This is a genomic window from Actibacterium mucosum KCTC 23349, assembly GCF_000647975.1.
Lineage (GTDB): Bacteria > Pseudomonadota > Alphaproteobacteria > Rhodobacterales > Rhodobacteraceae > Actibacterium > Actibacterium mucosum.
Genome location: NZ_JFKE01000001.1, coordinates 109,227 through 224,569, shown reverse-complemented (window position 1 = coordinate 224,569; position 115,343 = coordinate 109,227). Strand labels below are relative to the sequence as shown.

Below are 115,343 nucleotides of genomic sequence, written 5' to 3'. Positions count from 1 at the left end.
GAAAACGGGATTAGGATGCATCGTAACCCTTCGGAAAGATGGTGGGCGCATCGCCTTCCGCCCATTGTGGATATTTCGACATGATTGCAGCCAGGCGGTCCGAGGCCAAAAAGCGTTCCAGCCAACCCTGAACACCGGGCAGGGCCAGCCCGTCAAACCACGGCTTGTCGACCATCGCGAATTGCCGGACGAAGGGTAAAATAGCCATGTCGGCAAGGGTCGGCGCGGGACCAAACAACCAAGGGGCACAAAGGCGTGGCTCTATATCGTTGAGGATTGCGACGGCTCGATCACGTTCGGTCATTGGGTCAATGCCGGCGTAACGGTTTGGGTATTTGTAGTGGTCCAGTGCCGACTTGAAATCGGAATCGAACCGGTTAATCAGCGCATGCCCGTCTGTGGGCATCGTCAGCCACGCTTCTGGGTCATTCTTCTTCAGCGCCCAAAGCATGATGTCGAAACTTTCGTCGATCACTTCGTCGCGCGTCTTCAGACAAGGCACCGTGGCCGAAGCCGACGCGGCAAGAAACGCCTCTGGCTTGTCCCTTAGCACGACTTCGCGCAATTCCACGGGCACGCCGGCACTGGCAAGTGCCAGACGCGCACGCATGGCATACGGGCAACGGCGAAAGGAATAGAGGATCGGTTTCATATGTGGAAACTTCTGCCCTCCGTCATGCGGTTGCAACATCGCACCGATAGTGTTAGCGCAAACATTGTAGAGATTTTTGTGGGGATACAATGGGTATCGTATTGCGGCTGCTGGCCGCCGGTCTGATCGTGGCCATGTCGGCCTGTGTGCACTGGGCGGCAAAATCCGCACCGATCGGGCAGATCATGTTCTGGCGGTCGGCCGTAGCGCTGATCCCTATCCTTGCCTATCTCGCGTTGCGCGGCCAACTGGCGACCTTACGAACAAAACGCCCGATGGCCCACGCGACACGCGGTGTTTTCGGTGCGTTCTCAATGCTTTGCTCGTTCGTGTCCTTTGCCTATCTGTCTGTCGGCACGGCGCAGGCGCTGGCCTATCTGGCCCCTTTGCTGACGCTGCCCCTTGCGCGCCGAATGCTGGGCGAGGTGCTTTCCCCGCATCTATGGATTGCAACCATTGTGGGGTTTTGCGGGGTACTGCTGTTTCTGGCGGATGACTTGCACGCGCCGCAGGGGCTGGCAATGCTGGGCATCGCCGCCGGGCTGACCTATGCCGCCACGATGGCATTTGTGCGCGTGCATATCAAAGAGATGACGGTCAGCGAAAGCCCCGGCGCGATTGCCTTCTATTTTGCGTTGCTTGTCATGGGGTTATCTGCCTTTTCCGCGCCGTTTGGCTGGGCAGAACTGCGGGGCGAAACCTTGCTGGCGCTGTGTTGCGCGGGGGTTCTGGGCGGGTTGGCCCATATCGCCTCGGCCGAGGCAGTGGCCCGCGCGCCGGTGTCTGTGCTGGCCCCGTTCGACTATTCCGGCATCCTGTGGGCGCTGGGGTTCGACGTGTTGCTTTTCGCCTATGCCCCTGGAAATTGGGAGTTTTTGGGCGCGGTCGCCATTCTGGTCGCCGCCGCAGTGACCCTTGCAGGTGGCTATCGAAAGAAGGCGCCGGGGGGCTGAAAGCCCTCCCATTTTTCCAGCAGGATCCCGGCATTCGCGGCCGCATCCCTTTGCCCGTCAAGCGTCAGGTCATAGTCTAAGCCATTGTGAATATTATGGTAATCCGCCTCGGCGCTGCCTTTGGGCCGGTCGCCCCGCGCGGCTTCGCGGGTCTGCAGCACCGACAGGGGGGTGTGCAGCGCGACAAAGAACACAGCGTGATCGCGCAGGATCTGTTGCAGGTCTGCATGCCAGCAATCGGTGTCCAGGATATGTTCCACGATCAGGTTGTTGCCTGCATCAGCAAAGGCGCCAACCGCCCGGTGGAACCCGTCAAAGAACGCCGCGCGGTGGTCGCGCCACCGCACGCCTTTGGCGGCATAGCTGCCCACATCCAGCGCGCCGCTGTCGCGCAGATGGTCGATCGAGAGGTGCATCAGGGGGGTCGGCGATTGCACCCCAACCTGTTGAATAAGCGTAGATTTGCCGCTGCTCGAGGCGCCGTGCAGGAACAGGACGCGGCTCATGCCAGCAACTGGTGCCCAGCGGTGCCGGTGATGGTGGCCGCCACGATCTGGCCCTCGGGCTGGTCGGTGCCAAAGCTCACTTCGGTAAACTGCTCGGTCCGGCCCATGCGCGGGTTTTCCAGCAGAACCTGATGCGTTTTGCCGACCTGCGCGGCAAGGTGGCGGGTGACCTGTGCATCGCCGGCGGCGCGCAGCTGCGCGGCGCGGGTTTTGATGGCGCGCCCGTCCACTTGTGGCATGCGCGCGGCGGGGGTGCCGGGGCGCGGTGAGTAGGGAAAGACGTGCAGCCAGGTCAGATCGCAATCGGCCACTAGTTTAACGGAGTTTTTAAACATTGCCTCGGTCTCAGTAGGGAAACCTGCAATTATGTCGGCGCCAAAGGTGATGTCGGGGCGCAGCTGCCGGGCCTGGGCGCAAAAGGCAATCGCATCATCACGCAGGTGGCGGCGTTTCATCCGTTTCAGGATCATGTCGTCGCCCGCCTGCAGGCTGAGATGCAGATGCGGCATCAGGCGCGGCTCGGTCGCGATGGCCAGCATCAGGTTGTCATCCGCCTCGATCGAATCGATCGAGCTGATGCGCAGGCGCGGCAGATCGGGCACCAGCCGCAGGATGCGCATCACCAGATCGCCCAGCCGCGGTTCCCCCGGCAGATCGGCGCCCCAGCTGGTCAGATCCACCCCGGTCAGCACCACCTCGTTATAGCCGCGATCCACCAGCCGCTTGATCTGATCCACCACAACCCCCGCCGGGACCGATCGCGAGTTTCCGCGACCATAGGGGATGATGCAAAACGTACAGCGATGGTCGCACCCGTTTTGCACCTGCACATAGGCGCGGCTGCGGGTGCCGAAACCGTCGATCAGATGCCCGGCGGTCTCGGTGACCGACATGATATCGTCGACCTGCACCTTTTCGGTCTGACCGATGAAATCGGCGGCCATACCGGCCCATGTTTCAGGCTGCATCTTCTCGGTATTGCCGATCACCAGGTCAACCTCGTCCATTTGGGCAAATGTCTGTGGCTCGGTCTGGGCGGCGCAGCCGGTGACGATCAGGCGCGCATCGGGGTTGTCGCGGCGCAGCTTGCGGATCTCTTGGCGGGCCTTGCGCACGGCCTCGGATGTGACGGCGCAGGTGTTAATTACCACGGCATCACCCATGCCGGCCTCGGCGGCCAGCTCTTTCATCGCCTCGGTCTCATAGGCGTTCAGGCGGCAACCCAGCGTGGTGAATTTGGGCGGGTTCACTTTGCCGCCTCGAGGAAGTCGCGGGTGAAATGGCCCGAGAAGACATGCATCGTGGGCCCAGTCATCCAGACGCCATCGTCGCGCCAGTCGATGGCGATCTGCCCGCCATCGAGGTCAATCTTGACGCTGCGCCCGGTCAACCCGCGCCGCGCCGCCGCCACGGCCACCGCGCAAGAGGACGAGCCCGAGGCCATGGTGATGCCCGTGCCGCGTTCCCACACCCGCATGCGCAGGTGGTCGGGGCCGAGGACATGGGCGAACTGCACATTGGTGCGTTCAGGAAACAGCGGGTGATGCTCGATTTCAGCGCCGCGGGTGGCCAGATCCACCGCCTCGGCATCATTAACGAAGAAGGTGCAATGCGGGTTACCCATACCAGTGGCCGTGGGCGCACCGGCGATGGGCAGTTCCAGCGTATCCATCGCACGCGCCAAAGGCACCTGATCCCAGTTCAGCAGGGGCGCACCCATATTGACCGAGGTCAGCCCGCCACCTGCATCACGCGCCGCCAAAACACCACGCTCGGTCCGCAGGGTCAGCGCGTCGCGCCCGGTCTCATCCATCAGGTGCCGCGCGATACAGCGTGTGGCATTGCCGCACGCCGCCGAAAGCGAGCCGTCAGCATTGTAAAAAGTCAGGTTGGCATCTGTATTGTCGCCCGGCGTGATCACCGCCAACTGGTCGAACCCCACGCCCATATGGCGGTGCGCGATGGCCACCACCTGCGCATCGGTCAACGGGCGATCCTCGACGCGCGCGTCGATCACCACGAAGTCGTTGCCAAGCCCGTGCATTTTCATGAAGGGCAGGCCAGAGGGGCCGGTTGTCTGTTGCATGGGCGGCCATATAGCCGTTGCACGGGCGCAAATCCAGAGGTGCGCGCCATTCGGTCCAAAAGCGATGCACCAGCCATGTTCCCACAACGGCCGACATTGCGGATTTAGGCATGTTCAGCACGCATTGCCGCATCCCGGAATTTCTGCCAAGAAATTCGCCAAATGGGGCTTGACCCCCCGCCGCAGTTCTCATAATCAGCAGGCCTCATGTGGGCCGTTAGCTCAGTTGGTAGAGCAACTGACTTTTAATCAGTGGGTCGCAGGTTCGAATCCTGCACGGCTCACCACTGAACTTCCAAGAGTGTAAACGATGAAGCCGGTGGTTCCGACGGTGGCCGTTGGAATTTTGCCCGTCTGACGTGACGTTTGGGGGCCGGCTCCGTGCCGGACGTCTGCACTAAAGTGGCCAAAATATCCGGTTGCCTGACAATGTCGGTAAAACGCAAACCCGCCTTGGATCTGCATAGTCACCATGCCGCAATGTCCGTCCTGCGCATCGCCCAGAACGGAATCAGTGGGTTCACTTGAGTACCGCGGCTTTTCGGCACCAATTTGCCAACTTTACTGCGCCAGGCCAGTGTTCTGCAGGAAGGCCATGGAACGCTCTACGCTTTGGTCGCCATAGACTTCGATAATGAGCCTTGGGTTGCTGGTCAGCTGCCCAATGGCACGAAAGACGGCCTGCCAACGAATGGTTCCTTCGCCAAGCGCCCAATGGCGATCTGCATAGCCGTCTGCATCTTGCAGGTGCACATGTTGCAACGCATCGCTAGCCGCCTTGATGAAGTAATCAACGGGCGGGGCACCGCAGGCACCGTGGGCATAGTGGGCATGGCCTGTATCAACCGAGATCTGCAACGCGCTTGAGCCCAGGGACGCCGCCAGCTCCACCCGGAAATGCGGGTCTATGTCGCCGATATTCTCCAGCACAAGCGTTGTTCCAACCTCTTCAGCGCGCTTCACCACGGGGGCCATGGTGGTTTGAAACCGCTCAAAAATGCCTTCCCTGGCATTGGGGTAGTGCATGATGTTGCGATGATCCCATTCGAGGTAGGGGCTGTGCACCACCATATGCGTGCTGCCCAAGGCCTCGCAAACGCCGAGCGCCTTGAACATGCGGTCGTGGATCACCTCGCGGATCATCGGATCCCATGTGGCCAGCGGCAGATCCCAGAACGGGCCGTGAATGCCGTGCCGGCCCCCATAGCCGTCAAGCGCCTTTTTGGACTGTTCGACCAAGGCGGTGTAGTCACTGTCCAGGGTCTGCGGGTTGTGAAAGTCTTGCAATTCAAGATCGCGGTCGTGCCCAAACATGACGTCGCGCATCTCGATAAATTGCGCAAGCGACAGGGCCGCGCCGACGATGGGAAGATCAGACATGAGTTGGTCCTTTCAGGGCGCTGGCACAATGCGGCGCGATGGGTGTTACTTGATGCCTGCGCGCATGAAGCTCTGCACGAACTGGCGTTGAAAAAGAAGGAAAGCGATCAGAAGCGGGCCCGAAGTCATCAATGTCGCTGCATTGATCACCGACCACTGAATGCCGCTATCGGTTACGGCAAAGATCGACAGGCCCACGGTTAATGGGCGGGTTTCCACCGAATTCGTGACGATCAAAGGCCAGACAAAATTGTTCCAGTGGTGGCTGACCGAGACCAGCCCGTAAGCAAGGAATGTCGGCTTGGCCAGGGGGATATAGACCCGCCACAGGATGCCCAGATAGCTGCATCCTTCGACCCGCGCGGCGTCGTCCAGCTCTTTCGGAACGGTCATGAAGGTCTGGCGCAGCAGGAAGATACCAAAGGCCGAGGCCACGTAGGGTAGGCCAATTGCCGTGATCGTGTCGATCAGGCCCAGCTGGCTCATCGTGCGGTAGTTTTCCACGATCAGGATGTCGGGCATGATCAAAAGCTGCATCAGCACCAGCGCGAACATCAGGCCCTTGCCCCGAAACGTGAACCGCGCAAAAGCAAAGGCGGCCAGCGTGCACAAGGTGAACTGCGCGGCGACAATGCCCGTGACCAGGATCATCGTGTTCAGGAAATAGCGTGCAAACGGCGCCTCGGACCAGGCCTGAACAAAGTTCTGCAACGTCAATGGTGCGAAAGGTTCGAACCGGGTTTCGAACTCTGCAGGGTGAAACGCGGTCCAAACGGCATAGGCCAGCGGCAAAAGCCAAAACATCGCCAGCATCCAGGCGGCCGTGGTGTTCAGGGCGCGATCATAGCTCATTTGTAATGCACCCTCCGGTCAAAGAGGAAGAACTGGCCAATCGCAAGCAGGATCAGAACCGCGATCATCACGACGGTCAGGGTCGCGGCATAGGCGGTGTCCCAATAATCGAACGCCACTTCGTAGATGTAGAACAGCAAAAGCGAAGAGGCATTATTTGGCCCACCTTCGGTCATGACAAAGATGTGGTCCACCAACCGGAAGGAGTTGATTACCGCGTTGATCGATACAAACAGGGTTGTCGGCATCAACAGCGGAAACAGGACCCGGCGGAAATAGTACCACCGCGACGCGCCTTCGATATCGGCCGCCTCGCGCAAGCTAGGCGGGATGGTCTGCAGCGCGGCAAGATAGAAGATCATGAAGAACCCCGCCTCTTTCCAGACTGCCACGGCGATCATCGAATAAAGCGCGGTGTCGGGCGAGCCCATCCAGTTTTGTTCGGGCAGGCCAAAAAGGCCGCGGATCTGGTCGATCAGGCCAAAGCCGGGGGTATAGAAAAACAGCCAGATATTGGCCACAGCGATCAGCGGCAGAACGGTGGGGGTGAAATAGGCCATGCGCAGAAAGCCGCGCCCGCGCAGCTTGTCATTGACCCAAAGCGCCATGGCCAGCGAAAGGATGATCGACAACGGGATCGTCCAGACCGCGTACCAGAAGTTATTGGCCAGAACCTTCCAGAACACATCGTCCAAAAGCAGCGTCTGATAGTTGTCCAGCCCGATCCACACCGCTTTGCGCCGTCCGCGCGGCGTGGAATAGAACGAGTTCACGATGGTCTGCACTGCCGGATAGTGGGTGAAGGTGATCAACAGAACCATGGCCGGGCTGAGCATCAGCCATGCATAGATCCATTGTCGGCGTGCGGTTTCCATCGGGGATTTCCTGAGCGGTGAACCCTGCCCGATGATCCGGGCAGGGCCATGGTTGACCGGGGTTTACTGGTAAGGCTTCAGGATGCGCTCGGCCTTGGCCTGAGCCTCGTCCAGAGCTTCCTTGGCCGACATCTCACCGGCAATCGCAGCGGCCAGCGCGTCGTTGAACGCCTGGGTCACTTTGCCGTTTTCGAAGGTCGACAGTTCTGCAACGGCAAATTCCAGCTGATCGCGTGCCACCAGAGCGGGCGGGAAGTCGGCGGTATAGGCCTTCATCTTCTCGGTTTCCCAGGCTTCGGCGCGCGGCGCGATATAGCCGGTTGCGATCGACCAGGTTGCCGCTTGCTCTGGTGCGGTGATCCACTGAACGAAGTCTACGGCTGCGTCTTTCTGTTCGTCGGTGCTGTCCTTGAACAGGTAGAAGTTGCCGCCGCCGGTGGGGGCGCCACGGCGCTCTTTCGCGGGCAGCATAGCCACGCCAAAATCAAACGGCGCGTTGTTGCGCACGTTGGTCAGGTTGCCGGTGGTGGTCCACATCATCGCGGTTTCACCTTCAAAGAAGGCTTTCGGTGTCGGGCCCCATTCGATCGAACCGGGCTGCATGACGCCATGCTCTTTGGACAAAGCCACCAGGTATTCCAGCGCTTCGACAACTTTGGGGTCGTTGAAGTTTACCTTGTTGCCGTCCGAATTCGCCAGGATCGCGCCAGCCGGGGTCGAAAGACCCTGGAACAGCCAGTACGGGAAGCCCGCCGAAGGGATACGCACGCCCCACTGGGTGACGTTGCCGCTGTCATCCTTGAGGGTCAGGGCCTTGCCCATTTCAACCATTTCGTCCCAGTTGGCAGGGGCTGTTTCTGGGTCCAGACCAGCCGCTTTGAACGCTTCTTTGTTCCAGTACAAAACCGGCGTCGAGCGCTGGAACGGGATGCCGTAGGTGTTGCCACCTGTCTGGCTGTTTTCCATGAAGGAAGGGTAGAAACCACCGATCCAATCGGCTTTCTCTTCGTCCGACAGGTAGTCATCAAAAGGCACGATCACGTCTTCGTCGATCAGTGCGAACATCTGCGTGGACAGCAGCACAGACAGCTGCGGCGGGTTGCCACCGCGTGCCGCAGTCAGGGCTTTCTGACCAGCGTCGGAATACGAGCCAGCATAGATTGCGGTGATGTTCACATCCGGGTTGGCTTCGGAATATTCAGCGGTCAGCTGTTCAATGGTGTCGGCAGCAGCGCCACCCACAGCCACGGGGAAATAGAACTCCAGGTCGACGGCAAATGACATATGAGCAGTGGCCACGGTTGCGATGGCTGCGGCACTGGCAGTTTTCAGAAGATTGGCAAACATAAAGCTACCTTTCGGTTGACGAAGCGATTGGCCCTTTCGGGGCGGTGGTTTGCGACGAAAAAAAAGCCGCAAATTCAGGGGGAAACTCATCCAGACGGCGCCCGCTGGCGGTATCAAAGGCGTGCAGATCATCGGGCGCGACGCTGAGGGAGATCCGGGCACCGATCGCCAGTTCCGTGCGACCGGGAACACGGCAGGGCAGAACCTGATCGCCAATGCGGCAATCGATCATGGCATCCGCGCCGAGGTATTCTATGTGGCTGATCGTGGCGTTGATGGGGCCGGTGGGATCGATCATCAGCGCCTCTGGCCGAACGCCCAGCGTGATGTCATCGCGCGCCACACCCAAAACGCCTGCACGGCAGGTGCCCATAGGCGGGGTGCCGATGAACTTGGCCGTAAAAAGGGTTTCGGGACGGCTGTAGATCTCGCGCGGGGTGGCGATTTGTTCGATCCTGCCCTCGTTCATCAGAACGATCTGGTCTGCCATTGTCACAGCTTCGACTTGATCATGGGTGACATAAACCATCGTCACCCCAAGGCGTTTCTGCAGATCGCGGATTTCCTCGCGCATTTCGGTCCGCAGTTTCGCATCGAGGTTAGACAGGGGTTCATCCATCAGGAAGATCGACTTGTCCGCCACGATTGCACGCCCCAAAGCCACGCGTTGCTGTTGCCCACCCGAAAGCTGGCTGGGCTTGCGATCCAGCAGGTGGGACAGGCCAAGCATCTCTGCGGTCTGTTTCAACTTGGCATCACGTTCGGCCCGACCCATGCGCCGCACCCGCAGTCCAAAAACAATGTTTTCGGCAACGGACAGGTGCGGAAACAGGGCGTATGACTGAAACACCATCGCAATGTCGCGGCCCGATGCCGGGCGCGTGGTTACATCCGCGCCGCCGATTTCGACCGTGCCCGATGTGGCCTCTTCCAGCCCGGCAATGATCCGCAACGTGGTGGATTTCCCACAGCCCGACGGGCCGAGGATCGTGGTGAACTTGTTTGCCGGAATCTCAAGGTCGATCCCCCTGAGAGAAACAGCCTCGCCCCAGGCTTTGTGAACTGAGCGCAGATGGATGGATTTGCCCGTTGTCACGGCAACACCTCGTCGCAAATGATCAGGTTCACGCCAGCTTCCAACAGCATCTCGCAGATCGCTGCAGGGGGGCGGGTTTCGCACACGACATGGTCGACCTTTGTAACATGCCCGCTACAGGCATGGGCCCTGCGGCCAAATTTCGTGGAATCGAGGACCAGGATTGTTTTCGCCGCGTTTCGCGTGATGGCTTCGCGGGCATGCACATCTGCTTCGGACAGATCCAGCAACGCCCCGTCTGCAGACACCGCAGCAACGCCAAACAGGCCGATGTCAAAGCGGTACCCTTCGAAGAAACTGACCGCGGACGATCCAACAATATCGGCCTCTGATGAGCGTAGCCGGCCGCCGGCAATGGTCACCTGGGCAGTGCCGAACATGTGGGCCGTCAAAGCGGCATGAAGGTTGTTGGTAAAGATCTGCAGACCATGGTGTTGTTCAAGACAACCAACGGCCAATTCCGGTGTGGTTCCGATTGAAACCGCAAGCGTCACATCGTCGGGAATCAGCTTTGCCGCCGCTTGCCCCACCTTTTTCTTGGCAGCAAAGTTCAGAATGCGGCGCAGATCGTAATGTTGCGCGTTGGCACGCGCCAGTTCCACCCCACCATGCACCCGCCGAAGCAGGCCATTTTTGCACATAGCATTGATATCTTTACGAATAGTCTGGGCGGACACTTGAAATAGGTTGGCCAGGTCATCAACCTTCGCCTCGCCTTGATCGCGCACGATCTCGGCAATCTGAGCCTGACGCTCTGAACCTTGCGCCGGTGTTTTCAGTGGGGAAGATGAGGGTGCGTAACTCATATGAAACACATGATCCTTTCATATGAAAGGCGTGTGATGATCGCATGAAACCTTCGTTACTCACCTATTGAGATCGCTGAGGTGCGGGATGTCGGGGGCCATTACTAGAGCGCCACGTCAACAATGCGCCTTGGAACACCGTGGGGTCACACCGAAGCAACGACCGAGCAATATGCCGATCAGCGAAGACCCCGACGCGGTACGTGGATGGACCAGTCTGGAGCCCGGTTTGCGGTTTTCCTGAATGTTCAGGAAGCGCGTCGGGGTTTGTTGTCTAAGCAGAGCTTTCAACAATCACTTTCGGCTGCTCACCAAAGCTAGTTGTCCCGGATCATAAGATAGTAGCCTTCCCAGCCGACAGGCTCTGGGTTTGCTTTTCTAAATTCTTCGTACTCAAGCACTGAAAGCTCATGGAGCCGGGTTTCAAAGGCCTCAAGAAAATCTTCGCCGGCGCCCATTCCCCACGAGAAATCGGACATCGGTGCATCCGGGGCGTAAATCCACGGCGGAACCATTGGCCCTTCAAGAAGCTGTGCGCGCCTTTCCGCAACCCACTTCCGCGCCTCTCTCTTGGCACATTCAGGCAAGGGAAGTTCCCGGGTTTCAGGGTTTCTAATGTGGTCAATCAACCCCTGAAGGGGGTCGCGTTCTTTTTGCATGGGTGGGCAGTCGGCGAATACGGGCATGAGGTTTGATGCAAGCATCAAAACAAGGACACAACATAGGTTGCGTATCAGCGCCATTGTACGGCTACGCGGGTCATCGTCATCAGGTTCTTCCACATTTTCGACGGGCTGCACATGGTTTAACGTCTAGTGGGTAAGGCTGCTAAATTGTTCTCAGCAACAGCTCAAAAACCATCATCCCGGCGATTGCCATTGTGACCGCGCTTGCAATCATTGGGCTGGTGGCGTTTTCCAAGGCCTCTGGCACAAGCTCGGACAACGTCATCCAGATCATTGCGCCGGCGGCCAAGCCCAGCCCAACCGGCAGGAACGGGGTGAAGAACGTGACGAACATGAAGGCTGGCACCGCGAGAAGTGGCTGTGGCAGGCTAGAGAAGATGCTCCACCCGACGGCCTGCCAAACCTTGGCACCACGAGGCACAAGGACAAGCGCAATGGCAAGGCCCTCGGGGATGTTGTGCACCGCGATTGCGGCGGTAATGAACTGACCCAGGTTGTCTTCACCGGCATAGGCAACACCGACGCCGATCCCTTCGGCTGCGGAATGCAAGGTCATGATCCCAACGATCATCAGCATTTTGATGGCATCAGCACCCTGAATGGCACCGATGTGAAAATCCTCGTGCCGTTCCATGATACGGTGGCTGATCGCAATAAACACGAACCCACCAACCAGACCCAGAATGGTACGGATCGGGTCAAGTTGGTACCCTTCCTGCAACAGGCTGAAACTGGCTGCGATCATCAGACCGGCGGCGATTCCGTTGCAGATCGAAACGGCCTTTGGCGACATCGTGCGCCAGATGGCAAGGGGCAGGGGACCAAGCCCTGTGGCCAAGGCCGTGACAAGCGCGGCGAGGAAGACAAAGTATAGCGGGTCCAATTTGGGCTCCGGCGGCTGCGTTGTCATGACGGCAATGGGGTGCGTCATGACTAAATGGGGTTCACGCTCACCAACTTAGAACAATTCTAAGAAAGTGAAAGGGCTAAGCGTCGGCCCTTGCAAATTGTCACGGAACCGGTTGGTCAAAGTACCGACGTGGCTTGACATCGGTGGGCCCAGAGAACGAAGTTGCAATCGAAAATATTAATAATCTGCGTCGGCCTGTCGAAATTTCGCCGGACCGACGCGTTTTGACAGCATTCAGGAGCTGAACCATGACCCCCTATTCTGGAATCTGGCCTGTTGCGCCTACACCGTTTCACGACGACGGCACGCTTGATCTTGACGGTATGAAACGCGTGCTCGATTGCCTGATTGACCAGAGGGCGGACGGGATCTGCATTCTGGCCAATTTCTCGGAACAGTTCCTGATTTCGGATGCCGAGCGCGAGGTGCTGACGCGCCACAGCCTGGAACATGTCGCGGGTCGCGTGCCGGTGATTGTCACGATCAGCCATTTCGCAACGCAGATCGCCGTGGAGCGCGCGCAGTTCGCCAAAGATCTGGGCGCCGATATCGTGATGATGATGCCGCCTTATCACGGCGCGCTTCTGAAAGGGAACGCGCAGCAGACATTCGAGCAATTCGCGGCTGTCGGGCAGGTTGGCATTCCGATCATGGTGCAGGATGCGCCGCTCTCGGGCGTTGACCTGCCGGTGCCGCTGCTGGTGAAGATGGCGCAAGAGATCGAGATGGTGAAGCTGTTCAAGATTGAATGCCCGCGCGCGGCCAACAAACTGCGCGATCTGATTGCGGCAGGGGGCGACGCGATCGAGGCCCCGTTTGACGGGGAAGAGGCCATCACCCTGCTGGCGGATCTGGATGCGGGCGCAACCGGGTCGATGACCAGCGGCATGATCGTGGATCAGATCAAGCCGGTGATCACCCATTTCCACGCGGGCCGGATCGACGAAGCCACCGCCGCCTATGGCCGCGTGGCCATGGCGATCAACCACGAGAACCGCCAATGCGGCTGGCAATCCTGCAAGGCAGCGATGGTGGAGGGCGGAGTGATCAAATCCGAGTTCTGCCGCCACCCCATCGCCCCGCTGCACCCGGCGATACGGTCGCGCTTGATCGACCTCTTGAAACCTCTGGACCCTATGGTCCTGAAATGGGGGCGGTAACGGGACTGCCAGTCGATCGGTTACCACCCCATTAAAACTGTAAAGTACCTGACACGCCGGAGGAGGGAGTCACCGTCTGTCGTCGCTTGCAGGGCCCGCCAAAGAATGTTGGATTCTAGACGTAGCCTTTGCCCTCGGGCATCTCGGTCTCGTTGAACGGGAAACGCCGAATGCCGCCATTTTGACTGTACCAGTCGTGTTTTCTAGCGCCAATTCTACGCAAAACTTCGCCGGTTTCCTGATGATTGGATTTCCTGGTTCTCTCCAACAAAAGCAAGTTACGGCGGAACCAGGAAAGAGACGACACGGCCCTGAGCGCCAAAGTATCCTCCAGCACCGGGTACCACCCAAATTGTGCCCATTTATTCAGGACCTCTTCCATGGACAAACAATTGATGTGTTGGTTCCCGGGTTGCCCCGGTTCAGCCATGGAAAACAAAATTCGGTTTTTTGCGTGACGGGAAATGGATTCGAAAATGGTGCCGGTATTGGTGGGATCGACGTGCTCGACCACCTCTAAACAAACAACCAAGTCGAAATGCCGGTTCAGTTCAAGCGGCTGCTCCAGGTCACCTTGCACATAGTCCTTTGGATCAAGCATGGTTGCTTCTGGTCTGATGCCATCCACCCCGAGAATTGTGTCGACGCCAGAACGGGTAAGAAAGTCCAACAAAGCACCAGTTCCGCACCCGACATCCAGACAGGAATTGGGTTCGAATTTGTCCAAACCGAATTGGATTGGGGGGATGTCCAGAAAGAAATGATCCCAATGCCACTTGTCGTCAAAGGCATGTTCAATTTTGGCAGTGGAACGAGACTCGGAGTTGCTCTTTGCCGGAATGTAAGCAGCAGACGGCGGCGCGGGGCGTTCGGGTTTCAACAACGTCTCGATTGAGGCGGAAAGGCCGTCTGAGAACGATCGTTTTCTCACGATTTGGTGTTCAAATTCGACCGCGTTTTCCTTCCAAGCCTCTGGTGCTCTTGTTTGTGCATACAACATGGCTTCGTGAGCAAGCTCAGCCGAATCCAGAGTCTTGCGTCCTTCTTCGTACAGATCGTGAAGCCGTTTCCACTGAAACGCTGCATCGCCGGGTACTTCTGAACGTGCAAGATTTGCGCGCCATCCGTTTACGCCTTTTGCAAGCGTTTGGTTAGAGCTGCGGATCGGAAGATGAAGCAAGCTGAGCTTGTTCAGATCAATCGACCTGCGAAGCTTACCGTTTAGAAATCTGAACGCATGGTTCCCTTGATCGACGACACAATCGAGACACAGAGACCCGCCGGCGCGATAGATGCCTTTGACGTATTGCGGGCTTTCCACGCGTCTTTGCCAAGTCATTCGGTCCAGGCAGTCTGGGTTTTGTTGTTCAGAAATCGAAGGATCGGGGAGAAGGGTTTTCCACTTCATCTTGCCGAAGAAGCCTTTGGGAATGGTGCTGACAGCGGCGTCAAAGGATTGGCGATCTTCCGCTTCTATGAATTCGTCGGCATCTAGAAACGCAACGAAATCGGCGAAGCAGGCGGCCTGAACATAACGCATAGCTTCGGTCATGAAGCGGCCCTGATCGTACTCTGCATTTGGGATGTCAGAGACGCAAAGGGACCCAAATTCCCGAGCGCAATCAACCAGAATCTGCCTGGTCTTGTCCGTCGACCCATTGTCGAGAACAAACATCAAGTCAAAGAAACGGATATTGTGACGAATAAAGGGTTCGATGATGTCCTGTTCGTTGCGAACCATGGAAATGCAGACACTACCCAAACTGGGTTCCGAGGATCCTAGATTCTGACCGCGAAAAGCTTGGATGACTCTGCCAAGAGGCCCCCGGTTCTGCCGCATTGAAAAACCTCCAGAACAGTAGGGTACACAGGTCGCACCACTGGTTTCGAAACACTTCTCGCACAAAGGAGTAACGAACCTCAAGACCGGGAAACGGGTCAATTTGGTGCGACAATCGAGAAGAAAAGGGGTAAAGAGATCGGCCCATCGTCCGCTGCCGTTTGGGCGACTACCTTCTTATCTTTGGCAATGAAAAAGGCGCGGGGTTAACCCGCGCCCTTGTCTTGGTTAGAAGTGCACCGAACGGCTGTCCAGCGGGGTTTGCTTGGGCGGGGCGAACTTGGTCAGGTCGATGCCTTCGACGGCAGTTTTGTATTCCTCCAGCGTGGGCGTGCGGCCCAGAATGGCAGACAAGACCACAACCGGGGTTGAACCCAACAGCGATTCCCCTTTCTTGGTGGGGCTGTCAGCCACAACGCGGCCTTGAAACAGGCGGGTCGAGGTGGCCAGAACCGTGTCACCCTTGGCCGCCTTTTCCTGGTTGCCCATGCACAGGTTACAGCCTGGACGTTCAAGGTAGAGGATATTCTCGTACTCGGTCCGCGCCTGTGCTTTGGGGAACATGTCGTCGAACTCGAAACCCGAATAGCGCTGCAGGATTTCCCAGTCGCCTTCCTCTTTCAGCTCGTCGATGATGTTGTAGGTCGGCGCGGCCACCACCAACGGGGCGTTGAATTCGACCTTGCCGTTCGCGGCCTCGAGGTTGCGCAGCATCTGGGCCACGATCTTCATGTCGCCCTTGTGCACCATGCACGAGCCAACAAAGCCCAGATCGACCTTTTTGTCGGCGTTGTAGAACGAGATCGGGCGGATCGTGTCGTGGGTGTAACGCTTGGATACGTCGGCATTATGGACATCGGGGTCGGCGATCATGGGTTCGATGATCTCGTCCAGATCCACCACAACCTCGGCGAAGTACTTGGCGTTTTCATCGGGCACCAGTGCCGGTTTCTCGCCCGAGCGGATTTGCGCGATGCGTTCGTCGGCCTTGTCAATCAGCCCTTGCAGTGTGGCGGCCTCGTTGTCCATGCCCTTGTCGATCATGATCTGGATGCGGCCCTTGGCCAGTTCCAGCGACGCAATCAGCGTGTCGTCATTCGAGATACAGATCGACGCCTTCGCCTTCATCTCGGCCGTCCAGTCGGTGAAGGTAAAGGCCTGGTCCGCCATCAACGTGCCGATATGCACTTCGATGATGCGACCCTGAAAGACGTTGTCGCCGTGCTGCTCGAGCATCTGCGCCTGCGTTGCGTGCACCACATCGCGGAAGTCCATGTGATCGGCCATGTTGCCCTTGAAGGTCACCTTCACGGATTCCGGGATCGGCATCGATGCCTCGCCCGTGGCCAGCGCCAGCGCAACGGTGCCCGAGTCTGCACCAAAAGCCACGCCCTTGGACATCCGGGTGTGGCTGTCGCCGCCGATGATGATGTCCCAGTCGCTGACAGTGATGTCATTCAACACTTTGTGGATCACGTCCGTCATCGCATGGTATTCGCCCTGCGGGTCACGCGCAGTGATCAGGCCGAAATCATTCATGAACTTCATCAGTCGCGGGATGTTGGCCTGTGCCTTCTTGTCCCAGACAGACGCCGTGTGACAGCCCGACTGATACGCACCATCGACCGATGGCGAGATGACCGTGGCGGCCATTGCTTCCAGTTCCTGGCTGGTCATCAGGCCGGTGGTGTCCTGCGAACCAACGATGTTGACCTTCACGCGCACATCCGAACCCGCATGCAGAACCTTGCCCGGCGTTGCACCGCGTGCGTTGGTGTTAAAGATCTTTTCAACCGCGGTCAGACCCTGACCCTCGTGGCTGATTTCCTTGGACGGGGCGAAAACCAACGGAGCCTCGACACCCAGCGTTTCGGCGGCAAATGTCTGCAGTTTCTTACCGAAGACAATGGCGTAGGAACCGCCGGCCTTCATGAACTCCATCTTTTGCGGTGTGAACGATCCAGCCATGTCGACCAGCTCTTCCGAGCCATCTTCGTTATAAAGCTTTTTGGTCTTGGTGTTGATCGTCAGAACCGTGCCGGTTTCGACCGAGTATTTCTGTTCCAGGATCGGGTTGCCATCGTTGTTAAGGATCGGGTTGCCGTCCTCGTCGACCTTGCGGACCCAGTTTTTCAGGTCGACACCGATGCCGCCGGTCACGCCCACGGTGGTCAGGAAGATCGGCGAAATGCCGTTGGTGCCAGCCACAACAGGGGCATAGTTCACGAAAGGCACATAGGGGCTGGCTTGTTTGCCGGTCCACAGGGCCACGTTGTTAACGCCCGACATACGGCTGGAACCCACGCCCATCGTGCCCTTTTCCGCGATCAGCATCACGCGGGCATCGGGGTGCTTGATCTTGAGCGCTTCGATCTCTTGCTGCGCCTCGGGCGTGATCATGCATTTGCCGTGCAATTCGCGGTCCGAGCGCGAATGCGCCTCGGCGCCGGGGCTCAGCAAGTCGGTCGAGATATCGCCTTCGGCGGCGATATAGGTGACCACTTTCACCTCTTCGTCCAGCTCGGGCAGCTTGGTGAAGAACTCGGCCTGCGCATAGCTTTGCAGGATATCTTCGGCCACTTTGTTTCCGGCCTTATAAGCCTCTTCCAAACGGTCGGTATCTGCCTCGTAAAGGAATACCTGGGTCTTCAGCACCTCGGCAGCCTGACCTGCGATCGCCGCATCGGCCCCAAGGGTCAGGTCCAGCAGAACGCGCACCGAGGGGCCGCCCTTCATGTGGCTCAGAAGTTCGAAGGCAAATTCGGTCGAGATCTCTTCAACCGAGGCCTGGCCCAAGATGATCTCTTTCAGGAACTCGGCCTTCACGCCGGCAGCACTCGTCGTGCCGGGCAGGGTGTTGTAGATAAAGTGGTTCAGGCTGTCGGCGCGATGCGCGTTCGCGGGGTCCTTGATCTGGGCGATAATCTCTTGCGCCAGATCTGCACCATCAATTGGCTTGGGGCTCAGGCCCTGCTCTTTGCGGGTTTCAATTTCCTGCAGGTAGTCTTGATAAAGGCTCATGACGGGATCCACTTTTTGGCGGTTTGGCGAATGAATTTAGGGCGCGCGGCGCGGCCGGAATCGCGTTTGTATACGCCAGTATACCAAACGCAACAGAGTTGCAAGTTCACCCGACGCGGCAATTCGCTTCGCCGTTATCCTAACATGAAACGCGAGGTGACGCCGTCAGAACCCGTATAGCCGCGCCGGGTTGTCGACCAAAATGCGGTTGCGCGTCGCAGTGTCAGGCACCCAATCGGCCAGCATGTCCAGCAACGCGCCGTCATTGGGCATATCAACGGGAATGAACGGATGCGGCCAGTCGCTGCCCCAAAGGCATTGATCGGGATTGGCCGCGACCAATGCCTGCGCAAAAGGGGCAAGATCGGTGTAAGGCGGATGCGACTGCGCCGTCATGCGATAGGGGGCTGACAGCTTGGCCCATGCATGCCCATCTTTCATCAACCGCAAAACGGATTGAAAGCCCGGCGCCTCCACTCCTTGCGCGATGGGCACGTGACCCATGTGATCAAACACCACCGGAACGGGCAGGTCCCGCACGAACCCTTCCAGCGCGGCGAATTTCGACACATCGATCAGCATCTGCAGGTGCCAACCGAAATCGGCCAGCATGTCGGCACAGCGGGTGATTGTATCACGCTCGCGCTCTTCCGAGTGCAATGCGTTGATACGGGCGCCGCGGGCACCCCGGGCGTGCAAGTCGGTAATCTGGTCCGGCACGGCATCGTCTGGCAGAACCACAACGGCACGCAGGGTTCCGTTGCTGGCGTCGACGGCTTGCATCGTGGCGCGGTTGTCAGCGCCATAGACGCTGGGCTGCACAATCACGCCACGGCTCAGACCCAGCGTGGACAGCATGTGCCGGTAATCATCCACCGAAGCGGGGCTGGGCGTATAGGCCCGTTCCGGGACGAGGTTCGAAGCGTCATTGAATACATGCGCATGGCTGTCGCACGCGCCCGCGGGCAGTGTGAAACCGGCCGGTCGCGGGGCCTTGTCGGGCCCGACGCAGGTCACAGGTTCGGTCGATGTCATGATAGTTTCCCCCCCGCCATTTGGTGTGGGCGTCAGCGGGGGGTCAACCCGAAACTGTTCCAACGGGTGGCCCTCGTCCCAGAACAATTCGGCATTAAATCGCCCCAAATTGTCTATTGGACTGATCTAATGACCCAAAGTAGCGCGATTTCGAACCATGTATTAGGTAGGAAAACTTGCTTAATCGTCTGATAAAACTGGCCGCTGTGGCGGCTCTGGACCTGACGCCATTTACAGCGGCGGCTGAATGGAAGCCGGACCGCCCGATCAATATCATCGTGGGGTTCTCTGCTGGTGGTGGCACTGACGCAACCGCACGTCTGATCGCCTGGGCGGCGCAGGAACATTTCCCGGTGCCGCTGGTTTTTGTGAACCGCCCCGGCGCCTCGGGTACACTGGCCGCGGAACTGGTGGCCGGGTCCAGTCCCTGCTGGACAGCGCCCGCCGCATTCTGTCTGAAATCGACGATGTCACGCAGGAGGTCCGCCAAGTGGCGGCAGGTCATGCCGGGCAGCTCACCTTTGGCTTCATTCACTCGTCGACGCTCAGCGTGTCACCAGCCCTCTTTCGTGCCTTCCGCCACGCGTTTCCACGGATCGAGCTTCGCTTGCACGAGATGACGATCGCCGAGCAGCTTGTGGCGTTGGAAAACGGCCAGATTGATCTGGGCATCCTGCGCGCCCGCCGACTGCCAGCGCCAAGATCGCGTCCACCCTGTTGCAAAGCGAAGACTTCGTGGTTGCGGTGCCGCGCGACCACCCCTTGGCCGCACGTTCCAGCGTCGCATTGACCGAGTTGCGCGACGAAGACTTCGTGTTCACGTGGTCGCCGCGTGGTGCACAAATGACAGCACCCCACCCCTTGCCTCGTTCCGCGAGATGGCGCTTGGCTGGGTTGAAAACGGGGTAATCTAACCCTGCGCCGCGATCAGCTGTTTCGCGACCATGTCGTGATCCAGCCACAGGACCGGCCCGTTCGGTGCGCCTGCCTCGTCAAAGATCAGTTGCCCGGTTGCCGATACCACATGCTGGCTGAGCACGTCGCTGACCAATTCCTTGCGGTTCTTGTGCAACCCGACAATGGCTTGCGAGGTCCCCACCGTTTTGTCCACCTGTTCAGCGCTGTTTGCCATGGGCCACGGCGCGAAGTCCGCAAAGGCACGCAGGATCGGATCAACATGATAGTCGTTCACTTGCTCCAGCACCGATTGAAGCGACACATCATCGTTCAGCAGCGCCTGGCATTCTTCCCACAGCGCATCGACCCATTCCCCGCCGCCTTCCTTGCGCAGGGCAGTCAGCAGGGGCAGCAGCGACAGCTCGATCCCGGCAAATACGTCAGAAGAGTTCGTGCGGATTTCGGGGCAATTAAATACGGTGGCCTTTATCCCGTCGGCCCATGCGTCCTGCGCGATGCCCTCCAACCGCTTCTTGGCATAGCCCTGCGTGTAGTTGGTGTAAGTCTGCCACTGGTACTGGTCATCGATCAGGATGCGCGTGCCATGATAGCCATAGGCGGTATAGCGGACCTGACCACCAGTGGCCTCGATCCGTTCCCGCAGCGCTTTGGTGCCGGTCAGCAGATGACCAAAGGTGTTGGCAGAGACTTCGTCGAAATTCTGCAGGATCAGCTTTCCCAGGTCGCTGTCGATCAGGGCCTGGCTGGGTTCGTACCGGGCGCCGCGGCCTTTGTAGATGCGGTTGGCGATGGCCATGAACACCTTGGCGCGCGGAATGCCACCGGCCATGGTGTGCGCAAAAAAGACATTTGCACCGTCGGGGATCAGTTCGTCCATCCCGGCCACTGCCTGTGCCAGAGCATCAGTAAAGCGGGCGGTCCCCAGGGCGCGACACTGATCGATCAGGTCCCAATCCAGTCTGTGTTCCTGCCAGCTGTCGATGCTCATCTCGCCCACCAGATCGGTTGGCGTCTTGGCCCCTTCGGGTGCATCCATGTCAAAACCGGCCATCAAAGGCACGTTGATGATCTTGCCGCCAAGGTTCTCTTCGGCTGCGGCCAGTTCTTCGTCCGTCAGGCCGCGCAGCGCACCATTGTCGTCACGCCGGCCCACGGTCACACCGATCACGGTCATGCCGGCCGCCTTGGCGGCGTCGATCAGGCCGGTGGCATAGCCACGGCTGAACAGCTCGCCGAACAAGACAAAGACATCGCCTTTGCCAAAGCTGCTGGGCGCGGGAATAGTGGTCAGTGGGGTAGGAGCGTTCACGTCGTGTCTCATTCTTTGCAAAACTGCGGTCAGCCGCTGGGGCCAGATTGCCGGCACCTTAGCGCTTTGGTTCAGGAAATTCCAAACCTGATCTGAAGGTTGCAAAATTGCACCTGTTTCAACGGGAAACCTGCAACAGGTCTTGGTCGTCAACACGCTGGCCACGAAATTTTTTTCACGAACCATGTTTGAATTGAAGGGAGGCCCGACATTAGGCTGAACGCCAGACCTGAACGGAAGCTGTCTTGCATGACCATCGTCGCAACCGACATAACAACGCAGATCTTGTGGCAAAGCTGGCCGCAGGGTGCGGCGCTGAATCGGTGGAACGTAACGCCGGTGGAGGAAACACCGTTTCCCGGCAAACCGATGCAGATGTCGGACAAGGTCACCTACGAGTTCGAAAACGGGTGGGTCGATACTGGCGACTTGCCCTGCCGGCGCGCGCTGCGCAATATGCTGCCCGGTCGCAAAATCGCATGCGCCACCGAAGGGTTCACCGAGATCTATGTGGGGGGCGACACGCCCGAAGTGGATTATGGTGACTTTTGCCATATCCCCATGCTGCGGGTTCGGTATGCGCGGGTTCGGTTGCAATCAGCGTCGGCACAACGCCTGGCGTTGCAGCTGAAAACCGCTGGCGGTGTGCATGTGTGGCTGGACGACCGGCCGGTCTGCGTCTTTGAACCGTTCCGCCGCAACGTACAACAAACTCACACCTTCACGGTGGATGCCCCGGCGGGCGAGGCGTTGCTGACAGTACGGTTCGAGGATCTGCACGAACGCGACACGAATTACGGTTTCGAACTGACGTTACTGCAAGGGAACGATTTGCAAACCGGGCTTGAAGCCACCGGCGTTTCTGCCGCCGACATTTCGTCGGCGCTGGAGGTGCTGGACGGATTGCGAACCGACGCCGTGTTTCATGAAGCCGGAACCGTGCGGATTACGTCGGACAATATTGGACCGATACCTGTAAACCTTTGTTGGGGTGAGCAAACCGGAGTGCTGAGCGCCGACAACCCGTTCTTTGATGTGTTGGTCCCTGCTGGCTGCACGGTGATGGCCTTTGGTACAACAATGGGTCCGCTACGCTTGTCCCGCAGCATCGGAACCACGGTGCTCGGCGGGCAGGGTCGGATCAACGGCCATGATTTCACGACCCGGCGGCAGCAATTTCTGCAAGTGGCAGATTGCGGCGACGATATTGCCGGCGTTCTGGCCGCACTTGATGCAGGAACCTTTGGCGCCAAGCATCACGCGGCACTGGACGATGCATTGGAGTATGTCGAACGTCGCAAGGACTGTGCCGACTTCCGGATGATGTCTCTGCTGTGGATCTGGGCACGCCATGCCGAGACATTGCCAACCGACCAACGCGACCGTTTGCGCGCCGCGATCCTGGGCTTTCGCTACTGGATGGACGAGCCCGGAAATGATGTGATGTGGTTCTGGAGCGAGAACCACGTTTTGTGCTTTCACATCGCGCAGTTTTTGGCGGGGCAAATGTTCCCGGACCAGAAATTCACGAATTCGGGCAAATCCGGATACACGCAGCGCGAGCGGGGGGCCGAGCGCCTGCATTATTGGTTTGACGCCATCGACGAGCATGGCTTGGCCGAATGGAACTCGGCCGCGTATTATCCGATCAACTACCGTGCCTTGGCGGCGTTGGTGTCGCTGTCAGGTGACAGCGTCCTGACCAAACGCGCGCGCGGTTTGCTGGACCAGATCAGTGCCATGGTAGCTCTTCACACCAGCGGCGGCGTGCCAGCGGGTAGTCAGGGGCGTATATATGAAAAAGAACTGCTTGCCGGCCCAATGACCGAGCTTGGGGCCGTCGCGGCGCTGCTTTTTGGGGGGGGCCATGTGCCGGGCAAGGATGCAGCGGCCGTGATGTTGGCATTGTCGGGCTATGTGCCGCCACCGGGATTGCGTGGACTTGCCTACCCTGCGGCCAACTCGGTGGTTCGGGCGCAATATGCCCAGGGATTGCATCCCGGCCAACTGAGCCTCTGGAAAAGCGCGGACGTGCAGCTGTCGTCGGTGCAGGATCATAAGCCGGGTACGGATGGGCACCAACAGCATGTCGTTGACATGCAGTTTGCAGCGGACCCTTTGGCGCGCATCTGGGTCAACCAACCCGGTGATCTGAAAACCTGGGGGTCCAAACGGCCCTCTTATTGGGCTGGAAACGCTCGGATGCCGCGTGTTGCACAGCACGGGCGCGTTGTGTTGTTACACTTCACACCCGGTCCGGACGACATTCCGTTCAGCCACCTTTTTGTTCCAACCAATCGGTTGGACGAGGTCGAGATCGGGGATCAGTGGGTTTTTGTGCGCTGCGGCCAAGGCTATGGCGCGATTTACGGCACTGCACCTTTGCTGGCGACGGAAACCGGTGTCTATGCAGGCCACGAGTGGCGCCAATTTGGCCGTCACCAAGGTTGGGCCATTGTTGCCGGTGATACCACGCAAGACGGCGGTTTTGATCAATTCCGGGCTATGTGTCATGCCATGCAGCCCAACTGGCGTCATGGCGTTCTGACGCTCAAAACACCCGATGGACCGCTGCAATTGGCGCAGCATGGCTCGGCCGACTTGGATGGTGCCGCGCTCGACATTCCGCCCGAGGGGCGCAGCAAAGTCCCACATGTATCCATATCTGGCGGCGCTTACGTGCCCTGGACCCAATTGCAGGACAATCAAGAATGAACGCAGACACGCTGCGCAGCAAGATCGACGCGCTGTCGGCCGGCTTTCGCCGACTGAAGGGTATTGGTGACAACGGCGCCGCCGGCACCGATGAGATTGTGTTCGACGAGTGGGATTGGGAAGTGGGCGTAGGCCTGTACGGTGATTTACGCGCTGCGCAGGACGCCGGAGACCGTTCCGCGATGGACCGTATCGCGCGGTGGTACGACTGGCAGATCTCGCGCGGGCTGCCCCGCCGTCAGGTGAACTCGACCGCGCCGATGCTGGCGCTGACACTGTTGGCGGGCGAGGTTGAGCGCCCCGACTGGGACACGCAGATCGGCGACTGGGCGCAATGGCTGGTGGACGAGATGCCCAAAACCGAAGAGGGCGGGTTTCAGCACACGGTCAAGGAACGCGACAATGACCGGCAGCTGTGGGACGATACGCTGTTCATGGCGGTGCTGTTTCTTGCTGCTGCAGGGCGTCACCTGAACCGCGAAGATTGGGTGGACGAGGCGCATTACCAGTTTCTGACCCATGTGCGACATCTGGGTGATGTGCAATCCGGGCTGTTCTTTCACGGCTGGAATTTCATCGGCCGGCACCACTATGCCCGGGCGCTGTGGGCGCGGGGCAATTCGTGGCTGACCATTGCCATCCCCGAGCTGTTTCGCATCGCGCCGCCCGAGGGCGCAACCGCAAGGTTCCTGCGCGAGGTGCTGATAACGCAAGTGAACGCGCTTGCGCAGTTACAGCGCGAAGATGGTATGTTCCATACGCTGCTGGATGACCCGTCCAGCCCGGTGGAGGCATCCGGCACGGCCGGCATCGCATATGGCACGCTCTTGGGGATCAAGTTGAACCTGCTGCCCGCGTCACATCAGGAATTGGTGGCGAAAGCTTTGCAAGCCGTTGCTGCACGAGTGGATGAAAACGGGTTCCTGCAAGAGGTCTCGGACGGTACGGCCATGGGCCCGGATTTGGAGTTCTATCGACGTATTCCCAATTTGCCGACACCCTATGGTCAGGCGCTGGGCTCGTTGTTTCTTATGGAACTTGCACGCGGCTAGCGCGCTGCGACGCTGCCGCGTGGAATGACGCGGCAGCCAAGCTCGACCCGCCGGGCGCTACGCTGATCTTTGGGCAGGGTCCGCGCCTCTTCCAGCAGGTTCAGGGCGACATGCCCGATCTCTTCCATCGGCACATGCACCGTGGACAGCGGCGGCGAGCTTTTCTCGCCCTGCGCGACATTATCGAAGCCCAGAACCGAGACGTCTTCGGGAATGCGCAGCCCCGCCTCGGTCAACGCTTTCATAACGCCAAAAGCCACGTTGTCGGCGGCGCAAAAGAAGGCCGTGAAAGGCATATTGCGTCCCTCGGACTGCAACCAAGCAGCCATATTCTCGGCCACGACGTCCGGGCGATAGTCGCCTACGTCGATGATGGAACCGGGCGGCATTTGCAGGCCGCTTTCCCGATAGGCATCCAGATAGCCATATTTGCGATGCGTGCCAATCAGGCGAGTGCCATAGGTAACATGCGCAACGCGGCGGTGGCCAAGGCTGAACAGGTGATTGGTCGCCATATGTGCGGCAAAGCGATTGCCGGGGGAAACGGTATCCACCCGCATGGATGGATCCTGACCGGAGAGGATCACCACCGAAGGTTCCAGCGCGTGGATGGCATCAATCAGCTCGGTCCGGTCGTCCTGAACGATGGCAACGCCTTGAGGGCGGTGTTTCTCGATCGCCGCAACCAGCTTTTCGGGGACGATCAGGTCGCCCTTATCGATCTGCGGGATCAACCGGATGGACCGCGCCCGGCATTCCTGTCGAAAGGAATTCAGCATCGTCCAAGCAACGAAGTTTCGATCGGATTTTGGGAAAGTTGCGTCACTGGCGGCCAGCAAAACGGTTGGTAAAAGTGCCACGGCAGCCTTGCGTCGACGTTTGGCCAGGTACCCGGTTTCGCGCGCTGCGGCCAGCACGCGGTCAGACACTTCCTGGCTGATGGGTGCCGTTCCGTTCAACACATGGCTGACGGTGGATACCGCGACGCCTGCAATCTCGGCGACATCGCGAACGCGGGCTTTGGATTCGGTTGTCAATTTCCCTCGGAATTGATTAACATGAGGTATCGTCGTGGTGTCATCTTTGTTTATTTGCAAAGGCTTATACCACGCATCAGTGATTCATGAAATAAATTTTATAGACCTTCCTTGCTGATCCGAGGCCGGAAATGAAATCATTTTTGCAGTTGGACGAGGGCCAGATGTGGACGCAAAGATCCGCAAGACGGACAGGCCCAACAGCTCGTGCTTAAGGAGGAGAACGATGCACCGAACCCGCCTATTTTCCATGACGGCAATGGCCGCCGCCTTGGCTGCGCAATCTGCGCTGGCCTTCCAGGAGGCGCCCATGCTGGCCGAGCAAGTTGCCGCCGGTACCTTGCCCCCCGTTGACGAACGCCTGCCGGAAAACCCGCGTGTCATCGACACCGTGGACAGCATCGGCACCTATGGTGGAACCTGGAACCGCGCCTTCAAAGGCCCTTCGGATCGCTGGGGCCCCACCAAGCTGATGGAAGAGCGCGTGCTGCGCGCCGTAATGGACGCCGACCAGAATGTCAGCTACGTGCCCGGTTGGGTCGAAAGCTATGATGCGAACAGCGACTCGACCGTCTTCACCTTCACGCTGCGCGATGGCATGCGCTGGTCTGATGGCCAACCCGTCACCACCCGTGACGTGCAGTTCTGGTACGAGGACGTGTTCCTGAACGGCGACCTGATGCCGTCTATTCCGGCGCTTTACACCGCTGCGGGCGAACCGATGGTTCTGGACATCGTGGACGACAAAACGTTCACCGTGACCTTCGCCGCGTCCTATCCGCTGTTCCTGACAGTTCTGGCCAAGGAAAGCACCGGCAAGCCGGGCCTCGACCGCCCGGGCTTTATCGAACCCTTCCACTACATGAAGGATTTCCACCCCAAATATGCTGACGAAGGTGCCTTGGCTGCTGTCATGGCGGACAAGGGTGCTGAAAAGTGGACAGACCTGTGGGGCGACAAAGGCCGTATTCAGGCATGGTGGTTCAACCCCGACATGCCCGTTCTGACAGCATGGCGCGTTGTCACACCGCCGCCTGCAGACACCGTGGTGATGGAGCGTAACCCGTATTACTACGGCGTGGACGCTGACGGAAACCAGCTGCCTTATATCGACCGGGTCGAGCACAAGCTGTTCCAGGACAACGAAGCGTTGAACCTGATGGTAGTTCAGGGCGAGATCGACCTGCAGTCCCGTCACCTGTCGCCTGCTGACTTTACCCTGTTCAAGGAAAACGAAGCCTCTGGTGATTATGAGGTGGTGACCTGGACAAAGGCGTCGACCTGGACGATCTATCCCAACCTCAACACCCCGGACGAAGGTCTGCGCGCACTGTTCGAAGACAAGCGCATGCGCGAGGCGTTGTCGGTTGCCATTGACCGCGAAACCATCAACGAGCTGTCGTTCTCGGGCCTTGGTGAACCGCGCCAGGCTGGTCCGGTATCCGGCTCGCCCTTCTACGACGCCGAGCTTGAGGCGCAGTGGGTTGACTGGGATCCGGACCGCGCTGACGCTTTGCTGGACGAGTTGGGCCTGACCGAGCGCGATAACGACGGCTATCGTTTGCGCCCCAATGGCGAGCGGCTGACCATCGTTGTGGAAACCCGCCACGCCAACATGCTGTCCATGTTGGAACTGGTGCAGGCGAACTGGGCCGAGGTTGGTGTCGAGGCGCTGATCCGCAACCTGGACCGCACGCTGGTCACCCAGCACGTGGAAACCGGCGAGTTTGAAATGTTGCTCGACAACTTTGACCGTTCGTCAATCATCACTGCAGACCCGGTTCGGTTCCTGGGCCGCTATGGCCACGCGCATAACTACTTCAAGTGGTGGAGCTCGGCAGGTGAAAGTGGTGTAGAGCCTCCGGCAGATCACCCAATCCGTTCGGTCTGGGCAACCTGGGAAGAGGCACAATCGGCCGGCACTCTGGACGAAGCCAACGCCAAGGCGCAAGAGATGGTCTCGTTGTTCCGTGACGAAGGTTGGACCATCGGCCTGATCGGTGAAACACCGGCAATGTATGTCCGTGCCAACGATCTGAAAAACTTCCCGGCTGGCATGATCGATGACGACGCCCTGCGTGGCATCGGCCTGGCACAGGCGCAACAGTTCTATTTCGTACAGGAATAACTAGGCGAACTCTCCCTTCGACTAGTCCTAAGGGTCTGGCGGTGCCAGTCGCCAGACCCCCCATGATACACTCCCCAACTACTCACATCAGAATCATTAAGGAGAGACCGGCATGGCCTGGTTCATCGTCAAACGCATTTTGTGGTCGGTCCCCACGATGATCCTGATTTCGATCGCCACGTTCATCATCATCCAGCTGCCGCCGGGCGACTATGTCACCGCCTATATCGCCGAGCTGGAAGAACTGGGTGAGAAGATCACAGCGCAAGAAGCGGCCGAGCTGCGCGCGTCGTTCGGTTTGGACAAGCCGCTGATCGTTCAATACTGGAACTGGATCAGCAAGATCGTGTTCCACGGCGATTTCGGCTTGTCGCTGGACTGGAAGCTGCCGGTGTCGGACCTGTTGTGGGACCGGATCGCGCTGACGCTGATGATTTCAACCCTATCGCTGATCCTGACCTGGGCAATTGCCATTCCCATCGGCGTTTACTCGGCCACGCGGCAATACTCGATCTTTGACTATGTCTTCACCGTGCTGGGTTTTCTAGGCCGTGGTATCCCCGACTTCCTGTTGGCGCTGGTGTTGATGTGGCTGGGCTTTGCCTATTTCAACTTCCACGTGGGCGGCCTGTTCTCGCCCGAATACGCCGATGCCCCGTGGAGCTTTGCACGGTTCTGGGACTTGCTGGCCCACCTTTGGGTGCCGGTCGTGGTTCTGGCCACGGGCGGGGCGGCGGGTCTGCTGCGTGTGATGCGCGCCAACATGCTGGAAGAGCTGGGCAAACCTTATGTCGAAACCGCCTATGCCCAGGGCATGAGCGAGCGCGAAGTGGTCTGGCGCTATCCGGTGCGCGTGGCGCTGAACCCGTTCTTTTCCACCGTGGGCTGGGCCTTGCCGGCGCTGATCTCGGGTGACGTGATCACCGCGGTTGTGCTGAACCTGCCCACCACCGGCCCGCTGCTGCTGCGCGCGCTGCTAAACCAAGACATGTACATGGCCGGCGGTTTCATCCTGATCCTGTCGCTGTTCACCATCATCGGGACGTTGTTGTCGGACATTTTGCTGACGCTGACCGACCCGCGCATCCGACACGCCTGAGGAAGTTTCGATGAGCACGCTTTCCGACCCGCAAACCGAAGACAACACCGCGCAACTGACGGTGGACACCGCCAAGCCGCTGACGCTGATGTGGTGGCGGTTCAAACAACACCGCCTTGCGCTGTGGTCTCTTTATGTCATCGGTTTTCTCTATTTCGTGGCCGCCTTTGCCGAGTTCCTTGCACCCTACGATCCGTTCAAGCACTCGCGCCTGCACGCCTTTGTGCCACCCCAACAAGTGCACCTGTTTCACGAGGGTGAATTCAAAGGCCCGTTCGTTTATGGGCTTGACCGCGAGCGCGATCCCGAAACCGCGCGGCTGACCTTCAGCGAAGACACCGACAAGGTTTACCCGATCAAATTCTTTCATCGTGGCGACAGCTACAAGTTCTGGGGCCTGTGGGAGACCAACCTGCACCTGTTTGGGATCGAAGGCGGACGGCGTGATCGGATCTATCTGTTAGGCACCGACGCACTGGGCCGGGATCTGCTGTCGCGCATCATCTATGGCGGGCGGGTTACGCTGTCTGTGGGGTTGATCGGCGTATTCTTTAGCTTTGTCATCGGTATCACGCTGGGCTCGGTTGCGGGGCTGATCGGCGGACGCGTGGACGCTGCCATTCAACGACTGGCCGAGTTCGTGCGGTCAATTCCCACCATTCCGCTGTGGCTGGGTCTGGCCGCCGCGCTGCCGGTCGCCTGGGATCCGATTTTTGTCTACCTGCTGATCACCGTGATCCTTGCCCTGATCGGCTGGACCAACCTTGCGCGGGTTGTGCGGGGGCATTTCCTGACAATCCGCAACCAAGACTTTGTTCTGGCCGCGCAACTGTCCGGCGCCAAGCCGCGTCGGGTCGTCACCCGTCACATGCTACCGTCGATGACGTCATACGTGATCGCCGCCATCACGCTGGCCATCCCCGAGATGATCCTTGGCGAAACCGCGCTGTCCTTCCTTGGGCTGGGCCTGCGTCCGCCTGTGGTCAGCTGGGGCGTGCTGCTGCAAGACGCGCAGAACCTGCGGTCGATCGCACTGGCGCCGTGGATGCTGGCCCCTGGTGCCGCCATCGTGACCACGATCCTAGCCTTCAACTTCCTTGGCGACGGCCTGCGCGATGCGGCCGACCCGTATCAGCAATAAGGGCGCCGATATGAAAAACGACGAGAACCTGTTGGAAATCGAAGACCTGAAAGTGCATTTCGACCTGCGCCAGGGACGTTTGCATGCGGTCAAAGGGGTCAACCTGTCGATCAAGCCCGGCGAGGTGCTGGGTGTGGTGGGCGAAAGTGGCAGTGGTAAATCGCTGACCGCGCGCGCCATTCTGAACCTGATGCCCCGCAGCGCGCAAACCTCGGGCAGCGTGCGGTTCAGGGGCCGCGGCGGCGAGGTCTCGATCCTTGATCAGGGCCGCGAAAGCAAAACCATGCGCGAGCTGCGCGGTGGCCAGATCGGCATGATCTTTCAGGAGCCGATGACGGCCCTGTCGCCGGTGCACTCTATCGGTCAACAGGTGATGCGCACGCTGACGCTGCATACAGACCTGCGCAAGGCGGCACTGACCGACCGCGCGGCCGAGCTGATGGACCTTGTCGGCCTGCCCGATCCGCGCGGGATGCTGGACAAGTATCCGCATCAGTTGTCGGGAGGTATGCGGCAGCGGGCGATGATCGCCATGGCGCTGTCGTGCAACCCGTCGCTGTTGCTGGCGGACGAGCCGACCACAGCGCTGGACGTGACAACCGAGGCGCAGATCCTCGACCTGATCCGTGACCTGCAGGAACGGTTCAACATGGGTGTTCTGTTCATCACCCACAATTTCGGCGTGGTGGCCGAATTGGCCGACCGCATGTTGGTGATGAACCATGGTGACGTGGTGGAAACCGGCGGGGTGGACGATATCTTTTATGCGCCCAAAGACCCTTATACCCAACGGCTTTTGTCGCTGATCCCGCGGTTGCCCGAAACTTCGATGGCAGACAACCGCGACGATACCACCCCCGCGCAGGCAGCTGCCCCGGTTGAGGCGCCGGTGTCCGATCCGGTGCTGACGGTGAAGGGCCTGAAGATGCATTTCCCGACCGCCAAGGACTGGCGCGGGCGCACGACGCAGGTTCTGAAGGCCGTGGACGATGTCAGCTTTACAATCGGCAGGGGCGAGACCTTTGGCCTTGTGGGCGAAAGCGGCTCGGGCAAGTCGACCGTCGCGCGTTCGGTTCTGCGGGCTTACGAGCCTACGGGCGGTAGCGTTCAGTTCCGTGCGCCTGACGGTGCCACGCATGAATTGACCACCATGACCGGCGACACACTGCGCGGAATGCGGCGGCACATGCAGATGGTGTTCCAGGATCCGTATTCCTCGCTGAATCCGCGCATGACCGTGGAACAGCTGATCGGCGAGCCGATGGTGAACCAGGGCGAAACGAACTCAAACCAAATCCGGGATCGCGCGGCGGAACTGCTGGTACAGGTGGGGCTGCAGCCCGACATGCTGTCTCGCTATCCGCACGCGTTCTCGGGCGGCCAGCGTCAGCGTGTGGGCATCGCGCGGGCGCTGGTCACCAATCCAAGTTTCGTGGTGCTGGACGAAAGCGTTTCGGCGCTGGATGTGTCCATTGCGGCGCAAACGATCAACCTGCTGAAAGAATTGCAGGAAAACCTTGGCCTGACCTATCTGTTCATCACCCATGATCTGTCGATGGTGGCCAACTTCGCCGACCGGATAGGGGTGATGCAAAAGGGCAAACTGGTGGAAACCGGCGACACCGGCGCGTTCTTTGCCAACCCGCAGGATCCCTATTCGCAGCGGTTGCTGAACGCCGTTCCCATCCCCGATCCCCGCCGTGCTCGTGCCCTTCGCGAGCGCCGTGCCGCGCTTGCCGGAAACGCGGCATGACAGCCGATCGGCCCGTATTATCGCGGCTGGACGTGCCGCAGATTGCCCGCGATGTCGCGCCGATCCTGATGCTGGACCGGGCCGAGCCGTTTCGGCCCGTAGGCATCGGTGTCACTGTGTTCGACGTGCCGGGCCCGTCGCCATCGTCCAAGTTCCACGTTGCTTTGCGTGGCGCGGTTTGCATCGAATACGCGACTTATTGGGATCATGACATCGGGCACCTGTATGACCTTGAACATATCTGGGTGCATCTGAACGCCGCGGGGGAGGTTACCTCGGTTGAGGCGAGCTTTCACGGACAACGCCATGACGTGGACCTGACCTTGCAAGGCAAACGTCCCGTTGTTTGGTGCGAGGCTGGCAAGCACGCGCATTTTCAAAACGCAGCGCATCGCGATGCCATGGCAGGTGCTACACAATACATGACCGCGCAGAAAGCCGGATTGGGCGGTGTCCATCTAGGCAACCGTTTTGCTGACGAATTTGGCGCGATTGGTCCGTATCAGCATCGTTTGGCGCGGGTCTTTCTTGGCCGTTTGGCCTTTGCCCCCGCCCTTGGTCGCGGTTTGCCCTATGACATGGCAGATGGTCCCTTGTGCCCGTGGTCTGCACTCGCGTCGTTCATCCCACAAAGGGTGCAATTCCTGTTGGCAGACATGGCGGCCAACATGCCGCATTTCCGCGCCCTGTTTCTGGATTGCGGCGACACGCTGGTTGACGAAGGGACCGAGATCAAGCGTGACGATGGCAGTGACGTGGTTATCGAGGCAAAGTTGATCGACGGCGCGGCCTCAATGATGGATGCCCTGCGCGATGCGGGCTTTCGCTTGTGTCTTGTGGCCGACGGCCCTCGCGAAACGTTTGAGAATGTCCTGAAGCCGCACGGCCTGTGGGACCATTTCGAAGCGCACGTCATCTCGGGCGATGTGGGTGTGCGCAAACCGGATCAGGCGATGTTCACTGCCGCGATGCAAGCGATGGAACTGTCGCCCGAACTGGCCGCGCAGGTGCCGATGATCGGTAACAACCTTGATCGCGACATTCTGGGTGCAAACCGAGCCGGGCATCCAAGCCTTTTCTTCCGCTGGGTGGATCGCAGGCGCACCGTTCCCAACGGTCCTGAAGATACGCCAACCTGGCACTTCACGCATATGGATCAATGTCTTCCGTTGCTGACCCATCTTGAAATTGCTCTAGATCAGAAAGTTTGAACATGAGCCACGTACTGGTTGCCGCCCCGCAGGACGGGCAGAATATTACGGCTGCGCTGCAGTCTGCCATCAACACGCTTGCCGCCGAAGGTGGCGGCCGGGTTGAACTGCCGCGTGGTGAATGGGTGGCCGGCGCAGTGCGGCTTGAATCCGGGATTGACCTGCATGTGCCACGAGGCACGACACTGACCTGTTCCGACGACTACGATGATTTCATCAACGGCACGGTTTCGGTTATGGCCGAAGACAGCGACCGTGGGTTTATCGTGGCCCGTGATGCCAAGGATATCTCGGTCACCGGTCACGGCACGATCCATGGGCAAGGGCCCAAATGGCTGTCGCGCGAAGGATTGTTTGATGGGGTTAAATGGGCCAAGTTTAACCGCCCTCGGATGGTTGTGTTTGAGGCCTGCCAGAACATTACCATTCGCGACGTAACCTTCAGCGAGGCACCGATGTGGACGGTGCATCTGGTCGCTTGTGATATGATCCGCGTGACGGACATCACCATCCTGAACGACCTGCTGATGCCCAACACCGATGGCGTGAATTTCGACAGCTGCCGTGATGCGTTCATGACCGGGTGCCGGATTGTGGCGGCCGACGACTCGGTCTGCGTGAAAACCTGCGCCAAGATGGATGCCGCTTTGAACGGCCCGGCCGAACGTATCCATGTCAGCAATTGCCATTTCACCTCGCGTTCGTGCTCGGTCAAAATCGGAACGGAGACGCATTTCGACGTGCGCGATGTCGTCTTTACCGGCCTGACCATCACCGACACCAACCGCGCCTTTGGTATCTTTGCGCGCGACGGTGGCCTGATCGAACGGATTCGTTTTGCAAATTCGACCGTCGATTGCAGCCAGGCGCCGCATACCTATTGGGGATCCGGAGAGCCGATTACGATCAATGCCCTTGCACGTGTGTCAGGGGAGGCGCCTTCAATTGTACGCGACGTGGCCGTCGCCGGCATTACCGGGCGTTGCGAAGGCGCCATTGTCGTGCATGGCGACCCAGAGCAGTTGATCGAAAACGTGCATATTTCGGCCGTGAACCTGCGGCAGGAACAAGGGGCGTTTGCACATGAGCTGTTCCTTGATCTGCGACCAGTGCCGCAAGACGTAAATGAGCTGGACGACCCGGAACTGGGTCGCCGCAATTGTTTTGTTCGCCGACCAGATGGTGGGATCTTCGGGATGGACCCCTATCCCGACGGGCTGCCTGGCATTCATGTGCGCCATGCCCTGAATGTCGAGATCGAGAACGTGCAGATTTCGCGCCCCTCGCCTTTGCCCGAAGGTTGGTCGCCGCAGGTCAGCGACAAGGGATAATCACACCGCGCCACGCTGGATCCAGTCCAGCGCCAGCGTGGCCGACCAGCCATAGTCATGGATGACCTGGTGGATGGTGGGCCGTTCCGGGTTTACCTCCGGGTCATTGCGCCCTTTGCGCGGCAGTGCAGGCGGCGACGTGGCATTGTCGTCATCATAGTATTCAAAAATCGAGCCTGTTTCGCCATGCCAGCGGGTCATGGCGTCGAGCGTGCGCGCGCGCAGATCCTCGGCGACGTCGGTCGCACCGCAACGCGCAAACCCACGTGCGATCATCCAGTTCATGTTGACCCAGACAGGTCCCTGCCACATGTCCTTGCTGTACCCTTTTTGATTGCGTGCAATAGATGGGATCGGCAAAGCGCTGCCAAACCGCGCAGGGTCTTGCAAAGCATCGATCAGGCTTTGCGCGCGCGTGCGCGAAAGCTGGCCGAGGATCAGCGGCAGAAAGCCCGTCACCGCCTGCACGCCGGTTGACCTGTCGGTGGCGGGATCAATGTCGCAGTAAAAGCCCAACTCAGCGTCCCAAAACTGTTCCATTTCAGTCTCTAACCTTGCCGCTTTGGCTGCCCAGCCTCCATTGGGATCCAGTTCCGCCATGGCCTGGTACTCTTGCGCCATGTAGCAGCTGAGATCGACGGCCTTCACAACCGAAGCACCGGCAAAGCGAGGCGAGTTGTCCATACCACTTTCGTCACAAACACTGCCCAACGCGCCGTCATCTTCGACCCACCCGAACACCGTTCCCATGGCCCGGTGTTGTTCGAACCAACGCAGGTACCGCCTGAGTCCCGGCACCAGCTCTGCAAGCCAGGCGTCGTCAGGCACCACGGCCTGAACTTCGCGCACGGCCCAGGCAAGGATAGGGGGCTGACTGCGATGCGTGCGGGTGGAATGCGGCGCAAAACTGATACCGACCTGTCCGTTTGGCAGTTGCGTATCAAATACCGCCGCCAAAGCGTGCCGCGCCAATGCGGGGTCTAAATGGCGGTACCCTATGGCGTGAAACGCGCTGTCCCACAGCCATGCCTCGCGGTGCGGCCATCGGTCAGGCGTTGTGAAACGGTGTCGGAACTGGCCCTGCGGCGCATAAACCATGGACTTCATCTGTTGTATGGCCTTGCTGGCCAGCGGACTTTCCGCGACAGGTGCGTTTTTGGCCCATACCTGCCTGGCGGCAATCTCGGCGTTTAAATCATGGGTCAGAAGGCCGTCGTTCAGAGTGCCAACCGGTGCAATCAACAGCCTGTCACCGCTTTGCAGGTGGGCGACCTCGACCCGTTCCGAATGTTGAAAGCTGAAACGCGCGGGCCCTTCGATCAGAAGGTGATGCGTGTCGATGAACGCAAATCGGACAGTTCCCAGATCAGTCTCTAACTGAGCCCAATCACTGCCAAACAGTGCTTTGGTCACCTTTCCAAACGACACCGCGGCCGGTCCCGGCAGGCGGAATTGCAAACCATCCGCGCGGCTTTGCGCGACAAGGCCGCGGTCAAAATCCGTTGGTCCATCAAGGCCAGAAAATGCAAAAAGCTGGTTGGTGCCCCAAACAGTAAGGGCGTGGGTAGGCGTGGTGGTCATGGATGTGGTCCCGAAAAGTGCCGGAACAGCCTAAGTCCACCTTTTACGACGTCAATTGAACCGGGACGGAAACTGCATCCGCCCCGGCGCGCCTGTATGAAAATTGTTTTACGTTTTGGGCTTGGGTCAGCTCAGACCCAGTTGTGCCTTCAACCCGCCAATAAAGGTGGCATCGTCAAAGTTCTTGCGGTTGGTCAGCAGTTCCTCGGCATCCGCCCCGGCGCGATACCGCAGCGTGTCGGTGCCGTCGGTCACAGCGTTCCAGATCACGTCGGCCACGACACTGGGCGGCGAAGCGTTGGCAGCGGCGTCGCCGCTCCAACCGGCAAACAGCGCCTGCACAACGGGCTGATACTCGGCCATCGCCTCGTCGTTGACGAAGTCAAACGACCGGCCGCCGAAATCGGTGGCGATCATGCCCGGTTCAACGATCTTGGTCTTGATGCCGGCGGCGGCCAGTTCAAAGTGCATCGCCTCCGAGATACCTTCGACAGCAAACTTGGTGCCGTGATACAGCGCGCCCAGCGGGAAGGTCATCTGCCCGCCGATGGACGAAATGTTTACAATTGTACCCGCGCCATTGCCACGCATATGCGGCAGCACCGCCTTTGTGGTGGCGATCAGGCCAATGACGTTGGTGTCAAACTGGCGGCGGATGCGGTCCATCGGGAACGCTTCCAGCGGGCCATAGGCGCCGTAGCCTGCGTTATTCAACAATACATCAATCTGGCCGAACTTGGCGATGCCCTCGGCCACGGCAGCCTCGATCGAAGCCTCGTCGGTGACGTCCAGACGGGTGACAAGGACATTGTCCAGTTGGGTCAGTTCGTCCTCGTTTTCGGGCGAGCGCATGGTGGCGACGACGTTCCAGCCATTTTGCTGGAACAGTTTGGCAGTGACTTTGCCAATACCCGAAGACGCGCCGGTGATCAGAATGGTTTGCGACATTGTGGAACCCTCCATGATTTGGTGTTGCTCATGAGATGGCGCATGACCAAGGGGGTTTAAATCGCAGATGGCGCCATGTGATTAACCGATTGCGCCAAACGTGTAGCCCCGGCGAACAAATCGCCGGGGCGGGGTGTTTAGACGTCCGAACGGCCCAGATCCATGACCTTGGCCCAGACTGCGGCGAACTCGGCCGCGAACCCGTTGGCGGCATCGTCGCTGCCATAGACCTCGGCCAGGGCCCGCAGTTGCGAGTTGGAGCCAAAGATCAGGTCGACCTCGGTGGCCGTCCACTTGACCGCGCCGCTGGCCCGGTCGCGGCCTTCATAGGCGTTGTCACCGGTTTTCACCCATTCGGTGCCCAGATCCAGCAGATTCACGAAGAACGCATTGTTCAGCGTGCCGGGCGTGTCGGTGAACACACCTTGTGGCGCATCGCCGTGGTTGGCCCCCAAGGCGCGCATGCCGCCGAATAGCACGGTCATTTCTGGAGCAGTCAGCGTCAGCATCTGAGCGCGGTCCACCAGCAACTCGCCCGCGGGCCGGCTGTGCCCGTCGGCCAGGTAGTTGCGGAAGCCATCGGCCCGCGGCTCCAGCACGGCGAACGAGGCCGCGTCGGTTTGTTCCGGCGTGGCATCCGTACGACCAGGTGTGAACGGCACCGAAACGCTGTGCCCGCTGGCGGCCTCGACCGCGGCACAGCCACCCAGAACAATCAGGTCAGCCATCGACACCCGCATTTCCGCCTGTGCCGCGTTGAAGGCGTCGCCCACCGCTTGCAGCTTGGTCAGCACGTCTGACAGCTCGTCGGGCGCATTCACGGACCAGCCGTTCTGCGGGGCCAGACGCAGCCGCCCGCCATCGGTGCCGCCACGTTTGTCACCAATGCGGAACGTCGCGGCCGAGGCCCACGCGGCACGCACCAGCGCGGCATTGCCAAGGCCGGTATTCAGGATCGCCTGTTTCAGCTCGGCCACCTCGGCGGCACCAATCAGCGCGTGATCGCGCAGCGGTACAGGGTCTTGCCAGATCAGCGGCGCGCCGGGCACTTCGGCCCCCAGGCCAAGTGCATAGGGCCCCATATCGCGGTGGGTCAGCTTGAACCATGCCTTGGCAAAGGCCTCGGCAAATTCAACCGGGTTTTCGTGGAACCGCTTCGAGATCGGGCCATAAACCGGGTCAAACCGCAGCGCCAGATCGGTGGTCAGCATCACCGGCTTGTGCCGTTTGGCAGGGTCATGCGCGTCGGGCACGGTGCCGTCGCCATCGGCGCCGGTGGGTACCCATTGCGTGGCGCCAGCGGGGCTGGTGGTTTTCTCCCACTCATAGCCGAACAGGATGTTGAAGAAATCATTATCCCAGGCGATGGGGTTCGTGGTCCACGCCCCCTCCAGCCCGCTGGTGATTGTATCGCCCGCGTTGCCGGTGCCAAAGCTGTTGCGCCAGCCTTTGCCCTGATCCTCGATCGCGGCGCCTTCGGGTTCGGGGCCAACATGTTCGTTGGGGTCCGCGGCGCCGTGGGTTTTGCCAAAGGTGTGGCCGCCAGCGATCAGGGCGACGGTTTCCTCGTCATCCATGGCCATACGGGCAAAGGTTTCGCGGATGTCCACGCCCGCGGCAACCGGATCGGGGTTGCCGTTTGGCCCCTCGGGGTTCACATAGATCAGCCCCATCTGGACCGCGCCCAGCGGGTTTTCCAGATCACGCTCGCCGCTATACCGGTTATCGCCCAGCCATTCGGTTTCGGACCCCCAGTAAATCTCTTCCTCGGGCTCCCAGATGTCTTCGCGGCCGCCGGCAAAGCCATAGGTTTTGAACCCCATGGACTCCAACGCGCAATTGCCTGCAAAGATCATCAAGTCGGCCCAGGAAATCGCCCGGCCATATTTCTTTTTCACCGGCCACAGCAGCATCCGCGCCTTGTCCAGATTGGCGTTGTCAGGCCACGAGTTCAGCGGCGCGAACCGTTGCGAGCCCGAAGCGCCACCGCCGCGCCCGTCGGTTACGCGATAGGTGCCGGCGCTGTGCCAGGCCATGCGCACAAAAAGCGGGCCGTAATGGCCGTAATCGGCGGGCCACCAATCCTGCGAGTCGGTCATCAAGGCAAAGATGTCCGCGCGCAGCGCGTTCAAGTCCAGCGCCGCAAAGGCCGCGCCGTAATCAAAATCGTCGCCCATCGGGTTGGTCTGCGGGCCGTTCTGGCTGAGCACTTTCAGGTTCAGCTGATTGGGCCACCATTGGTGATTGGCTACGGTGCCGACGGCCTTGTGACCTGCGACAGGGCATTTGCCCCCGTTTGCTCCGTCCATGTTTTCCTCCAAAGTCGGTTCTATCTGTTCTTGGGAATTCTCGGCGCTTTGTGGCCGCTGATCCAACTGTGCCAGATTCGATGGATCGGAAAAAATTCTTAGTTCTGATTGCGTTGATAACCTGACCTTATCGGCGCCGTGGCACTTTGCCGTTGCTCCCCCAGAAAGGGCCGATTATCACAGGGTTATGCGTACTGCGGCCAAGGGCACGATTGCCGACAAGATCACCAAGGCGTTGACCGATAAGATCATGCTGGGCGAGCTGGCCCCCGACGCCAAGCTGCCGCAGGACCATATCGCGCGCGAATTTGCCACCAGCCACGTGCCGGTGCGCGAGGCGCTGCTGCGGCTCGAGGCGCGCGGTCTGGCCGTTAGCCTGCCGCGCCGGGGTGTGCGCGTAGCGCCGTTTGACCCGGCCGATATGCGCGAAATCCGTGAAATGCGCTTGGCGTTAGAACCGGTGGCGCTGCGCCATTCGGTGCCCGCCCTGGCCCCCGATCAGGTGGCCGAGGCCGAGGCCGCGCGCGTGGCCTGCGACGAGGCCGACAATATTGTCACATGGGAGCTGGAAAACCGCCGGTTCCACCACGCCATCCTGGCCGCCTGCGGCATGCCGCGCCTGCTGGCCGAGATCGACGATCTGCAGGTGCTCAGCGCCCGGCATCTGCTGGCCACATGGCGCGCCTCGTGGGAGGAGCGCACCGACCGCGACCACCGTGCCATCATGACCGCCATCGCCAACCGCGACACCAATACCGCGGTATCGGTTCTGCAACGCCACCTGGCGCGGCTTCAATAGGCTTTGCGGGCGACGATCCAAACCGGGTCATAGGTCAGCGGCAGCCCCTCGGCCGTGCCGAACCTTGCCTGATAGGCCGCAGCGAACGCGGTCAGCCGCCGGCGGCTCCACCGCTGCCCCGAGACCCCGTTCACCCCGGTGTCGCGCAGGTGGCGCAGCACCGACAGGGCATCGGGGAAATGCAGGGTGGTTTGGCGTTGCGACAGGTGCAGAACCTGCAGGTCACCGGGCAGAACCTGCCGCCATTGGCGGGCGTTCAGGTATCCAGGCGCCGCGCCGGCCGAACCCAGCGCCCCAAGCTGAGCAAATTGCGCGGTTCCGAACCCGCTGAGCGCCAGAAGGCCGCCGGGGACCAACGCTTCGCTCAGCCGGCGCAGCGTGCCGGGCAGATCGGGCAGCCATTGCACCGTCGAGGCCGAGGCGATCAGGTCCACCCCCTGTGGCAACGCGATGTCATCCACCGACCCGGGCAGGAACACCTCGCCCGGCGCGGCGGTGGTGGCGCATTCGGCCACGAGGTCGTTCAGGATAAATTGAACACCGTTCAATTGTGCGCGCAAAGCGCGCGTCAGCACCCCGGTGCCGCAGCCGAACTCGAACACTTGTGCGATTTCTGGCGGCGCATGGGCGGCGATCTGCCTGGCCAATTCCTGCGCGATTTCTGCCTGAACCGTGGCCGCCGTGCTGTAGGTGCCAAGGCTGCGCCGGAACCCGGCGGCGATGCGTGCGGTGTCGGCGCGGGGGGTCATCTGGTCCTTCATGGCAAAACCTTGTCCCATGAATTCAGCGCGCCAAAGGGCATGTGCGGCGCATCAACCTGCTGCACGTCACAGGCCGCCCATGCGCGGGCCAGATTGGCGGGCGGAAAGATCGCGTCGCGGGTGGCGACCCAGGCCCGGTCAAACCCGGGGTCGGGCGCCGCGCCGCGGGACTGAACGGCGTTCAAATCTTCGCGCAACCGGTCGACATCCACACCCGGCAGGTCCGCCGGCTCATCGACACAGCGCCGGGCAAACCGGGCAAAGCTTGCCGGTGTCAGGCTGTCACGGGTCAGCGCGAACACGCGCGGCGGGATGCCGGTGCGCCGGTCCACCGGCGTCAGGCTGCCGCAGATCGCGGTGCGGGTGGTGAAATCAGCGTCATTGGCCGCGCACCAGTGACCCATCGTCGCCACCCCGAAGGACCAGCCCACCGCATCCACGCGCCGCGCGCCCAGATCGGGCAGGGCGGGCGGCAGATCGGCCAGGTCGTCCGAAAACAGCACATCCGCATCGCCAGTCATCCCCGCAAAGGGCGCCGCGCCAAAGCCCCAGCCACCGAACACCACCACAACGCGCGCCGCGCCGTTTTGTGTAAGCCACCGCCAGCCCATCACAGCACCCGCGCCAGCGACAGCATGGCATTGGTGATGGCGGTCAGCTCGTCCGGCGAGGTCACAAAAGGCGGCATCGTATAGATCTTGCGGCCAAACGGGCGCAGATAAACACCCAGCTCGGGCGCCATGCGATTGGCGGTGTCGGCGCTGACGTCGTGATACATCTCGATCACGCCGATGGCGCCCAGGACGCGGACATTGGCAACGCCGGGCAGGGTACGGGCGGGCGCCAGCTCGGCCTCCAGCTGCGCCTCGATCCGCGCGACGTCTTGTTGCCACGTGCCCTCCGCCAAAAGCGACAGGCTGGCCGAGGCCGCGGTGCAGGCCAGCGGGTTGGCCATAAACGTGGGCCCATGCATGAACACGCCGGGTGCGCCATGGCCGATACCCTGGGCCACGCGGTCACTGGCCATGGTGGTGGCAAAGCTGATATGCCCGCCGGTCAGCGCCTTGCCCAGGCACAGAATGTCGGGCGCGTGGTCGCAAAAGTTGGTGGCAAACATCCGGCCGGTGCGGCCAAAGCCGGTGGCGATCTCGTCATAGATCAGCAGGATGCCGTGATCATCGCACAGCCGCCGCGCGGTGTTCAGATATTCGGGGTGATAGAAATACATGCCCCCGGTGCCCTGCACCACAGGCTCGAGGATTAGCGCGGCAATCGACGCGGCGTTGGACGCCAGCACCTGTTCCAGCTGGGCCAGCCCGTTCAGCGCCGGATCGTCGACCCAGTTTTCCGTCAGTGTGATCGGCGGGCGGTCAACGAAATGCTGCATCGATAGCGCGCCGGCAAACAGGTGGTGCATGCCGGTATTGGGGTCACAAACGCTCATCGCCTTCCACGTGTCACCGTGATAGCCCGACCGGATCGTGGCAAACTGCGAGCGGCCCGGATGACCGGTGGCGTATTGGTACTGCACCGCCATTTTCATCGCGACCTCAACCGCGACCGAACCGCTGTCGCAATAGAAGATGCGGGTCAGCTGGTCGGGCGTGATGTCCAGCAATTGCTGGCCCAGCTGCACGGCGGGGTCATGCGTCAGGCCGCCGAACATCACGTGGGGCATGCGGTCAAGCTGTGCGTGCATGGCGGCAGTGATGGCGGGGTGGCGGTGGCCGTGGATGGTACACCACCATGACGACATGGCGTCGATCACGCGGGTACCGTCGGCCAGCGTCAGCCACACGCCTTCGGCCTGGGTCACGTGGTGGACGGGGCCGGGTTGAACAACGTTCGTGTAAGGGTGCCACAGATGGGCGCGGTCAAACTCAAACTGGGTCATCGCACGGCCTCGCGGATTGTGGCGAGGTCGATGGCTTGGGCAAAGGCCGTGCGCAGGGCGTCGGGGGAGATCGCGGGCAAAATGGGCAAGCGGCCAAGGTGATGGGTTTGGCCCATTTTGGTGATCGTGTCTTCGACCTGCGGTTCGGCGTCGCCAATGAAGGCCACGCCCACCATGTGGCAACCGGCCCCCCGCAGGGCCTGCAAGGACAATAGCGAATGGTTGATCGTGCCCAGCGCCGTGCGGGCACACAGGATGACCGGGGCCTGCCATTGCGCAAAGAGATCCAGATACAGCACATCGTCGGTCAGCGGCACCATCACACCGCCGGCGCCTTCGACCACCAGTGGGCCGTTGACCGGGGGCAGAGTCAGCGTGGCGGGGTCGATCTCCGTGCCCTCGGCAGCGGCCGCGATATGGGGCGAGGCGGGCTGCGACAGCCGGTACCCCTCGGGCTGCACCTTTGCGCCGCTCAGCCGGGCCACTGCCTGGCTGTCGGTTTCATCCTCCAACCCGGCCTGGACCGGTTTCCAGTACACCGCGCCCAGCGCCGCGGTCAGCCCGGCGCAGAACACGGTTTTGCCGATGCCGGTATCGGTTCCGGTGACCACAATCGCCGCCATTACGCCGCCTCGGCCTGCAAGGCGTTTGCGAGGGTTTCGAACATCGCGGTGATCGTCGCCGCATCCACATGTGGCGTGACCGAAATCCGCAGCCGCGCAGTGCCGCGCGGCACGGTGGGCGGGCGGATACCGCGCACATCGAACCCGGCCTCTTGCATGGTCTGGGCGATGCGCATGCAGCGTTTGTCGTCGCCAATGATCACCGGGATGATCTGGCTGTTGCCGGGCTGGGTTCCGCACAGGCGGGCGGCCTCGGACCGGGCAACACCGCCCAGTTGCAGCGCCGCCATCCGGCGCGGGTCATCGGCCACCAGCGTGCCCAGCGCCGCCCGTGTGATCGCCGCGTTCAGCGGCGCAGGGGCGGTGGAATAGATGAACCCGCGGGCGCGGTTGATCAGCGTGTCGATCAGCGGTTCCGCCCCGCAGATCAGCGCCCCGGAACTGCCCAGCGCCTTGCCGCATGTGTGCAGGCTGACCACATTCTCGCGCGATGCAAACGGGTGGCTCAGCCCGCGGCCATCGGGGCCATAAAGGCCGGTGGCATGCGCCTCGTCCACCACCAGCATGGCGTCGTGGCGGTCGGCCAGCGCGACGAATTCGTCGATGGGGGCAAAATCGCCATCCATCGAATACAGCGCCTCGATCGCGATCCAGACGCGGCCGTCGCCACCCGCCGCGCGCCAGGTGCGCAGAGCGGTTTCGGCCGCGTCGGCATCGTTATGAGCGAACGCTTGCGTGGTCGCCGGGCCCAGCCGCATCCCGTCATGGGCGCTGGCATGGATCAGCGCGTCGTGCAGGATCAGGTCGCCCTGGCGAGGTAAGCTGCTGAAAAGCGCCATGTTCGCGGTAAAGCCATTGGCCAGGTACAGCGCCGCCTGCGTGCCAAAGACCTGCGCGGCCTCGGCTTCCAGCGCCGCATGTTCGGGGTCGTTGCCGCGTAACAGGCGCGAGGCCCCGGCCCCGGTGCCCACACCCCGGTCCAGCGCTGCGCGCGCTGCATCGCGCAACAGGTCCGAATTGGCCAGGCCCAGATAGTCGTTCGACGCAAAATCCGCCCCCGCACGCGGCTGCAACCGGCGCAGCCGCCCGCGCGCATCCAGCGCCTCCAGCGCCCGACGATGCGGGTCCAGAACGCTCATCGCGCGCCGTCATCCCCCAAAGCCATCGCCCGGATGCCCAAACGAGCAAACAACGCCGCGTCTTTGTCTTCCTCGGGGTTGTCTGCAGTCAACAAGGTGTCGCCGACAAAGATCGAGTTGGCGCCGGCAAAGAAACACATCGCCTGCATTTCGTCCGTCATCTCTGTCCGGCCGGCTGACAGGCGCACATGGCTTTTGGGCATCAGGATGCGCGCCAGCGCGATGGTGCGCACGAACTCGATCGGGTCGATCTGTTCGACATCAGCCAGCGGCGTATCGGGGATCGCGATCAACTGGTTGATCGGCACGCTGTCGGGATGCTCTTTCAGCGTGGCCAGCGCTAACAGCATGTCGATCCGGTCCATCTGTTTTTCACCCATGCCGATGATACCCCCGGCGCAGACCTTGATGCCGGCCTCGCGCACGCGGTTCAGCGTGTCGATTCGGTCGGCAAAGGTGCGGGTGGTGATGATTTCCGAGTAATAGCGTTCCGAGGTGTCGATATTGTGGTTGTAATAATCCAGCCCCGCATCGCGCAAACGGATCACCTGATTGTCGTCCAGCATGCCCAGGGTCATGCAGGTCTCCATCCCCAGTTCCTTGACGCCGTGCACCATCGCCTCAAGCGCGTCCATGTCGCGATCCTTGGGGGACCGCCACGCCGCGCCCATGCAGTAGCGCGTGGCGCCGGCCTCTTTCGCCTTGCGGGCCTCGGCAAGGACCTTCTCCACCTCGATCAATTTTGCGGCCGACAGCTTGGCACCGTTACGCGCCGATTGGCTGCAATAGGCGCAATCCTCGGGGCAGCCACCGGTTTTGATCGACAGCAGTTTCGACATCTGAACCTGGTTGGGATCAAAATGCGCGCGGTGCACGGTCTGGGCTTGGAACAGCAGGTCCATGAACGGCAAATTGTAAAGCGCTTCGGCTTCTTCACGCGTCCAGTCTTGGCGGATCGGGGCGGTATCGAGCATGGCGGGCTTTCGCTAATTATAGATAGTTTTCGTATTGCTTATTCCGGGATGCCAAAAATTATAGATTTTATCAAGTGAATTCCCAAAATCTCCCTCAAATGGTCGACATTTCGCCTGTCACCAGTATGGTCGTTTCAAATAAGAACTGTCGGACAGGGGCGCGCGACATGACAGATTTCCTTTTGCTTGCCTTCATATTTCTTGCGGCGGGCGTGATTGCCGTGCCTATCGCCTCGCGGTTGGGCTTGGGGTCGGTCCTTGGCTACCTGATCGCGGGTATCGTGATCAGCCCGATCCTGGCCGTGCTGCATGTGGACGTGATCTCGATTCAGCATTTTGCCGAGTTCGGCGTGGTCATGATGCTGTTCCTTGTCGGACTGGAGCTTGAGCCACGTAACCTGTGGTCGATGCGCGGGCGGCTGCTGGGGCTTGGCGGCGGGCAGGTGGGCCTGACGGCGGCGGCGGTGATGGGCATCGCAATGCTGCTGGGGCTGCAATGGTCGATGGCGCTGGCCATCGGTCTGATCTTTGCGCTGTCGTCTACGGCGATTGTGCTGCAGTCGCTGGGCGAAAAGGGCCTTTTGAAAAGCGATGGCGGGCAGGGCGCGTTCTCGGTCCTGCTGTTTCAGGACATCGCCGTGATCCCGATGCTGGCGCTGTTCCCGCTGTTGGCCTTGCCCGAGCTGGCCCACCACGGCGCCGGCGGGCATGACGACGGCCACGGTCCGGCGCTGAGCCTTGTGGCCGGCCTGAACGGTTGGAAAACCACGTTGGTGACGCTGGCGGCCATCGCGGCGGTGGTGCTGGGCGGCAGCTTCCTGACCCGCCCGATCTTTCGCTTCATCTCGGCCGCTGGCCTGCGCGAGCTGTTCACGGCCACGGCGCTGTTCATGGTTATTGGCATCGCGCTGCTGATGTCACTGGTCGGGTTGTCCCCGGCGCTGGGCACGTTTTTGGCGGGCGTGGTTTTGGCGAACTCGGAATACCGGCACGAGTTGGAAAGCGATATCGACCCGTTCAAAGGGCTGTTGCTGGGCCTGTTCTTCATGACTGTCGGCGCTGGCATCAACTTTGCGCTGCTGGCCGAAAACCTGGTGCCCATCGTCGCGCTGACGCTGGGGCTGATGGCGCTGAAGTGCGGGGTTTTGTTATTCCTTGCGCGGCTCTTTCACATCAAAGGCAGTGACAAATGGCTGTTCGCGCTGTCGCTGGGTCAGGCGGGCGAGTTTGGTTTCGTGCTGCTGTCCTTTGCCGTGGCCAACGCGGTATTGCCGGGCGAACTGGCGGATCGGATGCTGTTGGTGGTGGCCTTGTCGATGCTGCTGACGCCTGCGCTGTTCATACTGTATGAACGCGTCATCGCCCCCCGTTACAACCAGCCGGAAGACGGCGAGGCCGACGATATCGACGAGCGCAACCAAATCATCATCGCCGGTATGGGGCGTGTGGGTGGTTTGATTGACCGGATGCTCAGCGCCGCCGGGTATACCACCACCGTGATTGATTTCAGCGCGGTGCAGCTGGAAAACCTGCGTCGGTTCGGCCTGCGCGCCTATTACGGCGACGCCACGCGGCCCGACCTATTGCACGCCGCCGGTATTGCCGAGGCGCGGGTTTTGGTCATTGCCATCGACGACAAGGAGAAGGTGACCGAGCTGACGCGCTATGCGATTCAGAATTATCCAGACTTGCACGTGGTCGCACGAGCGATTGACCGCGAGCATGTGTATCAGCTGTGGCATGCCGGGTGTCGCGATATTATTCGCGAAACTTTCGACAGCTCGCTGCGCATGGGCCGTTCTGCCTTCGAAGCCATGGGTATTTCGCGCGACCATTCCGATAAGATGGTCGAGGCTTTTGCCGCAATGGATCGCAAGGTATTGGCGTCGATGGCGGACGTTTTTGACCCCGACGTCCCAAACAATGAGAACGAAGCCTTCATAACTGGTGTGCGAGACAGGTTAGGTGGTTGGCAGGAAGAGATGGGTGCCGAAATGGCCCGTATTCGCGGCATTCGCCCGACACAAGCAGAGACTGAAACACCAAACGATGCCCCACAGGGCAAGAAGATCGAGGGATAGACACATGAGACAGCTTGGACTGGCGATAGCGGCTGCGCTGCTGCCTTTCGCGGCCATGTCGCAGGAATTGGCAATCAAGCCGGTCAAGGTGATCACCATTGAAAAGTCGGAACAGGTATTGGAGCGTCATTTCTTTGGCAAAGTCGTTGCGCGCCAAACCGTTGATCTGGCGTTTCAGGTTGGCGGGCAGGTTTTGATGCTTGATGCGATTGAAGGAACCGACGTCGCAGCGGGCGCAGTAATTGCACAGCTGGATCTTGTGCCATTTGAATTGGCCGAAGAACAGGCGCGGCTGCAAAAAGAACAAGCGGACCGGACGGTGACCCGCCTGACACGTCTGCAGGGCTCGTCCGTTAGCCAGGTTTCCGTGGATGACGCGCAAACTGCGGCAGGGCTGGCCGGGATCGCCCTGCGCAATGCCGAGGATTCGCTGTCCAAGGCCACGTTGCACGCTCCGTTCGATGCTGTTGTCGCCGCCCGAAACGTCGAGACATTCTCGACCGTGTCCCCCGGCATGCCAGTGGTTCGTTTGCATGATATGTCCGAACTGCGGATCGAGATTGACGTGCCCGAGATCCTGTTTCAGCGCGCCGGTGAAGACCCCAGCGTGGAGATCACCGCGCAGTTTCCGTTCAGCGCCAAAGAATACCCATTGGATGTGCGTGAGTTCAACGCCGAGGCTTCGGCCATCGGACAGACCTATCAACTGACCTTTGCACTGCAAACGCCCGAGGATTTGCGTGTTCTGCCAGGGTCATCGGTCACCGTACGTGCCCGTCTGAATGAAGGCCGCGCACGCACGCTTGTCCCGCCCACCGCTCTGGGTGTCGCAGCAGACAAGTCACTTTATGTGGTGGCATTCGATGCGGGTGAGGGTGACACCGGCGTTGCACGCCTCATTCCTGTAAAGGCCGAATCCACTGCGAATGGTGACTTTTTGATCACCAGCGGGCTGGATGATGGCGCCGTTGAAATCCTGGCGACCGGTGTAGACAACGTGGCTGACGGCCAGACGGTGCGCCGCTTTGGCGGCTTTCCGAATTAAGGGGGGCAGGGGATGTTCAACGTTGCACGCGGCGCCATCAACCGGTCGCTGACCATTTGGATCGTGATGCTGACCTGTCTTTTGGGCGGGCTGTGGGGTTTCAATACGATCGGAAGGCTGGAGGATCCGGCCTTTACCATCAAAACGGCCGTTATTGTCACGCAGTACCCCGGCGCCAGCGCTGAACAAGTTGCGCGCGAGGTCTCGGAACCGTTGGAATCGGCGATTCAGAAGATGGCCGAGGTGGACCGGATCGAAAGCATCAACCAACCGGGCATCTCGGTGATCGAGGTGGAGATCAAACCAACCTTCGACGGAACCGAACTGCCGGATGTCTGGACCAAGCTGCGCGCGCGGGTCAATGACGCCGTGGGCGATCTGCCGCAGGACGCCGCGCATCCTTTTGTGAATGACGGGTTTGGCGACGTTTTTGGGCTGTTTTACGCTGTTACGGCCGAAGGGTTTTCCGACGCCGAGAAACATGAGCTGGCCACCTATTTGCGCCGCGAATTGCTGGCCGTGAACGGCGTTGCGGATGTCGAGGTTGCGGGTCTGCCCCAAGAAGCAATTTTTGTTGAGCCCCGCATGGCTGTTGCCGTTAACCAGGGCGTTCCGCCGCAAGCGTTGGCGGGCGCCATCTCTACGGCCAACAGCGTGACACCTGCCGGAGCGCTGACCACTGACCGCCGACGGGTAGAGTTGAGCACGCCCGAAGGCTCGGATTCCGTGGCCGAGATCGCAGGCCTGTCCATCGGCGTGGGGGGTGAGGTTCTGAACCTTGTCGATATCGCCGATGTCTCACGCGGGCGGGTGGCCAACCCGAACTTGATGATCCGGTTCAACGGGGTCGAGGCGTTCACGCTGGGCGTCGCCGGAATTTCGACCGAAAACATTGTCGATATAGGCCACCGCGTGGATGCGCGCCTTGCAGAGTTGGATGCAAATATCCCTCTTGGCGTGACCATCGCCCCGATTTACCAGCAACATATCGTGGTGGAAGAGGCATCTAACGCTTTCCTTGTGAACCTTGCGATGTCGGTTGCCATTGTGGTCGCCGTGCTGGCGCTGTTCATGGGGGTGCGTGCAGCCATTGTTGTAGGAACAACCCTGCTGCTGACCGTTGTGGGTACTGTCTTTCTGATGGCGATATTCGCGATCGAGATGGAGCGGATTTCGCTGGGCGCGCTGATCATCGCCATGGGTATGCTGGTCGACAACGCGCTGGTGGTGGCCGAGGGCATGCAGATCGCGATGCTGCGCGGCAAATCCTCGCGCGATGCGGCGGACGAGGCGGCGGGCAAGACGCAGATCCCCTTGCTGGGCGCTACGGTGATTGGCATCATGGCCTTTGCCGGGATCGGGCTCAGCCCCGATGCGACGGGCGAGTTCCTGTTCTCGCTTTTTGCGGTGATCGCGATCTCACTTTTGCTGAGCTGGATATTGGCCATCACGGCCACGCCTCTGTTGGCCCACTATTTCTTCAAACAAGGCAGCGGCGAGGCGCATGACGCCTATGGCGGGCTGCTGTTTCGGGCATATGGGGCGGTTCTGCGTGGCGCATTGCGGTTGCGATGGCTGGTGCTGATGGCGCTTGTTGGGGTCACTGTGGCCTGCTTTGCCGGGTTCGCCAATGTGAAACAGCAATTCTTTCCCGATTCGAATACGCCGCTGTTTTTTGTGCATTACAAGCTGCCGCAAGGGGCCGACATCAACACCACCAGCGCCGACCTGAAGAGGGTCGAAGCTTGGTTGGCCGAGCGGGCCGAGGTTGTGGATGTATCGGCCTTTATCGGGCAAGGCGCGACGCGGTTTATGCTGACCTATCCCACGCAGCGCGCCAATCCCAGCTATGGCCACTTGATCGTGCGGACCGAAAACATCCAGCAGATTCCGCAGCTGCAAGCGGATTTGGAGCAATTCGGACGAAGCACCCTTATCAGCGGCGAGTTTCGAACCCGGCGTTTGGTCTTCGGTCCCGGCGGAGGAGACCCGATCGAAGTGCGGTTTTCTGGCCCCGACGCGGATGTATTGCGTCAATTGGGTCACGACGCAATCTCGTTGCTGTCGGATGAGGAAAACCTGATCGACCTGCGGATAAACTGGCGCGAGCGCACGCTGGCGCTCGAGCCCGTCTATGCCACCGAGCGCGCCCAAACCGCCGGCATCACGCGCGAGGACGTGGCCGGCGCGTTTCTCTTTGCCACCGATGGTTCGCGCGCCGGGGTTTACCGCGAGGATGAACGTCAGATACCCATCATCGTGCGTGTGGCGCCCGATGCTGGGCTGGGGCTGACCGACCAGGTGGTGTATTCGCAGAACGTCAACCGTTTCGTGCCGGTCGAACAGGCCATCGACGGGATGCAGATCAAACCGCGCGACACGCTGATCTTCCGCCGCGACCGGGTGCAGACGCTGACCGTTTCCGCCGACATCCCCCCATCGATGACCGCCGCCGAGGTGCACACCGCCATTCGCGCGCGGATCGAGGCGATGGCGCTGCCGGTGGGGTACAAGATGGAATGGGGCGGCGAGTTCGAAAGCGCCGGCGATGCCCAGGCCAGCCTGGCCGGGCAATTGCCGCTCAGCCTGATCGTGATGGTGCTGATCTCGGTCCTGCTGTTTGGGGCGCTGCGCCAACCGATCATCATCTGGCTGCTGGTGCCGATGTCTGTGAACGGCGTGGCAATCGCGCTGTTGGGCACGGGGCTGCCGTTCACCTTTACCGCGCTTTTGGGCCTGCTCAGCCTTTCGGGCATGCTGATCAAGAACGGCATCGTTCTGGTGGAAGAGATCGACCTGGTGGAAGAGATCGACCTGGTGCGCGAAACCGGCCTGCCCCTGCGCGAGGCTATTGTGCAGGCCAGCGTGTCGCGCCTGCGCCCGGTGGTGCTGGCTGCGGCTACCACGATCCTGGGCATGGCGCCCCTGCTGACCGACGCGTTTTTTGTGTCGATGGCGGTGACGATCATGGGTGGTCTTGCGTTTGCGTCGGTCCTGACGCTGATTGCGGCGCCGGTGCTGTATGACGTGTTCTTCAGCCGCGCGGCCCGCCGCGCAGGTGGTGCACAAGAAATGGGCAGTGAAGCCGTTGTTGCCTGAAAATTCTGCTCTGCGGCGCGGGGTTGCCTGATCCCGCGCCGCATGGCGTTTACTTCGCCCGGGATAGCATCGACTTGAGTGCCCATGATGTCCCGTCTGTCCATTGTCGTTGTCGAACGCGACCGCGAGCGCGCCCTGTTGATCGTCGACAGCCTGAAGGCCGCTGGTGATCACGATGTCTTTGTCATTGCAGAGGAAACCGGGCTTGCGCGGCGAATCTCTGAACGAAATCCGGATGTGGTTCTGGTGGATGTCGCCAGCCCCTCGCGCGATATGCTGGAAGAGCTCACATTGGCCTCCAGCCCATTGGATCGGCCGGTGGCCATGTTCGTGGATCAGTCGGACGATGGCCTAACCGCGGCCGCAATCGAGGCCGGCGTGTCTGCTTATGTCGTGGACGGGCTGCGGGCTGATCGGATCAAACCGGTGCTGGACGCTGCGATTGCGCGGTTCCACATGTTCCGCCGCATGCGCAACGAGTTGGAGGCAACAAAACGCGCCCTAGAAGAACGCAAAATCATCGACCGCGCCAAAGGTCTTTTGATGAAGGCGCGGGGCATTGAAGAAGACGAGGCCTATGCCTTGCTGCGCAAAACCGCGATGGATCAGGGCCGCAAGGTTGTCGATGTCGCCGAGGCGCTGGTTACCGCGGCGGGGTTGTTGTCATGAAGGTGGAAACCATCCGCGCGGGGTATGTGCCGCTGGTCGACGCCGCGCCGCTGATCGTAGCCCATGAAATGGGGTTTGCTGCCGAAGAGGGGTTGCATATCGCCTTGCACAAGGCGCCGTCATGGTCGTCGCTGCGTGATATGTTGGTCTTTGGGCAAATTGATGCCGCGCACATGCTGTCGCCGGTTCCTGTAGCCATGCGCCTGGGCATGGGGGGCGTACAAACTCCGCTGGATGCGCTAAGCGTGCTTTCAGTGAACGGGCCGGTAATTGGCGTGTCGCGTGCGATCGAGGCGCGGTTGCGTGAAGCCGGATATGACTTCGATTTTTCCGATGCTGGCAAAGCGGGTGCCGCGCTGGCAGCGGCATGCGAAGGGCCGCTGCGTTTTGGCGTGCCGTTCCCGTTTTCGATGCATGTTGAACTGCTGCATTATTGGCTGAACGGTTTGTCTGACCGGGTGCCGGGCCCGCCTGCTATTCACACCATTCCCCCGCCCTTGATGGCACGCGCCATGGCGGATGGCGAGATTGACGCCTTTTGCGTGGGCGAGCCATGGGGTTCGATGGCGGTGGAAAACGGCTCGGGCGCGCTGTTGTTGCCGGGCAATGCGATTTGGGCGTCAGAGCCGGACAAGGTGCTGGCTGTGCGTCACGAATGGGCCGAGGCGCAAGGTGAGTTGACCGGGCGTCTGCTGCGTGCTGTTTGGCGCGCCGGGCGTTGGTTGGCCGAAGGTGGTCAGCAAACCACTGCATCCGAAATTCTGGCGCGCCCTGATTACCTTGGTGTACCTGCCGAGGTTATCGACCGGGCCTTTACCGGGCGTCTTGTGATCTCGAACCATGGCGACGAACGCGTCGTCCCACGCTTTCTTGACTTCCACCATGGTGCGGCAACTTTCCCGTGGCGCAGTCAGGCCGCGTGGATCGGGGCGCAGTTGGCTAAACGGGCCGGTCAGGATATTGCCGCTGCTATTTCTATAGCCAAAACAGTGTTTCGCACGGACCTGTACCGCGAGCATCTGCGCGACGTAGTCTCGGATATGCCGGGCGCTTCAGAGAAACTGGAGGGCGCAATCTCGGTGGAAACCACTGCTGCTTCAGAATCGGGCAGGCTGTTTCTACAGCCCGATCCGTTTTTTGATGGCCGAATTTTTGACCCGCTCAGCGCCAAGAGGTGAAAAATTAGGCAGAATTGCCGCATTGCAGCACGGGACGTTTGAGTTTGGGCGCATAACGCCTTGTAACCCTTCCTTCCCAAAGGGCATCACCTTTGCAGGGAACAACGCTGTTCCTCTCCTCCTTACCCTCGAAGACGTGGGTGACTTTGAGCAAGGCCGCTCGACCCTTTGCATGATGTGCAAAGTGAGTCAGTGGCCTTTTTTCGTTTTTGCCCCGCAGCTTTTGTGGGGCCTGACATGGGAATTGGAATGAAACGCATCGCTTCTCTCCTCGTCGCGTCCACGCTGATGGCGGGTTCTGCTTCGGCCGAGCTGTTGGACCTTGAAAAAGACGAGCTGACTTTTGGCTTTATCAAACTCACCGACATGGCGCCGCTGGCTGTTGCCTATGAACAGGGCTACTTCTTGGACGAAGGCCTGTTCGTGACCCTGGAAGCCCAGGCCAACTGGAAAGTTCTGCTGGACGGCGTGATCGACGGTCAGCTGGACGGCGCGCATATGCTGGCCGGTCAGCCGCTGGCCGCGACCATCGGTTTTGGTACCGAAGCCCACATTATCACGCCGTTTTCGATGGACCTGAACGGCAACGGTATCACCGTGTCGAACGAGATCTGGGCCCAGATGAAAGAGCACATCCCGCACGAGGATGGCAAACCCGTCCACCCGATCAGCGCCAGCGCGCTGAAGCCGGTGGTCGAGGATTACGCCGCCCAGGGCAAGCCGTTCAATATGGGCATGGTGTTCCCGGTTTCGACCCACAATTACGAGCTGCGCTATTGGCTGGCTGCCGGTGGTCTGGAGCCCGGTTTCTATAGCCCCGAGAACATCACCGGCCAGATTGGTGCCGATGTTCTGCTGAGCGTGACGCCGCCGCCGCAGATGCCCGCCACGATGGAAGCCGGCACCATCTACGGTTACTGCGTGGGTGAACCGTGGAACCAGCAGGCCGTGTTCAAAGGCATCGGTGTTCCGGTGATCACCGATTACGAGCTGTGGAAGAACAACCCCGAGAAAGTATTCGGCATCACCAACGAGTTTGCCGAACAGTATCCGAACACGACTCTGGCCGTGACCAAGGCGCTGATCCGTGCCGCGATCTGGCTGGATGAAAACGACAACGCCAACCGTCCGGCGGCCGTGGAAATCCTGAGCCGCCCGGAATATGTGGGCGCCGATTATGAGGTGATCGCCAACTCGATGACCGGTACGTTCGAATACGAAAAGGGCGACAAGCGCGAAGTGCCTGATTTCAACGTGTTCTTCCGGTACAACGCGACGTATCCGTTTTATTCCGATGCCATCTGGTACCTGACGCAGATGCGCCGCTGGGGTCAGATCGCCGAGTACAAGTCGGACGATTGGTATCACGAGACCGCCAAGAAAGTGTACAAGCCCGCGATCTATCTGGAAGCGGCGCGTCTGCTGGTTGACGAGGGTCTGGCCAACGAAGCCGACTTCCCCTGGGACAGCGACGGCTACAAGGCCGCGACGCCTGCCGAAGATATCATCGACGGCATCCCCTATGACGGCCGCACGCCCAACGCGTATCTGGAAAGCCTGCCGATTGGCCTGAAGGGTGAGCAGAAAGTGGTTGGGGTCGAGGTTCAGGGCTGAGCCTTCGGGCGGGACGGCGCTCGCGCTGCGCGCATCGCCCCGCCCACCCTCCCACAGCGTTAATCCCCGCAGAGGACATGTTATGACCGCGATCGATCCCCAAGCCCTGAGCGCAGACGAGGCCCGCGAAGCCCGCCGTGCCCGGCTGTTTACCCGTATCAACAAGGCCGATGCCTGGTTCCAGGTTCTGGGGCTGAGCTGGGTCACCCCGGTTCTGAAGGCTGCCGCCGGCGACAACCCGCGCGCGCAGATGAAGGATATCTGGCGCCTTTTGGGGGTGCCGCTTTTGGCGATTGCGGCGTTTTTGGCGTTGTGGGGCACATTGGCGCCCACGGTTCAGACATCGCTGGGGGCGGTGCCGGGGCCTGCGCAGGTTTGGGAGCAGGCGGTGAACCTGCACGAAGATGCCGCCGCGAAAGCCCAGGCGCGGGGCGATTTTGAGGACAAGCTGGCGACACTGAACGAGCGCCGTGTGGCAGCTGGCAAAGAGCCGGTGCAGAAAGCCTATACCGGGGCGCCGTCTTATTACGCGCAGATCTGGACCTCGATCAAAACCGTGTTCTTCGGGTTCTTGATTGCCACCGTGATCGCGGTGCCGTTGGGCATTATGGCGGGGCTGAGCCCCACGGCAAATGCTGCGATCAACCCGATGATCCAGATCTTTAAGCCGGTTTCTCCCCTGGCCTGGCTGCCGATTGTCACGATGGTCGTGTCAGCGCTTTACACCACCAATGACGGGTTGTTTGCCAAGTCGTTCCTGAACTCGGCCATCACCGTGACCTTATGTTCGCTGTGGCCGACATTGATCAACACCGCACTGGGTGTGGCGTCGATCGACAAGGACCTGGTGAACGTATCCAAGGTGTTGAAAATGAACACCTATACCAAGATCACCAAGCTGGTTCTGCCCTCGGCCCTGCCGCTGATCTTTACCGGGTTGCGCCTGAGCCTGGGCGTGGGCTGGATGGTTCTGATTGCCGCCGAGATGCTGGCGCAGAACCCCGGTTTGGGCAAGTTCGTGTGGGATGAGTTCCAGAACGGCTCGTCCAGCTCGCTGGCCAAGATCATGGTGGCGGTGTTCACCATCGGGATCATCGGCTTCCTGCTGGACCGTCTGATGTACGCCATCCAGTCGATGTTCACCTTCACGAATAACCGGTGATCGCAGATGTCTGTACTTGAGTTCAAAAACGTCTCGAAAAGCTTCGGCGAAGGCACCGCCAAGACCGATGTTCTGAAAGACATCAACCTGGCGGTGGCAGAGGGCGAGTTTCTGGTTCTGCTGGGCTTCTCGGGCACCGGGAAGACGACACTGATCAACCTAATGGCGGGGCTGGAAAGCCCCACCAAGGGCGACGTGACGTTCAAGGGTAAGCCGATCACCGGCCCCGGCCCGGAACGCGGCGTGATCTTTCAAAGCTACTCGTTGATGCCGTGGCTGACGGTGAACGGCAATGTGGGGCTGGCGGTGGACACGATGTTCCCCGGCCTGTCCAAGGCCGAGAAGGCCGAGAAGGTTGCGCATTACGTCAACATGGTGGGGCTGGGCCACGCCACGACCCGGCGTCCGGCGGAGCTGTCGGGCGGTATGCGCCAGCGGGTGAACGTGGCGCGTGCCTTGGCGATGGACCCCGAGGTTTTGTTGCTGGACGAGCCACTTTCCGCGCTGGACGCACTGACCCGCGCCAATCTGGCCGACGAGATCGAGGCGATCTGGGACGCTGACAAAAAGACCTGTGTGCTGATCACCAATGACGTGGACGAGGCCATTTTGCTGGCCGACCGCATTATCGCGCTGAACCCCGATGGCACGTTGGGGGATGAGTTCAAGGTGACGATCCCGCGGCCGCGCGAGCGGGGCGCGATGAACACCGACGAGACGTTCAAGTCGCTGCGCATGCAGGTGACGAATTACCTGATGGATGTGGGCATCAAGGCGCGCGTTGAGGGTACCAAAGAGCTGCCCGATGTCACGCCGATCCACGGGGTGCCGACGGCTGTGGCCAAGGCACAGGAGGGGTTGCTTGACGAACGCTTCCTCGATTTCAGCCAGCTTCACAAGGTGTACCCAACGCCCAAGGGCCCGCTGACTGTGGTTGAAGACTTCGATCTGAAGATCAACCGGGGTGAGTTCATCAGCCTGATCGGGCATTCGGGTTGTGGCAAGTCAACGGTTCTGACCATGGCGGCGGGGCTGAACGAGATCTCGAAAGGGGCGATCAAGCTGGATGGCCGGCATGTCGAGGGGGCCGACCCCGAACGCGCTGTGGTGTTCCAGTCGCCCAACCTGTTCCCGTGGCTGAGCGCGCGCGAGAACTGCGCGATTGGCGTCGACAAGGTGTATCCGCGCGCCAGCCAGGCCGAGCGTCAGGACGTGGTGGAATATTATCTGGAGCGTGTGGGTCTGGCCGACGCGATGGACCGTCCGGCGCATTCCATGTCGAACGGCATGCAGCAGCGTGTGGGGATCGCGCGGGCCTTTGCCCTGTCGCCCAAATTACTGTTGCTGGACGAACCGTTCGGTATGCTGGACAGCCTGACCCGGTGGGAGCTGCAAGAGGTTCTGATGGAGGTCTGGTCGCGCACCAAGGTCACCGCGATCTGCGTGACCCATGACGTGGACGAGGCCATCCTTTTGGCCGACCGCGTGGTGATGATGACCAACGGCCCGCAGGCCACCATCGGCAAGATTGTTGACGTGGACCTGCCGCGCCCGCGCACCCGCAAGGCGCTGTTGGAGCATCCCGACTATTACACCTATCGCCAGCAGGTTCTGGATTTCCTCGAGGAATACGAACATGGCGCGAAACCCAAACCCAAGGCCAAGCCCGAAGCGGCCAAGGCCATTGCGGCGGAGTGAAGGGTATGACCAAGAAATTGATCGTAATCGGGGCCGGCATGGCCTCGGGGCGGGCCATCGAACACCTGATCGAGGGCGACGCCGACGCTTATGACATCACCCTGTTCAACGCCGAGCCGCGCGGGAACTATAATCGCATCATGCTGTCGCCGGTTCTATCCGGTGAAAAGACATACGAAGAGATCGTCACCCATGACGACGCCTGGTATGCCGAGAACAAGGTAACCACGCGGTTTGGCGAGAAGGTCGTTAATATCGACCGCGCCGCCAAGACGGTGACGGCCGAAAATGGCGACGTTCTGGCCTATGACAAGCTGCTGTTTGGCACCGGGTCGAACCCGTTCATGATCCCGCTGCCGGGCCATGATCTGGACGGGGTGATCGCCTATCGCGATCTGGAAGATACCGAACGCATGATGGGTATGGGCGCGGGCAACAAGGTGGTTGTCATCGGCGGGGGGCTGTTGGGCCTCGAGGCTGCTGCTGGCATGGCCGCGCGCGGGGCCGACGTGACCGTGGTGCACATTATGGGCCACCTGATGGAACGCCAGCTGGACGAGGCCGCGGGGTATCTGCTGCGCAAGGCGCTGATCGACAAGGGCATCACCGTGATGTGCAGCGCTAACTCGAAAGAGATTTTGGGCCAGGATGGCAAAGTGCGCGCGCTGATGCTGGATGACGGCACCGAACTGCCTTGCGAGTTGCTGGTGATGGCCGTTGGCATCCGCCCCAACGTCGCGCTGGCGCAAGCGGCCGGTCTGGCCGTGGGGCGCGGGATCCACGTGGATGATCAGCTGCTGACCTCGGATGAAAACATTCTGGCGGTGGGCGAATGCGTGGAACATGACGGCGCGCTTTTTGGCCTTGTCGCCCCGCTTTATGATCAGGCCAAGGTGGTGGCCAAAACCCTGCTGGGTGAAGACGCCGCCTTTGTTCAGCGCGAGGTGTCGACCAAACTGAAGGTGACGGGGTGCGACCTGTTCAGCGCCGGCGATTTCGCCGATGGTGAAGGGCGCGAGGACATCGTGTTTCGCGATCCGGCGCGCGGTGTCTACAAACGCCTGGTGATCGAAGACAACAAGATCATCGGCGCCGTGATGTATGGCGACACGGCCGATGGCAACTGGTTTTACGGCCATATCAAGGACGGCACCGATATCGCCGAGATGCGCGACACGCTGATCTTTGGTCCGGCTTATCAGGGGGGTGCCGCCGCGGACCCTTTGGCGGCCGTTGCAGCCTTACCGCCTGAGGCGGAAATCTGTGGCTGTAACGGCGTAAGCAAGGCAGACATCGTGGCCTCGATCGAAGGGGGCGCCACCACGTTGGAGGATGTGCGCGCCCAGACCAAGGCCAGCGGCTCGTGCGGGACCTGCACCGGGCTGGTGGAACAGGTTCTGTCCTTCACGCTGGGTGATCGCTTCGTATTGCCGACGGCCAAGCCGATGTGCGGCTGTACCGACCTGACGCACGAGGATGTGCGCCGCCTGATCAAGACGAAAGAGCTGAAAAGCCAGGAGGCCGTGTGGCAAGAGCTGGGTTGGAAAACCCGCAATGGCTGTCACGTGTGCCGCCCGGCGATCAACTATTACCTGCTGGCCGATTGGCCTATTGAATATCAGGACGATCCGCAAAGCCGGTTCGTGAACGAACGCAAACACGCCAACATCCAAAAGGATGGCACGTTCAGCGTTGTGCCGCGCATGTGGGGTGGGATCACCACCCCGGACGAGCTGCGCGCGATTGCCGATGCGGCCGACAAGTACAACGTGCCGACGGTGAAGGTGACCGGTGGGCAGCGGATCGACCTTCTGGGTGTCAAAGGCGAGGATCTGCCGGGCATCTGGTACGATCTGAACCAGGCCGGCATGGTCTCGGGCCACGCCTATTCCAAGGGGCTGCGCACGGTGAAAACCTGTGTTGGGTCCGATCATTGCCGGTTTGGCACGCAGGACAGCACCGGTTTGGGTGTGAAGCTGGAAAAGCACCTGTGGGGCAGCTGGACCCCGCACAAGCTGAAGCTGGCCGTGTCGGGCTGCCCGCGCAACTGCGCCGAGGCGACGTGCAAGGATATCGGCGTGATCTGCGTGGATTCGGGATACGAGATCCATGTGGCCGGCGCCGCCGGCATGGAGGTCAAAGAGACTGAGGTTCTGGCCAAGGTCACCACCGAGGACGAAGCCATCGAAATGATCAGCGCCATGACGCAGATCTATCGCGAAAACGCCAAGTATCTGGACCGGGTGTTCAAATGGGTCGACAAGGTGGGCCTGGACTGGGTCAAGGCCCAGATCGTGGACGACGCCGAGAACCGCAAGGCGCTGGCCGACCGGTTCGAGCTGTCGCAATCGGTCTATCGCGCCGACCCCTGGGCCGAACATGCGGCCAAGAAGGCCGAAACCTATCAACCCCTTGCAGATCTGACCCTGGAGGCCGCGGAATGAGCTGGATTGATATTGGCGCGATTGACGACATTCCGCTGCGCGGGGCGCGGATCGTCAAGACATCCATGGGCTGCGTCGCGGTGTTTCGCACGGACACAGAGGAGGTATTCGCCACCGCCGATCGCTGCCCGCACAAGGGCGGTCCCCTGTCCGAGGGGATCGTCCACGGGCGGTCGGTGACCTGCCCGCTGCACAATTGGGTGTTCAGCCTGGAAAGCGGTCAGGCGCAAGGCGCCGACGAGGGGCAGATCGCCACCTATGCCACGCGCGTCGAAGGCGGCCGCATCCTGCTGGACGGTACGGTTCTGGCCAACCGCTCGGCCGCGTGATGGACGGCGCGGCGGACCAACAGCGGCTGACGGCGGTTGATGCGCCGGCAGCGATCCGCACCACCTGCCCCTATTGCGGTGTGGGCTGCGGGGTTCTGGCCACGCCCGATGGCAGGGGCGGGTTGGACATCAAGGGCGATCCGGACCACCCGGCCAACAAGGGGCGTTTGTGTTCCAAGGGCTCGGCGCTCGGCGAGACCCTCGCGCGCGAGGGTCGTCTTCTCGCCCCGCAGATCGGCGAACGAACCGCAAGTTGGGACGACGCGCTTGATCTGGTTGCCGACCGGTTCCGCCGGACCATCGCAGAACACGGGCCCGACAGCGTGGCCTTTTACGTGTCGGGTCAGTTGCTGACCGAGGATTATTACGTGGCCAACAAGCTGATGAAAGGGTTCATCGGTTCGGCCAATATCGACACCAATTCGCGTCTGTGCATGGCCTCGAGCGTGGCAGGACACAAGCGCGCCTTTGGCACCGACACCGTGCCGGGCCAGTACGAGGATCTGGAAGAGGCTGACCTGATCGTGCTGGTTGGCTCGAACCTGGCGTGGTGTCATCCGGTGCTGTTTCAGCGTATCGTGGCGGCCAAGGCGGCCCGGCCGGGTATGAAGGTGATCAATGTTGACCCGCGCGTCACCGCGACCTCGGACCTGGCCGATCTGCATCTGGATATTGCGCCGGGTGGCGATGTGGCTTTGTTCAATGCCTTGTTGGTTGCATTGGCCGATGGCGGGCAGGTGGATGCAGATTACGTCGCGCGCCACGTGGACGGGTTTGACGCCGCGCTGGCACAGGCGCGCGCGGACGATGCCGACGCCACCGGCCTGTCGCCGGAAAAGCTGAGCGAATTTCTGCGCCTTTGGACCGGCACCCGCAAGGTGGTGACGATCTATAGCCAAGGCGTGAACCAGGCCCGCAATGGCACCGACAAGGTGAACGCCATTCTGAACTGTCATCTGGCCACCGGCCGCATCGGCCGCCCCGGCATGGGCCCGTTCAGCGTGACCGGTCAGCCCAACGCCATGGGTGGGCGCGAGGTGGGCGGTCTGGCCAATATGCTGGCCTGCCATCTGGACCTCGAAAACGCCGAGCACCGCGCGGCGGTTAAGACGTTCTGGGATGCGCCGACCATTCCCGATGCCCCCGGCGCCAAGGCGGTCGACATGTTCCGCAAGGTTGGCAATGGCCAGATCAAGGCGATCTGGATCATGTGCACCAATCCCGCCGTCAGCATGCCTGATGCCGGCGATGTGCGGGCGGCTTTGCGGGGCTGCGACTTTGTGGTGGTCTCGGACATGTTCGGCGATACCGACACGGCGAAACTGGCGCATGTGCGGCTGCCCGCCACCGGCTGGGCCGAGAAAGACGGCACCGTCACCAATTCCGAACGCCGCATCAGCCGTCAGCGCGGCATGCTGCCCCCGCCCGGTCAGGCGCGCCACGATTGGGACGTGCTGTCCGACGTGGGCCGGCGCATGGGCTGGCCGCGCGCCTTTGACTATGCCAGCCCGGCCGAGATTTTCCGCGAATACGCGGCGATGACGCAGCTGTCGGTGGATTTCGGCAAAGATCTGGACCTGACACCGCTGGCAGAGCTTTCGGACAGCCAGTTCGACGCCATGGCGCCGGTCAGCTGGCCGCTGCGCCCCGACGGCGCGGCGCAGCGCTTCTTTGCCGATGGCGGGTTCTTCACCGATACCGGCCGGGCGCGCATGTTGCCCGTGTCGGGCGCCTTGCCGCGCGACATGCGTGATGGCGCGGCCCCGTTCCGGCTGAACACCGGCCGGGTGCGCGACCATTGGCACACCATGAGCCGCACCGGCATGGCGCCCAAGCTGAGCCAGCACCTGGCCGAACCCTATGTGGAAATCCACCCCGCCGACATGGCGCGGCTGAACCTGCGGCCCGCCGATATTGCCACGATCGAGGCGAACGGTCAGCCCGTTCTGCTGCGCGTCATGCCCAGTACCAAGGTTAAACCGGGCGCGGTTTTTGCGCCGATCCACTGGACCGATCAGGTCGCGTCCTCGGCAATTGTCAGCCGCTTAACCACCAAGGACACCGATCCGTTTTCGGGGCAGCCCGACAGCAAGGGCGCGGCGGTATCGATCCGCAAATTCGACGCCACGTGGTACGGTTTCGCGGTATCTGCCTCGCGGCCAAACCCCGATTGCGCTTATTGGGCGCTGGCCAGAACCGGTGATGGTTGGCGTGCGGAGCTGGCCGGGCTGCGCGCGCCCGCCAATTGGGAAGACCACGCCCGCCAGATGTTCAACCTGCCACAGGCCGAGGCCGTTTCTCTGATCGACGCCGAGGCCGGCCTGGCCCGCGTGGCGCTGGTGCTGGATGGCGTGACTCGTGCCGCCCTGTTTGTTGCGCCGCAACCCGTGGCCGTTGCCCGTAGTTTCCTGACCGGCGCGCTGGGCGACTCCGCCGATCTGGTTTTGCCCGGTCAACCCGGTGCAGGCCGCCCCGATCCGGGGCCGACATTGTGCTCGTGTTTCGGCGTGGGCGTGAACACGATCACCCTAGCGATCCGCAATCAGGGTCTTACCAGTGTCGAGGCTATCGGCGAAGCGCTACAGGCGGGCACCAATTGTGGCTCGTGCCGTCCCGAACTGGCTGCGCTATTGTCGACGCTGACGATTCCCCACGCTGCGGAGTAACCCATGCAGAGCTTTCCGATGTTTCACCGCCTTGCCGGGCGTCGTGTCGTTATTGCCGGTGGGGGAGAGCAGGCGGCGCAAAAAGCGCGGCTGATGCTGAAGACCGAGGCGCAGCTGGAATTTCTTGCGCCACATCTGGATGACGAGTTGCAGGCGATTGTAACACGTGGTCGGGCGCGCCCTATTTCGGGCCGAGTGAACGTGGAGAGTTTTGCGGACACCGCGTTGGTCTTTATTGCCACGGGCTGCCCCGGTCTGGACGCCGCGCTGCACACCCTGGCCAAAGCGGCCGGTGCCGTTGTGAATGTCGTGGACCAACCGGCGCTGTGCGATGTGACCACGCCCTCGATTGTTGATCGCGACCCCGTTGTCGTTGCCATCGGCACGGAAGGAACCTCGCCCGTTCTGGCGCGTCGTATCAAAACCGATTTGGAGCAAATGCTCGACCCGCAGTTGGGTGGATTTGCAGCGCTTTGTGGCCGCTTGCGCGATGCGGTTGCAGCGCGGGTTCCGGCCGCCAACCGGCGTGCCTTTTGGCGGTGGGCGGTGGACGGGCCAGCATGGCAGGCCTTTCGCAAAGGGTCCGAGCGCGAAGCGGCGTCGTTGTTGAAAACCGCCATTTCGGGCCATGAATTCGGCGCGGATCAAACTGGCAGCATCGCCCTTGTCGGTGCGGGCCCCGGTGCGCGTGATTTGTTGACATTACGCGCCGTGGAACGTCTGCAAGAGGCTGACGTGATCTATTACGACCGTTTGGTTGACCCTGATGTGCTGGAACTTGCCCGGCGCGACGCACGCCGCGTCTATGTGGGCAAAACACCCGGTTTGGCCGCTTGGCCGCAAGAGCGGATCAATCAGCTGATCACGGCCGAGGCAAAACAAGGACAAAGGGTTGTGCGTCTGAAGTCCGGGGATCCGGGGATCTTTGGCCGCGCCACAGAAGAGATGGAGGCCGCACGCGCCGATGGAATCGCGGTAGAGATCGTGCCCGGGATCACTGCCGCCAGTGCTGCCTCCGCGGCTCTGGGTCGTCCGCTGACAAGCCGGGGGCAAACCGATGCAGTTACATTTGCCTCGGCCGCAACACGTTCGCAGGATGACGCGCCTGATCTGGCTTCGCTGGTACGTCCCGGCAGCACGCTGGCCTTCTACATGGGGGTCTCGCAGGCCAACCGAATTTCGACCGAACTGCTTGCTGCGGGTCTGCCCGGAACCACCACGGTCACCGTGGTGGCTGATGCCAGTGGCCATGGGCAAAAAACGGCCGAACTGCGATTGGACGGTCTGGCCGATGGAATTGCCAAAAATGGCTTTGAAAACCCGGCAATCTTGTTTGTGACCTGCCCTAAATCGCACCACCGCGCCGCGCGCGTCACGGCCTGATCTGCGCCTCTTTCGCGGGGGGCGATGGGGTGGTACATCTGGCGGGTCCACCCTTGCTGCCCCCATTGGTCTTTTTTTTGCGCCAACTTGCTCTGATCTTGATGTTTTGCCTGTTCGCTGGGGCCTCCCACGCGGTCGATCTGCGCCTTAACGCGCCAGACGCTTTGACGGATCCGTTGCGAAATGCGTCTTTGACCGCGAGTCTGGAGGATCAGGCAACGTCGCAAGACATTCTGGCCGCAGCACGGGCAGATTATGCACGGCTTGTCGGGGTGCTTTATGCGCGCGGGTATTATGGTCCGGTTGTTCGCATTGACGCGGATGGGCAAGAAGTTGCGACCATGTCCCCATTTGCCGCGCCGTCGCATATTGGCCGCATAACGATCAACGTCGACCCCGGCCCCCAGTTTCGGTTCGGGGACGCGCGCGTGACGCCATTGGCCCCGGGCGCTGTCGCAAATCCGGCCCTCGCGTGGGGTGAAGTCGCTGCCAGCACGGCCCTGCGGGATGCAGCTGGCGAGGCAGTCGAAGGCTGGCGCGACGCCGGGCACGCCAAAGCACAAATCGACAGCCAGCACGTCACGGCCAACCACCCGGCCGCGCAGGTGAATGCGCGGGTCTCCGTTGCACCTGGCCCGCGTCTGCGTTTTGGCGACCTTGTTCCTGACACGTCTTCGCGCGTGCTACCCGAGAGACAGGCGGCGATTGCCGGTCTGCCCGCCGGTGCCGTTTTTTCGCCCGCCGAGTTGGACGCCGCGGCCGAGCGTCTGCGCCGCACGGGCGCCTTTCGTGCCGTCGTCCTGCGCGAGGGCGATGCGCAAAAAGACAACACACTCCCGATCGCCTTGGAGGTCACGGATGCCAAGCGCCGACGCTATGGCCTGGGTGCCGAGTATGCCTCTCAGGAGGGTCTGGCACTCAGCGCATTTTGGCTGCACCGCAACCTTCTGGGCGGGGCCGAGAGGTTGACCGTGGATGGTCTGATCTCGGGGATCGGCGGACAGTCCGGCGGCGAGGATTTCAATTTGTCGGTCACTCTTGCACGGCCAGCGACCTTTACACCAGACACGCAGCTGTTGTTGGAAGCCGAGCTTGAAACGTTGAACGAGCCGGACTTTGAAAATCGGTCTGCTGCATTGGGTATCGCGCTGAACCATCAGTTTAACGATCGCCTACAAGGCCGTGTCGGCGCACGCCTCAGGTATTCAGACCCCAAGGGCGCATTGGCCCAGTCCGAGTTGTTGCAGTTATTCGTTCCCATCGGCGCCACATGGGACACTCGCAACAACGACTTGTCTGCCTCCAGCGGTCTTTTTGCGGATGTCGAAGTGATGCCCTTTGCAACCCTCAACGGCGGCGGCGGGGGACTGCGGTTTGCCAGTGACCTGCGTGGTTACCGAAATGTCGGAGACATCGTGTTTGCCGGGCGCGCGCAGTTTGGCAGTATTCTTGGTGCAACGCAGTCGGACCTGCCCCCCGACCTTTTGTTTCTTTCTGGCGGTGGCGGAACAGTGCGGGGGCAGACCTTTCAGTCGCTGGGTGTTGACTTGCCTATGGGCACCGTTGGTGGGCGCAGCTTTGCCGGTTTGTCTATCGAAGCCCGTGTGCGGGCAAGTGCAAAGCTGGGCATCGTCGCTTTTGCTGATCTTGGGTTTGTCAGTGCGTCCGGAACGTTTGACGCAGGGCGCAGCCACTCCGGCGCGGGGCTGGGATTGCGGTATGATACCGGGATTGGCCCTATCCGACTGGACGTGGCGGTACCGACCAGTGGCGACACAGGTTCTGGTCTGCAAATCTACGTTGGAATTGGGCAGGCCTTCTGATGCGGGTTCTGGTGGTTCTTTTCACGGTTCTATTGGCACTGCCTGCTTTGGGCGATGACCGCGGTGTGTTGCAGGCTTTTATCGAAGACAACCTGTCGGACGCTGGGCGCGAAGTTCGGATCACCGGGTTCCAAGGTGCGTTGTCTTCGACGGCCACGATCGACGAGATGACGATTGCAGATGAAACCGGCATTTGGATCACGCTTCAAGGATTGAAGCTTGACTGGTCGCGTGCTGCCTTGCTTCGAGGGCGCCTTGAAGTGCGGGAGTTGTCGGCAAAGTCGGTTCGGATGGAGCGGCGTCCACAAAGCAATGAACTGGATCCCGGCCGGGCAGAAGCGCGTGAATTCGCCCTGCCGGACTTGCCGGTATCGGTCAAGATTGACCGGTTCCTGCTGTCACGCGTTTCGCTTGGTGCTTCTGTGTTGGGGCAAGAAGCCGTCCTGAAGGGTTCCGGTACCGCCGTTTTGGCGGATGGCGCCGGAGATATCAGCCTGGAAATCGACATGCTGGAAGGGCCGGCGGGTCGATTGGCGCTGGATGGGTCATATGAAAACGAGACCCGAAACCTTGCCGTTTCACTGTTCTTGAACGAAGCGCAAGGCGGTTTGATCGGTTCCATGCTGAGTGTTCCCGACGCGCCTTCATTGGCCCTTGAATTGCAAGGTTCAGGCCCCATCAATGAGTTTGCGGCAACTCTGGCGCTTGCCTCTGATGGGCAAAACCGGGTGACGGGCGCGTTCCGCATCAACGAGGAATCGGCAGCTTGGAGCACGAACATCAGTCTTTCGGGTGATTTGCGCCCGTTGGTGGCCAAGGACCTGCGCGCGTTTTTTGGGCCCAACACAACATTGATGACCGAGCTGTCGCGGGGTGACGACGGACAAATCAAGCTTCCGCAACTGCGTTTGGAAACATCGCTGTTTCTTTTGAATGGCGCTGCCGAGCTTTCACCCGCGAGGATGCCGGTTTTCGCAAATCTGGACCTGCGCACGAAAACGGACGAGCCAACTGTTTTTCCGGTTGCAAGCCGCCTGACGGTTGAAGCACTGGACGTTCAATTGGCGTTTGACGCCGCGCAAAGCCAAAACTGGCGTCTGACAGGACGTGCGCGCCGGGTTCAAAGTGGTGATCTGGGACTGCGGGACGTGCAACTGGGCGGGTTTGGCGCGGTTGATGCCATTGTTCGGTCGTTCTCGGCCCAGGTTTCGCTGACCACCGCGCTGTTACACAACGAGGCCGCGATGCAAGCCGCGCTGGGACCAGCCCTTGACGCGGCACTGTCACTGCGATGGCAGCTGGGTCAGCCGCTGGACGTTCCCAGCTTGGCGTTGAATGGGCAAGATTACCAGGTTTCGGGGCAAGGAAAGATCGAGGGCCTGACCTTTACAGGCGACATCACGGCACATCACCAGAACCTCGCTCAGCTGTCCGGGCTCAGCGGACAGACCTTGGGTGGAGAGGCCGAAATGTCAATGAAGGGGTCGGTCAACCCAATCACCGGCGAAACAGATGTCGAAGCGACCGGAACAGCCCGCGATATGCAAGTGGGCATTGCTGAAGTGGATGGGCTTTTTGGCGGTAAGGCATTTGTCGATCTGTCCTTGGTGCGTCAAACCACAGGTACCCATCTACGCAATCTCGCAATTGTCGGTGCAAACGCGCAAGTGGCCGCAAGTGGTCGCTTGAACAGTCTTCAGGGAGCTTTGGTCGTTGACGGAAAAGTTGAGGATTTGGCCCTGGTCGATCGCCGCGTAGATGGCCCGGCGGAGGCACAGTTTGACCTGTTATGGATGCGGAACGCGCCCCTAACCATCAAGGATGGCGGTCTGCGCGCAATGGGCGCAACTTTGCAGGGTTCCGGTTCGATAAACTTGGAAGGCGATGGCACGGGGTTTGAGGGCGAGGTTGCCGTTCAAGCCAGCGATTTGTCGCGCTTCACAAAACTGGCTGGCCGCGATCTGGCTGGCCAGGCTGCGATCAAGGCAAGCGGGGCACGTACCCCGACGGGCTTTGCCATCCAGATCAACGGCACGGCCAACGACTTGCAGACAGGAATTGGCCGTTTGAACCCGGTGACAAGTGGCGACAGTGCCCTGAACATCATGGCAGAGATGTCGCACGACAATGTTCTGTCCTGTGGCGCAACGGTGCAAACCCCGCAATTGAGCGTTCAAATTGCGTGCAAGGATGGCGAACAGATTAGCTATTCCGCGAAATTGCGTGACTTCTCTGTTCTGGTGGCGGAGTTGCCCGGGCAGTTGTCGCTGAACGGCACCGCGACAAGAGCTGCTGATGTCTGGAATGTTGATGCTGCGTTGAGCGGGCCAGCGAACAGCAACGTGCAGGTGACCGGGCAGGTTGACCCGAACCAAAACCGGAACGATCTGCGAATTCGTGGCGGGGGCGACCTTGCGTTAGCAAACGCGTTCATCGCGCCGCAATCGGCGCAGGGAAGGACCGAAGTTGACATGCGATTGCTCGGCCCTGCGTCCGTGCAGGCATTGGGTGGTACCGTTCGGGCAACAGGTGCACAGATTTCGTTACCGGACGTCGGCATCAGTTGGCAGGACGGTAGTCTGCGCGCAGATATCACCGCGGGTGTTGCGCAGGTTGGCGCGGATGGGCGCCTGTCCACAGGTGGAAGGGTTTCGCTGAGCGGTCCTGTGCGGCTGGATGCCAGCGATGTTGACTTAACGATCACGGCAAGTGGTGCCCGCATTCGCCGGGAACCGGTCTTCGATGCGTTGGCCGATGCGGTGTTGCGTGTTCGTGGCCCGGTCAACGCGCCAGAGGTCTCGGGAACCATTGACGTCCGTCAGGCCGAGATCAGCGTTCCAAGCGGGACCACCAGCCGGTCCGGACATGTACCAATTGGTCTTCGTCATGTTGGCGCATCAGACAATGTCCTGCAAACCTTGGCGGCTGCCGGCTTGAACCAGTCGGATACGGCAGAAGGCGCTGAACTGGCGTTGGATGTCGATGTTCTGGCTCCGGCACGGGTTTTTATTCGGGGGCGGGGGCTGGACGTTGAACTTGGGGGGCAACTGAAGCTGGGGGGGACAACGCGGCGGGCCATACCTTCCGGCAGTTTTTCCCTGATCCGCGGACGGTTGGATCTGCTGGGCAGGCGACTGACCATGCAACAGGGTGACGTGACACTTCAGGGCGCCCTGTTGCCGCATATACGTCTGTTGGCCGAGGCGAAGGCAGATGAGTTCGATGTCGCAGTATTGTTGGAGGGGCGTGCCGACGCCCCAAAGCTATCGATCTCTGCGCAACCGCAATTGCCCGAGGACGAGGCCCTGGCTGTGCTTCTGTTTGGCAAACGGATCGAAACCTTGTCCCCTTTACAGGCGGCACAATTGGCGGGTGCCGTTGCGACGCTTGCAGGGCAGGGCGATGGTATCGTTGGAAAGATCAGGTTGGGCTTTGGCTTGGATGACTTGGATATATCATCGAACGCTGACGGCGATACGGCAGTATCCGCAGGGAAATACTTGTCTGAAAATGTTTATACGGACATCACGGTAGGGGCTTCAGGCCAATCCGAAATTAACCTGAACTTGGACCTTTTGCCGAATGTTACGGCCACAGGGCGGCTGTCCAGCGACGGTCGGTCTGGTATCGGAATCTTCTGGGAACGCGACTACTAGCGGGGCCTTTCATCAAGGGTCGGCTGAAATGCCTCTCATTTGCCCAATTGAATGTTATGCTAGATCGCAGGCGGCGTTGCGACGCCAACCCGTAGATTGGTAACAAAATGAATTCACTAGGTTTCTCCAGTGCATTGAAAACATTTGGGGCGTCCGGGAAACCGGTTGCTTCGGTCGATGACATGGCGGCTTATCTGATCAACGGACCTTATGCCCCGACAAAATTCAACGCCCAGGCCGGAGATGTCATGACCTTTCGCGTCGATGGACTGACCCTCGCCGCGCAGGAATTGGCGCGCCTGGCGATGGACGTGTGGGCCGAGGCTTCGGGTCTGGTATTTGTCGAGGTCACATCTGGCTTCGCGCAGATCATGTTCGATGACCTTGACCCCTCGGGGGCCTACAGCACGCAACAATCGTTCAACGGATTTACGACCTGGGCGTATATCAATATTCCGCAAAGCTGGACCAATGCCTATGGCACCACGATTGACAGCTATTCGTTCCAAACTTTCATTCACGAGGCCGGTCATGCGCTGGGCCTGGGTCATGGCGGAAACTACAATGGCTCAATCAATTTCGGATCCGACGCGGTCTTCGAGAATGACAGCTGGCAATTGACCGTGATGTCCTATGTGGACCAAATCGCGAACCCGTATGTAATTGCGTCTTACGCCTATACCATCACAGCGATGATAGCCGACATAGAGGCGATGGAGATCCTTTACGGTGGGTCAGTTGAAACCAACACGGGCAACTCTGTCTACGGCGCAAATTCCAATATCGACGGATATCTGGGCACCGTATTTGGCATTCTCTACGACGGTGATGCGCCCGATCCCGCGTTTTGGAGCGGGGACCCGGTTACCTTTACCATCAACGACGACGGTGGGATCGACCTGCTGGATTTCAGTACCTTTCACGGCAACCAGGTTCTTAACCTAAACGAGGAAGGTATTTCTAACGTTGGCGGTCTGATCGGCAATATGGTTATTGGCCGGGGTTCCCAGATCGAGAATGGCGCAACAGGCGATGGTGACGACGAAATTATTGGCAATGCGCTTGATAATACGCTGAATGCGGGCGGCGGGGCGGACGTTGTGTTCGCGGGCAATGGCAATGACACGGTGTTTGGCGGGGCCCAGTTTGACATCCTGTTGGGTGGCAACGGAGCGGATGCGGTTATTGGTGGCAATGGTGGGGACATTCTGTTTGGCGGCACCGGGACGGATCGCCTTGATGGCGGGGTCGGCAATGACTGGCTTGTCGGTGGTCTGGGTGGAGATACCTTTGTGTTCAACGACCTGATCAACGGTGCACGCGACATGATCCTGGATTTTCGAGATGGGTTGGACGTGATCGAACTTGCGGACACAACTTTTGGGGCATTGAGTTTCACCAACATGTTTGGGGGCGTCGAGATCAATGTGGATGGCCACGAGATTTTCGTAGCCGGCGTTTTTGCCGCCGACCTGACAAGCGACGATTTCAACTTCGTCTAGCGCGCGAATTTTCAGAGGAAGACAAAGTCGCTCGCATCCAGATCAATTTGCGAAAACCCCGTCAGTACAATTTGATGATCGGCATGCGTGATCACCGTGTATGCGGTTCCTCCGAAGCTGAAACCACTGACATTCAGGTTTGAAAATCCATTGACTCCAGTCATTTCGATCTGGTCCACACCGTTCTGAAAATCCGTAATCGTGTCCTGTTCCCCGTTTCGAAAACTGTCGAACACGAATGTGTCGGAACCGCTGCCTCCGGTCATTGCATCGTTGCCGCTGCCACCGTTTAGCCGATCTTGCCCGCCACCGGCATTCAGAACATCGTTGCCACCATCGCCAAACAGGTTGTCATTTCCACCCAGCGAAAAGATGTAGTCGACGAAACCTCCGCCGTGACACTCGTCAGCGCCGTTGCCGCCGATGATCAGGTCAAAGGTTGACCCGCCATGCACGACGTTGTTGCCTTCACCGGCAAACAGAATCCCAACGCCGTCCCCGCCATAGATCAGGTCGTCACCACCCTGCCCGTAAATTCGATCGGTGCCTGCACCGCCTTCGATCAGGTTGTTGCCTTCGTCACCTTTTAGCGTGTCGTTGAAGTTTGTCCCGGTGATGTTCTCGATACTGTCATAAGTATCGCCAGCGGCGACTCCCGTGTTGGTCCCGGGTGCGGCAAGGTCTGCATTCACGGCGGATGATGCGCTGGAATAGTCGGCCGTGTCGATGCCGTTGCCACCGATTAACGTGTCGGCCCCGGCGCCACCTTGCAACGTGTCGTTTCCGCTGCCGCCGATCAACGTATCTGCACCTTGCGCACCGATCAGAACATCATTTCCGGTTCCACCATCGATCTCATTGTTCCCGTCGTTGCCCGTCAACGTGTCGTTGTGGTCGGATCCCTCAAGATTTTCGACGCCCGAATAGGTGTCACCTTTTGCTTCGCCCGTATTGTTTTCCGGGGCAGTCAAATCGGCAACAACGCCTGATGTAGCCCGTGAATAGCTGGCTGTATCAATTCCGGCTGCACCTTCAAGGACATCGGCGCCGCTGCCGCCGCGCAAAATGTCGTTGCCGCCGCCACCTTTCAGCTGGTCGTTCCCGTTGCCTCCAACCAGCGTGTCCGCGCCGCCATCACCATGCAGCGTGTCCGCGCCCCCCCTTCCACGCAGAAGGTCGTTGCCGCTGCCGCCGCGAATTTCATTCTGCTCGCTGTCGCCGGCCAGTTCGTCGTCGAAGTCGGAACCAACAAGCCCTTCGACTTCTTTGTACGTGTCTCCGGCGGCATCGCCGCTGTTGTTTCCCGGCGTTGACAGGTCGGCTTCGACGCCAGCGGTAGCGGTGGCGTAGCTGGCCACATCGAAACCGTCCCCACCATGCATGAAATCCGCGCCTGCACCTCCGATCATCGTGTCATTGCCGGCCCGCCCATAAAGCGATTGATCGCCTGCGCCGGCGGTCAGAGTGTCATTGCCCGACGTGCCCTCGACAATGGCAGGATCATCTGGCGGCGGCGGGGGGGGCGGCGTCGTTTGATCCAGTTGCACCCTGTCGCTGTTGAACAGGTCGTATGGAACAAAGTCTTGCGCAGAAAGTGACAAACCGTTGTGCGTATGCACGATGACGCGCTCGTCTCCAAAGGCAAGGATCACCCCATCGCCGGTTGATGTCACGACCAGGTCGTCGACCGTATAGACCATTCCGAACGCAGAAAGGTCCAGACGGTCTACGCCCAACTGGAAATCCATGATCGTGTCATCTTCGCCGTCTGTCGTCAGAACGAAGATGTCGCGGCCATTCCCACCGACCATGGTGTCCGAGCCTGCACCGTCAATAAGGATATCGTCGCCATTATTGCCCTGGATCGTGTTTGCGCCATCGCCTCCGTAAAGGATGTCGTCGGTGCCGGTACCCGACAATGTGGCGTTGTTGCTTTCAACCACAATGCCCAGATTTGAAGGAACCAGTCGGAACTGCGATACGCCGCCTTCTTGCCCTGAAACGACGAACAATTGGATCTCGCCGTCTACAATTTTTACCGACATATCGGTAACGTTGGACAGGCTGGCCTGTGGTGTGTCGACCAGTGTTTCCATGTGCAGCAGGCGCCCATCGGGCAGCAATTGAAAAATGCTGAGCCCGTCGTCGCTGCCAGCGGCCAAGACAAAAATGTGATCGCCGACTGCAAAGGTTTCCAGAACGCTGGCCGTGGCAAAGCGAGTGTGCAGCGTGTCGATAACCTGATCGATTGGCTCAAGGCTTCCATCGGCGCTGACTTCCAGCACGGTAAGGCTGGATGACCCGCTGGACGCCGCAATGACGTATTGTTTCCCCGCCATGGTTACCGTTTCCACCGCTTGCGGCACATCAATTGGCAACAGATCGCCGGCGCTGATACTGGATGCGATCGTCAGGCTTCCGTCGTTTTGGATTTCGAAAGTTGTCAGGCCGTTCTCGGTGCCGGATGCCGCAACAAGGAAAGTGGTGCCGTTGACGGCCACTTGCGTCATTGACGAGACAGCGTCCAGCAGAGTGTTGGTGGTGTCGCCCAACTCGGTAACGGCATTAAGCGAGCCATTGTTGTTTTGCCGATACACCCCGAGCGCATCACCGTCTGTTGCGGCTAGGTAGACATAGGTGGTTTGGCCAATCTCGACCGCAATCCCTTCGATTTGGTCCTCGGCTTGTCCGGTACGCCCGGCGTAGAGCGTCAGGCTGCCGGAACCGTCGTCGTTGGATATGGCCAGCAGATCGTCGAGGCCAAGCGTGACGATCTCTCCGTCCAGCACCTCTGCGTCTGTTTGGCCAAGCGAAGGGGGGTAAATCACCTCGGTCGATACCGTAGCCATGTTCCCGGCCGACAAGTTAAAGGAAACCGCAAACCCGGTTGCGTTATTGACCAGTGTCAGGGTGTTGTCGGAAACCGATGTATCCAACCGCGATGCGTTCGAAACATTTGACAACAAATCACTGTGAATCGTGCCTTGAAAAACAAAACTGGCCACTTGGCATCACCCTTCCAACACGCACCCCTGCGTTGGAAACAATCTGCGGGTTCAGGTTGGATTGGATTGTGCGGGATTGTGGCGACGACGCGGCGTTTTGCGAAAATGCGATCTATTGCGCCCAGCAGTCCCCGGGCACAAGGAACAGAGCTGTTTCGCCGCGTCTATAGGCCCCGGTTTCCGGCGCAATAGTCGTCACAGGCGTCGCGTCCGGTGCGCAAACCGGCGGTTGGCCGGACCGCGTGGCGTAAAGGATCTTGCCCGGGGCACGATCTGTCATGGCGAAATGTTGGGCATAGTGGTGCAGCGGTCGGCCAACAGGCGGTACAGAGCGAATTTCCAAGGGATCGTCGCGTAGGGTGTAGAAAAGATCGGCAAGGATCTGACGTTCCTCGGCCACGATCCAAGCTGCACCAGAAGCGCGGGCTTGCTCGGCGATGGCACGGCTCATTTCTGTGCGGCCTTTGTAACGCTCAACCGCTTTGGCGGCGGCGGGGTGGTCGCCCATCACTGCCAGTAAGGGCAGTGCAAGGCAAAGAGCGCCGTTCAGCGTGAATGAGGTGGCAAGAGCCCAGCGGGGCAGATGAGGCAGAACCAAAATGGCACCTGCAATATAGGCAGCTGCGGCCCAATTCGCGTATGCCCCTGACAGCAGCGCCTGGATCGAGACCAATGCTAGAACCGGCAGGCTGAACGCGGCCAGCAGCCCTTTGACAGGGCCGGGGCGGTGCAGGGCGAACCAGAACAGGGCGGGGAACAACACCGGACCAAAAACAGCCAACTGCGCCGCCCAGAACTCCACCAACCCATCAAAATTCAAACCCGCTCGCGCGGCTGGCTCGCGCACCCAATCGGCGTTGTCCAAGGTGTGGCTGAACGTGGTGAACCCGTTCACTGCGTTCCACCACAGGTTTGGGCCAGCCACCACGACAAAGGCCAACAGGATGAGACAAACGTCACGAACAGACAAGCGGGCCACGGGCCAAAAAACCGCCGCCAGGCCACCACAGATCAGGTAGTAAACCGCTGCGTATTTGGCCATAAAAGCGAGGCCCAGCAAGCCACCTGCGACGAGTGCTTTACCAACTGTCGGTCGCTCGAGCATTTGCACGTATAGCGCCAGCGCCCCGGCCAATGGCAGGAACATTACGACGTCTGTTGACAGAAAGATCGAGGACAAGGCGACCATCGGCAGTGTCACAAACCCCGCAGCGGTCATCACACCGGCGCGTGCACCGAAAAGCTGTGCTGCAATGCCGCCCAGCACCAGCGATGTGCCACCATGCAGAACCGGTGCGGGAAGGCGTACCCAAAACGGAGCGTCACTGCCGGCCAGGGTTGTCACGGCGCCGATCAGCCAGCCGATCAGCGGCGGTTTGGAGTAGTAACCGAAGGCGAATTCCTGCCCCCAAAGCCAATACTGGGACTCGTCCACAAACAGATCCAACCGCGCAAATGCCAGCACGACGATCCGCACAAGGGTAATAACCCCAACGATCAGCACGGCTGGCCTCAGCCAGCCCGCACGATCAGCCCTCGGCGCGCTTTTCAGCATAGATCAGCCACAGATTGCGCAGATAGATGAACAGGCCCATCGACTGGCCCAGGATGAACACCGGGTCGGCCCGATAGACGGCATAGGCAAACAGGATGATGCCGCCGCCGATTGAGAAATACCAGAATGCCAGCGGCACCACCGATTTGCGGGCCCGTTCGCTGGCGATCCACTGCACCAGAAACCGGCCCATGAACAGCAATTGGCCAAACAGCCCAATGATGACCCACCAGAACTCGGCCCAGCTGTCGACGGCCAGGAAGTTGAACAGCGTTTCAGCCATCCATCTGCGCCTCGGTAGGGGTGGCGGTTTTGCGGCGGCGGATCAGCCAAGCCACGCCGATCAAGTCATAGATGCCCACCAGCGCGCGCTGCAGATTCGAATAGTTCGAGGTGCCAGCCTGACGTTCGCGATGCGAAACATCAACCAGCGCGATCTCCCACCCGTCGCGTTTGAACAACGCCGGCAGATAGCGGTGCATGTGATTGAAGAAGGGCAGGCGCAGAAACGCATCGCGGCGGAACCCTTTCAGCCCGCAGCCCGTGTCGCGCGTGCCGTCGTTCAGCATCCAGCCGCGCAGACGGTTGGCAAAGCGCGAGGCCAGTTTCTTGGACGCGGTATCCTGCCGGTTCACGCGTTGCCCGGCGACGAGGCCCAGCCGCCCGGTCTGGTCCGCCAAAAGCGGTTCGAACAGTTTCGGCAATTCCGACGGCGGGTTCTGGCCGTCACCGTCCAGCGTGCAGATAATCCGCCCCTTGGCCGCCAGGACGCCGCTGTGCACGCCGGCGCTTTGGCCACCCGATTGTGGATGCTGTATCAGGCGCAGGGTCGGATGGTTGGCCCGCAGGCCCCGTGTGATCGCCGCCGTTTCATCGGTTGAGCCATCGTCGACAACGATGATTTCGTATTCCGTTTTCCCGTCGCACGCGGCGGCAATTTCGGACACGACATCGGCCACATTCCCGGCTTCGTTCTTCATCGGGATGACAATCGATACTGTTGTCATAAGCGCCTCGTTTGGCCAAATTCGGCCCGCTTAAACACCAAAGCAGAAGCTATGTCTACTGATGAGGCAATCAGCGCTTAAGCGTGTCACCCGGCGCAATTTTCGGGCTAAGCTCTACCCGTTGCCCGGTCGCGGATTTGCCTGCTTCGCAGGCCCCGGCAATGATTTCGGCAGCCCTGGCACCGATCTCGTGCCGGCAAGCATCCATCGTCGCGAGTTTGGTCGAAAATCCATCCAACAATTCGATGCCGTTGAACCCGGCAAGGCCCACCTGGCTTGGCACCTTGATACCATTGTCTTTGCAGTACATCAGCCCGCCGGCCGCGATCATGTCATTGGAATAATAAATGAAATCAACGTCCGGATTGCGTTTAAGGATCTTTTCGGTCAGTTCACGCCCTTTGGCCAGACCAGAGCCGCCGGAGTAAAACTCCTTCTCTGCAATTTCTATGCCCTTCTTGCCCAGTTCGTCGGTCAGCCCTTCGAACCGTTTCCGGGCGCGGTGGTCACGCGGCATCTTGGTGCCGATAAAGGCGATGTTCTCGTACCCGGCCTTGGCGATGGCGCGGGCCATCTCGATCCCGGCGCGGCGGTGCGAGATCCCGACAACCGAGTCGATGGCCTCGCCATCGGTATCCATGATCTCGACAATCGGAATGCCGGCGGCGATCAGCATGGCGCGCGCGGCTTCGCTGTGTTCCAGCCCGGCAATGATCATGCCCGAGGGCCGCCACGACAACATCTCGTACAATACGCGCTCTTCTTCTTCGGGCTTGTAGTGTGTCACGCCCACAACCGGCTGCAGGTCTGTCTTTTCAAGGACGTGCGAGATTCCAGTCATCACTTCGGGGAAGACCATGTTGGAAAGCGACGGGATCACAACCCCTACAAGGTTCACGCGTTGCGAAGCCAACGCACCCGCGATTTTGTTGGGTACATAGCCCAGTTGCTTGGAGGCCTCCAAAACCTTGGCCCGCGTCGCTTCGGACACGTCGCCCCGATTGCGCAACACCCGGCTGACCGTCATTTCGCTGACCCCTGAAGCTTCGGATACATCACGAAGTGTAAGAGGGCGATGCGGGCGGGGTGGAGTAGTTTCGGTCAATGCGGTGTCCTGACTGACTGCAAGAATGGACCTAGTTAGCCCGATGGAGCCAGAAATGACAAGGCAAAGCCACGCTTGCACATTGCCCGGCCTTGCGGCAACAAAGGGTCGCACAGGCCCCGTGGCTCAACTGGATAGAGCAGCCCCCTCCTAAGGGGCAGGTTGCAGGTTCGAATCCTGCCGGGGTCGCCAGGCAAATCAATAATTTCTCGACATAAAGCTTGACCTGCCGACGCGCCATATGCGGGAATACGCACACGCATAAGCGGTACCGGGAATAAATTTCACGGCAAAATTTTTCTTTCTTTCGCTGCGAAAGCTGCCACCCTGTTGGTCGGGATCAAGGGTGAAAACCCTGAAATCATTGGGAAAATGGGGTGCAATTCGAATCAGATTGACAGTTTGTGAATCGCATTCAATACTCTAGGTATGATCTAGAGCGATTGGATGGGTTATCACACAAATCGTGGGGCCCGGACTCAGCGACCGATCTGAACGCATTGCTAGGGAGGACAAGATGCGTACAAAACTGATCAGCCTTATGGCTGCGACCGCAATATCTATTCCGACAGTCTTGGTTGCCGAAGAGGTGAAGGTTCTTTCGATCGTCACCAACCGCGCCGGTGAGGTTGAATACATCGACCGCGTCGAGAAAGCATTTGAGGCGGCAAACCCAGGTGTCGACGTCATCGTCGAGTATATGGACGACGAAAGCTTCAAAGTGAAGCTGCCAACGCTGTTGCAATCGAAGGGCAAGCCGGACCTGTTCTTCTCGTTCTCGGGTGGTCTTGTTGCCGAACAGGCAAGCCAGGGCGTGCTGCGTGACATTACCGATTACGCCGAAAGCACCGGCTGTGCCGCGATGCATGGCGAGGGCGGCAAAAACGCCTATTCGGTCGACGGCAAGCTTTATGGCCTGCCGATGTACGCATCGAACGTGGCGCTGTGGTACAACAAGCGTCTGGCCGCCGAAGCAGGGATTAACCCCGAAGAGATCAAAACCTGGGACGACTTCCTGGGCCAGGTTGAAACCGCCAAGGCCTCGGGCATTCCGCCGGTAATCATCGGCGCCAAGGACAAGTGGCCGGTGATGTTCTATCACGCCATGCTGGCCGACCGCATCATGGGTCCCGACGGGTACGCCAAGGCTGTGGCCGGTGAAGATGGCGGCTTTGCTTCAGAAGCTTGGGTCGAGACCGCACGCCAGCTGAAGCGCCTGGGCGATCTGGAACCGTTCCAGCCCGGCTATCTGGACACCACCTATGACAAGACGCAGACCTTGTTTGGTGACCAGAAGGGTATCTTCATGCTGATGGGTGAATGGCTGGTATCTGCACAGCGTGCCACGGCCACCGACGGCAAAGGCATGACCAACGAAGAGATCGGCGTGGTGTCGTTCCCCGTTGTTGAAGGCGGTGCGGGTAACCCCAAAGCCACCTATGGCGGCATGAACGGCTGGCTGGTTTCGGCCGGCGCGTCGGACACGGCCGTTGACTTTCTGTGCCACTATGTAGGCACCGAGAACCAGACCGAGGCCGGTGGCCTGGGCTTCTTCCTGCCGATGGCCATCGGTGCGGATGAGCTGGTGGAAGACAGCCACAACAAATGGTCGGCCGCACGTCTTGGCGAAAGCTCTGGCCACACGGTATTCGATCAGAACCTGAACCCCGCGATCGCGGCTGTCCAGCTGGACATCGCCGTCGATCTGATCTCGGGAGCGGTGTCGCCCGAGGATGCACAGGACCTGATGGAAGAAGAACGTCAGCTTCAGTAAATCCTCCTGCTGGCTGACAGGCAGGGTGGTGCCCCCAATCACCACCCTGCACGTCAGACAAAACCACCCTGAGATGTGAGCGCAAACATATGAGCCTGGCACATACACATACGGCCCCAGCAGCGGCTTCCCGCCCCTCGAGGCTGCGCAAGGCGATGCGAGACGGGCGTCTGACGACGATCCTGTTCTTCCTGCCGCCGGCGCTGATGTTGTTCACCTTGTTCGTATTCATGCCACTGCTGGAAGGGGCCTGGTACTCGGGCTTTAAATGGTCCGGATATGGTGAAGGCCCCACCGATTGGGTCGGCAGCCGCAACTTCGAACGGCTGACCAAGCATTCGACCTTCATGCGGTCGTTTAACAACACACTGGTCTTCGTTGGTGTCGCGCTACTGCTGCAGATCCCCCTTGGCATGGCGATGGCTCTGCTGATCTATCGCAAGAGCAAATCCAACACCTTCTTCCGCCTTGTTTTCTTTGTGCCGTTTATTCTGGCCGAAGTGGCAACCGGCCTGATCTGGTCGTTCATTTTCGACGGCGACTATGGCGTGACGTCGATCTTCACTACGTGGTTCGGCTGGGAACAGGTTTATCCTCTTGCGGACCGAACTTGGGCGATGCCCGTGCTATTGCTGGTGTTTGTGTGGAAGTATTTCGGGTTCCACATGATGATTTTCATCGCTGCGCTGCAATCGATCCCCGACGACCTGATCGAGGCCGCGCGTATCGATGGCGGCACCCCGTGGCAGATCACCCGCTATATCCAGATCCCGATGCTGAAACCGGCGATCGTTGTTTCTGTCTTCTTTGCAGTCGTTGGCAGCCTGCAGCTGTTTGACCTGATCATCCCGCTGACCCGCGGCGGTCCGTCGAATACGACACATACGCTGGTGAGCTACCTCTATAACTTCGGCCTCGTGCGGCAAAAGGTTGGATTTGGCTCGTCGGTCGGCGTGGTCCTGTTCATCGTCAGCTTCGTCTTCGCCTTCAGCTATCGCCGGTTTGTTATGCGGCAAGGAGAGAAATGATGCCCACTTTCGGATGGCGACAAGCCACACGCATCATCGTCCTTATGTTGGTCACCTTTGCCATTCTGTTCCCTCTGTCGGCAACGGTTCTGGGTGGCTTCAAAACGCAGGGCGACCTGACCACCAACCCTTTCCTTTTCCCCCGCAATTGGCATCTTGAGTTCTATCACGGCATCCTCGTGGATCCGGATTTCTGGCGGTATTTGTGGAATTCGCTGTTCATTTCTTTCGTGACCACTTTGATCACGGTCATCGTGGCGTCGATGGCGGCATTTACCTTTTCGCACATGCGGTTCTTCGGGTCGGAATATATCTTTGGTTACCTTCTGATGGGGCTGATGTTTCCTTTTGCCGCCGCGATTATCCCACTGTTCATCAAGGTGCGCGACTTTGGGCTGGTGGATACGCCATGGGGCGTGATCGTGCCGCAGGTGGCCTTTGGTCTGGCGTTTTCAACTCTGCTGTTCCGGACGTTCTTTGACGAATTGCCGCGAGAATTGTTCGAAGCCGCCCGCGTCGATGGCTGTGGCTATGCACGTTTTTATCTTTCCTTCACGTTGCCACTGAGCACGCCGATCATCGCGACGGTGGCGACGTTCATCTTCGTGGGCAGCTGGAACAACTATTTGCTGCCGCTGATCATGTTGAACAGCTCGGAAAACATCACATGGCCGCTGGGCATGTTGCAGTTTCAGGGCGAATACATCGTGGAATGGAACAAGATCCTGGCCTTTGTGACGTTGTCACTTGCCCCGGCCATCGTCTTTTTCCTTGCCGCGCAGAAATACATCGTTGCCGGCCTGACCGGCGGGGCGGTGAAAGGATGAGCCCACACGTCACCCAATTGGCGTGCGGCGCCCATAAAAAACCCAGACCATTTACGACAGGAGGAAGTAAATGAAATTCGTAAACCTAACTCTGGCCTCGGCCGTTGCACTGACCGCAGGCATGGCGTCTGCAGAAGTCGAAGTGAACGTGTTGTCGATCAACCGCGACAGCGAAAACTGGCGCACGCTGTATGAAGATACAGTTGCCGCCTATAACGCCGCAAACCCCGGCGTGACCGTGAACCTGGAGTTCATGGAAGACGAAGCGTTCAAGCAGAAACTGCCGACGCTGCTGCAGTCGGATGCTGCACCCGACATGTTCTTCAGCTGGTCGGGCGGCGTGTTCTACGAGCAGGCTGATCAGGGTTTCCTGCGTGCTCTGCCCGAAGATGTCGTGGCCGAGTGGCAACAAGACCTGTCGGCCGGCGGTATGGCCGCGCTGAGCTATAACGGCAAGTTCTATGGCGCGCCCGAGGCCTCGCAGAACGTGGCGATATGGTACAACAAAGACCTGGCCAAACAGGTTGGCGTAGACCCGACCGCCATTCAGACCTATGACGATCTGCTGGATCAGGTGAAAGCCGCCAAAGACGCGGGCGTTACACCGTTCGTCGTGGGTGGTCAGGACAAGTGGCCGCTGCACTTCTTCTACTCGCTGATTGCTATGCGCATCATGGGTCAGGAAGGCATGGCCGCGTCGGCTGCCGGTGAAAACGGTGGTTTTGACAATGCTGACTGGGTGCGCGCAGGTGAAGAATATGTGCGCCTGATCGAGATGGATCCGTTCCAGCCGGGCTTTATGGGCGTGAAATACGACGCCGCAACCGGTCTGTGGGGCGACGGTGGCAGCCTGTTCCACCTGATGGGTGACTGGGATCTGGGCGCCAGCCGGGGTGCCGCCTCGAACGGTGGTCTGACCGACGACCAGCTGGGCGTGATCCCCTTCCCGATGATTGAGGGTGGCAAAGGCGCCATCACCGACACGCTGGGTGGGGCTTCGGGCTTTGTTCTGACCAAGAACGCACCGGACGAGGCCATCGACTTCCTGAAAACCTTCATGGGTGTCGAGGCGCAGAAACGTGCGGCAACCGAGGGCGTATATATCCCCACCGTGCCGTCGGCAGGTGGTCTGGTTGAAGACGTGATCCTGAAGCAGTTCGCCGCCATTGGTGGTGCTTCGACCTACCACCAGCTGTTCCTGGACCAGTTCTTTGGTTCGACCCTGGGCGGTGCGATCAACGACGTGTCCGCTCAGATGGCGACCGGCGACATCACTCCGGCCGAGGCCGCGGCCCAGCTGGAAGAAACCCGTCAGTTCCAGTGATCGCTCACTGACCTGATGATCTCCCCATAACACTGCCCTGCCCCACGATTTGGGGCAGGGCAACCTTCCAACGGAAAGACAGGAAATGACCACCGCCGACGACCATATCACGATCCGGCCGCCTTCAGCGTGGCAACGGATGATGGCAAACGGCCAGCTGCGCATGCTGGTGATCTTCGTGCCGCCCGCCATTGTCGTGTTCACGATTTTCGTGATGCTGCCGATGCTGCAGGCGGGCTTCTTCGCCCCCTACAAATGGTCGGGCTACGGTCCTGCGCCGTGGGCATTCAACGAGGATACCGGGCGCGATTTCGGCACCTGGATCGGGGCTCAGAACTTTGACCGTTTTTCGGGTCACTCGGCCTTCCAAACGGCGTTCAAAAACACAATTCTGGTCATCGCGGTGTCGCTGATCATCCAGTTGCCCATCGCTTTGCTATTGGCGCTGATGATTTACAACAACAGCCGCATCAACACGGTCTTTCGGTTGATCTTCTTTCTTCCCTATATCATGGCAGAGGTGGCGACGGGCCTGATTTTCAGCTTCGTACTTGACGGCAACTACGGGCTGTCAAAATGGATATCCGACCTTATGGGGATGGAAGAAGCGTTCTTCCCATTGGCGGAAAAACCATGGGCGTTCTACTCGATCCTGGCGGTTATCGTTTGGAAGTATTTTGGTTTTCACATGATGATCTACATCGCGGGGCTGCAATCAATCAGCCGCGAGATGCTTGAGGCCGCATCGATTGACGGCGCCAAGACGGTGCAAAAGGCGGTCTATATCCAGATCCCGCTGCTGTGGCCGGCGATCACGATTTCGATCTTCTACTCCGTGCTGGGTGGCTTGCAGGTGTTCGACCTTGTGATGCCTATGACGGCTGGTGGACCTTCGAACAGCTCGCATACGTTGGTGAGCTATCTTTATAACTTTGGCTTCATCCGCCTGAATGTCGGCTTCGGCTCGGCCGTGGGTGTTTTCCTGTTCGCTGTCGGCGTGATCTTCGCGCTGGTTTACCGCAATACCGTGCAGCGGGGGCAATAAGATGTTTTCGTGGAAAGAATCCGGCCGCATCATCTTCCTTTTGTTTGTCTCCAGCTTGATCGTTGTGCCTTTGCTGGCGACGATCCTGGGGGGATTTAAATCCAATGGCGAATTGCGGGTGTCGCCGTTTGGGTTGCCGCAAGAATGGGATCTGCAGTTCTATGGCGAGATCCTGGGTGACGCACAATTTTGGCGGTATCTTTGGAACTCGTTCCTGATCTCGATCATGACCGTCGTTTTGACATTGGTACTTGGCTCGATGTGCGCCTATGCCTTTGCGCAGGTACGCTTTTTCGGCTCGCGCTTTTTGTTCAACTACCTGTTGCTGGGGCTGATGTTTCCCTTTGCCGCCGCGATCATGCCGCTGTTCCTGACAGTGCGCGATCTGGGCATTCTGGACACACCGTGGGGCGTTGTGTTGCCGCAGGTTGGGTTTGGTCTGGCGTTTTCGATCATGTTCTTCCGCACCTTCTTTGCGCAGATGCCGGAAGAGCTGTTTGACGCCGCACGTGTCGATGGCTGCGGGTATATCCAGTTCTTCTGGCGCTTTACCTTGCCGCTCAGCACGCCGATCCTGGCGACGATTGCCACCTTTGTTTTTGTACAAAGCTGGAACAACTATCTGCTGCCGCTGATCATGCTGAACGACCGCGAGGGCTATACCTGGACGCTGGGCGCGATGGATTACCGCGGCGAGTATGCGGCCGAGTGGAACCGCACGCTGGCATTCGTATCGGCCACGCTGGCGCCGGCCGTTGTGTTCTTCCTTGCCGCGCAGAAATACATCGTGGCCGGCTTGACCGGTGGGGCGGTGAAAGGATGAGGATTACCAATCCAATCCTTCCGGGCTTTCACCCCGATCCCTCGATCTGCCGGGTGGGCGGCACGTATTACGTGGCCACCTCGACATTCGAGTGGTTCCCGGGGGTCGAGATCAACGCCTCGGAAGACCTGCAGAACTGGCGGCTGGTGTCGCGGCCTTTGGACCGGGCCAGCCTGCTGGACATGCGGGGCGAGCCTGACAGCTGCGGCGTCTGGGCGCCGTGCCTCAGCTATGCCGACGGGCTGTTCTGGTTGGTCTATACCGACGTGAAACGGTATAACGGCAACTACAAGGACACCCACAACTACGTCACCACTGCCCCGAGTATCGAGGGGCCATGGTCCGAGCCGGTTTACCTGAACTCCAGCGGCTTCGATGCGTCGATCTTTCATGACGACGATGGCCGCAAATGGCATGTGAACATGGATTGGGATTATCGCGGGCAGTTGCCGGGGCGGAGTTTCTTCGGTGGCATCGTTCTGCAGGAATACGACCACGACGCGCGACGGCTGGTTGGCCCGATCAAGCGGATCTTTACCCGGACCAAGAAGGACTGCACCGAAGGGCCGCATATCTTCAAACGCGACGGGTGGTATTACCTGACGCTGGCCGAAGGCGGCACCGGGTATAACCACGTGGTGACCTATGCCCGGTCGCGCAACATCGATGGCCCGTACGAGGTTGGTGACAAATCCTATCTGATCACCGCAGCCGATGCGCCGGATGAACCGCTGCAACGCACCGGCCACGGCCAGTATATCGAGGCGCCCGATGGCACCTTCTGGCACACTTTCCTGTGCTCGAGGCCGTTGCCGGGCACGCGCCGGTCCCCGCTGGGTCGCGAAACCGCGATTGCGCAGGTGGAGTGGACCGATGACGGCTGGCTGACGTTGGACAAGGCGCGCTATGACGTGGCCACGGATGGTTTTGCCGACGATGATGTCGTCTATGCCTTCGGCGCCAAGCTGCATCCGGATTTCCAGTGGCTGCGCACGCCCGAACCCGAACGCCTGTTCGACACCACCGCGCACGAGGGTCATCTGCGGCTGATCGGGCGCGAAAGCATCGGCTCGCTGTACGAAAGCGCGCTGGTGGCTCGCCGCCAAACCGGTTGGCGCTACAGCGCCGAATGCGCGCTGGACTGCGACCCGCGCGACTACAAGACACAGGCCGGTCTGACCGCCTATTACAACAGCACGCAGTTCCACTATCTGCATGTCTCGCGCGATGATGATGGCCGCCGGGTGCTGGGTATCCAAAGCTGCGCAGGCGCTTGGCCCGATGGCCATGTGTCCCTGCCGCTGGGCGAAGGTTACCCCATCCCCGACGGCCCTGTTGAGCTGGGCGTGGACGTGGACCTGACGGTTCTGCAATTCCGTTGGCGGATTGCCGGCGGCACCTGGGCGCCGATTGGGCCCAAACTGGATGCGTCGGCTTTGTCCGACGAGGGTGGGCGTGGCGAACACGCCTGTTTCACCGGAGCATTTGTGGGCATGGCTGCCCAAGACAACAGCGGCACGGCCTGGACAGCCGATTTCAGCCGCTTTGCCTACAAGAACAGAAAAGAGGAACGCAACGATGGCTGAAGTTCAGATCACTGGCGTAAACAAAACTTTTGGCACGGTCGAGGTGATTCCGAACCTCAGCCTGACCGTCCCGAACCGGTCCTTTTCGGTGCTGGTTGGCCCGTCGGGCTGCGGTAAATCCACGCTGCTGCGCATGATCGCAGGGCTGGAAGAGGTCAGCGCCGGTTCGATCACCATTGGGGGCGAAGACGTTACCCACGCCGAACCGTCGGATCGCGGCATCGCGATGGTGTTCCAGTCTTACGCACTGTACCCCCACATGACGGTGCGCCAAAACATCGGCTTTGGTCTGAAACTGGCCAAAACCCCCAAGGCGGAAATCGATGCACGCGTCGACGAAGCCGCCGAGATCCTGCAATTGGGCCCGCTGTTGGACCGCAAGCCCAAGCAGCTTTCGGGTGGTCAACGTCAGCGTGTTGCCATTGGCCGGTCGATTGTGCGCAAACCCAAAGTGTTCCTGTTCGACGAACCGCTGTCGAACCTCGACGCCGCGCTGCGTACCCAGATGCGGGTGGAACTGGCCGAACTGCACTCGAAACTGGACGCCACGATGATTTACGTGACCCACGACCAGGTCGAGGCGATGACCATGGCCGACCAGATCGTGATCATGAAGGCCGGTATCATCCAACAGGTTGGTCGCCCGATGGACCTGTACAACGCCCCCGACAATCCGTTTGTGGCGGGTTTCATCGGGTCACCCAAGATGAACCTGATCGAAGGCCCGATTGCGGCCGAGAAAGGCGCCAAGGTGCTGGGTGTGCGGCCGGAACATATCGATGTATCGCCCGATGCCGGCGCCTGGAAAGGCCGGCTGCGCCATGTGGAACACCTGGGTTCGGACACTGTGGCCTATGTCGAGGCAGAACAGGCCGGCTCGCTGACCGTCCGGGTGCCGGGCGAGGTCAACATGAACGCCGGCGACGATATTTTCATGACCCCACGTGCGGGGTCGATTCACCTGTTTGCCGATGATGGCAGCGTAACAAGAGCTTAATACTATGAAAAAGATTTGCGTAACGGGAGGTTCCGGCGGCGCTGGAAACGCAGTCATTTTGCACCTGTTGAAACACGGGTACGAATGCGTGAACCTTGATATCAAGGCCCCCAAGGAACAGCATTGTCCGTTCATCGAAGTTGAGATGACGGATTACAAGGCCGTGTTGGCCGCGATGGAAGGGTGCGATGCATTGGTGCATTTCGCCGGCGATCCGCGCCCCGATGACGACCATTTTGAAGGCGCGGACCGGTTCAACAACAACACGGTTGCCTGTTTCAACGCCTTCAACGCCGCAATGGCGCTGGGCATCAAGCGTGTGGTCTGGGCCAGTTCGGAAACCATTTTCGGTTTTCCGTTCATGGAAAACGCCCCGTTGGAGGTGCCCGCCACCGAAGATGTCGCCCGCACTCCACAAACGGCTTATGCCATCTCGAAAGCCGCGACCGAAGACGTGGCCGAGATGATGGCTAACCTGTACGACATGGTGTTTGTCGGGCTGCGCCTGTCGAATGTTCTGTACGATGATCCCGATCACCCGCAGAACTTCCAGTCCATCCCCGGCTATTGGGGCGATGTGAACTCGCGCCGCTTCAACACCTGGGGTTACATCCATTGCGAAGACAGTGCCGAGGCCGTGCGCCTGTCGCTGATCACCGATCTGACCGGCGCGAATGTTTATACCATCGCGGCAGACGACAACATCATGAACATCTCGACCCGCGAGATCGTTGAACAGGTCTGGCCCGGTCTGAAAGTGCATGCGGGCGCGAAGGGCCGCGAGGCGTTTCTAACCAGCGAAAAAGCCAAGCGCGAACTGGGCTGGGCTCCGAAACATTCCTGGGCCAGCGTGCTGGGGCGCGACCCCGAAACTGGTGAGTTGCTATGAAAATCACGGAAATCCGCACCCACATCCTGAAAGAGTGGCGCACGATGCTATTCGTCGAAGTTGTCACCGACGAAGGCATCTACGGCGTGGGCGAAAGCGGCCTGACCAGCCGTGAGTACGCCGTTTCGGGCATGGTGCGCGACCTTTCTTCGCTTTTGATCGGGCAGGACCCATTCAAGATCGAACACCATTGGCAAACCATGTGGCGGTCGGGTTTTCACCCGTCGGGTCAGGTGCTGTCCTCGGCCATCGCCGCAATTGATATCGCGCTGTGGGACATCAAGGGCAAGGCGCTGGGCGTGCCTGTCTATGAATTGCTGGGTGGTCGGACGCGCGATAAGGTTCTGACCTATTGCCACATTGGTGGCGCGACGCCGCAAGACACTTTGGAGCGCGCAAAAGAGCGGGTGGCCGACGGTTGGAAAGCAATCCGGTGGGAGCCGTCCTACAAAGACGACATGGTGATGCGCGGAGCGTGGGCGGTTGAGAAAGCCATCGAGGAATTCCGTCTGCTGCGCACCGAGCTTGGCCCCGATATCGAGCTTTGTTTCGACGCGCATACCAAGCTGACCCCGGCCGAGGCCGCGTATTTCTGCCGCGCGGTGGAACAGTACCGCCCGATGTTTATCGAAGATGCGCTGCGCAGCGAATATTACGGCGGCTACAAAACCCTGCGCGGTCAAACCAGCGCCCCGATGGCGGTAGGCGAGCAATTTGCCAGCAAGTGGATGTTTGCGGACGTGATCCGCGATGGGCTAATCGATTATGCCCGCGTGGATCTGTGCATTGCCGGTGGCATTACCGAAGGCCGCAAGATCGCCGCCTTGTCCGAGGCACATATGGTTGACCTGGCAGTACACAACCCGATCGGGCCGGTGTCGTCAGCGGCGTGTCTGCACCTGAACCTGGCCTCGCCCAACGTGTTGGTGCAGGAATTGCCCAAACGACCGGGCGAAAGCCTGCCGGATCTGGTGACCACCGATCAGATCTGGGAAGACGGGTACCTGAACTGCGAAGGCAAGCCGGGGCTGGGTATCGATTTCCACCCCGAGTTCCTTGAAAACTACCCGTTTGAACACGAACACTTGCCGATCCTGCATCGCGAAGACGGCTCGTTCGCCAACTGGTAAGAAAACCGCTGTGGCGCCTACCCGCGCCGCAGCACCATCTTTTCCGCGACAATCTGGTTCTGGTTCAGCATCGCCTGCATCTTGTCACGCGCGCCTTCTGCGTCGCGCGCCATAATGCATTCTGCCACTGCGATGTGGTTGCGTCGTGACACCTTTTCGTCCGGTACGGCGCTTGCCCCGGTTGGATACGAAAACTGCAACAGCGCAAGGATCAGGCCCTGCAGCTGGCTGAGCATTATGTTACCGGTTGCGTCAAGAATGGTCGCATGAAAGGCAAAGTCGGCTGCAATCATCTGGTCGGGTTGTGCATCATCCGGCCGAATGTGACGAGCTGCCAGCAAGATCGTCTGCCGCTGCTCGTCCGTAGCATTGATAGCGGCCAATCCGGCGGCCTGAGGTTCGAATATGCAGCGCATTTCCGTAGATTCTGCGTAGATGCGCGACGACATGGGGCTGTTGGGCCCGTGCCAACGAATGACGTCCGGGTCCAATAGGTGCCAATTTTCAAACGCGCACACGCGTGTTCCGTACCGCCTTGCAGTGCGCAGCATACCTTTGGCGGTCAGAACTTTGATCGCTTCGCGGACCACGGTACGGGACACTCCGAACAACGGAATCAGCTCGGATTCCATCGGAATAGTTTCGCCGACAGGATACACCTGATCGGCAATGCGGCGGCCCAGTTCGTCCACCACAACCTTCACGGAGCCGGAAGGGAGCGAGGACAAAACGCCCTCAGGCAGGGCAAACGCGGTCAAGCTGTGTTCAGTCATTAATACCTCTGCCCGAATGTTATCAGCCCCCCGGAGGAATACCCACTGCAATCAGGGTCTTTTTTGGCAAAACGGGGGAAAATACCACGGTTTTTGACCAAAAAGTTGGCTTTGATGCATTAGGTGAACAACGCGTTCTGATCAACAAGGTACCGGGTCGACAATGCGGTTGCCGCGCCACCCAATGACCGTGCATCTGCGCCAATTGAACCGGGCAGGTAACGTGGTGCCGCAATGCCTGCCAGATCGAGACTTTGCAGCCGCGTTTGCGCAGCCTCCACAAGACGCGCACGGATGTCCTCGGGGATCCAACCGTCAATGAAGACCGCGTCGAGTTCAAGTATGGTCGCCGCACTTAAGGTAGCCGAGGCAATGGCACCAGCACAGCCGTCGATCCATTGTGACAAAAGGCTGTCGGGCAGGTTCCACCGACTGGGATCGCGCCAAAGCTGATCTGTATCAATCCCGGCTTCTTTCAGTGCGTTTTCCAAAGTCGACAAGGATGCGACCTTCATCAGGCGGGTCATCCGGCGGTCAGGGCCAATGACCGGCATCGGTCCAACGCCGGCCGCGTTCCCCGTGGGGCCTGCAAAAAGCCGACCATCCAGAACCAGGCCGCCGCCAATGAAATACCCGAAATAGAGATACAGAAAGTCGCGCGGCCGGTCTGATTTGCCAAAGACAAGTTCCGCCTCGCAAGCCGCCGTTGCGTCGTTGCGGACCGAAACTGGCAGGCCGGTCGTGGCCCCTAACTCGGCTGCAATGTCGCAATCTTTCCATGCGATCATTTCTTCGGGCGGGGCTTCGTCCGCAGGCATCCAATTCCACAGCTCGAATGGCATCGCGATGCCCAGCCCCTGTAGCTTGGGTCGGCTTGCCGCTGCCATTTCGTTGACGGCATCGGGCAATTCCGTCGCAATAAAGTCGATGACTTTGGCAGGTGTCGGATAGGAATGCAGGCGCCGTCGCCGCGCCACCGGGTTGCCCAAAAAATCGACAATGACCAGGTCCAAACTGCGTCGTCCAATCTTTAGCCCGGCAAAATAGGCCCCGTCTGCAGCGATCGAAAGCGGTGTGGATGGCTGCCCCACGCGCCCCCGGATCGGTGTATGGCGTTGCAGTAGGCCGTCAGCCTCAAGCTGTCGCGTGATTACCGAGGCTGTCTGCGCAGACAGACCCGAATTTCGCGAGATCTCGGCCTTGGTCATCGTGCCTTTCTGCCGGACAAGCGAAAGAATCAGGCGCTCGTTATGTGCGCGAACACCAGACAGGTTGGACCCCCGCAGATGCAGGTTCACACGCTCAGCCTGCTGAATTTCCTTATCTTTTTCCACGTCATCCATTGCGCGGGCCACGTACCTGAAAACCAAGATTCCTTCAAGAGCGTGGGTACGTGAACCGCGTCCTGTCAATATTAAATCACTTTGACTTAATATTCTTGACTTGACCTTCAGAATCGCATTTTCATGTTCTCGGACCGGTATGGGAGACCGGTTACCCGCTAACCCGACAAGTTGGTGGGAACGAGAAAATGGGAGGTTCTCTTGAAACTTACATCCAAGCTTATTGGGTCAACTGCTGCTGCAACCGTGGCTGGCCTGCTGTCGGCCACTGGTGCCATGGCCGATGGACATGCCGTCTCGGCATGTCTGATCACCAAGACCGACATCAACCCCTTCTTCGTGAAAATGAAGGAAGGCGCCACCGCCAAGGCAGAAGAGCTGGGCATTTCGCTGCAGTCTTATGCCGGTAAGGTGGACGGGGACCACGAAACCCAGGTGCAGGCCATCGAGACCTGCGTGGCCTCGGGCGCCAAAGGTATCCTGCTGACCGCGTCGGACACCAAAGCCATCGTGCCGGTGGTTGAAGCCGCCCGTGCCGAAGGTGTTCTGGTGATCGCGCTGGACACACCGTTGGAGCCGATCTCGGCCGCTGACGCAACCTTTGCCACCGACAACTTCGAGGCTGGCCGCCTGATCGGCGCCTGGGCCGCGGCCACGCTGGGCGACGCAGCTGCCGACGCCAAGATCGCCATGCTGGACCTGAACGAAAGCCAGCCGTCCGTTGGCGTTCTGCGTGACCAGGGCTTTTTGACCGGTTTCGGCATCGACGTAAAAGACGTCAGCAAATGGGGTGACGAAGACGATCCCCGCATCGTTGGCAACGACGTGACCTCGGGCAACGAAGAAGGTGGCCGCAAGGCGATGGAAAACCTTCTGCTGAAGGACCCGGACATCAACGTTGTTTACACCATCAACGAACCGTCTGCCGCTGGCGCCTATGAGACGCTGAAAAGCTTCGGCAAGGAAGAAGGCGTTCTGATCGTTTCGGTTGACGGCGGTTGCCCGGGCGTCAAGGACGTTGAGGCCGGCGTGATCGGCGCAACCTCGCAGCAGTACCCGCTGCTGATGGCCTCGCTGGGTATCGAAGCGATTGCGGCCTGGGCCAAGGACGGCACCAAGCCGGAAAACACCCCGGGTCTGGACTTCTTCAACACCGGCGTCAGCCTGGTTACCGGCGAAGCGGTTGACGGTGTGCCGTCGATTGGCATCGCGGAAGGCCTCGACCGCTGCTGGGGTTGATGTCACACTGACATTTCCGGATCGTACAACAGGCGGGGGCCATCCGGCCCCCGTTTTTGCGAAGACATGACAGGCGCCCACACGCGCCGCCAACATTGAGGGAATGATGGCGGACAATTTCGAAGCAGAGCTGGACAGCAGCGACACCTCAGTCGCCGAGTTTGAAGGCCACCGTTCACTTCTGGACAAGTTCCAGCATTTCCTGCACGCGAACCCGGCCATGGTGCCGGTGATCATTCTGGCCGTGTCCATCGTTGGGTTCGGCCTGGTCGCCGGAGAGCGGTTCTTTTCGCCCTTCACGCTGGGCTTAATCATGCAGCAGGTCGCTATCGTTGGCATCCTTGCTTGCGCACAGACATTGGTGATTTTAACAGCCGGGATCGACCTGTCCGTCGGTGCGGTGATGGTTCTTAGTTATGTGGTGATGGGCAATCTTGGTGTGACCTATGGCATGCCAGCAGGGTTTGCGATCATCATTGGCATTCTGGTGGGCATGGCCTGCGGTATGCTGAACGGTGTTCTGGTCACCCGCCTCAAGCTGCCGCCCTTTATCGTTACTCTGGGCTCGTGGCGGATCTTTCTTGCTTCGGTTTTCCTTTACACAGGGTCGCAATCGATCCGAAGTCAGGACATTGATGCCGAGGCACCCGCATTGAAGTTCTTCGGCGGCAAAGTGACCTTCATCGACGACCTGATCGGGTTCAACGCCAATATCACCTATGGTGTGGTGCTTATGTTGGTTATCTTCTTGGTGTTTTGGTACTTGCTGACCAACACTGCATGGGGACGCGCCGTTTACGCCGTTGGCGACGACAAGGATGCCGCCGAACTGGCCGGTATCCGGTCCGATCGCATCCTTGTGTCGGTCTATGTTGTGGCTGGTTTCATCTGTGGCATTGCGGCTTGGGCGGCCATCGGGCGCGTGGGGTCGGTTTCGCCATCCTCGTTCCAAGAGGCCAACCTTGAATCCATCGCCGCCGTGGTGATCGGTGGCACGTCGCTATTCGGTGGGCGCGGGGCGATTTTGGGTTCGCTCTTTGGCGCGCTGATCGTGGGAGTCTTTGCGGCCGGGCTGCGTCTGGCTGGCGCTGATCCACAGTGGGTACTGTTCGCTTCCGGCTGCCTGATCATCCTGGCGGTTTCAATCGACCAATGGATCCGGAGGGTTTCGGTATGAGCCAGCAACCCATTTTGCAAGCTAAGGGACTGGTCAAACGATTTGGTCGCGTTGTGGCGCTGGACCATGCAGATTTCGACCTTTACCCGGGTGAGGTTCTGGGCGTGATCGGCGATAACGGCGCGGGCAAATCCACCCTGATCAAGGCACTGTCTGGGGCTGTCCAACCAGACGAGGGAGAGGTTTTACTGGACGGACAACCAGTTGTGTTTCCCAGCCCGATTTCGGCCCGCGACGCGGGGATCGAGACTGTGTATCAGACGCTTGCTCTGTCGCCTGCCCTGTCGATTGCCGACAATATGTTTCTGGGGCGCGAGATCCGCAAACCCGGCATTCGGGGCGCGATTTTCAAACAGCTCGACAAGCGCGAGATGGAACGTTTCGCCCGCGAGAAGTTGACCGAGCTGGGTCTGATGACCATTCAGAATATCAGCCAGGCCGTGGAAACCCTGTCGGGCGGTCAGCGTCAGGGCGTGGCCGTGGCCCGCGCCGCGGCCTTCGGGTCCAAGGTGATCATCATGGATGAACCCACTGCGGCGCTGGGCGTCAAGGAAAGCCGCCGGGTGCTGGAGCTGATCAATGACGTGCGCGCGCGCGGCATCCCGATTGTGCTGATCAGCCATAACATGCCGCATGTTTTTGAAGTGGCTGACCGGATCCATGTGCATCGGCTTGGCCGACGCCTTTGCGTGATCAAACCCAGCGAATGCACAATGTCGGACGCCGTGGCTTATATGACCGGCGCAAAGGAGCCGCCTCAGGATGCCGCCGCCGCCTGAGCCACTTCCATCCCGCACCACCTTAACTGCGGTGGCGCGCCATATCGGCGGGCTGCCTGACGAAGGGAAGCGGGTCCTGGTAGCGCTGGCCGGACCGCCGGGCGCAGGCAAGTCCACGTTGTGTTCCGCGTTGTCATCGGTGCTGGCCAACGATCCCACAACACCCGATGCCGTGGTTGTGCCAATGGACGGGTTTCATTTCGACAATTGCATTCTGGACGAACGCGGTCAGCGACCGGTTAAGGGTGCACCGCAAACCTTCGATGGCGAAGGCTTCGTGCATCTGGTGCAGCGTCTTAGGGTCGAGCCTGAGGTAGCCTTTCCCGTCTTTGATCGCGCCGACGACTTGTCTCGTGCGGCGGCGGGCTTGGTGACGGAAGGGGATCGTATCGTTTTGGTCGAAGGGAACTATCTACTTCTGAATCGCGCGCCTTGGAACAGGCTACGTGGCATGTTTGATCTGACAGTGTTTCTGGATGTGCCTATGGGCGCACTGGAGGAACGCCTGATCGCACGATGGCAGGGATATGGCTGGCCAGAAGACGTAGCCCGCAAACGGGCGTTGGAAAACGACATTCCCAACGCCCGGACGGTGGTCAATAACTCGTTGCCGGCGGACTGGACCATCCGCCAGCTGGACGGGGTTCAGGTTTAAACCTCGCCCTGGTATTCGCCGCGGGCCGGATAGTCATTCTTCTGCGCGAAATCGATGGCGCCCAGCAACTCTTTGAAGCTGGGGCGGACAAACGGCATGGTCTGAACCGACATGTAATAAAGCGACTGCTCTGGCGTTACCAGAAACAGGCCGGGTTCCGAGAACAACGCTGGCTCTTCGATGCCGATCGACGTTTTACCGCGCGAGGTCGAGATATAGAGACCCCAGTCACGCGCCTCGGACAGAGGCAAGTCGTAGGCAAATCGCAAGTTCGTTGCCTCGATTTTCTTTGCCATGTCCGACGCGCGTTCAACGCCGTCTGACGAAATCGCAAGAGTTGTTATACCGCGCTCTTCGAATTCGGGGGTCAGACGCTCCAACTCTTTCAGGTAGGTTGCACAAATCGGGCAATGCAGGCCGCGATAGAATGACAATACCGTGCCCTTCGGGCCTGCGTCGTTGGTCAGGTCAAACGACCCGCCGTTGACAAGGGGCAAGGAAAGATCAGGTGTTTTTTTACGTGGTATCAGCATCAGAAGACTCCGGTTGGTTAACGTTGATCTTGCAATACCGGACAAAAAGGCGGAGAAAGTCCTATAAATCCGCTATAAGGTCCAAGAATGCAGCAAGATCGTCTGGCATCCCTCGTGCAGTCCCTTTCCGTCGAGGCCGTCGGCGGCCCGGAATTGCAAGGCGCAAAGGTATGTATCCTGCCCGATGGCGCGCACTTTGCTGTTGTGGTTGCTTCTACCTGTCCAAAGACCGTTGCGGCCATCCGCGTGAACACGCGCGCCGGCGACGTTTGCCCGCTGGCCTCGATGCAGGGTTTTCGGTTCACCGCAACGCCAGACACGCCGGCCTTTGCGTTGGTCGGATTGCTGGTCGACGAGTTGAAGACGACGCGATGCGGGCGTCAGACGGTACTGACGGGTTACGCCGAGGCATTGTTGATACACCTTTTGCGTCGAGCAACCGAAGAGGGCGTGGCGGAAACCGGTTTGTTTGCAGGGTTGGCGGACCCACAATTGGCGCGGGTCTTGACGCTGATGCATGACCGACCGGACCTGGCGTGGCGAACCGAGGCTTTGGCGGAAGAGGCCGGCATGTCACGATCCGCGTTCATGGCCCGTTTTCGCGATGTGGTGGGCGTATCGCCGATGACCTATCTTCGGAACTGGCGGCTGTCGCGCGCTGCGATTGAATTGGACCACGGCGCGCGCGTGTCCGAGGTGGCGCGGCGCCTGGGATACCGCTCCGACGACGCCTTCACGCGGGCGTTTCGGCAGGCCACCGGGCAGCTTCCGTCTGCCCGCCGCAAGTCGCGGGCGGCGCAAGGCACGCGCCACCCGCAAGGGGCTTAGTTTCGGCGCATCCAGTCTTTCAGCGCGCGACCGATTGCGTCTGGTTGGTCTTCTTGGAAAAAGTGGAACCCTTGCCCGGCAAAAGCGGTCTCAACATTCTGCATGTTGGACGTATACCACCCCACGGCCTGCGGCGGCACCAACACGCCGGGTTCGGCATAGATCAAAAGCGTCGGCATGTCGGTGGTTGTCATGAAGTCATGCAGGTTTTCCATCAGGGTCACCATTTGGGCTGGGGCGCCCTCGATCGGCAATTGACGGGGCCATTCCAGCGTTGGTGTTCGCGATGCCTCGTCTGCGAATGGCGCGCCATAGGCCTCCACCGCCGCAGCGCCCAGCGGACGGTTCACGAATCCGGGCAGAACGACCTCAACAAACATGTTGTTTTTAATCACCATTTCATGACCTTGCACGGGATCGCGCATGGCTTTCATCGCCTGCCCTACATCCCCCATTGCGTCGAATGATGGGATCGGAAAGGACGGGGGCAGAACGCCTTCCATAAACGCGATCCGTTTGACCTTGTCCGGGTTTTGACGGGCAAAGTCCCATCCAAGCGCTGCGCCCCAGTCGTGGATGACCAACGTGATATCGGTCAGTTCCATGGCTTCAACGAACCCTTCGACATACGCATAGTGGTCGGCATAGCTATGGTCGATATCGGGCTTGCCCGAATTGCCCATTCCGATCAGGTCGAATGCGATTGCACGACCCGTTTCGGCTGCATAGGGCAGGACGTTGCGCCACAAGTAAGACGAGGTCGGGTTGCCGTGGATGAACAGAACCGGCGCACCGGTGCCGGATTCCACATAGGCGATCTCGCTGTCCAAAACAGGGATCATTTTCACCGTCAGTGATTGTTCTTCCGAGATCACAGGCAGTGGCAGTTTGTGCGCAGGTGCTTCGGCCTGCACTGAAAGTGGCAGCGCTGCGAGAGCCAACACCGCGAGTTTTAGAAGATTGGCCATTTGGCAATACCTCATTGTTTGGCATCGTCACGTGACGCGCCATTGGGGAAAGTCACAGAGCAAAGTTGCATCTGAGGGTTTTGTACAGTAGTGTTTAATGAAAGGGACTTGTTTTGTCCATACATGTATAAAATGGAAATCCAAAAAATGCCCAGACCTTCGAAATTCGACAAGAACGAAGCAGTTGAAACCGTGATGCAAGAGATTTGGTCGCACGGGTATTCAGCGGCAACGGTCAAGTCGTTATCCGAGAAACTGGGGATCACAAGGTCCAGCTTTTACAACGCGTTCGACACGCGCGAGGCTTTGTTTGCGAAGGTGATGGAGGTTTACGCCGCCCGATCACCAGATGCCGTTCTGTCCGACATCACACCGGGCGAAAAAGTGGTTCCAAAAATTGTCGAGGTCTTCCGCGCCGTTGCCAAGCAGCGCGCCGAAGACCCGGAACATCGCGGCTGCATGATAATCAACACGCTGAACGAAGTGCATGGCCGTGATCAGGAAGTGCTGGACATGACAGCGGCAGCAGTCAATGCAAGCACTGAACGTTTCCGGCAATTGTTGGCCATCGCAAGGGCGCAGGGCGAGATCGCCGACGATGCGGACATCGCCAAGATTGCACCAGCGCTGCAGAACCTGCTGGCAGGTCTGAACACAATGGCACGTGCCGTGCATGACGAGGACGCATTGTGGACGCCAGTGCATACAACGCTGCAAGCGTTGGGTTTGTCATGCGCATGTCTGGACTAGAATCGAGAACGGCGCCACCTGGGTGAGGCGGCGCCGTTAGGAGGGGAGAGCAGGGGGATGACCTACTCTTCCGCGGGAGCTTTTTCTCCAGGCTTTTTGCCCAGGATGATCATGCTCAGCAGGTCGTCATCGGTCACATCAGGGATGTTCACGGTGCCAACCAGCTTGCCGTTTTTCATGACGCTGGCGCGGTCGCACAGTTCCATCACGGCATGCACGTCGTGGTCGATCAGGAAGATGCCGATGCCTTCGGCCTTCAGCTGTTTGATCAGTTCGGCCACCATCTGCGTTTCGTGCGGGCCAAGTGCGGCGGTGGGCTCGTCCATGATCAGGATTTTGGCGTTGAAATACACCGCACGCGCAATCGCCACCGACTGCCGCTGACCACCCGACAGGGCCGATACCGGCGAACTGAACTTCTGAAAGTTCGGGTTCAGGCGGCCCATGATCTTGCGGGTTTCAGCCTCCATCGCGTCATCGTCCAGCGTGCCGGTTGCGGTGACCAGCTCGCGCCCCAAAAACAGGTTCGATGCGGCATCGAGATTATCTGCCAGCGCCAGCGTCTGATAGATGGTCTCGATATTGTATTTACGCGCGTCCCGGGGGTTGTGAATCTCAACCCGTTCGCCATTCACGTAGATCTCGCCAGCATCCCCCTGATAGGCACCCGACAGCATCTTGATCAGTGTCGACTTACCGGCGCCGTTATGGCCCAGCAGGCCCACAACTTCGCCCGGTTGCAGATCCACACTCACATCATCCACGGCGCGGATACCGCCGAACGAGATGCTCATGTTCTTCATCTCGACAAGAGGTGTTTGGTTCGTCATATCCTCAATCCCCCTTATTGACCGGTGCGCCGGCGATAAACGATGTCGACCCAGACGGCGAAAACCAGAACCAGACCAACGACGATGTTTTGCAGCGGCGCGTCAACGCCGACCGAGGCCATGCCCGATTGCAGTGTCTGCATGATCAGCGCGCCGATCACGGCGCCATAGATCGTACCAAACCCGCCAGCCAGCGCCGTGCCACCGATAACGGCGGCCGCGATTACGCGCAGCTCGTCCAGCGTGCCCAGACCCACGTCAACCGCGTTCAGGCGTGCAGAGGCGATGATCGCGGCAATGCCGGTCAGCGCCCCCATCAGGGCAAACACTTTGACCGTCAGCATGCGGGTGTTGATCCCCGACAGCTCGGCTGCTTCAGGATTACCGCCCGTGGCATAGACATAGCGACCAAACCGGGTGCGTTGCGCAATGATGGTCATCACAACCGTCACTGCCAGCAGGATCACCACAGGGATGGCGACGCCATGGTACCAAACCAGACCTTCTGTCAGTTCGATGTCTTTGGCGGCAGCAATCCGCTTCATCGCGCCCTTGGCAATCGGATAGCTGTTCATGATCCATACAAAGGCAATGATAAGACCCGCGGCGGTGGCCATCAGGATACCTTCGGCCCAGACGGGTTTTACGACAAAGCCATGGTCCGACTTGCGCTTGCGGCTGAGCAACATCATCGCAACCGCGATCAGCGCGGCCACAGCACCGAAAATCCAGCTGAGCGTCTCACCCAGTGTACCTTCTGCGCCACCACCCAGCAGGCGGAATGTCGTGTCCAGCGGTGCTTGGGTCTGGCCCTTGGTCACCCACCACATCGCACCGCGATAGACAAGGAAGCCACCCAGCGTCACAATAAAGGCGGGAACGGTCAGATAACCAATGACCCAGCCCTGGAACGCACCAAGCACCGCACCCATCGCGATGGCGGCCAATGCGGCGATGATCCAGATAGACCAGTGTCCCAGGCCCAGGATGTCGGGCAGCACCTGCACTTGCAGCGCTGCAACCGTCATACCGATAAAGCCCAGCATTGAGCCAACCGACAGGTCGATGTTGCGCGTCACGATAACAAACACCATGCCGGTGGCCATCACGGCAACCGAGGCAGTTTGGACGCTAACATTAAAGAAGTTACGCGGCGACAAGAAGCGCCCGTCGGTGAAGACACCGAAGATGATCCACAGCACGACAAGCGCGCCGATCATCCCCAAAAGCCGGGTGTCGATCCCCAGCTTCTGGATAAAGGATTGTTCCGAGTTCTGCATATGAAATACCTCCCCAATCGGCATTCAGTTTACATGCGACATCCGTCTGCGCGGAGTACCCCCACAGTAAGATTAAATCGCCAGTCTTGTCAGGAGAAAAGGTTGGGTGTCCCCCCGGCCGAAGCCGAGGGGACGGTTTCGTATTAGTTACACACGGCCAGCGACGAGCCGGCGCACAGTGCATCCTTGGCGATCCAGCCAGCGTCCAGAACAACATTCAGGTTGTCGGCGGTGACCGGAACCGGTGCCAGGAACATCGACTGCAGCGTGGTGCCCGAAGGCGAAGTCCACTCGGCGGCGCCTTCTACGGCTTCACCAGCGGCCAGTGCTACGGCGATTTCGCCAGCAGCTTTACCCAGTGCACGGGCGTCTTTCCAAACCGATACGGTTTGGGTGCCAATGGCAACGCGGTTCAGAGCAGCATGATCGCCGTCCTGACCCGAAACCGGGATACCTTCCATGCCCTGAGCGGTCAGGGCAGCAACAACGCCACCGGCGGTGCCGTCGTTCGACGCCACAACGGCATCAACTTTGTTGTCAGCGGCGGTCAGGATCTGCTCCATGTTGCGCTGTGCGTTGGCCGGAACCCAGCCATCGGTGTAGGCTTCGCCAACGATGGTGATGTCACCAGCGTCGATGGCTGCCTGCAGCACTTCTTGCTGACCACCACGCAGGAAGTCTGCGTTCGGGTCGGTAGGCGAGCCTTTGATCATGACGTAGTTGCCTTTGGGCTGCGCGGCCAGAACGGCGCGGGCCTGCATGCGACCAACTTCGACGTTGTCGAAGGTCAGATAGAAGGCGCGTGCGTCTTCGATCAGGCGGTCATAAGCGATAACCGGGATGCCTTCGTCCGACGCGGCCTGAACTGCCGGGCCAACGGCCGAGGCGTCTTGAGCCAGAATGATCAGAGCGTCTGCGCCTTGAGCGATCAGCGCTTCAACGTCCGACAGCTGCTTGCCCGACGACGACTGAGCGTCTGCCGAGATGTAGTTGGCGCCGGCGGCGTCCAGCGCGCCTTTGATGGCGGCTTCGTCAGTTTTCCAGCGCTCTTCCTGGAAGTTCGACCAGCTTACGCCAACAGTCAGGGCGTGGCCGTCGGCCAGTGCAGCAGTGGATACTGCAGTCGAAAATACCGCCGCAAGGGCGATTCCGAAACGTTTCATGTGTTCCTCCCAATGTGGTGTGTCCCAACCCCGATCATTGCGAACGGGGAGCACAATTTTTTGTAGCATCTTAAATTTCATTTGCAAATTAAATAACGCAAAGCCGAAAAAAAGACTATGCTGACATTGTTCGCTGTTGGAGTGGAGGCCACTGGCGGATGGTTGAAATTGTTTGAAAAACAATGGAAAAATCGGATGCCTTGCACCGATTCGTTTGGGGGGACAGATGGCTGGCGATCAGAAACGTAAAAGTCGAAAGGCGGTCCTTGATGCCATTCGCGAATCGTCTGGCATTGCCCGAATCGACGTCGCCCGGAACACAGGAATCAGCCAGGCCACGGTCACCACGATCACTGCTGAAATGCTGCGGGACGGACTGATCGAAACGGTCAACACCTCTGGCGCGAACAAAGACAGCGCACGCGGACGTCCCCGTGTGGACCTCAAGCTGCGTGGAAACGCCCATATCGTTGCAGGTGTAAAGTTGGCGAACACGACCATGTCGGTGGTGATCTTGGATTTCGAGGGCAATTTGCTGGCCGAGCATGCCCCGACCTTGGAAGACTCCGTTTACGCGCCTCAAGCCCTTGCCGATACATTGCGTGGTGTGTTGGCTGATGCATGTGCATTGGCCAACATTGCGCTGGATGACCTGTCCGCCGTTGGTTTGGGCATGGCCGGCATTGTCGATGCCCCACGTGGCTTTGTGTATTGGTCGCCTTCGTTGAACGGGCGCAATGTCGATCTGCAGCCGGTTCTGGAGAAAGAGCTGGGCGTGCCGTTCTTTATCGACAACGACGCCAACCTCGTCGCGATGGCCGAGCAGTATTTTGGCGAGGGCCGTGGCGTCAAAGACTTCCTTGTTGTTACAGTCGAAAGCGGCGTTGGCATGGGGATTGTCATCAACAATAAACTGTTCCGTGGCACGCGGGGTTGTGGCGCCGAATTTGGGCATACAAAGGTTCAACTGGACGGTGCGCTGTGTCGCTGCGGGCAGCGCGGCTGCCTCGAAGCTTATGTCGCAGACTATGCCTTGCTTCGCGAAGCTTCAGTTGCCAGCGGGCGACGCCAGCAAATCACGATCCCCGAGCTGCTGGAATCGGCACGCGAAGGCGACGAGATGTCCAAATCCATCGTCACCCGCGCCTCCCGCATGTTTGCAATGGGGCTGGCAAATCTTGCGAACATATTTGACCCGGAACTGATCATACTGTCGGGCGAGCGCATGCAAATGGATCATCTATATGCGAACGACGTGATCGACCGTATCCGCGAGGCGACGATCCAGATTGACATGCCGCCACCGCGCGTCGTGATCCACAAATGGGGCGACCTGATGTGGGCGCGTGGCGCGGCGGCCTTTGCCATCGACGCCGTGGCCGATATGGCAATTGAAAGGTTGTGCGAAGTTGCGGACTAAGCTGATTGTTCTGGCGCTTGTTCCTGTGGTGGCGCAGGCCAACCCCTTGTTCGAACAAGTCGATGTTGCACCGCATGTCTATGACGGCGGTTGGGAGTTCTTTGTTGGTGGGGGTGTTGCCGCATTTGACTGCAACGCTGACAATCTGCCTGACCTTTACGCAGCTGGCGGTGAGAACCCTGCAAGCCTTTTGCGCAACACCAGCGAACGTGGTGGTGCGGTAAGCTTTGTACTGGATACTCCGGCCGAACTGGCAATCGAGGGTGTCACCGGTGCCTATCCTTTGGATATCGACAATGACGGGATCCTTGATCTTGCGGTGTTGCGGGTGGGGGAAAACCAACTGCTGAAAGGGCAAGGGGATTGCCGCTTTACCCTGTTCGACTATGACTTGGGTGATCACGACCAATGGACAACAGCGTTTTCGGCCACGTGGGAGGAGGGGCACAGCCTGCCCACCCTTGCATTTGGCAACTACGTGGATCGCCATGATCCCAATGGCCCGTTTCAAACCTGCGACGACAGCTTGTTGTTTCGACCCTCGGGCGCTGACTATGGCGCACCGTTTTTGCTGACACCTGGATTCTGCACGCTTTCCATCCTTTTCAGTGACTGGGGCCGCCAGGGTCGCGCAGATCTACGGGTTAGCAATGACCGCCATTACTACGTCAAAGGCGGGGCCGAGCAGCTTTGGTCGATGGAGGCCACACCGCGCCTTTACACCGCTGACGACGGTTGGAAGAACTATCAAATCTGGGGCATGGGCATTGCCAGTCGCGATTTGACCGGGGATGGTCTGCCCGAAGTCTACCTGACCTCGATGGGCGACCAGAAACTGCAGGCGCTGGAACCCGGTGCCAAGGGTCCCACCTATCGCGACGCCACTTATGAGCGCGGAACCACCGCGCACCGCCCCTACGAGGGCGGCGATGGGCGTCCGTCGACCGGTTGGCACGTGGCCTTTGCGGATGTGCAGAACGATGGGCTGGACGATATTTTCGTGGCCAAGGGCAACGTTGAACAGATGCCTGGTGCGGCAATGAAGGATCCAAACAACCTGTTGATCCAACAGCCCGATGCCAGCTTTGCCGAATTTGGCGGGGCTGCCGGCTTGGGCAGTATGGATCGCAGCCGTGGCGCGGCGATGGTTGACTTCAACCTGGATGGTTTGCTGGACCTCGCAGTTGTGAACCGGCGCGCGAGGCTGCAGGTTTACCGCAATGTCACACCGGATGCGGGCAATTGGCTAACTGTGCACCTGTCGCAAGTTGGTGTGAACACACAGGCCATCGGCGCGTGGATTGAACTTCGTTCAAATGGCACCACTCAATTCCGCGAGTTGGTGGTTGGCGGCGGTCATGCCGGAGGTGTCGCCGGGGCCGAGCATTTTGGGCTGGGCACTGCTGAAACTGCCGAAATCCGCGTGGTTTGGCCTGAAGGGGATGTCAGCGACTGGATTTCGGTTCAGGTGAATCAGCACTTGGCCATCACGCCAAACGGCGCCGGGTTGACCTTGGTTAACTACTGAACGGCCCTTGGCACCGGCAGACCACTGGGAACGCTTTCCGGGATGCCCAATCGCCCGGCCTCGGACAGGGGATCAGTCAAAGTGATCAAGAATGCCTCTAATGCGGCGATCTCGGCGTCACTCAGGGTGAAAGGCGGCAGCACATTGGCTGACGCAATTGCGGCCACTTCGGTTTCGTCCTGCATCAGCGCCAAGTCCGGGCTGTCCGGAAACTCAGGCAGGGCAGCGTTGAGGATGCTGTATGCTTTCAGGGACTGAACGGGGTTCAAGTGATGGCGAATCGTCGCCTCTAGCGTGGCATAAGAACCCGCGTGGCCATAAGGCGCGGTCGCCGCAACGTTGCGCAAAGACGGAGTGCGGAACGCATAGGCGTCAGCCGGGTCGCCCGTCACGCGCATTCGGCCCGTGTCGCGGTGATGAGTCTCGAACCGGGCGGCCTTGCCCGGCCCGATCTGCGGCATGGCGATGGCGTGAAACTGGTGGTCGGTCTGAAACAGGCCGCTATGGCAATCGGCGCAACGCGCTTTGCCATAAAACAGCTCCATCCCATCCATCGCCTCGTCCGGCAGCGTCTGGCCATAGCGTAGGAACTGGTCAAACGGGCTGTTGTCGGCGCGCCACTCGAAAGCGATGAAAGCGCCCAAAGCGTTGGCGATGTCTGTGAACTTGATTGCCTCATCCGTTCCGATTACCGGGTCAAACATAGCGCGGTATTCAGGGATGCCGGCAACCCGCGCGGTGATGATATCCCACGCGCCGCCGGGTTGAGCCAGAAGGCCCTGACGCACAGCCCGGCTGATGTCATTTTCGCTGTAATGCCCAGCCATTTCGTCACCCGATAAGACCGGGAACATGGTCTGCGCGGACAGGATGGAATCGAAACCTTGGGTCATATCCTCGCCCAACGGCGTTCGGATTCCGTTTGGTTCTTGCGGATCGGCTTCAAGCCGGCCGTCATGGAACATCACGGTGAACTCGGTTGCCCCGAGATTGAACAAGGCGGGCGAATTTCGCGGAATGCGCTGTTCGGGCGCGTTGGCAGCATCGATCCGACGTGCAGGGCCCAGCCCTTTGCCCCCATCACCCAAACCCAGCGAAACACCGTCCGAGGTTCCGTGATCGGGGTGGTGGCATGTGGCACAGGCAACCTCGCGGTTGCCGCTGAGGATCGGATCATAAAACAACAACTGCCCGACCTTGACCGCGTTCATGTCCACTTTGGGAAAGACCGCATCCGCTTTTGGCAACTCTGCCGCTGTCGCTAGAGTTGTGGTGCAAAGCAGCGCTGTCAGGCAGCGAAACGTCATGTTTGGGCGACCTCGATTGTTAACACCTGATGATAGGGCGCATCCGGGGTAGCAATGCAATTGGGAAAACCGGGCTGATTGATCGCGTCGGGGTGGAGTTGAGGCTCCAGACAAACGGCCGTGTTCGGTTGATGGTCCTGCCCGGCAAGGGGTTTATGCAAAGGGGCAAGGCCGCCGGAGGTATACAGTTGCAATCCCGGTTGGTCTGTCCACATCTGCAGTTGCAACCCATTAGGGCCGGTCAGAACCGCGCTGGGCCGGTCGCTTTGCGTCAGAACATAGTTGTGATCCAGACCACCTTCGGCCAAGGCATCAGCAAGGGCGGGTCCCTCGCGCAGGTCAAACTTGGTGTTGTCCACTGACATCAAAGCGCCAGAGGGGATACCTGCGGCATCGACGGGAGTGACGTGATTGGCCCGTATTTTCAGATGATGAGAGCCAATTTCACCAGCGCCCACAAGGTTATAGTACGAATGCTGCGCCAGGTTGATCGGAGTAGGGCGATCCGGCTTGGCGGACATGTAGTAAGTCAGACGTGGGCCATCCAGAACAACTTCAACGGCGAAATCCACCGCGCCGGGAAAGCCACACTCCCCCTCGGGCGAGTGATAGGTGAATTGTACCGAGCGTGGGCCATCTATTTCTGCTGCCCAAAGACGCGTGCCAAGCCCCTGCGTCCCACCATGCAGGGTGTTAGGGGGCTCGTTTACGTCGATCTGATGAGTTTTGCCCTCCAGCTGGAACTGACCTGCCGCGATGCGGTTCGCGACGCGCCCGGCAATGATTCCAAGGAAAGACGGGTTGTTCAAATAGGCGGCGGGGTCTTCATAGCCAAGAACGATGTCGACCGGACCATCATTGCCCACCACCCGCCATCTGCGGGTGATGGTTCCAAGATTAAGCAACGACACCGCCACGTCGCCATCCCGCAACGTGAATTCGCGTATTTGGTCCGGCGTGACGGTGTCTTGCATGTTTAGACGAAGCGGTTGATGTAGTTCTCCAGGATTTCCTGGCGACCCGAACGCGGAGCCGGGTTGACGTTATCGGCCAGAACACGCTGCGTGATCGTGTCGAAGTCGCTGTCCAGCATCGCCTTGGCTTCAGGGGTTTCCCAACCGGCGTAACGCTCTTTCAGCGCGTCCTCCAGACCGCCATCCTCGATCATCGCGGCGGCCGCTTTCAGGCCGCGCGCGCAGACATCCATGCCACCGATATGCGCGGCGATCAGGTCTTCGGCGTCCAGCGATTGACGGCGGATCTTGGCGTCGAAATTGGTGCCGCCCTGGGTGAAGCCGCCATCTTTCAGGATGTGGTAATAGCACAGCGCCACTTCGGGCACGTTGTTGGGGAACTGGTCGGTGTCCCAGCCCGACTGGTAATCGTTGCGGTTCATGTCGATCGAACCCAGCACACCCAGCGCTGTGGCGGTGGCGATCTCGTGCTCGAACGAGTGACCGGCCAGGATCGCGTGACCCTGTTCCAGGTTCAGCTTCACTTCGTTTTCCAAACCGTATTTCTGCAGGAAGCCAAAGCAGGTGGCGGCGTCATAGTCATACTGGTGCTTTGACGGTTCCTGCGGCTTGGGTTCCACCAGGATCTGGCCTTTGAAACCGATCTTGTGCTTGTACTCGACAACCATGTTCAGGAAGCGGCCCATATGGTCCAGCTCGGCACCCATGTCGGTGTTGATCAGGGTCTCGTACCCTTCGCGCCCACCCCACAGCACGTAGTTCTGGCCGCCCAGCTTCATCGTGGCATCCATGCAGGATTTCACGGTGGCGGCGGCAAAGGCGAACACGTCGGGGTCGGGGTTGGTTGACGCGCCCGACATCCAGCGGCGGTGGCTGAACATGTTGGCGGTGCCCCACAGCAGGTTGATGCCGGTGGCTTCCTGTTTCTCACCGAAATAGTCGACCATCTCGTTCAGGGTGCTCAGGTTGTCGGCAAAGTTGCCCTGTTCGGGGCGAACGTCAGCGTCGTGCCAGCAATAGAACGGCGCGCCCAGAATCTCGAACATCTCGAATGCCACATCGGCCTTCAGCTTGGCGCGGGCCATGTCGTCCTGCGGGTACCAGGGGCGTTCGAAGGTCTGGCCGCCAAAGGGGTCGCCGCCTTCCCATGCGAACGAGTGCCAATAAGCGATGGCAAACCGCAGATGCTCGGCCATGGTTTTGCCCATAACAACCTCTTCGGGGTTGTAGTGGTGGAACGCCATGGGGTTGGTGCTGTCGGGGCCTTCGTAGGTCGCTTTTTCGATGCCCTTGAAGAAATCGGTGCTCATTGGATTGCCTTTATTGCTGAGTAAGAGGCGCGGTATTTTTGCCAGGCGTCCTGATAGGCCGCCACAAGGTCCGCGCGGGGAGAGATAGTTTTGGCGACCGCGGGGGCCGTCATGATGTCGGTGGGTTTGGCGCCGGTTGCACCGCAAATGGCCAGACGCGCCGCCCCAAGGGCTGCGCCGAAATCGCCGGCCTCGGGCAGGTCGATCTGAATGTTCAACAGCGTTGCCAGCAGTTCGACCCAATAAGGTGATTGCGAGCCGCCGCCGATGGCCAGAACCCGGTCCAGCTTGGTACCGGTGCTTTCCAACGCCGCCAGATTGTCGCGCAGGGCGAAGGATACGCCCTCCATCACGGCCTGGGTCAGCTCGGCATGCCCGGCGCCGATATCCAGCCCGATGAACGCGCCCCGGATGGCGCTGTCATTATGCGGTGTGCGCTCGCCCGACAGATAGGGCAGGAACCGCAGATCGCCGGGGCCGCTGATGGTTTCGCCCAGGTCGCGCGACAGGTCGGCCGCGCCTTTGCCAAGGTTGCGCGACAGCCAGTTCAGGCTGTCGGTCGCGGCCAGGATCACACCCATCTGGTACCATGTGCCGGGAATGGCATGGCAAAAGGTGTGAACCGCCGACGAGGGCATGGGGGCAAAGCTGTCCTTGGCGGCCAGCAAAACGCCCGACGTGCCAAGGGACACGAACCCATCGCCCTCGCGCAGGGTACCCACGCCGCAAGCGGCCACCGCGTTGTCGCCGCCGCCGCCCACCACGGCTACATCCGACGAAACGCCCCAATCGGCGGCCAGCTCGGGGCGCAGGGTTCCCCCCGCTTCCGAACCTTCGACAAGCTCCGGCATCTGGTCGCGGCGCATGCCGGACGCAGACAACAGAACATCGGACCAGTCGCGCGCGCCGACATCCAGCCACGATGTGCCGGCACTGTCGGACATGTCTGCGAAATACCGACCGGTCATGTAGAAATTCAAATATGCTGCTGGCAGCAGAACCTTTGCCACACGTGCAAAGTTCTCGGGTTCGTTCTTTTGCATCCACACCAGTTTCGGCGCGGTGAACCCGGGGAAAACGATGTTGCCGGACAGATCACGTACCCGGGGTGCAGCGTCCAGCGCGGCGGCCTCGGCATGGCTGCGGGTGTCGTTCCACAGGATGCAGGGACGGATCACGTCGCCACTGTCATCCAGACAAGTGGCACCGTGCATGTGCCCGGACACGCCAATGCCCTTTAGCGCGGCGAATTCAGCCGGGTGGGATGAACGAAGTTCAGCAACGCAGCCGTTCAGCGCCGCGATCCAATCCGCAGGGTCCTGTTCGCTCCACCCGGGATGGGCGTGTGCAACAGGGTAAGTCCCCTCGGATGATGCAATAATGGTTCCCCCGTCATTGGCCAGCACGGCACGCAGACCGGAGGTTCCTAGATCGAGACCCAGAAACACGTTCTCCTCCTCTTTTGTCCTACTCATTGCGCGAAATAATTTTGTTGTCAAAATAAAACTTCTGCAAGCGAATAAGTGACTGAAATCGCGAAAAATATGCAGGTGCAGAAAAAGAAGAGGCCGGCGGTGGACACGCCGGCCTCCGATTATCAAGAATCACCAGAATCGGTTACAGCAGGTCACGCCCGGCCAAGTTCCGCATCAGGTGCGAGGGACCAAAGACCCACTCGGGGCATTCGGTCGACAAGCGCACCGTGTTGCGCAGCGTGCCAAAGCCGGGGGCCGAGATCGACACCACGTCACCCAGCTTGTGCGTGAACCCTTCGCCCGGCGTGTCGCGGTCTTCGGTTGGGGCAAACAGCGTTCCCAAAAACAGGACCAGCCCGTCGGGGTATTGGTGATGGCGGCCAATGGTTTGACGTACCAGTTCTTCGGGGTCGCGGCTGATCTGGTTCATCGAGGAATGACCTTCCAGCACGTACCCCTCGGGCCCGGTGACGTTCAGCGTCAGCTCGGCCTGGCGCACATCGTCCAGCGAGAAGCTGTCATCGAACAGGCGGATCATCGGCCCGATTGCGCAAGACCCGTTATTGTCCTTGGCCTTAGACAACAGCAAAGCCGAGCGCCCCTCGACATCGCGCAGGTTCACATCATTGCCCAACGTCGCGCCAACGATGCGGCCCTTGGACGACACGGCCAGAACCACCTCGGGCTCGGGGTTGTTCCAGTTCGAGATCGGGTGCAGCCCGATCTGTGCGCCGTAGCCCACCGATGACAGGATCTGCGCCTTCGAGAATACCTCGGCATCCGGGCCGATCCCAACCTCGAGATATTGCGACCACAGGCCTTCCTCGATCAGTGCGGCCTTCACATCGGCCGCCTGCGCGGACCCGGCCTCGATATTCTTCAGGCTGCCACCGATGATGCCGCCGATTTTTGCGCGGATCGCTTGCGCCTTTGCCGGATCGCCGGCGGCTTGCTCCTCGATCACGCGTTCCACCATCGAGCTGGCAAAGGTCACGCCGCAGGCCTTTACCGATTGCAGATCGCACGGTGCCAGCATGTGCAGCTGATCGGTGTCAGTCGGGTTCTGTGCAATTGTGTCGGCATCACCCAGAACGCGGCCCGGCGCGGTGCGCACATAGGTGGCGGGGTTGTCCATCTCGCAAATGTCGCGCACCGTGGGGGCCGCCTTTGCGGTGATGTCGACAAAAGCGCCGTCGCGCAGCGTAACCACCACGGGGCCCTGGCAGGCCGGGTCCCAGATGCGGCCGACAAACAGCCCGCCCAGGTCTTGGGGGAACAGGAAGTTGGTCAATTTCGTCTCCTAAATATCAGAGCTTGTAGGTGCCGGCGTCGATCCCGGTGACCGGCAGGTCAACCGCGAACAAGCCACCGGCCAGCGGTGATTTCTGCAGCGCGTCAGGCTCCATGCCCAGACGCGCCGTTGTGATGAACAAACGGTTCATCTTTGCGCCGCCGATGGCGCAGCACGTAATATTCGGCACAGGTAGGGTGACGCGCATGTCACGGCTGCCATCGGGCAGAAAGCGCTGCACAGCGCCGCCGCCGAACTGTGTGTTCCACAGCCCGCCCTCGGCATCCACGGTCGAGCCGTCCGGGCCACCTTCGCCGTCACCCAGTGTCGCAAAAACGCGCGGGTTCGACGGGGTGCCGGTTGCGGTGTCATAGTCATAGGCAACAACGTCTTTGCCGCGTGTGTCGGCGAAATACATGCGCGTGCCGTCCGGCGAGAAACAGGTGGAATTGGCGCAACCGATCCCCTCGATCACCGTGCGGACATCACCTTTGTCGACAGACCAGACCGGCGTGATTGGGTGCATGCCTTCCTCGTCAATACCACCGACGACGAAGCGCCCCTGACGATCAAGGCCGCCATCATTCATGCGGGTACGCGCACCTTCTTCGGGCTGGTATTCTTTGATCAGTTCCCGTGCACCGGTTTCCACGTCAAGCCAGCAAAGCCCATCCGTGAATGCCGCCAACGCACGGTCATTGTCTGTGAAAGCCATCGCGCACAGGCCCTTGTCCAGCGGAACACGGGACATGGCGCTGCCATCTTCGGCGCAGGACCACAAGGCATCACCAAAGATATCGGTCCAATAAACCCGTTGAGTGCGCACATTCCACTGAATGCCCTCACCAAGGTTGTTGCGGCAGTCGAGGATGAGCGAGGCCGAAAGCTCTGCCATTTCTGATTTTCCCTGCTTGGACGGCACACGTGCCGTTTCACTATCAATAGTTTTCGCAGGGAAGATACAGCCCGGATTGAGAATGCCAAGCGGGTCCAGAGTTTCTTTCAGTGATTGCGACACGTCCATTCGCACGGCGCTGGATTGTCGTTGCATTGCTTTGCGACGCACGCGACCGATGCCGTGTTCGGCACTGACAGAACCACCCATTTGACCAAGCACACCATAAACGATGTCCAGCAATTGCGCGCCGACCTCGGCAATGCGGTCGTCGGCCATGTCTTGCGGAGGCAGTATGTTAAAATGCACGTTTCCGTCGCCGACATGTCCATAGGCAATCGAAAGCCAGTCAGGTGCGGCTTCCGTCACGGCACCCTCCGCCCGGCGAATGAACTCGGGAATTTGCGAAACGCGTACTGAAATATCGGTGCGAATGTGCCGTCCACGAGCCGCCTGCGCTTCGACCATTGCTTCGCGGATCGCCCACAACATTTCTGCCTGTGACAGGCTTTCGGCCACGATGCCGTCCGCGACCAGATCTTCTTCGAACGCCCGCTCGACAAGGCTTTCCAGAAGGCCGCGCAGGTCAATAGGGCCAGAGGCTGCCAGTCGGATCAGCGCATAATATTCAAACTCTTCCTGCATCGGGGACCGCAGGGTCGATTGATGCTCAACCGCCAGATCCACGCAGGATTGCGGCAGCAGCTCAAATGCCGACATAAGGTCGGCGCAATGGCTGCGGGCAAGGCTGTAGAACTTGGTGATGGCGTCCAGACTGGTCAGGGCCAGCATCGCGGTTTCCGAGTTCTGAATGGCTGGATACAGTTGCAGAGACACGGCCGTCACAATGCCAAACGTACCTTCGGTGCCTATGAAAAGGTGCTTTAGGTCCGGGCCGGAATTGTCTTTGCGCAATTCGCTCATCAGGTCGAGGATGCGGCCATCGGGCAGAACCACCTCTATTCCCAACACCATGTTCCGCGTCATGCCATAGCGCAAAACGTTCAGGCCCCCGGCATTGGTCGCCAAAGCCCCACCAATCTGCGCAGAGCCAATTGCCCCAAAGCTCAACGGGAAAAGGCGACCATTCTTTGCCGCCTCATCCTGAATTGTTTGTACGATGCAGCCGCTTTCAACCTGCATCGTGTAATTGTCTGCATCAACTTCACGAATGTTGTTCAGGCGAGAAAGGTTCAGAACAACGGCCTTGTTCTCATCCTGCGTATAGGTTCCGCCGACAAGGCCTGTGTTCCCACCTTGCGGGATCATGGAAAGGCCATGTTCGTGGCAGTACCGGGCAACTGAAGAAACCTCGTTCACATTTCCCGGCTGCACAATGCACAGCGGGGACGAGGTCAAATCACCCGACCAGTCTTTCAGAAACCGATCATTGTCTGATCCGGTGCCTAATACGTATCGTTCTCCAACAAGCTGAACCAATGCCTGTTTGTGCATGTGTGTAGGGGGTTGCGCGTCCATACCGATTCCTGTCGTTTGGATCAGCTTACGGCAAAAAAAGAATTTGTCCAACAATTGGACAACATGATAACCAATTTAGGTGAGCTGATTCGAAAAATGTAGAATCAGCGCGGGAGGATGTTTTGAAAGCGATACGCATTCACGGTGCGAACGACGTTCGCATATCGGAAATGGATCAGCCAAAGCCGGGGCCGGGTCAGGTTCTGCTGCGCGTTTTGGCCACCGGAATCTGCGGCACCGATGTCGAAATATTTGACGGCGTGATGGCCTATTTCGTGCGGGGCATGGCCAGCTACCCCGTGACACCCGGCCACGAATGGGTGGGTGAGGTTGTGGAATGTGGTGAGGGCGTTGAAGGGCTGCACCCCGGTCAGCGCGCCGTTGGTGAATGCAGCGTGGGTTGCATGGCCTGCCCGACCTGCCTGGCAGGCAATTACCACCAATGCCCCAATCGGACCGAGACAGGTATTCTTAACCGTGATGGTGGTTTCGCAGAATACATTCTGTTCCCGGCCCTGTTTCTTCACCCGATTTCAGAAAGCGTTGACCCGCGCGCGGCCGCTTTGGTTGAGCCAACTGCGATTGCCTATAACGGAGTGAAAAACGCCGACATCAGCCCATCGGACCGTTTGGTGATCCACGGCGATGGCCCCATCGGCCTGTTGGTTCTTCAGGTCGCAAAGGCGTTTGGCGCACAATCCATTGCGATGGTCGGTGGCACACCGGCGCGGCTGGATCTGGCGCGCACGTTGGGCGCGGATGTCACGATCAACGCGCTCGCCGAAGATGTCGCTGCGAAGCTGGCAGAATTTGGCAACGGACGCATGCCGAACAAGGCAATCGAGGCCACGGGAATTCCCCAAGCCGCCGCAACAGCCCTGACCGCGATCGAGCCGGGCGGCACCGTGGTGCTGCAGGGCCTCTTTGGCGGGCGTCTTCTGGACGGGTTCGACCTGGACCAGATCGTGATCAACG

The 115,343-nt window shown here is 59.9% G+C and carries 93 protein-coding genes and 2 tRNA genes (2 of these 95 cut by a window edge); 50 read left to right on the top strand and 45 right to left on the bottom strand.

Annotation, left to right across the window (positions count from 1 at the left end; all coding sequences use genetic code 11):
* On the bottom strand, positions 1 to 21 hold the beginning of the coding sequence (locus ACMU_RS01065; RefSeq protein ID WP_035255338.1) for an FMN-binding negative transcriptional regulator. 597 nt of this gene lie to the left of the window's left edge; 21 of the gene's 618 nt are visible here — the first part of the coding sequence; its start codon is at positions 19 to 21; its stop codon lies off the left edge, out of view.
* Positions 11 to 652 (bottom strand): glutathione S-transferase, encoded by a 642-nt coding sequence (locus ACMU_RS01060; protein ID WP_035256021.1) that lies wholly within the window; start codon positions 650 to 652, stop codon positions 11 to 13. Before ACMU_RS01060 ends, ACMU_RS01065 begins: the two co-directional genes overlap by 11 nt.
* A gap of 89 nt (positions 653 to 741) precedes the next feature.
* Between ACMU_RS01060 and ACMU_RS01055 the strand changes: the two genes are divergently transcribed.
* Positions 742 to 1,605 (top strand): DMT family transporter, encoded by an 864-nt coding sequence (locus tag ACMU_RS01055; protein WP_035255336.1) that lies wholly within the window; start codon positions 742 to 744, stop codon positions 1,603 to 1,605.
* Here the strand turns inward: ACMU_RS01055 and ACMU_RS01050 are convergent.
* From ACMU_RS01050 to dapF, 3 genes are read right to left on the bottom strand one after another with little or no spacing between them, the layout of a single operon-like run.
* Entirely contained in the window at positions 1,578 to 2,111 is a 534-nt protein-coding gene (locus tag ACMU_RS01050; protein ID WP_035255335.1) for a chloramphenicol phosphotransferase CPT family protein, read from the bottom strand. The genes ACMU_RS01055 and ACMU_RS01050 overlap by 28 nt on opposite strands.
* The gene (gene mtaB, locus ACMU_RS01045) at positions 2,108 to 3,361 is read right to left on the bottom strand and encodes a tRNA (N(6)-L-threonylcarbamoyladenosine(37)-C(2))-methylthiotransferase MtaB (RefSeq protein ID WP_035255334.1); all 1,254 of its coding nucleotides are present in this window, start codon (positions 3,359 to 3,361) and stop codon (positions 2,108 to 2,110) included. The genes ACMU_RS01050 and mtaB overlap by 4 nt, the downstream gene beginning before the upstream one ends.
* Entirely contained in the window at positions 3,358 to 4,197 is an 840-nt protein-coding gene (gene dapF / locus ACMU_RS01040) for a diaminopimelate epimerase (RefSeq protein ID WP_035255332.1), read from the bottom strand. The genes mtaB and dapF overlap by 4 nt, the downstream gene beginning before the upstream one ends.
* 211 nt (positions 4,198 to 4,408) lie before the next feature.
* Here dapF and ACMU_RS01035 point away from each other — a divergent pair.
* Positions 4,409 to 4,484, top strand: a tRNA-Lys gene (locus tag ACMU_RS01035).
* A gap of 274 nt (positions 4,485 to 4,758) precedes the next feature.
* Here the strand turns inward: ACMU_RS01035 and ACMU_RS01030 are convergent.
* The 8 genes from ACMU_RS01030 to ACMU_RS00995 form a co-directional block, all read right to left on the bottom strand.
* Complete coding sequence (locus ACMU_RS01030) at positions 4,759 to 5,577, bottom strand: sugar phosphate isomerase/epimerase family protein (protein ID WP_035255330.1); 819 nt, start codon at positions 5,575 to 5,577, stop codon at positions 4,759 to 4,761.
* Positions 5,578 to 5,622: 45 nt separating this feature from the next.
* Positions 5,623 to 6,429, bottom strand: coding sequence for a carbohydrate ABC transporter permease (locus ACMU_RS01025; RefSeq protein WP_035255328.1), 807 nt, complete (start codon positions 6,427 to 6,429; stop codon positions 5,623 to 5,625).
* The gene (locus ACMU_RS01020) at positions 6,426 to 7,304 is read right to left on the bottom strand and encodes a carbohydrate ABC transporter permease (RefSeq protein WP_035255327.1); all 879 of its coding nucleotides are present in this window, start codon (positions 7,302 to 7,304) and stop codon (positions 6,426 to 6,428) included. Before ACMU_RS01020 ends, ACMU_RS01025 begins: the two co-directional genes overlap by 4 nt.
* 63 nt (positions 7,305 to 7,367) lie before the next feature.
* Complete coding sequence (locus tag ACMU_RS01015) at positions 7,368 to 8,651, bottom strand: ABC transporter substrate-binding protein (protein WP_035255325.1); 1,284 nt, start codon at positions 8,649 to 8,651, stop codon at positions 7,368 to 7,370.
* Positions 8,652 to 8,655: 4 nt separating this feature from the next.
* Positions 8,656 to 9,747, bottom strand: coding sequence for an ABC transporter ATP-binding protein (locus tag ACMU_RS01010; RefSeq protein ID WP_051587766.1), 1,092 nt, complete (start codon positions 9,745 to 9,747; stop codon positions 8,656 to 8,658).
* The gene (locus ACMU_RS01005) at positions 9,744 to 10,553 is read right to left on the bottom strand and encodes a DeoR/GlpR family DNA-binding transcription regulator (RefSeq protein ID WP_051587764.1); all 810 of its coding nucleotides are present in this window, start codon (positions 10,551 to 10,553) and stop codon (positions 9,744 to 9,746) included. The genes ACMU_RS01010 and ACMU_RS01005 overlap by 4 nt, the downstream gene beginning before the upstream one ends.
* 317 nt (positions 10,554 to 10,870) lie before the next feature.
* Positions 10,871 to 11,239, bottom strand: a complete 369-nt coding sequence (locus ACMU_RS01000; protein WP_035255324.1) for a hypothetical protein — start codon at positions 11,237 to 11,239, stop codon at positions 10,871 to 10,873.
* A gap of 142 nt (positions 11,240 to 11,381) precedes the next feature.
* Positions 11,382 to 12,170, bottom strand: a complete 789-nt coding sequence (locus ACMU_RS00995; RefSeq protein ID WP_201769855.1) for a ZIP family metal transporter — start codon at positions 12,168 to 12,170, stop codon at positions 11,382 to 11,384.
* A gap of 227 nt (positions 12,171 to 12,397) precedes the next feature.
* Here ACMU_RS00995 and ACMU_RS00990 point away from each other — a divergent pair, with 227 nt between their 5' ends.
* Positions 12,398 to 13,309 carry a dihydrodipicolinate synthase family protein gene (locus ACMU_RS00990; protein ID WP_035255323.1) on the top strand — a complete coding sequence of 304 codons (912 nt, stop codon included), beginning with the start codon at positions 12,398 to 12,400 and terminating at the stop codon, positions 13,307 to 13,309.
* 115 nt (positions 13,310 to 13,424) lie between these two features.
* Here the strand turns inward: ACMU_RS00990 and ACMU_RS18560 are convergent, their stop codons facing one another.
* From ACMU_RS18560 to ACMU_RS00975, 3 genes are all read right to left on the bottom strand, one after another.
* The gene (locus tag ACMU_RS18560) at positions 13,425 to 15,050 is read right to left on the bottom strand and encodes a glycosyltransferase family 2 protein (RefSeq protein WP_051587762.1); all 1,626 of its coding nucleotides are present in this window, start codon (positions 15,048 to 15,050) and stop codon (positions 13,425 to 13,427) included.
* Between the two features lie 327 nt (positions 15,051 to 15,377).
* Complete coding sequence (locus tag ACMU_RS00980) at positions 15,378 to 18,170, bottom strand: bifunctional aconitate hydratase 2/2-methylisocitrate dehydratase (protein ID WP_035255322.1); 2,793 nt, start codon at positions 18,168 to 18,170, stop codon at positions 15,378 to 15,380.
* 165 nt (positions 18,171 to 18,335) lie between these two features.
* Positions 18,336 to 19,205, bottom strand: a complete 870-nt coding sequence (locus tag ACMU_RS00975; protein WP_035256016.1) for an amidohydrolase family protein — start codon at positions 19,203 to 19,205, stop codon at positions 18,336 to 18,338.
* 176 nt (positions 19,206 to 19,381) lie between these two features.
* On the opposite strand from ACMU_RS00975, the gene ACMU_RS19665 reads away from it, so the two are divergent.
* The 3 genes from ACMU_RS19665 to ACMU_RS19945 are packed head-to-tail and all read left to right on the top strand — an operon-like array spanning position 19,382 to position 20,114.
* Positions 19,382 to 19,825: a hypothetical protein gene (locus ACMU_RS19665; protein ID WP_236626159.1), complete on the top strand. Its 444-nt coding sequence runs from the start codon at positions 19,382 to 19,384 to the stop codon at positions 19,823 to 19,825.
* On the top strand, positions 19,756 to 19,995 hold the full coding sequence (locus ACMU_RS19950) for a LysR substrate-binding domain-containing protein (RefSeq protein ID WP_407636985.1): 240 nt from the start codon (positions 19,756 to 19,758) through the stop codon (positions 19,993 to 19,995). The genes ACMU_RS19665 and ACMU_RS19950 overlap by 70 nt, the downstream gene beginning before the upstream one ends.
* Complete coding sequence (locus ACMU_RS19945; RefSeq protein WP_081805342.1) at positions 19,908 to 20,114, top strand: LysR substrate-binding domain-containing protein; 207 nt, start codon at positions 19,908 to 19,910, stop codon at positions 20,112 to 20,114. The genes ACMU_RS19950 and ACMU_RS19945 overlap by 88 nt, the downstream gene beginning before the upstream one ends.
* A gap of 1 nt (position 20,115) precedes the next feature.
* Here the strand turns inward: ACMU_RS19945 and ACMU_RS00970 are convergent, their stop codons facing one another.
* Complete coding sequence (locus ACMU_RS00970; RefSeq protein ID WP_236626158.1) at positions 20,116 to 21,432, bottom strand: enoyl ACP reductase FabMG family protein; 1,317 nt, start codon at positions 21,430 to 21,432, stop codon at positions 20,116 to 20,118.
* Between the two features lie 249 nt (positions 21,433 to 21,681).
* Between ACMU_RS00970 and ACMU_RS00965 the strand changes: the two genes are divergently transcribed.
* Positions 21,682 to 24,147, top strand: coding sequence for a hypothetical protein (locus ACMU_RS00965; RefSeq protein ID WP_035255320.1), 2,466 nt, complete (start codon positions 21,682 to 21,684; stop codon positions 24,145 to 24,147).
* Positions 24,144 to 25,199 carry a beta-galactosidase BglB gene (gene bglB / locus ACMU_RS00960; RefSeq protein ID WP_035255318.1) on the top strand — a complete coding sequence of 352 codons (1,056 nt, stop codon included), beginning with the start codon at positions 24,144 to 24,146 and terminating at the stop codon, positions 25,197 to 25,199. Before ACMU_RS00965 ends, bglB begins: the two co-directional genes overlap by 4 nt.
* On the opposite strand, the gene ACMU_RS00955 is transcribed toward bglB, so the two are convergent.
* A complete protein-coding gene (locus tag ACMU_RS00955) occupies positions 25,196 to 26,236 on the bottom strand; it encodes a LacI family DNA-binding transcriptional regulator (protein WP_035255317.1) in 1,041 nt (346 codons plus the stop codon). The two genes, bglB and ACMU_RS00955, sit on opposite strands and share 4 nt — an antisense overlap.
* 226 nt (positions 26,237 to 26,462) lie before the next feature.
* On the opposite strand from ACMU_RS00955, the gene ACMU_RS00950 reads away from it, so the two are divergent.
* From ACMU_RS00950 to ACMU_RS00925, 6 genes are all read left to right on the top strand, one after another.
* On the top strand, positions 26,463 to 28,364 hold the full coding sequence (locus ACMU_RS00950; protein ID WP_035255316.1) for an ABC transporter substrate-binding protein: 1,902 nt from the start codon (positions 26,463 to 26,465) through the stop codon (positions 28,362 to 28,364).
* A gap of 112 nt (positions 28,365 to 28,476) precedes the next feature.
* Positions 28,477 to 29,463 (top strand): ABC transporter permease, encoded by a 987-nt coding sequence (locus tag ACMU_RS00945; protein ID WP_035255315.1) that lies wholly within the window; start codon positions 28,477 to 28,479, stop codon positions 29,461 to 29,463.
* Between the two features lie 10 nt (positions 29,464 to 29,473).
* On the top strand, positions 29,474 to 30,604 hold the full coding sequence (locus tag ACMU_RS00940; RefSeq protein WP_035255312.1) for an ABC transporter permease: 1,131 nt from the start codon (positions 29,474 to 29,476) through the stop codon (positions 30,602 to 30,604).
* Between the two features lie 10 nt (positions 30,605 to 30,614).
* Entirely contained in the window at positions 30,615 to 32,357 is a 1,743-nt protein-coding gene (locus ACMU_RS00935) for an ABC transporter ATP-binding protein (RefSeq protein WP_035256008.1), read from the top strand.
* Positions 32,354 to 33,568, top strand: a complete 1,215-nt coding sequence (locus ACMU_RS18555; RefSeq protein ID WP_051587758.1) for an HAD family hydrolase — start codon at positions 32,354 to 32,356, stop codon at positions 33,566 to 33,568. Before ACMU_RS00935 ends, ACMU_RS18555 begins: the two co-directional genes overlap by 4 nt.
* A 2-nt stretch (positions 33,569 to 33,570) precedes the next feature.
* A complete protein-coding gene (locus tag ACMU_RS00925; RefSeq protein WP_035255310.1) occupies positions 33,571 to 34,899 on the top strand; it encodes a glycoside hydrolase family 28 protein in 1,329 nt (442 codons plus the stop codon).
* Here ACMU_RS00925 and ACMU_RS00920 read toward each other — a convergent pair whose 3' ends face one another.
* The 3 genes from ACMU_RS00920 to katG all read right to left on the bottom strand — a co-directional run bounded on the left by ACMU_RS00920 (position 34,900) and on the right by katG (position 39,737).
* Positions 34,900 to 36,480 carry an MGH1-like glycoside hydrolase domain-containing protein gene (locus ACMU_RS00920; protein WP_051587756.1) on the bottom strand — a complete coding sequence of 527 codons (1,581 nt, stop codon included), beginning with the start codon at positions 36,478 to 36,480 and terminating at the stop codon, positions 34,900 to 34,902.
* Positions 36,481 to 36,606: 126 nt separating this feature from the next.
* Positions 36,607 to 37,428: an SDR family oxidoreductase gene (locus ACMU_RS00915; RefSeq protein WP_035256002.1), complete on the bottom strand. Its 822-nt coding sequence runs from the start codon at positions 37,426 to 37,428 to the stop codon at positions 36,607 to 36,609.
* 137 nt (positions 37,429 to 37,565) lie between these two features.
* Positions 37,566 to 39,737 (bottom strand): catalase/peroxidase HPI, encoded by a 2,172-nt coding sequence (katG, locus tag ACMU_RS00910; protein WP_201769853.1) that lies wholly within the window; start codon positions 39,735 to 39,737, stop codon positions 37,566 to 37,568.
* Between the two features lie 187 nt (positions 39,738 to 39,924).
* Here katG and ACMU_RS00905 point away from each other — a divergent pair, with 187 nt between their 5' ends.
* Complete coding sequence (locus ACMU_RS00905; RefSeq protein ID WP_035255309.1) at positions 39,925 to 40,536, top strand: GntR family transcriptional regulator; 612 nt, start codon at positions 39,925 to 39,927, stop codon at positions 40,534 to 40,536.
* Here ACMU_RS00905 and ACMU_RS00900 read toward each other — a convergent pair.
* Genes ACMU_RS00900 through bioB form a run of 6 tightly spaced genes read right to left on the bottom strand, consistent with a single transcriptional unit; the run spans position 40,530 to position 45,927 of the window.
* Positions 40,530 to 41,297, bottom strand: coding sequence for a methyltransferase domain-containing protein (locus ACMU_RS00900; RefSeq protein WP_035255308.1), 768 nt, complete (start codon positions 41,295 to 41,297; stop codon positions 40,530 to 40,532). The genes ACMU_RS00905 and ACMU_RS00900 overlap by 7 nt on opposite strands.
* The gene (locus ACMU_RS00895) at positions 41,294 to 41,908 is read right to left on the bottom strand and encodes a pimeloyl-ACP methyl esterase BioG family protein (RefSeq protein ID WP_035255306.1); all 615 of its coding nucleotides are present in this window, start codon (positions 41,906 to 41,908) and stop codon (positions 41,294 to 41,296) included. The genes ACMU_RS00900 and ACMU_RS00895 overlap by 4 nt, the downstream gene beginning before the upstream one ends.
* The gene (bioA, locus tag ACMU_RS00890) at positions 41,908 to 43,191 is read right to left on the bottom strand and encodes an adenosylmethionine--8-amino-7-oxononanoate transaminase (protein WP_035255304.1); all 1,284 of its coding nucleotides are present in this window, start codon (positions 43,189 to 43,191) and stop codon (positions 41,908 to 41,910) included. The genes ACMU_RS00895 and bioA overlap by 1 nt, the downstream gene beginning before the upstream one ends.
* Positions 43,188 to 43,814: a dethiobiotin synthase gene (gene bioD, locus ACMU_RS00885; RefSeq protein ID WP_035255301.1), complete on the bottom strand. Its 627-nt coding sequence runs from the start codon at positions 43,812 to 43,814 to the stop codon at positions 43,188 to 43,190. Before bioD ends, bioA begins: the two co-directional genes overlap by 4 nt.
* On the bottom strand, positions 43,814 to 44,953 hold the full coding sequence (locus ACMU_RS00880; protein ID WP_035255300.1) for an 8-amino-7-oxononanoate synthase: 1,140 nt from the start codon (positions 44,951 to 44,953) through the stop codon (positions 43,814 to 43,816). Before ACMU_RS00880 ends, bioD begins: the two co-directional genes overlap by 1 nt.
* Positions 44,950 to 45,927 carry a biotin synthase BioB gene (bioB, locus tag ACMU_RS00875; protein ID WP_035255298.1) on the bottom strand — a complete coding sequence of 326 codons (978 nt, stop codon included), beginning with the start codon at positions 45,925 to 45,927 and terminating at the stop codon, positions 44,950 to 44,952. Before bioB ends, ACMU_RS00880 begins: the two co-directional genes overlap by 4 nt.
* A 167-nt stretch (positions 45,928 to 46,094) precedes the next feature.
* Here bioB and ACMU_RS00870 point away from each other — a divergent pair, with 167 nt between their 5' ends.
* The 15 genes from ACMU_RS00870 to ACMU_RS00795 all read left to right on the top strand — a co-directional run bounded on the left by ACMU_RS00870 (position 46,095) and on the right by ACMU_RS00795 (position 72,276).
* On the top strand, positions 46,095 to 48,008 hold the full coding sequence (locus ACMU_RS00870) for a cation:proton antiporter domain-containing protein (protein WP_035255999.1): 1,914 nt from the start codon (positions 46,095 to 46,097) through the stop codon (positions 48,006 to 48,008).
* Positions 48,009 to 48,012: 4 nt separating this feature from the next.
* Entirely contained in the window at positions 48,013 to 49,053 is a 1,041-nt protein-coding gene (locus tag ACMU_RS00865) for an efflux RND transporter periplasmic adaptor subunit (protein ID WP_035255296.1), read from the top strand.
* 12 nt (positions 49,054 to 49,065) lie between these two features.
* The gene (locus ACMU_RS00860) at positions 49,066 to 52,152 is read left to right on the top strand and encodes an efflux RND transporter permease subunit (RefSeq protein ID WP_035255295.1); all 3,087 of its coding nucleotides are present in this window, start codon (positions 49,066 to 49,068) and stop codon (positions 52,150 to 52,152) included.
* An 84-nt stretch (positions 52,153 to 52,236) separates the two neighbouring features.
* Positions 52,237 to 52,821, top strand: coding sequence for an ANTAR domain-containing response regulator (locus ACMU_RS00855; RefSeq protein WP_035255293.1), 585 nt, complete (start codon positions 52,237 to 52,239; stop codon positions 52,819 to 52,821).
* Positions 52,818 to 53,999, top strand: a complete 1,182-nt coding sequence (locus tag ACMU_RS00850; RefSeq protein ID WP_035255291.1) for an ABC transporter substrate-binding protein — start codon at positions 52,818 to 52,820, stop codon at positions 53,997 to 53,999. The genes ACMU_RS00855 and ACMU_RS00850 overlap by 4 nt, the downstream gene beginning before the upstream one ends.
* A 288-nt stretch (positions 54,000 to 54,287) precedes the next feature.
* Entirely contained in the window at positions 54,288 to 55,613 is a 1,326-nt protein-coding gene (locus ACMU_RS00840) for a CmpA/NrtA family ABC transporter substrate-binding protein (protein WP_152544491.1), read from the top strand.
* An 82-nt stretch (positions 55,614 to 55,695) separates the two neighbouring features.
* Entirely contained in the window at positions 55,696 to 56,775 is a 1,080-nt protein-coding gene (locus ACMU_RS00835) for an ABC transporter permease (protein ID WP_035255287.1), read from the top strand.
* Between the two features lie 6 nt (positions 56,776 to 56,781).
* A complete protein-coding gene (locus tag ACMU_RS00830) occupies positions 56,782 to 58,473 on the top strand; it encodes an ABC transporter ATP-binding protein (RefSeq protein WP_035255285.1) in 1,692 nt (563 codons plus the stop codon).
* Between the two features lie 5 nt (positions 58,474 to 58,478).
* Positions 58,479 to 60,917 (top strand): nitrite reductase large subunit NirB, encoded by a 2,439-nt coding sequence (gene nirB / locus ACMU_RS00825; RefSeq protein WP_035255282.1) that lies wholly within the window; start codon positions 58,479 to 58,481, stop codon positions 60,915 to 60,917.
* Positions 60,914 to 61,246: a nitrite reductase small subunit NirD gene (nirD, locus tag ACMU_RS00820; RefSeq protein ID WP_035255279.1), complete on the top strand. Its 333-nt coding sequence runs from the start codon at positions 60,914 to 60,916 to the stop codon at positions 61,244 to 61,246. The genes nirB and nirD overlap by 4 nt, the downstream gene beginning before the upstream one ends.
* Positions 61,246 to 63,912 (top strand): nitrate reductase, encoded by a 2,667-nt coding sequence (locus tag ACMU_RS00815; RefSeq protein ID WP_051587751.1) that lies wholly within the window; start codon positions 61,246 to 61,248, stop codon positions 63,910 to 63,912. Before nirD ends, ACMU_RS00815 begins: the two co-directional genes overlap by 1 nt.
* Positions 63,913 to 63,915: 3 nt before the next feature.
* Complete coding sequence (cysG, locus tag ACMU_RS00810; RefSeq protein ID WP_035255277.1) at positions 63,916 to 65,295, top strand: siroheme synthase CysG; 1,380 nt, start codon at positions 63,916 to 63,918, stop codon at positions 65,293 to 65,295.
* A 191-nt stretch (positions 65,296 to 65,486) separates the two neighbouring features.
* Positions 65,487 to 67,118, top strand: a complete 1,632-nt coding sequence (locus tag ACMU_RS00805) for an autotransporter assembly complex protein TamA (RefSeq protein WP_236626157.1) — start codon at positions 65,487 to 65,489, stop codon at positions 67,116 to 67,118.
* Entirely contained in the window at positions 67,118 to 70,774 is a 3,657-nt protein-coding gene (locus ACMU_RS00800) for a translocation/assembly module TamB domain-containing protein (RefSeq protein WP_035255274.1), read from the top strand. Before ACMU_RS00805 ends, ACMU_RS00800 begins: the two co-directional genes overlap by 1 nt.
* A 182-nt stretch (positions 70,775 to 70,956) precedes the next feature.
* Positions 70,957 to 72,276: a M10 family metallopeptidase C-terminal domain-containing protein gene (locus tag ACMU_RS00795; protein WP_161635604.1), complete on the top strand. Its 1,320-nt coding sequence runs from the start codon at positions 70,957 to 70,959 to the stop codon at positions 72,274 to 72,276.
* An 11-nt stretch (positions 72,277 to 72,287) separates the two neighbouring features.
* On the opposite strand, the gene ACMU_RS00790 is transcribed toward ACMU_RS00795, so the two are convergent.
* From ACMU_RS00790 to ACMU_RS00770, 5 genes are all read right to left on the bottom strand, one after another.
* Positions 72,288 to 75,212 (bottom strand): hypothetical protein, encoded by a 2,925-nt coding sequence (locus ACMU_RS00790; RefSeq protein WP_152544473.1) that lies wholly within the window; start codon positions 75,210 to 75,212, stop codon positions 72,288 to 72,290.
* Positions 75,213 to 75,393: 181 nt separating this feature from the next.
* Complete coding sequence (locus tag ACMU_RS00785; RefSeq protein WP_051587746.1) at positions 75,394 to 76,785, bottom strand: ArnT family glycosyltransferase; 1,392 nt, start codon at positions 76,783 to 76,785, stop codon at positions 75,394 to 75,396.
* Between the two features lie 25 nt (positions 76,786 to 76,810).
* Positions 76,811 to 77,119, bottom strand: coding sequence for a lipid-A-disaccharide synthase N-terminal domain-containing protein (locus tag ACMU_RS00780; protein WP_035255991.1), 309 nt, complete (start codon positions 77,117 to 77,119; stop codon positions 76,811 to 76,813).
* On the bottom strand, positions 77,112 to 77,843 hold the full coding sequence (locus tag ACMU_RS00775; protein WP_035255267.1) for a glycosyltransferase family 2 protein: 732 nt from the start codon (positions 77,841 to 77,843) through the stop codon (positions 77,112 to 77,114). Before ACMU_RS00775 ends, ACMU_RS00780 begins: the two co-directional genes overlap by 8 nt.
* Positions 77,844 to 77,913: 70 nt before the next feature.
* Positions 77,914 to 78,948: a LacI family DNA-binding transcriptional regulator gene (locus ACMU_RS00770; protein WP_035255265.1), complete on the bottom strand. Its 1,035-nt coding sequence runs from the start codon at positions 78,946 to 78,948 to the stop codon at positions 77,914 to 77,916.
* 115 nt (positions 78,949 to 79,063) lie between these two features.
* Here ACMU_RS00770 and ACMU_RS00765 point away from each other — a divergent pair.
* From ACMU_RS00765 to dgoD, 11 genes are all read left to right on the top strand, one after another.
* Positions 79,064 to 79,140: transfer RNA gene (locus tag ACMU_RS00765), tRNA-Arg, on the top strand.
* A 325-nt stretch (positions 79,141 to 79,465) separates the two neighbouring features.
* Complete coding sequence (locus ACMU_RS00760; protein WP_035255261.1) at positions 79,466 to 80,722, top strand: ABC transporter substrate-binding protein; 1,257 nt, start codon at positions 79,466 to 79,468, stop codon at positions 80,720 to 80,722.
* A gap of 155 nt (positions 80,723 to 80,877) precedes the next feature.
* Positions 80,878 to 81,750, top strand: coding sequence for a carbohydrate ABC transporter permease (locus ACMU_RS00755; protein WP_201769852.1), 873 nt, complete (start codon positions 80,878 to 80,880; stop codon positions 81,748 to 81,750).
* Positions 81,750 to 82,577, top strand: a complete 828-nt coding sequence (locus ACMU_RS00750) for a carbohydrate ABC transporter permease (protein WP_035255990.1) — start codon at positions 81,750 to 81,752, stop codon at positions 82,575 to 82,577. Before ACMU_RS00755 ends, ACMU_RS00750 begins: the two co-directional genes overlap by 1 nt.
* Positions 82,578 to 82,647: 70 nt before the next feature.
* The gene (locus ACMU_RS00745; protein WP_035255258.1) at positions 82,648 to 83,901 is read left to right on the top strand and encodes an ABC transporter substrate-binding protein; all 1,254 of its coding nucleotides are present in this window, start codon (positions 82,648 to 82,650) and stop codon (positions 83,899 to 83,901) included.
* 85 nt (positions 83,902 to 83,986) lie between these two features.
* Positions 83,987 to 84,946 (top strand): carbohydrate ABC transporter permease, encoded by a 960-nt coding sequence (locus ACMU_RS00740; RefSeq protein WP_035255255.1) that lies wholly within the window; start codon positions 83,987 to 83,989, stop codon positions 84,944 to 84,946.
* A gap of 1 nt (position 84,947) precedes the next feature.
* The gene (locus ACMU_RS00735; RefSeq protein WP_035255252.1) at positions 84,948 to 85,769 is read left to right on the top strand and encodes a carbohydrate ABC transporter permease; all 822 of its coding nucleotides are present in this window, start codon (positions 84,948 to 84,950) and stop codon (positions 85,767 to 85,769) included.
* The gene (locus tag ACMU_RS00730; RefSeq protein WP_035255251.1) at positions 85,766 to 87,355 is read left to right on the top strand and encodes a glycoside hydrolase family 43 protein; all 1,590 of its coding nucleotides are present in this window, start codon (positions 85,766 to 85,768) and stop codon (positions 87,353 to 87,355) included. Before ACMU_RS00735 ends, ACMU_RS00730 begins: the two co-directional genes overlap by 4 nt.
* Positions 87,348 to 88,352: an ABC transporter ATP-binding protein gene (locus tag ACMU_RS00725; RefSeq protein ID WP_035255248.1), complete on the top strand. Its 1,005-nt coding sequence runs from the start codon at positions 87,348 to 87,350 to the stop codon at positions 88,350 to 88,352. Before ACMU_RS00730 ends, ACMU_RS00725 begins: the two co-directional genes overlap by 8 nt.
* 4 nt (positions 88,353 to 88,356) lie before the next feature.
* Positions 88,357 to 89,241 (top strand): NAD-dependent epimerase/dehydratase family protein, encoded by an 885-nt coding sequence (locus ACMU_RS00720; RefSeq protein ID WP_051587745.1) that lies wholly within the window; start codon positions 88,357 to 88,359, stop codon positions 89,239 to 89,241.
* Positions 89,238 to 90,371, top strand: coding sequence for a galactonate dehydratase (gene dgoD, locus ACMU_RS00715; RefSeq protein ID WP_035255246.1), 1,134 nt, complete (start codon positions 89,238 to 89,240; stop codon positions 90,369 to 90,371). Before ACMU_RS00720 ends, dgoD begins: the two co-directional genes overlap by 4 nt.
* 17 nt (positions 90,372 to 90,388) lie before the next feature.
* Here the strand turns inward: dgoD and ACMU_RS00710 are convergent, their stop codons facing one another.
* Both ACMU_RS00710 and ACMU_RS00705 read right to left on the bottom strand, forming a co-directional pair.
* Positions 90,389 to 91,195, bottom strand: coding sequence for a FadR/GntR family transcriptional regulator (locus ACMU_RS00710; RefSeq protein WP_152544472.1), 807 nt, complete (start codon positions 91,193 to 91,195; stop codon positions 90,389 to 90,391).
* 68 nt (positions 91,196 to 91,263) lie between these two features.
* Positions 91,264 to 92,487, bottom strand: coding sequence for an ROK family transcriptional regulator (locus ACMU_RS00705; protein WP_051587738.1), 1,224 nt, complete (start codon positions 92,485 to 92,487; stop codon positions 91,264 to 91,266).
* A gap of 276 nt (positions 92,488 to 92,763) precedes the next feature.
* On the opposite strand from ACMU_RS00705, the gene ACMU_RS00700 reads away from it, so the two are divergent.
* The 4 genes from ACMU_RS00700 to ACMU_RS00685 all read left to right on the top strand — a co-directional run bounded on the left by ACMU_RS00700 (position 92,764) and on the right by ACMU_RS00685 (position 96,337).
* Positions 92,764 to 93,726, top strand: a complete 963-nt coding sequence (locus ACMU_RS00700) for a sugar ABC transporter substrate-binding protein (protein ID WP_081805368.1) — start codon at positions 92,764 to 92,766, stop codon at positions 93,724 to 93,726.
* A gap of 106 nt (positions 93,727 to 93,832) precedes the next feature.
* A complete protein-coding gene (locus tag ACMU_RS00695) occupies positions 93,833 to 94,903 on the top strand; it encodes an ABC transporter permease (RefSeq protein ID WP_081805367.1) in 1,071 nt (356 codons plus the stop codon).
* Complete coding sequence (locus ACMU_RS00690; protein ID WP_035255240.1) at positions 94,900 to 95,682, top strand: ATP-binding cassette domain-containing protein; 783 nt, start codon at positions 94,900 to 94,902, stop codon at positions 95,680 to 95,682. The genes ACMU_RS00695 and ACMU_RS00690 overlap by 4 nt, the downstream gene beginning before the upstream one ends.
* Positions 95,666 to 96,337: a nucleoside triphosphate hydrolase gene (locus ACMU_RS00685; protein WP_081805338.1), complete on the top strand. Its 672-nt coding sequence runs from the start codon at positions 95,666 to 95,668 to the stop codon at positions 96,335 to 96,337. Before ACMU_RS00690 ends, ACMU_RS00685 begins: the two co-directional genes overlap by 17 nt.
* Here ACMU_RS00685 and ACMU_RS00680 read toward each other — a convergent pair.
* A complete protein-coding gene (locus ACMU_RS00680) occupies positions 96,334 to 96,870 on the bottom strand; it encodes a peroxiredoxin-like family protein (protein ID WP_035255237.1) in 537 nt (178 codons plus the stop codon). The two genes, ACMU_RS00685 and ACMU_RS00680, sit on opposite strands and share 4 nt — an antisense overlap.
* An 87-nt stretch (positions 96,871 to 96,957) precedes the next feature.
* Here ACMU_RS00680 and ACMU_RS00675 point away from each other — a divergent pair, with 87 nt between their 5' ends.
* Positions 96,958 to 97,698, top strand: a complete 741-nt coding sequence (locus ACMU_RS00675) for a helix-turn-helix transcriptional regulator (protein WP_051587734.1) — start codon at positions 96,958 to 96,960, stop codon at positions 97,696 to 97,698.
* Here the strand turns inward: ACMU_RS00675 and ACMU_RS00670 are convergent.
* Entirely contained in the window at positions 97,695 to 98,666 is a 972-nt protein-coding gene (locus ACMU_RS00670) for a haloalkane dehalogenase (protein WP_161635603.1), read from the bottom strand. The two genes, ACMU_RS00675 and ACMU_RS00670, sit on opposite strands and share 4 nt — an antisense overlap.
* 132 nt (positions 98,667 to 98,798) lie before the next feature.
* Here ACMU_RS00670 and ACMU_RS00665 point away from each other — a divergent pair, with 132 nt between their 5' ends.
* Positions 98,799 to 99,416, top strand: coding sequence for a TetR/AcrR family transcriptional regulator (locus ACMU_RS00665; protein WP_035255234.1), 618 nt, complete (start codon positions 98,799 to 98,801; stop codon positions 99,414 to 99,416).
* Positions 99,417 to 99,478: 62 nt separating this feature from the next.
* Here the strand turns inward: ACMU_RS00665 and ACMU_RS00660 are convergent, their stop codons facing one another.
* The 3 genes from ACMU_RS00660 to xylF form a co-directional block, all read right to left on the bottom strand.
* Complete coding sequence (locus ACMU_RS00660) at positions 99,479 to 100,246, bottom strand: ATP-binding cassette domain-containing protein (RefSeq protein WP_035255232.1); 768 nt, start codon at positions 100,244 to 100,246, stop codon at positions 99,479 to 99,481.
* A gap of 14 nt (positions 100,247 to 100,260) precedes the next feature.
* A complete protein-coding gene (locus ACMU_RS00655; protein ID WP_035255230.1) occupies positions 100,261 to 101,526 on the bottom strand; it encodes a sugar ABC transporter permease in 1,266 nt (421 codons plus the stop codon).
* Between the two features lie 143 nt (positions 101,527 to 101,669).
* Complete coding sequence (xylF, locus tag ACMU_RS00650; RefSeq protein ID WP_035255227.1) at positions 101,670 to 102,689, bottom strand: D-xylose ABC transporter substrate-binding protein; 1,020 nt, start codon at positions 102,687 to 102,689, stop codon at positions 101,670 to 101,672.
* Between the two features lie 226 nt (positions 102,690 to 102,915).
* On the opposite strand from xylF, the gene ACMU_RS00645 reads away from it, so the two are divergent.
* The gene (locus ACMU_RS00645; RefSeq protein ID WP_035255224.1) at positions 102,916 to 104,109 is read left to right on the top strand and encodes an ROK family transcriptional regulator; all 1,194 of its coding nucleotides are present in this window, start codon (positions 102,916 to 102,918) and stop codon (positions 104,107 to 104,109) included.
* On the top strand, positions 104,099 to 105,637 hold the full coding sequence (locus ACMU_RS00640) for a CRTAC1 family protein (RefSeq protein WP_035255222.1): 1,539 nt from the start codon (positions 104,099 to 104,101) through the stop codon (positions 105,635 to 105,637). The genes ACMU_RS00645 and ACMU_RS00640 overlap by 11 nt, the downstream gene beginning before the upstream one ends.
* On the opposite strand, the gene ACMU_RS00635 is transcribed toward ACMU_RS00640, so the two are convergent.
* The 6 genes from ACMU_RS00635 to ACMU_RS18550 all read right to left on the bottom strand — a co-directional run bounded on the left by ACMU_RS00635 (position 105,631) and on the right by ACMU_RS18550 (position 114,344).
* Entirely contained in the window at positions 105,631 to 106,944 is a 1,314-nt protein-coding gene (locus ACMU_RS00635; RefSeq protein ID WP_035255221.1) for a cytochrome-c peroxidase, read from the bottom strand. The genes ACMU_RS00640 and ACMU_RS00635 overlap by 7 nt on opposite strands.
* The gene (locus ACMU_RS00630; RefSeq protein WP_035255218.1) at positions 106,941 to 107,918 is read right to left on the bottom strand and encodes an aldose epimerase family protein; all 978 of its coding nucleotides are present in this window, start codon (positions 107,916 to 107,918) and stop codon (positions 106,941 to 106,943) included. The genes ACMU_RS00635 and ACMU_RS00630 overlap by 4 nt, the downstream gene beginning before the upstream one ends.
* A 2-nt stretch (positions 107,919 to 107,920) precedes the next feature.
* The gene (gene xylA, locus ACMU_RS00625; RefSeq protein ID WP_035255215.1) at positions 107,921 to 109,228 is read right to left on the bottom strand and encodes a xylose isomerase; all 1,308 of its coding nucleotides are present in this window, start codon (positions 109,226 to 109,228) and stop codon (positions 107,921 to 107,923) included.
* Positions 109,225 to 110,703, bottom strand: a complete 1,479-nt coding sequence (gene xylB / locus ACMU_RS00620) for a xylulokinase (protein ID WP_236626156.1) — start codon at positions 110,701 to 110,703, stop codon at positions 109,225 to 109,227. Before xylB ends, xylA begins: the two co-directional genes overlap by 4 nt.
* Positions 110,704 to 110,845: 142 nt before the next feature.
* On the bottom strand, positions 110,846 to 111,994 hold the full coding sequence (locus ACMU_RS00615) for a fumarylacetoacetate hydrolase family protein (RefSeq protein ID WP_081805335.1): 1,149 nt from the start codon (positions 111,992 to 111,994) through the stop codon (positions 110,846 to 110,848).
* 16 nt (positions 111,995 to 112,010) lie between these two features.
* Positions 112,011 to 114,344, bottom strand: coding sequence for an SMP-30/gluconolactonase/LRE family protein (locus ACMU_RS18550; protein WP_161635601.1), 2,334 nt, complete (start codon positions 114,342 to 114,344; stop codon positions 112,011 to 112,013).
* Positions 114,345 to 114,490: 146 nt separating this feature from the next.
* Between ACMU_RS18550 and ACMU_RS00605 the strand changes: the two genes are divergently transcribed.
* A protein-coding gene (locus ACMU_RS00605) for a zinc-dependent alcohol dehydrogenase (RefSeq protein WP_152544469.1) crosses the window boundary here: on the top strand, positions 114,491 to 115,343 show its 5' portion. The gene runs 197 nt beyond the window's last position; the window shows 853 of its 1,050 coding nt (coding positions 1-853); it begins with the start codon at positions 114,491 to 114,493; its stop codon lies beyond the right edge, outside the window.

What these genes read in the sequence shown, in the direction of transcription:
- ACMU_RS00965 (WP_035255320.1), top strand. Translation starts at nt 21,682, where the DNA reads ATGACCATCGTCGCAACCGACATAACAACGCAGATCTTGTGGCAAAGC.
- xylA (WP_035255215.1), bottom strand. Translation starts at nt 109,228, where the DNA reads ATGAGCACCGATTTCTTCAAGGGCATCGAAAAAGCGACCTACGAAGGC.
- ACMU_RS00855 (WP_035255293.1), top strand. Translation starts at nt 52,237, where the DNA reads ATGATGTCCCGTCTGTCCATTGTCGTTGTCGAACGCGACCGCGAGCGC.
- ACMU_RS00795 (WP_161635604.1), top strand. Translation starts at nt 70,957, where the DNA reads ATGGCGGCTTATCTGATCAACGGACCTTATGCCCCGACAAAATTCAAC.
- ACMU_RS00870 (WP_035255999.1), top strand. Translation starts at nt 46,095, where the DNA reads ATGACAGATTTCCTTTTGCTTGCCTTCATATTTCTTGCGGCGGGCGTG.
- ACMU_RS01015 (WP_035255325.1), bottom strand. Translation starts at nt 8,651, where the DNA reads ATGTTTGCCAATCTTCTGAAAACTGCCAGTGCCGCAGCCATCGCAACC.
- ACMU_RS00780 (WP_035255991.1), bottom strand. Translation starts at nt 77,119, where the DNA reads ATGGCTGAAACGCTGTTCAACTTCCTGGCCGTCGACAGCTGGGCCGAG.
- ACMU_RS00865 (WP_035255296.1), top strand. Translation starts at nt 48,013, where the DNA reads ATGAGACAGCTTGGACTGGCGATAGCGGCTGCGCTGCTGCCTTTCGCG.
- ACMU_RS00980 (WP_035255322.1), bottom strand. Translation starts at nt 18,170, where the DNA reads ATGAGCCTTTATCAAGACTACCTGCAGGAAATTGAAACCCGCAAAGAG.
- ACMU_RS00665 (WP_035255234.1), top strand. Translation starts at nt 98,799, where the DNA reads ATGGAAATCCAAAAAATGCCCAGACCTTCGAAATTCGACAAGAACGAA.
- xylB (WP_236626156.1), bottom strand. Translation starts at nt 110,703, where the DNA reads ATGAGTAGGACAAAAGAGGAGGAGAACGTGTTTCTGGGTCTCGATCTA.
- ACMU_RS00645 (WP_035255224.1), top strand. Translation starts at nt 102,916, where the DNA reads ATGGCTGGCGATCAGAAACGTAAAAGTCGAAAGGCGGTCCTTGATGCC.
- ACMU_RS00720 (WP_051587745.1), top strand. Translation starts at nt 88,357, where the DNA reads ATGAAAAAGATTTGCGTAACGGGAGGTTCCGGCGGCGCTGGAAACGCA.
- ACMU_RS01005 (WP_051587764.1), bottom strand. Translation starts at nt 10,553, where the DNA reads ATGAGTTACGCACCCTCATCTTCCCCACTGAAAACACCGGCGCAAGGT.
- cysG (WP_035255277.1), top strand. Translation starts at nt 63,916, where the DNA reads ATGCAGAGCTTTCCGATGTTTCACCGCCTTGCCGGGCGTCGTGTCGTT.
- ACMU_RS00775 (WP_035255267.1), bottom strand. Translation starts at nt 77,843, where the DNA reads ATGACAACAGTATCGATTGTCATCCCGATGAAGAACGAAGCCGGGAAT.
- ACMU_RS00670 (WP_161635603.1), bottom strand. Translation starts at nt 98,666, where the DNA reads ATGGCCAATCTTCTAAAACTCGCGGTGTTGGCTCTCGCAGCGCTGCCA.
- ACMU_RS00735 (WP_035255252.1), top strand. Translation starts at nt 84,948, where the DNA reads ATGTTTTCGTGGAAAGAATCCGGCCGCATCATCTTCCTTTTGTTTGTC.
- ACMU_RS00995 (WP_201769855.1), bottom strand. Translation starts at nt 12,170, where the DNA reads ATGACGCACCCCATTGCCGTCATGACAACGCAGCCGCCGGAGCCCAAA.
- ACMU_RS01055 (WP_035255336.1), top strand. Translation starts at nt 742, where the DNA reads ATGGGTATCGTATTGCGGCTGCTGGCCGCCGGTCTGATCGTGGCCATG.
- ACMU_RS01050 (WP_035255335.1), bottom strand. Translation starts at nt 2,111, where the DNA reads ATGAGCCGCGTCCTGTTCCTGCACGGCGCCTCGAGCAGCGGCAAATCT.
- ACMU_RS00730 (WP_035255251.1), top strand. Translation starts at nt 85,766, where the DNA reads ATGAGGATTACCAATCCAATCCTTCCGGGCTTTCACCCCGATCCCTCG.
- ACMU_RS00695 (WP_081805367.1), top strand. Translation starts at nt 93,833, where the DNA reads ATGGCGGACAATTTCGAAGCAGAGCTGGACAGCAGCGACACCTCAGTC.
- ACMU_RS00635 (WP_035255221.1), bottom strand. Translation starts at nt 106,944, where the DNA reads ATGACGTTTCGCTGCCTGACAGCGCTGCTTTGCACCACAACTCTAGCG.
- ACMU_RS00905 (WP_035255309.1), top strand. Translation starts at nt 39,925, where the DNA reads ATGCGTACTGCGGCCAAGGGCACGATTGCCGACAAGATCACCAAGGCG.
- ACMU_RS00830 (WP_035255285.1), top strand. Translation starts at nt 56,782, where the DNA reads ATGTCTGTACTTGAGTTCAAAAACGTCTCGAAAAGCTTCGGCGAAGGC.
- xylF (WP_035255227.1), bottom strand. Translation starts at nt 102,689, where the DNA reads ATGAAACGTTTCGGAATCGCCCTTGCGGCGGTATTTTCGACTGCAGTA.
- ACMU_RS00700 (WP_081805368.1), top strand. Translation starts at nt 92,764, where the DNA reads ATGGCCGATGGACATGCCGTCTCGGCATGTCTGATCACCAAGACCGAC.
- ACMU_RS00740 (WP_035255255.1), top strand. Translation starts at nt 83,987, where the DNA reads ATGACCACCGCCGACGACCATATCACGATCCGGCCGCCTTCAGCGTGG.
- ACMU_RS00655 (WP_035255230.1), bottom strand. Translation starts at nt 101,526, where the DNA reads ATGCAGAACTCGGAACAATCCTTTATCCAGAAGCTGGGGATCGACACC.
- ACMU_RS01060 (WP_035256021.1), bottom strand. Translation starts at nt 652, where the DNA reads ATGAAACCGATCCTCTATTCCTTTCGCCGTTGCCCGTATGCCATGCGT.
- ACMU_RS01030 (WP_035255330.1), bottom strand. Translation starts at nt 5,577, where the DNA reads ATGTCTGATCTTCCCATCGTCGGCGCGGCCCTGTCGCTTGCGCAATTT.
- ACMU_RS00880 (WP_035255300.1), bottom strand. Translation starts at nt 44,953, where the DNA reads ATGAGCGTTCTGGACCCGCATCGTCGGGCGCTGGAGGCGCTGGATGCG.
- ACMU_RS00950 (WP_035255316.1), top strand. Translation starts at nt 26,463, where the DNA reads ATGCACCGAACCCGCCTATTTTCCATGACGGCAATGGCCGCCGCCTTG.
- ACMU_RS01020 (WP_035255327.1), bottom strand. Translation starts at nt 7,304, where the DNA reads ATGGAAACCGCACGCCGACAATGGATCTATGCATGGCTGATGCTCAGC.
- ACMU_RS00860 (WP_035255295.1), top strand. Translation starts at nt 49,066, where the DNA reads ATGTTCAACGTTGCACGCGGCGCCATCAACCGGTCGCTGACCATTTGG.
- ACMU_RS00915 (WP_035256002.1), bottom strand. Translation starts at nt 37,428, where the DNA reads ATGTCGCAAACCATTCTGATCACCGGCGCGTCTTCGGGTATTGGCAAA.
- ACMU_RS00725 (WP_035255248.1), top strand. Translation starts at nt 87,348, where the DNA reads ATGGCTGAAGTTCAGATCACTGGCGTAAACAAAACTTTTGGCACGGTC.
- ACMU_RS00840 (WP_152544491.1), top strand. Translation starts at nt 54,288, where the DNA reads ATGGCGGGTTCTGCTTCGGCCGAGCTGTTGGACCTTGAAAAAGACGAG.
- bglB (WP_035255318.1), top strand. Translation starts at nt 24,144, where the DNA reads ATGAACGCAGACACGCTGCGCAGCAAGATCGACGCGCTGTCGGCCGGC.
- ACMU_RS00815 (WP_051587751.1), top strand. Translation starts at nt 61,246, where the DNA reads ATGGACGGCGCGGCGGACCAACAGCGGCTGACGGCGGTTGATGCGCCG.
- ACMU_RS00690 (WP_035255240.1), top strand. Translation starts at nt 94,900, where the DNA reads ATGAGCCAGCAACCCATTTTGCAAGCTAAGGGACTGGTCAAACGATTT.
- ACMU_RS00835 (WP_035255287.1), top strand. Translation starts at nt 55,696, where the DNA reads ATGACCGCGATCGATCCCCAAGCCCTGAGCGCAGACGAGGCCCGCGAA.
- ACMU_RS18560 (WP_051587762.1), bottom strand. Translation starts at nt 15,050, where the DNA reads ATGGTTCGCAACGAACAGGACATCATCGAACCCTTTATTCGTCACAAT.
- ACMU_RS00925 (WP_035255310.1), top strand. Translation starts at nt 33,571, where the DNA reads ATGAGCCACGTACTGGTTGCCGCCCCGCAGGACGGGCAGAATATTACG.
- ACMU_RS00705 (WP_051587738.1), bottom strand. Translation starts at nt 92,487, where the DNA reads ATGGATGACGTGGAAAAAGATAAGGAAATTCAGCAGGCTGAGCGTGTG.
- bioB (WP_035255298.1), bottom strand. Translation starts at nt 45,927, where the DNA reads ATGCTCGATACCGCCCCGATCCGCCAAGACTGGACGCGTGAAGAAGCC.
- ACMU_RS18550 (WP_161635601.1), bottom strand. Translation starts at nt 114,344, where the DNA reads ATGCACAAACAGGCATTGGTTCAGCTTGTTGGAGAACGATACGTATTA.
- nirD (WP_035255279.1), top strand. Translation starts at nt 60,914, where the DNA reads ATGAGCTGGATTGATATTGGCGCGATTGACGACATTCCGCTGCGCGGG.
- ACMU_RS01025 (WP_035255328.1), bottom strand. Translation starts at nt 6,429, where the DNA reads ATGAGCTATGATCGCGCCCTGAACACCACGGCCGCCTGGATGCTGGCG.
- ACMU_RS00895 (WP_035255306.1), bottom strand. Translation starts at nt 41,908, where the DNA reads ATGGGCTGGCGGTGGCTTACACAAAACGGCGCGGCGCGCGTTGTGGTG.
- dapF (WP_035255332.1), bottom strand. Translation starts at nt 4,197, where the DNA reads ATGCAACAGACAACCGGCCCCTCTGGCCTGCCCTTCATGAAAATGCAC.
- ACMU_RS00685 (WP_081805338.1), top strand. Translation starts at nt 95,666, where the DNA reads ATGCCGCCGCCGCCTGAGCCACTTCCATCCCGCACCACCTTAACTGCG.
- ACMU_RS00900 (WP_035255308.1), bottom strand. Translation starts at nt 41,297, where the DNA reads ATGAAGGACCAGATGACCCCCCGCGCCGACACCGCACGCATCGCCGCC.
- bioA (WP_035255304.1), bottom strand. Translation starts at nt 43,191, where the DNA reads ATGACCCAGTTTGAGTTTGACCGCGCCCATCTGTGGCACCCTTACACG.
- ACMU_RS00800 (WP_035255274.1), top strand. Translation starts at nt 67,118, where the DNA reads ATGCGGGTTCTGGTGGTTCTTTTCACGGTTCTATTGGCACTGCCTGCT.
- ACMU_RS00760 (WP_035255261.1), top strand. Translation starts at nt 79,466, where the DNA reads ATGCGTACAAAACTGATCAGCCTTATGGCTGCGACCGCAATATCTATT.
- katG (WP_201769853.1), bottom strand. Translation starts at nt 39,737, where the DNA reads ATGGACGGAGCAAACGGGGGCAAATGCCCTGTCGCAGGTCACAAGGCC.
- ACMU_RS01000 (WP_035255324.1), bottom strand. Translation starts at nt 11,239, where the DNA reads ATGCCCGTATTCGCCGACTGCCCACCCATGCAAAAAGAACGCGACCCC.
- ACMU_RS00675 (WP_051587734.1), top strand. Translation starts at nt 96,958, where the DNA reads ATGCAGCAAGATCGTCTGGCATCCCTCGTGCAGTCCCTTTCCGTCGAG.
- ACMU_RS00755 (WP_201769852.1), top strand. Translation starts at nt 80,878, where the DNA reads ATGCGAGACGGGCGTCTGACGACGATCCTGTTCTTCCTGCCGCCGGCG.
- ACMU_RS00680 (WP_035255237.1), bottom strand. Translation starts at nt 96,870, where the DNA reads ATGCTGATACCACGTAAAAAAACACCTGATCTTTCCTTGCCCCTTGTC.
- ACMU_RS00940 (WP_035255312.1), top strand. Translation starts at nt 29,474, where the DNA reads ATGAGCACGCTTTCCGACCCGCAAACCGAAGACAACACCGCGCAACTG.
- ACMU_RS00935 (WP_035256008.1), top strand. Translation starts at nt 30,615, where the DNA reads ATGAAAAACGACGAGAACCTGTTGGAAATCGAAGACCTGAAAGTGCAT.
- dgoD (WP_035255246.1), top strand. Translation starts at nt 89,238, where the DNA reads ATGAAAATCACGGAAATCCGCACCCACATCCTGAAAGAGTGGCGCACG.
- ACMU_RS00750 (WP_035255990.1), top strand. Translation starts at nt 81,750, where the DNA reads ATGCCCACTTTCGGATGGCGACAAGCCACACGCATCATCGTCCTTATG.
- bioD (WP_035255301.1), bottom strand. Translation starts at nt 43,814, where the DNA reads ATGGCGGCGATTGTGGTCACCGGAACCGATACCGGCATCGGCAAAACC.
- ACMU_RS00850 (WP_035255291.1), top strand. Translation starts at nt 52,818, where the DNA reads ATGAAGGTGGAAACCATCCGCGCGGGGTATGTGCCGCTGGTCGACGCC.
- ACMU_RS00630 (WP_035255218.1), bottom strand. Translation starts at nt 107,918, where the DNA reads ATGCAAGACACCGTCACGCCGGACCAAATACGCGAATTCACGTTGCGG.
- ACMU_RS00745 (WP_035255258.1), top strand. Translation starts at nt 82,648, where the DNA reads ATGAAATTCGTAAACCTAACTCTGGCCTCGGCCGTTGCACTGACCGCA.
- ACMU_RS00660 (WP_035255232.1), bottom strand. Translation starts at nt 100,246, where the DNA reads ATGACGAACCAAACACCTCTTGTCGAGATGAAGAACATGAGCATCTCG.
- ACMU_RS00975 (WP_035256016.1), bottom strand. Translation starts at nt 19,205, where the DNA reads ATGACATCGACCGAACCTGTGACCTGCGTCGGGCCCGACAAGGCCCCG.
- ACMU_RS00990 (WP_035255323.1), top strand. Translation starts at nt 12,398, where the DNA reads ATGACCCCCTATTCTGGAATCTGGCCTGTTGCGCCTACACCGTTTCAC.
- nirB (WP_035255282.1), top strand. Translation starts at nt 58,479, where the DNA reads ATGACCAAGAAATTGATCGTAATCGGGGCCGGCATGGCCTCGGGGCGG.
- ACMU_RS00920 (WP_051587756.1), bottom strand. Translation starts at nt 36,480, where the DNA reads ATGACCACCACGCCTACCCACGCCCTTACTGTTTGGGGCACCAACCAG.
- ACMU_RS18555 (WP_051587758.1), top strand. Translation starts at nt 32,354, where the DNA reads ATGACAGCCGATCGGCCCGTATTATCGCGGCTGGACGTGCCGCAGATT.
- ACMU_RS00945 (WP_035255315.1), top strand. Translation starts at nt 28,477, where the DNA reads ATGGCCTGGTTCATCGTCAAACGCATTTTGTGGTCGGTCCCCACGATG.